Annotated in this window: 118 protein-coding genes, 1 tRNA gene, 1 other RNA gene and 1 pseudogene (1 of these 121 cut by a window edge); 60 read left to right on the top strand and 61 right to left on the bottom strand. The window is 61.5% G+C overall.

Going from position 1 to position 110053, the window contains the following annotated elements; translation table 11 throughout:
- On the top strand, positions 1–83 hold the end of the coding sequence (locus RBH20_RS08930) for a cupin domain-containing protein (RefSeq protein WP_306707752.1). The gene continues 235 nt to the left of window position 1, outside the view; the window shows 83 of its 318 coding nt (coding positions 236–318); its start codon lies off the left edge, out of view; the stop codon is at positions 81–83.
- 2 nt (positions 84–85) lie between these two features.
- Here RBH20_RS08930 and RBH20_RS08925 read toward each other — a convergent pair whose 3' ends face one another.
- Positions 86–358, bottom strand: a complete 273-nt coding sequence (locus RBH20_RS08925) for a glutamyl-tRNA reductase (RefSeq protein ID WP_306707750.1) — start codon at positions 356–358, stop codon at positions 86–88.
- Positions 355–717 carry a DUF2249 domain-containing protein gene (locus tag RBH20_RS08920; protein ID WP_306707748.1) on the bottom strand — a complete coding sequence of 121 codons (363 nt, stop codon included), beginning with the start codon at positions 715–717 and terminating at the stop codon, positions 355–357. Before RBH20_RS08920 ends, RBH20_RS08925 begins: the two co-directional genes overlap by 4 nt.
- Positions 718–728: 11 nt before the next feature.
- Between RBH20_RS08920 and RBH20_RS08915 the strand changes: the two genes are divergently transcribed.
- Positions 729–2042 carry a hypothetical protein gene (locus RBH20_RS08915; RefSeq protein ID WP_306707746.1) on the top strand — a complete coding sequence of 438 codons (1314 nt, stop codon included), beginning with the start codon at positions 729–731 and terminating at the stop codon, positions 2040–2042.
- A 1-nt stretch (position 2043) separates the two neighbouring features.
- Here the strand turns inward: RBH20_RS08915 and RBH20_RS08910 are convergent, their stop codons facing one another.
- The 3 genes from RBH20_RS08910 to RBH20_RS08900 form a co-directional block, all read right to left on the bottom strand.
- On the bottom strand, positions 2044–2337 hold the full coding sequence (locus tag RBH20_RS08910; protein WP_306707744.1) for a hypothetical protein: 294 nt from the start codon (positions 2335–2337) through the stop codon (positions 2044–2046).
- A 154-nt stretch (positions 2338–2491) separates the two neighbouring features.
- Positions 2492–2791: a hypothetical protein gene (locus RBH20_RS08905; protein ID WP_306707742.1), complete on the bottom strand. Its 300-nt coding sequence runs from the start codon at positions 2789–2791 to the stop codon at positions 2492–2494.
- Between the two features lie 2 nt (positions 2792–2793).
- Positions 2794–3171, bottom strand: a complete 378-nt coding sequence (locus tag RBH20_RS08900) for a helix-turn-helix domain-containing protein (protein ID WP_004516178.1) — start codon at positions 3169–3171, stop codon at positions 2794–2796.
- Positions 3172–3382: 211 nt separating this feature from the next.
- On the opposite strand from RBH20_RS08900, the gene RBH20_RS08895 reads away from it, so the two are divergent.
- From RBH20_RS08895 to RBH20_RS08870, 6 genes are all read left to right on the top strand, one after another.
- Positions 3383–4534, top strand: a complete 1152-nt coding sequence (locus tag RBH20_RS08895; protein ID WP_306707738.1) for a multicopper oxidase domain-containing protein — start codon at positions 3383–3385, stop codon at positions 4532–4534.
- Between the two features lie 361 nt (positions 4535–4895).
- The gene (locus RBH20_RS08890; RefSeq protein WP_306707736.1) at positions 4896–5210 is read left to right on the top strand and encodes an Htur_1727 family rSAM-partnered candidate RiPP; all 315 of its coding nucleotides are present in this window, start codon (positions 4896–4898) and stop codon (positions 5208–5210) included.
- The gene (locus RBH20_RS08885; RefSeq protein WP_306707734.1) at positions 5207–6442 is read left to right on the top strand and encodes a TIGR04347 family pseudo-SAM/SPASM protein; all 1236 of its coding nucleotides are present in this window, start codon (positions 5207–5209) and stop codon (positions 6440–6442) included. Before RBH20_RS08890 ends, RBH20_RS08885 begins: the two co-directional genes overlap by 4 nt.
- Before the next feature lie 248 nt (positions 6443–6690).
- The gene (locus tag RBH20_RS08880; protein WP_306707732.1) at positions 6691–7377 is read left to right on the top strand and encodes a PHP domain-containing protein; all 687 of its coding nucleotides are present in this window, start codon (positions 6691–6693) and stop codon (positions 7375–7377) included.
- Entirely contained in the window at positions 7377–8471 is a 1095-nt protein-coding gene (locus RBH20_RS08875; protein WP_306707730.1) for an asparagine synthase C-terminal domain-containing protein, read from the top strand. Before RBH20_RS08880 ends, RBH20_RS08875 begins: the two co-directional genes overlap by 1 nt.
- A gap of 149 nt (positions 8472–8620) precedes the next feature.
- Positions 8621–8827: a DUF2061 domain-containing protein gene (locus RBH20_RS08870; RefSeq protein ID WP_306707728.1), complete on the top strand. Its 207-nt coding sequence runs from the start codon at positions 8621–8623 to the stop codon at positions 8825–8827.
- A gap of 1 nt (position 8828) precedes the next feature.
- Here RBH20_RS08870 and RBH20_RS08865 read toward each other — a convergent pair whose 3' ends face one another.
- A complete protein-coding gene (locus RBH20_RS08865; RefSeq protein WP_306707726.1) occupies positions 8829–9299 on the bottom strand; it encodes an NUDIX hydrolase in 471 nt (156 codons plus the stop codon).
- Between the two features lie 43 nt (positions 9300–9342).
- Positions 9343–10317: a transcription initiation factor IIB family protein gene (locus RBH20_RS08860; RefSeq protein WP_306707724.1), complete on the bottom strand. Its 975-nt coding sequence runs from the start codon at positions 10315–10317 to the stop codon at positions 9343–9345.
- A 225-nt stretch (positions 10318–10542) separates the two neighbouring features.
- Between RBH20_RS08860 and gatC the strand changes: the two genes are divergently transcribed.
- The 4 genes from gatC to RBH20_RS08840 all read left to right on the top strand — a co-directional run bounded on the left by gatC (position 10543) and on the right by RBH20_RS08840 (position 13563).
- The gene (gatC, locus tag RBH20_RS08855) at positions 10543–10821 is read left to right on the top strand and encodes an Asp-tRNA(Asn)/Glu-tRNA(Gln) amidotransferase subunit GatC (RefSeq protein ID WP_004956920.1); all 279 of its coding nucleotides are present in this window, start codon (positions 10543–10545) and stop codon (positions 10819–10821) included.
- Positions 10822–12099, top strand: coding sequence for an Asp-tRNA(Asn)/Glu-tRNA(Gln) amidotransferase subunit GatA (gatA, locus tag RBH20_RS08850; protein ID WP_306707721.1), 1278 nt, complete (start codon positions 10822–10824; stop codon positions 12097–12099).
- Between the two features lie 91 nt (positions 12100–12190).
- Entirely contained in the window at positions 12191–13336 is a 1146-nt protein-coding gene (locus RBH20_RS08845) for a M48 family metallopeptidase (protein WP_306707720.1), read from the top strand.
- Positions 13337–13377: 41 nt separating this feature from the next.
- A complete protein-coding gene (locus tag RBH20_RS08840) occupies positions 13378–13563 on the top strand; it encodes a hypothetical protein (protein WP_306707718.1) in 186 nt (61 codons plus the stop codon).
- 32 nt (positions 13564–13595) lie between these two features.
- Here RBH20_RS08840 and RBH20_RS08835 read toward each other — a convergent pair whose 3' ends face one another.
- A complete protein-coding gene (locus RBH20_RS08835; protein ID WP_373567954.1) occupies positions 13596–14642 on the bottom strand; it encodes a glycosyltransferase in 1047 nt (348 codons plus the stop codon).
- Between RBH20_RS08835 and RBH20_RS08830 the strand changes: the two are divergent.
- Positions 14535–16142, top strand: a pseudogene (locus tag RBH20_RS08830) (MFS transporter); the annotation flags it as partial. The gene RBH20_RS08835 and the pseudogene RBH20_RS08830 sit on opposite strands and share 108 nt — an antisense overlap.
- Before the next feature lie 23 nt (positions 16143–16165).
- Here RBH20_RS08830 and RBH20_RS08825 read toward each other — a convergent pair.
- Complete coding sequence (locus tag RBH20_RS08825; RefSeq protein ID WP_306707714.1) at positions 16166–17215, bottom strand: glycosyltransferase family 4 protein; 1050 nt, start codon at positions 17213–17215, stop codon at positions 16166–16168.
- A gap of 178 nt (positions 17216–17393) precedes the next feature.
- On the opposite strand from RBH20_RS08825, the gene RBH20_RS08820 reads away from it, so the two are divergent.
- The 3 genes from RBH20_RS08820 to RBH20_RS08810 are packed head-to-tail and all read left to right on the top strand — an operon-like array spanning position 17394 to position 18860.
- Positions 17394–17681: a ribonuclease P protein component 4 gene (locus RBH20_RS08820; protein WP_005538431.1), complete on the top strand. Its 288-nt coding sequence runs from the start codon at positions 17394–17396 to the stop codon at positions 17679–17681.
- Positions 17682–17733: 52 nt separating this feature from the next.
- Complete coding sequence (locus tag RBH20_RS08815) at positions 17734–17982, top strand: YhbY family RNA-binding protein (RefSeq protein ID WP_306707711.1); 249 nt, start codon at positions 17734–17736, stop codon at positions 17980–17982.
- Positions 17982–18860, top strand: a complete 879-nt coding sequence (locus RBH20_RS08810; protein WP_306707709.1) for a mechanosensitive ion channel family protein — start codon at positions 17982–17984, stop codon at positions 18858–18860. The genes RBH20_RS08815 and RBH20_RS08810 overlap by 1 nt, the downstream gene beginning before the upstream one ends.
- A 320-nt stretch (positions 18861–19180) precedes the next feature.
- Here the strand turns inward: RBH20_RS08810 and RBH20_RS08805 are convergent.
- Together RBH20_RS08805 and RBH20_RS08800 are read right to left on the bottom strand one after the other, a co-directional pair.
- Positions 19181–19255 (bottom strand) — tRNA-Arg (locus tag RBH20_RS08805).
- 74 nt (positions 19256–19329) lie between these two features.
- Positions 19330–19605 (bottom strand): DUF5798 family protein, encoded by a 276-nt coding sequence (locus RBH20_RS08800; protein ID WP_306707707.1) that lies wholly within the window; start codon positions 19603–19605, stop codon positions 19330–19332.
- A gap of 79 nt (positions 19606–19684) precedes the next feature.
- On the opposite strand from RBH20_RS08800, the gene RBH20_RS08795 reads away from it, so the two are divergent.
- Entirely contained in the window at positions 19685–20098 is a 414-nt protein-coding gene (locus RBH20_RS08795; RefSeq protein ID WP_306707705.1) for a hypothetical protein, read from the top strand.
- Positions 20099–20177: 79 nt separating this feature from the next.
- Positions 20178–20490: signal recognition particle sRNA (ffs, locus tag RBH20_RS08790), an RNA gene on the top strand.
- Between the two features lie 403 nt (positions 20491–20893).
- On the opposite strand, the gene RBH20_RS08785 is transcribed toward ffs, so the two are convergent.
- Positions 20894–22573, bottom strand: a complete 1680-nt coding sequence (locus RBH20_RS08785; protein WP_306707703.1) for an acyl-CoA synthetase — start codon at positions 22571–22573, stop codon at positions 20894–20896.
- Positions 22574–22673: 100 nt separating this feature from the next.
- Here RBH20_RS08785 and RBH20_RS08780 point away from each other — a divergent pair, with 100 nt between their 5' ends.
- The 3 genes from RBH20_RS08780 to RBH20_RS08770 all read left to right on the top strand — a co-directional run bounded on the left by RBH20_RS08780 (position 22674) and on the right by RBH20_RS08770 (position 25744).
- Positions 22674–23276: a bifunctional 2-polyprenyl-6-hydroxyphenol methylase/3-demethylubiquinol 3-O-methyltransferase UbiG gene (locus RBH20_RS08780; RefSeq protein WP_306707701.1), complete on the top strand. Its 603-nt coding sequence runs from the start codon at positions 22674–22676 to the stop codon at positions 23274–23276.
- A 499-nt stretch (positions 23277–23775) separates the two neighbouring features.
- Positions 23776–24639, top strand: a complete 864-nt coding sequence (locus RBH20_RS08775; RefSeq protein WP_306707699.1) for a fumarylacetoacetate hydrolase family protein — start codon at positions 23776–23778, stop codon at positions 24637–24639.
- Between the two features lie 340 nt (positions 24640–24979).
- Entirely contained in the window at positions 24980–25744 is a 765-nt protein-coding gene (locus tag RBH20_RS08770) for an IclR family transcriptional regulator (protein WP_306707698.1), read from the top strand.
- A 663-nt stretch (positions 25745–26407) separates the two neighbouring features.
- On the opposite strand, the gene RBH20_RS08765 is transcribed toward RBH20_RS08770, so the two are convergent.
- Positions 26408–26584 carry a hypothetical protein gene (locus tag RBH20_RS08765; RefSeq protein WP_306707696.1) on the bottom strand — a complete coding sequence of 59 codons (177 nt, stop codon included), beginning with the start codon at positions 26582–26584 and terminating at the stop codon, positions 26408–26410.
- Between the two features lie 90 nt (positions 26585–26674).
- On the opposite strand from RBH20_RS08765, the gene RBH20_RS08760 reads away from it, so the two are divergent.
- Complete coding sequence (locus RBH20_RS08760; RefSeq protein ID WP_306707694.1) at positions 26675–27073, top strand: hypothetical protein; 399 nt, start codon at positions 26675–26677, stop codon at positions 27071–27073.
- Positions 27074–27100: 27 nt separating this feature from the next.
- Here RBH20_RS08760 and RBH20_RS08755 read toward each other — a convergent pair whose 3' ends face one another.
- The 4 genes from RBH20_RS08755 to RBH20_RS08740 are packed head-to-tail and all read right to left on the bottom strand — an operon-like array spanning position 27101 to position 32623.
- Positions 27101–28144, bottom strand: a complete 1044-nt coding sequence (locus RBH20_RS08755; RefSeq protein WP_306707691.1) for a cytochrome b/b6 domain-containing protein — start codon at positions 28142–28144, stop codon at positions 27101–27103.
- Positions 28141–28551: a hypothetical protein gene (locus RBH20_RS08750; protein ID WP_306707689.1), complete on the bottom strand. Its 411-nt coding sequence runs from the start codon at positions 28549–28551 to the stop codon at positions 28141–28143. The genes RBH20_RS08755 and RBH20_RS08750 overlap by 4 nt, the downstream gene beginning before the upstream one ends.
- Positions 28548–29210 carry a 4Fe-4S dicluster domain-containing protein gene (locus tag RBH20_RS08745; RefSeq protein WP_058995203.1) on the bottom strand — a complete coding sequence of 221 codons (663 nt, stop codon included), beginning with the start codon at positions 29208–29210 and terminating at the stop codon, positions 28548–28550. Before RBH20_RS08745 ends, RBH20_RS08750 begins: the two co-directional genes overlap by 4 nt.
- Positions 29211–29221: 11 nt before the next feature.
- Positions 29222–32623, bottom strand: a complete 3402-nt coding sequence (locus tag RBH20_RS08740; protein WP_306707687.1) for a formate dehydrogenase subunit alpha — start codon at positions 32621–32623, stop codon at positions 29222–29224.
- Between the two features lie 233 nt (positions 32624–32856).
- Here RBH20_RS08740 and RBH20_RS08735 point away from each other — a divergent pair, with 233 nt between their 5' ends.
- Entirely contained in the window at positions 32857–34992 is a 2136-nt protein-coding gene (locus RBH20_RS08735) for a 4Fe-4S dicluster domain-containing protein (RefSeq protein ID WP_306707685.1), read from the top strand.
- Positions 34989–35615 (top strand): molecular chaperone, encoded by a 627-nt coding sequence (locus tag RBH20_RS08730; RefSeq protein WP_306707683.1) that lies wholly within the window; start codon positions 34989–34991, stop codon positions 35613–35615. The genes RBH20_RS08735 and RBH20_RS08730 overlap by 4 nt, the downstream gene beginning before the upstream one ends.
- 8 nt (positions 35616–35623) lie before the next feature.
- Here RBH20_RS08730 and RBH20_RS08725 read toward each other — a convergent pair whose 3' ends face one another.
- Genes RBH20_RS08725 through RBH20_RS08715 form a run of 3 tightly spaced genes read right to left on the bottom strand, consistent with a single transcriptional unit; the run spans position 35624 to position 36274 of the window.
- A complete protein-coding gene (locus RBH20_RS08725; protein WP_306707681.1) occupies positions 35624–35857 on the bottom strand; it encodes a hypothetical protein in 234 nt (77 codons plus the stop codon).
- Positions 35850–36125 carry a hypothetical protein gene (locus RBH20_RS08720; RefSeq protein ID WP_306707679.1) on the bottom strand — a complete coding sequence of 92 codons (276 nt, stop codon included), beginning with the start codon at positions 36123–36125 and terminating at the stop codon, positions 35850–35852. The genes RBH20_RS08725 and RBH20_RS08720 overlap by 8 nt, the downstream gene beginning before the upstream one ends.
- Positions 36125–36274, bottom strand: coding sequence for a hypothetical protein (locus RBH20_RS08715; RefSeq protein ID WP_306707678.1), 150 nt, complete (start codon positions 36272–36274; stop codon positions 36125–36127). Before RBH20_RS08715 ends, RBH20_RS08720 begins: the two co-directional genes overlap by 1 nt.
- Positions 36275–36371: 97 nt before the next feature.
- On the opposite strand from RBH20_RS08715, the gene RBH20_RS08710 reads away from it, so the two are divergent.
- A complete protein-coding gene (locus RBH20_RS08710; protein ID WP_306707676.1) occupies positions 36372–37589 on the top strand; it encodes a hypothetical protein in 1218 nt (405 codons plus the stop codon).
- Positions 37590–37647: 58 nt separating this feature from the next.
- Here RBH20_RS08710 and RBH20_RS08705 read toward each other — a convergent pair whose 3' ends face one another.
- From RBH20_RS08705 to RBH20_RS08675, 7 genes are all read right to left on the bottom strand, one after another.
- Entirely contained in the window at positions 37648–37782 is a 135-nt protein-coding gene (locus tag RBH20_RS08705) for a hypothetical protein (protein ID WP_306707674.1), read from the bottom strand.
- A 44-nt stretch (positions 37783–37826) separates the two neighbouring features.
- Positions 37827–38171 (bottom strand): hypothetical protein, encoded by a 345-nt coding sequence (locus tag RBH20_RS08700; protein ID WP_306707672.1) that lies wholly within the window; start codon positions 38169–38171, stop codon positions 37827–37829.
- Positions 38168–38311, bottom strand: coding sequence for a hypothetical protein (locus RBH20_RS08695; RefSeq protein ID WP_188853356.1), 144 nt, complete (start codon positions 38309–38311; stop codon positions 38168–38170). The genes RBH20_RS08700 and RBH20_RS08695 overlap by 4 nt, the downstream gene beginning before the upstream one ends.
- Positions 38308–38574, bottom strand: a complete 267-nt coding sequence (locus RBH20_RS08690) for a hypothetical protein (RefSeq protein ID WP_306707670.1) — start codon at positions 38572–38574, stop codon at positions 38308–38310. The genes RBH20_RS08695 and RBH20_RS08690 overlap by 4 nt, the downstream gene beginning before the upstream one ends.
- 59 nt (positions 38575–38633) lie before the next feature.
- Positions 38634–38807, bottom strand: a complete 174-nt coding sequence (locus RBH20_RS08685) for a hypothetical protein (RefSeq protein ID WP_306707668.1) — start codon at positions 38805–38807, stop codon at positions 38634–38636.
- Between the two features lie 62 nt (positions 38808–38869).
- Positions 38870–39658 carry a hypothetical protein gene (locus tag RBH20_RS08680; protein WP_306707666.1) on the bottom strand — a complete coding sequence of 263 codons (789 nt, stop codon included), beginning with the start codon at positions 39656–39658 and terminating at the stop codon, positions 38870–38872.
- Positions 39655–41427, bottom strand: a complete 1773-nt coding sequence (locus tag RBH20_RS08675) for an aldehyde ferredoxin oxidoreductase family protein (RefSeq protein ID WP_306707664.1) — start codon at positions 41425–41427, stop codon at positions 39655–39657. The genes RBH20_RS08680 and RBH20_RS08675 overlap by 4 nt, the downstream gene beginning before the upstream one ends.
- Positions 41428–41505: 78 nt before the next feature.
- Between RBH20_RS08675 and RBH20_RS08670 the strand changes: the two genes are divergently transcribed.
- Complete coding sequence (locus RBH20_RS08670; protein WP_306707662.1) at positions 41506–42111, top strand: molybdenum cofactor guanylyltransferase; 606 nt, start codon at positions 41506–41508, stop codon at positions 42109–42111.
- A gap of 27 nt (positions 42112–42138) precedes the next feature.
- Here RBH20_RS08670 and yqeC read toward each other — a convergent pair whose 3' ends face one another.
- The gene (gene yqeC / locus RBH20_RS08665; protein WP_306707659.1) at positions 42139–42858 is read right to left on the bottom strand and encodes a selenium cofactor biosynthesis protein YqeC; all 720 of its coding nucleotides are present in this window, start codon (positions 42856–42858) and stop codon (positions 42139–42141) included.
- 109 nt (positions 42859–42967) lie between these two features.
- Here yqeC and moaA point away from each other — a divergent pair, with 109 nt between their 5' ends.
- Genes moaA through RBH20_RS08650 form a run of 3 tightly spaced genes read left to right on the top strand, consistent with a single transcriptional unit; the run spans position 42968 to position 46257 of the window.
- A complete protein-coding gene (moaA, locus tag RBH20_RS08660) occupies positions 42968–44050 on the top strand; it encodes a GTP 3',8-cyclase MoaA (protein ID WP_306707657.1) in 1083 nt (360 codons plus the stop codon).
- A gap of 51 nt (positions 44051–44101) precedes the next feature.
- Entirely contained in the window at positions 44102–45187 is a 1086-nt protein-coding gene (locus tag RBH20_RS08655) for a putative sulfate/molybdate transporter (RefSeq protein ID WP_306707655.1), read from the top strand.
- Between the two features lie 56 nt (positions 45188–45243).
- Positions 45244–46257 carry a bifunctional oligoribonuclease/PAP phosphatase NrnA gene (locus RBH20_RS08650; RefSeq protein ID WP_306707652.1) on the top strand — a complete coding sequence of 338 codons (1014 nt, stop codon included), beginning with the start codon at positions 45244–45246 and terminating at the stop codon, positions 46255–46257.
- A gap of 15 nt (positions 46258–46272) precedes the next feature.
- On the opposite strand, the gene RBH20_RS08645 is transcribed toward RBH20_RS08650, so the two are convergent.
- A complete protein-coding gene (locus tag RBH20_RS08645) occupies positions 46273–48195 on the bottom strand; it encodes a beta-CASP ribonuclease aCPSF1 (protein WP_306707650.1) in 1923 nt (640 codons plus the stop codon).
- Positions 48196–48369: 174 nt separating this feature from the next.
- Here RBH20_RS08645 and RBH20_RS08640 point away from each other — a divergent pair, with 174 nt between their 5' ends.
- A complete protein-coding gene (locus RBH20_RS08640) occupies positions 48370–48549 on the top strand; it encodes a DUF5786 family protein (RefSeq protein WP_004516241.1) in 180 nt (59 codons plus the stop codon).
- Between the two features lie 24 nt (positions 48550–48573).
- Here the strand turns inward: RBH20_RS08640 and RBH20_RS08635 are convergent, their stop codons facing one another.
- Together RBH20_RS08635 and RBH20_RS08630 are read right to left on the bottom strand one after the other, a co-directional pair.
- On the bottom strand, positions 48574–48912 hold the full coding sequence (locus RBH20_RS08635; RefSeq protein WP_306707647.1) for a glutaredoxin: 339 nt from the start codon (positions 48910–48912) through the stop codon (positions 48574–48576).
- A gap of 65 nt (positions 48913–48977) precedes the next feature.
- Positions 48978–49220 carry a BolA family protein gene (locus RBH20_RS08630; RefSeq protein WP_306707645.1) on the bottom strand — a complete coding sequence of 81 codons (243 nt, stop codon included), beginning with the start codon at positions 49218–49220 and terminating at the stop codon, positions 48978–48980.
- Between the two features lie 109 nt (positions 49221–49329).
- Here RBH20_RS08630 and RBH20_RS08625 point away from each other — a divergent pair, with 109 nt between their 5' ends.
- The gene (locus RBH20_RS08625; protein WP_306707643.1) at positions 49330–49713 is read left to right on the top strand and encodes a DUF393 domain-containing protein; all 384 of its coding nucleotides are present in this window, start codon (positions 49330–49332) and stop codon (positions 49711–49713) included.
- A gap of 72 nt (positions 49714–49785) precedes the next feature.
- Here RBH20_RS08625 and RBH20_RS08620 read toward each other — a convergent pair whose 3' ends face one another.
- Positions 49786–50196 carry a CoA-binding protein gene (locus RBH20_RS08620; protein WP_306707641.1) on the bottom strand — a complete coding sequence of 137 codons (411 nt, stop codon included), beginning with the start codon at positions 50194–50196 and terminating at the stop codon, positions 49786–49788.
- 44 nt (positions 50197–50240) lie between these two features.
- Positions 50241–50615, bottom strand: a complete 375-nt coding sequence (locus tag RBH20_RS08615) for a helix-turn-helix domain-containing protein (RefSeq protein ID WP_004956789.1) — start codon at positions 50613–50615, stop codon at positions 50241–50243.
- A 230-nt stretch (positions 50616–50845) separates the two neighbouring features.
- On the opposite strand from RBH20_RS08615, the gene RBH20_RS08610 reads away from it, so the two are divergent.
- Positions 50846–51541, top strand: a complete 696-nt coding sequence (locus tag RBH20_RS08610) for a ThuA domain-containing protein (protein WP_306707639.1) — start codon at positions 50846–50848, stop codon at positions 51539–51541.
- Between the two features lie 270 nt (positions 51542–51811).
- Positions 51812–52981, top strand: coding sequence for an NAD(P)/FAD-dependent oxidoreductase (locus RBH20_RS08605; protein WP_306707637.1), 1170 nt, complete (start codon positions 51812–51814; stop codon positions 52979–52981).
- Positions 52982–53237: 256 nt separating this feature from the next.
- Here the strand turns inward: RBH20_RS08605 and RBH20_RS08600 are convergent, their stop codons facing one another.
- The 3 genes from RBH20_RS08600 to glp form a co-directional block, all read right to left on the bottom strand.
- Positions 53238–54461, bottom strand: a complete 1224-nt coding sequence (locus RBH20_RS08600; protein WP_306707635.1) for an iron-containing alcohol dehydrogenase family protein — start codon at positions 54459–54461, stop codon at positions 53238–53240.
- Between the two features lie 167 nt (positions 54462–54628).
- Positions 54629–56509: a molybdopterin biosynthesis protein gene (locus RBH20_RS08595; RefSeq protein WP_306707633.1), complete on the bottom strand. Its 1881-nt coding sequence runs from the start codon at positions 56507–56509 to the stop codon at positions 54629–54631.
- Positions 56506–57723, bottom strand: a complete 1218-nt coding sequence (glp, locus tag RBH20_RS08590; protein WP_306707631.1) for a gephyrin-like molybdotransferase Glp — start codon at positions 57721–57723, stop codon at positions 56506–56508. Before glp ends, RBH20_RS08595 begins: the two co-directional genes overlap by 4 nt.
- 68 nt (positions 57724–57791) lie before the next feature.
- Here glp and RBH20_RS08585 point away from each other — a divergent pair, with 68 nt between their 5' ends.
- Together RBH20_RS08585 and RBH20_RS08580 are read left to right on the top strand one after the other, a co-directional pair.
- Positions 57792–57950 carry a hypothetical protein gene (locus tag RBH20_RS08585; RefSeq protein WP_306707629.1) on the top strand — a complete coding sequence of 53 codons (159 nt, stop codon included), beginning with the start codon at positions 57792–57794 and terminating at the stop codon, positions 57948–57950.
- A gap of 52 nt (positions 57951–58002) precedes the next feature.
- A complete protein-coding gene (locus RBH20_RS08580; protein WP_306707627.1) occupies positions 58003–59229 on the top strand; it encodes a tripartite tricarboxylate transporter permease in 1227 nt (408 codons plus the stop codon).
- Here the strand turns inward: RBH20_RS08580 and corA are convergent.
- The 5 genes from corA to RBH20_RS08555 form a co-directional block, all read right to left on the bottom strand.
- Positions 59224–60201: a magnesium/cobalt transporter CorA gene (corA, locus tag RBH20_RS08575; protein WP_306707625.1), complete on the bottom strand. Its 978-nt coding sequence runs from the start codon at positions 60199–60201 to the stop codon at positions 59224–59226. The genes RBH20_RS08580 and corA overlap by 6 nt on opposite strands.
- Entirely contained in the window at positions 60198–60368 is a 171-nt protein-coding gene (locus RBH20_RS08570; protein ID WP_306707623.1) for a hypothetical protein, read from the bottom strand. The genes corA and RBH20_RS08570 overlap by 4 nt, the downstream gene beginning before the upstream one ends.
- Positions 60369–60411: 43 nt before the next feature.
- Positions 60412–61053 (bottom strand): DUF6517 family protein, encoded by a 642-nt coding sequence (locus RBH20_RS08565; RefSeq protein ID WP_306707621.1) that lies wholly within the window; start codon positions 61051–61053, stop codon positions 60412–60414.
- A 106-nt stretch (positions 61054–61159) separates the two neighbouring features.
- Entirely contained in the window at positions 61160–62638 is a 1479-nt protein-coding gene (cysS, locus tag RBH20_RS08560; RefSeq protein ID WP_306707619.1) for a cysteine--tRNA ligase, read from the bottom strand.
- A 47-nt stretch (positions 62639–62685) separates the two neighbouring features.
- Positions 62686–63171: a hypothetical protein gene (locus tag RBH20_RS08555; protein WP_306707617.1), complete on the bottom strand. Its 486-nt coding sequence runs from the start codon at positions 63169–63171 to the stop codon at positions 62686–62688.
- A 215-nt stretch (positions 63172–63386) separates the two neighbouring features.
- Here RBH20_RS08555 and RBH20_RS08550 point away from each other — a divergent pair, with 215 nt between their 5' ends.
- On the top strand, positions 63387–63545 hold the full coding sequence (locus RBH20_RS08550; RefSeq protein ID WP_306707615.1) for a hypothetical protein: 159 nt from the start codon (positions 63387–63389) through the stop codon (positions 63543–63545).
- A 114-nt stretch (positions 63546–63659) separates the two neighbouring features.
- A complete protein-coding gene (locus tag RBH20_RS08545) occupies positions 63660–64541 on the top strand; it encodes a CbiX/SirB N-terminal domain-containing protein (protein ID WP_306707613.1) in 882 nt (293 codons plus the stop codon).
- Here the strand turns inward: RBH20_RS08545 and RBH20_RS08540 are convergent.
- Positions 64538–65653, bottom strand: coding sequence for a PQQ-binding-like beta-propeller repeat protein (locus RBH20_RS08540; RefSeq protein WP_306707611.1), 1116 nt, complete (start codon positions 65651–65653; stop codon positions 64538–64540). The two genes, RBH20_RS08545 and RBH20_RS08540, sit on opposite strands and share 4 nt — an antisense overlap.
- A complete protein-coding gene (locus tag RBH20_RS08535) occupies positions 65650–66642 on the bottom strand; it encodes a M48 family metalloprotease (RefSeq protein WP_373567963.1) in 993 nt (330 codons plus the stop codon). Before RBH20_RS08535 ends, RBH20_RS08540 begins: the two co-directional genes overlap by 4 nt.
- A 187-nt stretch (positions 66643–66829) precedes the next feature.
- On the opposite strand from RBH20_RS08535, the gene RBH20_RS08530 reads away from it, so the two are divergent.
- The gene (locus RBH20_RS08530; protein WP_306707607.1) at positions 66830–67906 is read left to right on the top strand and encodes a DR2241 family protein; all 1077 of its coding nucleotides are present in this window, start codon (positions 66830–66832) and stop codon (positions 67904–67906) included.
- A 10-nt stretch (positions 67907–67916) separates the two neighbouring features.
- On the opposite strand, the gene RBH20_RS08525 is transcribed toward RBH20_RS08530, so the two are convergent.
- The 3 genes from RBH20_RS08525 to RBH20_RS08515 form a co-directional block, all read right to left on the bottom strand.
- Positions 67917–68480, bottom strand: a complete 564-nt coding sequence (locus RBH20_RS08525) for a hypothetical protein (RefSeq protein WP_306707605.1) — start codon at positions 68478–68480, stop codon at positions 67917–67919.
- A 33-nt stretch (positions 68481–68513) separates the two neighbouring features.
- Entirely contained in the window at positions 68514–68708 is a 195-nt protein-coding gene (locus tag RBH20_RS08520) for a methytransferase partner Trm112 (protein WP_004956717.1), read from the bottom strand.
- Positions 68709–68821: 113 nt separating this feature from the next.
- On the bottom strand, positions 68822–70198 hold the full coding sequence (locus RBH20_RS08515; RefSeq protein WP_306707602.1) for an adenylosuccinate synthase: 1377 nt from the start codon (positions 70196–70198) through the stop codon (positions 68822–68824).
- Positions 70199–70376: 178 nt separating this feature from the next.
- On the opposite strand from RBH20_RS08515, the gene RBH20_RS08510 reads away from it, so the two are divergent.
- Positions 70377–70682, top strand: a complete 306-nt coding sequence (locus RBH20_RS08510) for a hypothetical protein (RefSeq protein ID WP_004516266.1) — start codon at positions 70377–70379, stop codon at positions 70680–70682.
- 9 nt (positions 70683–70691) lie between these two features.
- Here RBH20_RS08510 and RBH20_RS08505 read toward each other — a convergent pair whose 3' ends face one another.
- Complete coding sequence (locus RBH20_RS08505; RefSeq protein ID WP_306707597.1) at positions 70692–73217, bottom strand: hypothetical protein; 2526 nt, start codon at positions 73215–73217, stop codon at positions 70692–70694.
- Positions 73218–73306: 89 nt separating this feature from the next.
- Between RBH20_RS08505 and RBH20_RS08500 the strand changes: the two genes are divergently transcribed.
- The 5 genes from RBH20_RS08500 to RBH20_RS08480 all read left to right on the top strand — a co-directional run bounded on the left by RBH20_RS08500 (position 73307) and on the right by RBH20_RS08480 (position 78026).
- Positions 73307–73702, top strand: coding sequence for a hypothetical protein (locus RBH20_RS08500; RefSeq protein ID WP_306707595.1), 396 nt, complete (start codon positions 73307–73309; stop codon positions 73700–73702).
- A 62-nt stretch (positions 73703–73764) separates the two neighbouring features.
- Complete coding sequence (locus RBH20_RS08495) at positions 73765–74016, top strand: DUF6684 family protein (RefSeq protein ID WP_004591910.1); 252 nt, start codon at positions 73765–73767, stop codon at positions 74014–74016.
- Positions 74017–74184: 168 nt separating this feature from the next.
- Positions 74185–75969 carry a cytochrome c oxidase subunit I gene (gene ctaD / locus RBH20_RS08490; protein WP_306707591.1) on the top strand — a complete coding sequence of 595 codons (1785 nt, stop codon included), beginning with the start codon at positions 74185–74187 and terminating at the stop codon, positions 75967–75969.
- Between the two features lie 217 nt (positions 75970–76186).
- The gene (locus RBH20_RS08485) at positions 76187–76456 is read left to right on the top strand and encodes a cox cluster protein (RefSeq protein WP_306707589.1); all 270 of its coding nucleotides are present in this window, start codon (positions 76187–76189) and stop codon (positions 76454–76456) included.
- Positions 76457–76622: 166 nt separating this feature from the next.
- On the top strand, positions 76623–78026 hold the full coding sequence (locus RBH20_RS08480) for an HTTM domain-containing protein (protein ID WP_306707587.1): 1404 nt from the start codon (positions 76623–76625) through the stop codon (positions 78024–78026).
- Positions 78027–78100: 74 nt separating this feature from the next.
- On the opposite strand, the gene RBH20_RS08475 is transcribed toward RBH20_RS08480, so the two are convergent.
- The 6 genes from RBH20_RS08475 to RBH20_RS08450 form a co-directional block, all read right to left on the bottom strand.
- Entirely contained in the window at positions 78101–79804 is a 1704-nt protein-coding gene (locus RBH20_RS08475; protein WP_306707585.1) for a methylmalonyl-CoA mutase family protein, read from the bottom strand.
- Between the two features lie 75 nt (positions 79805–79879).
- The gene (locus tag RBH20_RS08470; protein ID WP_004956686.1) at positions 79880–80671 is read right to left on the bottom strand and encodes a CBS domain-containing protein; all 792 of its coding nucleotides are present in this window, start codon (positions 80669–80671) and stop codon (positions 79880–79882) included.
- Positions 80672–80709: 38 nt separating this feature from the next.
- Complete coding sequence (locus tag RBH20_RS08465) at positions 80710–82425, bottom strand: DHH family phosphoesterase (protein WP_306707582.1); 1716 nt, start codon at positions 82423–82425, stop codon at positions 80710–80712.
- A gap of 35 nt (positions 82426–82460) precedes the next feature.
- Positions 82461–82889: an HTH-type transcriptional regulator LrpA1 gene (gene lrpA1, locus RBH20_RS08460; protein WP_004956678.1), complete on the bottom strand. Its 429-nt coding sequence runs from the start codon at positions 82887–82889 to the stop codon at positions 82461–82463.
- A gap of 84 nt (positions 82890–82973) precedes the next feature.
- On the bottom strand, positions 82974–83912 hold the full coding sequence (locus tag RBH20_RS08455; protein ID WP_306707580.1) for a thiamine pyrophosphate-dependent enzyme: 939 nt from the start codon (positions 83910–83912) through the stop codon (positions 82974–82976).
- Positions 83913–83915: 3 nt separating this feature from the next.
- Positions 83916–85814, bottom strand: a complete 1899-nt coding sequence (locus tag RBH20_RS08450; protein ID WP_306707578.1) for a 2-oxoacid:acceptor oxidoreductase subunit alpha — start codon at positions 85812–85814, stop codon at positions 83916–83918.
- A gap of 268 nt (positions 85815–86082) precedes the next feature.
- Between RBH20_RS08450 and RBH20_RS08445 the strand changes: the two genes are divergently transcribed.
- Complete coding sequence (locus RBH20_RS08445; RefSeq protein ID WP_306707576.1) at positions 86083–86802, top strand: DICT sensory domain-containing protein; 720 nt, start codon at positions 86083–86085, stop codon at positions 86800–86802.
- Positions 86803–86871: 69 nt separating this feature from the next.
- Positions 86872–87054 (top strand): hypothetical protein, encoded by a 183-nt coding sequence (locus tag RBH20_RS08440; RefSeq protein ID WP_306707574.1) that lies wholly within the window; start codon positions 86872–86874, stop codon positions 87052–87054.
- A gap of 18 nt (positions 87055–87072) precedes the next feature.
- Here RBH20_RS08440 and RBH20_RS08435 read toward each other — a convergent pair whose 3' ends face one another.
- Positions 87073–87870 carry an N-acyl homoserine lactonase family protein gene (locus RBH20_RS08435; RefSeq protein WP_306707571.1) on the bottom strand — a complete coding sequence of 266 codons (798 nt, stop codon included), beginning with the start codon at positions 87868–87870 and terminating at the stop codon, positions 87073–87075.
- 612 nt (positions 87871–88482) lie between these two features.
- Between RBH20_RS08435 and RBH20_RS08430 the strand changes: the two genes are divergently transcribed.
- Complete coding sequence (locus tag RBH20_RS08430) at positions 88483–89811, top strand: Cdc6/Cdc18 family protein (protein ID WP_004516282.1); 1329 nt, start codon at positions 88483–88485, stop codon at positions 89809–89811.
- A gap of 835 nt (positions 89812–90646) precedes the next feature.
- Here the strand turns inward: RBH20_RS08430 and RBH20_RS08425 are convergent.
- Positions 90647–91801: an acyl-CoA dehydrogenase family protein gene (locus RBH20_RS08425; RefSeq protein WP_306710402.1), complete on the bottom strand. Its 1155-nt coding sequence runs from the start codon at positions 91799–91801 to the stop codon at positions 90647–90649.
- Positions 91802–91927: 126 nt separating this feature from the next.
- Here RBH20_RS08425 and RBH20_RS08420 point away from each other — a divergent pair, with 126 nt between their 5' ends.
- Positions 91928–92701, top strand: coding sequence for a hypothetical protein (locus RBH20_RS08420; RefSeq protein WP_306707566.1), 774 nt, complete (start codon positions 91928–91930; stop codon positions 92699–92701).
- Between the two features lie 54 nt (positions 92702–92755).
- Here the strand turns inward: RBH20_RS08420 and RBH20_RS08415 are convergent, their stop codons facing one another.
- The 4 genes from RBH20_RS08415 to RBH20_RS08400 form a co-directional block, all read right to left on the bottom strand.
- Positions 92756–94408 carry a long-chain fatty acid--CoA ligase gene (locus RBH20_RS08415; RefSeq protein ID WP_306707564.1) on the bottom strand — a complete coding sequence of 551 codons (1653 nt, stop codon included), beginning with the start codon at positions 94406–94408 and terminating at the stop codon, positions 92756–92758.
- 102 nt (positions 94409–94510) lie between these two features.
- Complete coding sequence (locus RBH20_RS08410) at positions 94511–95113, bottom strand: chemotaxis protein CheC (protein ID WP_306707562.1); 603 nt, start codon at positions 95111–95113, stop codon at positions 94511–94513.
- A gap of 100 nt (positions 95114–95213) precedes the next feature.
- Positions 95214–95882 (bottom strand): O-methyltransferase, encoded by a 669-nt coding sequence (locus RBH20_RS08405; RefSeq protein ID WP_306707560.1) that lies wholly within the window; start codon positions 95880–95882, stop codon positions 95214–95216.
- 50 nt (positions 95883–95932) lie between these two features.
- A complete protein-coding gene (locus RBH20_RS08400) occupies positions 95933–96970 on the bottom strand; it encodes a hypothetical protein (protein WP_306707558.1) in 1038 nt (345 codons plus the stop codon).
- A 195-nt stretch (positions 96971–97165) separates the two neighbouring features.
- Here RBH20_RS08400 and RBH20_RS08395 point away from each other — a divergent pair, with 195 nt between their 5' ends.
- Positions 97166–97324 (top strand): hypothetical protein, encoded by a 159-nt coding sequence (locus RBH20_RS08395; RefSeq protein WP_014040640.1) that lies wholly within the window; start codon positions 97166–97168, stop codon positions 97322–97324.
- A 249-nt stretch (positions 97325–97573) separates the two neighbouring features.
- Here RBH20_RS08395 and RBH20_RS08390 read toward each other — a convergent pair whose 3' ends face one another.
- Both RBH20_RS08390 and RBH20_RS08385 read right to left on the bottom strand, forming a co-directional pair.
- Positions 97574–98164 (bottom strand): thioredoxin family protein, encoded by a 591-nt coding sequence (locus tag RBH20_RS08390; protein ID WP_306707556.1) that lies wholly within the window; start codon positions 98162–98164, stop codon positions 97574–97576.
- A gap of 155 nt (positions 98165–98319) precedes the next feature.
- Positions 98320–98652, bottom strand: a complete 333-nt coding sequence (locus tag RBH20_RS08385; RefSeq protein WP_306707554.1) for a hypothetical protein — start codon at positions 98650–98652, stop codon at positions 98320–98322.
- A gap of 117 nt (positions 98653–98769) precedes the next feature.
- Here RBH20_RS08385 and RBH20_RS08380 point away from each other — a divergent pair, with 117 nt between their 5' ends.
- The 11 genes from RBH20_RS08380 to RBH20_RS08330 all read left to right on the top strand — a co-directional run bounded on the left by RBH20_RS08380 (position 98770) and on the right by RBH20_RS08330 (position 109565).
- Positions 98770–99264, top strand: coding sequence for an Lrp/AsnC family transcriptional regulator (locus RBH20_RS08380; RefSeq protein ID WP_306707552.1), 495 nt, complete (start codon positions 98770–98772; stop codon positions 99262–99264).
- Complete coding sequence (locus RBH20_RS08375; protein ID WP_306707550.1) at positions 99261–100406, top strand: pyridoxal phosphate-dependent aminotransferase; 1146 nt, start codon at positions 99261–99263, stop codon at positions 100404–100406. The genes RBH20_RS08380 and RBH20_RS08375 overlap by 4 nt, the downstream gene beginning before the upstream one ends.
- 137 nt (positions 100407–100543) lie before the next feature.
- Positions 100544–103036 (top strand): type II/IV secretion system ATPase subunit, encoded by a 2493-nt coding sequence (locus tag RBH20_RS08370; protein WP_306707548.1) that lies wholly within the window; start codon positions 100544–100546, stop codon positions 103034–103036.
- A complete protein-coding gene (locus RBH20_RS08365; protein ID WP_306707546.1) occupies positions 103033–105069 on the top strand; it encodes a type II secretion system F family protein in 2037 nt (678 codons plus the stop codon). The genes RBH20_RS08370 and RBH20_RS08365 overlap by 4 nt, the downstream gene beginning before the upstream one ends.
- Positions 105070–105127: 58 nt before the next feature.
- On the top strand, positions 105128–105664 hold the full coding sequence (locus RBH20_RS08360; protein WP_306707544.1) for a hypothetical protein: 537 nt from the start codon (positions 105128–105130) through the stop codon (positions 105662–105664).
- Positions 105665–105666: 2 nt separating this feature from the next.
- Entirely contained in the window at positions 105667–106233 is a 567-nt protein-coding gene (locus RBH20_RS08355) for a hypothetical protein (protein ID WP_306707542.1), read from the top strand.
- On the top strand, positions 106227–107147 hold the full coding sequence (locus tag RBH20_RS08350; protein ID WP_306707540.1) for a hypothetical protein: 921 nt from the start codon (positions 106227–106229) through the stop codon (positions 107145–107147). The genes RBH20_RS08355 and RBH20_RS08350 overlap by 7 nt, the downstream gene beginning before the upstream one ends.
- Positions 107144–107608 carry a hypothetical protein gene (locus RBH20_RS08345; protein WP_306707538.1) on the top strand — a complete coding sequence of 155 codons (465 nt, stop codon included), beginning with the start codon at positions 107144–107146 and terminating at the stop codon, positions 107606–107608. Before RBH20_RS08350 ends, RBH20_RS08345 begins: the two co-directional genes overlap by 4 nt.
- On the top strand, positions 107605–108360 hold the full coding sequence (locus RBH20_RS08340; protein ID WP_306707536.1) for a hypothetical protein: 756 nt from the start codon (positions 107605–107607) through the stop codon (positions 108358–108360). Before RBH20_RS08345 ends, RBH20_RS08340 begins: the two co-directional genes overlap by 4 nt.
- A 519-nt stretch (positions 108361–108879) precedes the next feature.
- Complete coding sequence (locus tag RBH20_RS08335; protein WP_004516302.1) at positions 108880–109116, top strand: UPF0058 family protein; 237 nt, start codon at positions 108880–108882, stop codon at positions 109114–109116.
- A gap of 152 nt (positions 109117–109268) precedes the next feature.
- Positions 109269–109565, top strand: coding sequence for a translation initiation factor eIF-1A (locus RBH20_RS08330; RefSeq protein WP_049909223.1), 297 nt, complete (start codon positions 109269–109271; stop codon positions 109563–109565).
- Positions 109566–110053: the final 488 nt, after the last annotated feature.

Here is a 110053-nt window from a genome sequence, read left to right as displayed (position 1 = left end):
GGTTTGAGGGTGACCAAGACATCTCCCCCGCCGCAACGGCGGACAGCGATGCACTGCTCGTTCTGGCGTCGTCGTCAGAATAGGCTCACTCGAACAGGGAGATCGCCGTTTCGATCCGCTCGTCGTCCGCACTCTTCGCCGCGTCCTGTAGACTTGCTTGGGGGACAGCGAGCAATCGGTCGACGAGCCGTTCGCTCAGCTCTTCAACCGCCAGCCGCTGGTCAGCCGTCAGTTCGCCGTCCTGCTGTAGCTGTGACAGCGTTCGTTCGAGTTGCTCCCGCTGAATCTTCGCTCCACGACTGTCGATCCGAGCGATCGCTTCTTCCACGTCGACAGGTGGCTCTGTGTTCCGACTCATCTGCGCCAGATGACTGTTACTGTCGCGTCCTCGGTCTCAACACTTTCGAAATCGTAGCCTCTGTCTTCGAGCTTCGGATAGAGGTGCTGCGGAGCACGGTCGTTGAACTGGACAAGGACAGTGTCGTCGTCCAAGTCCGCGAGCAACTCCAGCGTCTGCTTGAGCGGCTTCGGCGGCCCGAGCGACCGAACATCAAGCCGCTCCGTCGGTGTGTCATCGGGTGCATCCGTTTCCGAAACCAGGGCCGCGGTTTGCGCTGTTGGCTGGTGGTTCGACGTCATATATTCCTGTTCGGGTGTGAGCAGGCCGACTGTTTTCCCGAACATATTCGGCCACATTGCCAGCAGGGACAGGGTCATACTAGACGACAATGAGTGGAATACCTGCCGACGTGGACGCAGACGCCGCGCCGCCGATGACGATTCCGCTCCGTCATTTCGTTGTCGCGCTGGCGTTTCTAGTCGCCGGTGTCACTGTTGGCGTCGTTGAGGGGCGGGCCGGCCACCTCGCGCAGGTCCACCTCTTGCTTGCAGGGTGGGTCTGTCTCACCATCATGGGCGCACTGACACAGTTCGTTCCGGTCTGGTGTGGAATCGAACTCCACTCCCACCGCCTCGCTGCTGCGCAGTTACCACTCGCCGCGGTCGGGTTCGCGGGTCTGGCGGCTGCGTTCCTGACAGCGACTCCTGCTCTGTTACCAGTCGCTGGAGCGGTCGCGCTGATCGGTGTCTGGACCCTTTGTTACAATATCGGTCGGACGCTACTCGCTGCAGCGCTCGATGTCACGGCAATCCATTTCGGCTGGGCATTGGTGTTTTTTGCCCTCGTGACGGCCGCCGGAATGGTGCTGGCTCTGGACCACGCTGCCGGCATCCTCCCGCTGCTAGGAATCGGCCGACACCGACTCTTATTGGCACATGGGACGCTCGCCGTGTTCGGCGCGGTCTTGACGACTGTCGTGGGCGCACTGGCACAGCTCGCCCCGATGTTTACGCAGGCGGACACCGGTAGAATCGCCGCGGCGATGCAGCGGGCTGAAACGGCCGTCTATCCGCTCGGCGTTCTCACGCTGGCCAGCGGTCGTCTGGTCGGATCACCCATTCTGGCCCGACTCGGCGCAGTTCTCGTCGCTGCTGGTCTCGGCGTGGTGGCAGTGCTTCTGGCGCGACAGCTCGTCGGTGCGCGTGTCGAGTGGTCACCGATGCTGACCCGCTACAGCGTCGCGGCATCGTCGCTGTTTCTCTGGGCAGGGCTGACGATGGTTGCGTGGTGGAACGACCCGCTCGCCTACACTGGGCTGCTCGGTCAGCCGTCGACAGTGCTACTCGTCGGCGGTGTCGGCTTTGTTGTCTTCGGGACGCTGTATCACGTCGTCCCGTTCATCGTCTGGGTCCACCGGTACAGCGACCGTCTCGGCTTCGAGGACGTGCCGATGGTCGATGACCTGTACGACCACCGAATCGTGGCAATAGATGGTATGACACTGACAATTGCGTACGGCCTCCTCGTGAGCAATCAGTGGCTTGCGACGCCGGACGGCACGGCGCTGGTCGCTGGGATGCTCGCGTTCTTCGGGACCATACTGTTCGCGGGCAACCTCGTCGCTGTCCTCGTTGCGCATAGCCCACAATCACTGTCAACACTGCTGACCGGTCGTGAACGCACGCTCACCGAGGACTCGTGACTCAGGATTTCGTCGGCTGGTCAGTGTACACCGAGTAAGTCAGAATAGAGAACCCAGCAGCGGTAAACAGTTCCTCGACGGTGACGCTCTGTGTCACCGGCATCCCAACGAGCTGATGGAGACTGCCACCAAGTATTGCGCCGAGTGTGACGAACCCCATTCCGAAGCAGAGCGCCCGCATCGCCGGTGCCTGCGTGCGGCGGTATGCGCGGTAGGTCAACGTCGTCAGTATCACACCACAGAACAGCGTGACTGTCTTTATCCTGATTAACAACACTGCGTTCGCGCCAAGCATGGCTCTGATTGACACGTCGCGATAGATATACCGTCCGTAGCGTTTCCAGTCGGTGAGAATACCACTGACACGACGCTACACGGAAGCTGCCTCCTCCGACAAAATCGAGACACAAGAGACGAAGAGATCGCCGCGCAGATACGCTACGTAGTCGCTATCGAACGTACAGCGAGTACAGGATGATACCCAGGCCGATGGCCGTCAGCGAACTCGACGTGAAGACGCCCACCGGAAGCAGGTCTTGACCGAGATACCTGCCGACGGCGATGTCGAGGACACCGCCGGCAAACGCACCGAGGGTCACCACCCCGAACCCGTATGTGAGCCACTTGTGCTGGGGGCTTTTCGTCCGGCTGTACGCCTGATACGAGTAGTACGTAATCAGTCCACCAAGAATGAGAATCAGTGTCTTCGAGACGACGATGCCAATCTGTGAACTTGGGATGTGTACCATGGTTATGTCTCCTTTCGCACCTCAGACCAGAGGTTTTCGAGCCGTTGGTCCGGCGTCCGAGCGCGGTGTGAGATGTCGACGGTGAGCGACAGTTCCTCGTCGAGACTGATGACGACCTCCTCGAAATCAATCGCGTATCGGCTGGCGTGTTGGCCGTCCGACCGGACCTCGACACCCTCGTACAGCAACGAGGACTCCGTCAGTAGTTCGAGCTTTCGGTAGGTCGTCGATAGCGGTACGCCGCTCCGGTCGGATATCTCGCTCGCCGTCAACGGTTCCTCCAGTACGCTGACAATGGCGCGACAGTCCTCATCGTCGAGTGCGTCGAGGACCGCCTGTAACTCCGGCGTCTCCTCGTCAGCGAAGGGGTCCCGGACCATCCTTGCCCGACACTGCCCGCCCAAGACGTTTAATGTAACCGACTTCGGAGCGCTTACCGCCCGACACAGCCGATGTTTCCGCCACACAGCACGCAATATATGGGGGACTTATCTGTAACCGTGGCCTGGTTCCCAGTAACTGAGAACGCTTCTGCCGGTCTGAGAACTGCCTTTGGGGGTTTATACTGTGGTGTCTTACCCCCAATTGCTTATGGAAGATCAGATCGGCGCACCCGGATCGGGCATCTCCCGTCGTGACTTCGTGAAAGCCTCCGGCCTCGGTGGCACGGTCGCGCTTGCGGGCTGTACCGCTCCAGGTGAGGTTCCAACCGAAGAGTCAGTCGACACCAGTACAACCCCAGCACAATCCGACAGCGACCTCCCGACCACGTCGCCGCCAGAGATCGTCAACGTCGACGAGCAGGGTGGTGAAGTGACGCTTTCCTCTGTCCCAGCTAAACACGAAGCCCATCCCGGCGGGTCGATGGGCGGCCCCGTCGAACTGCCCAAGGTGTGGGCGTTCAAGGCCGACGACGGCGAACCGAGCGTCCCCGGGCCGATTCTCCGGACGACGGAGGGTGAGGACATGGAGGTCACCTTCGACAACACAGACGGCATGCGCCCGCACACGGTCCACTTCCACGCCGTCCAGAAGCAGTGGGAAGACGACGGAGTCCCGACGACGACGGGTATCCGAATCGACCCCGGCGAGAAACACACCTACACCATCCCCGCGAACGTGACGGGCACGCATCTCTATCACTGCCACTACCAGACCCATCGTCACATCGACATGGGGATGTACGGCATCTTCCGCGTTGACCCGAAGGGGTACGAACCGGCCGACAAGGAGTACTTCATGACGCTGAAGGAGTGGGACTCCCGGCTGAACCGGCAGATGGCCGGCATGGACGCCAACTACGACGTTCGTAACCGTCGCCCCGACACGTTCACCGTCAACGGCAAGTCGGCACCCCGGACGCTTCACCCGGAGGATGGCTCGCCGATCATCGTTGAGCAGGGCGATACGGTGCGCATCCACATGTGTAATAACGGGTACATGGATCACCCGATGCACATCCACAACCACCGCTTCCAGGTGACCCACAAGGACGGCGGGAAGATTCCGGAAGCCGCCCGCCACGAACAAGACGTCACCAGCATCCCGCCCGCCGGTCGGCACACGATCGAGTTCGAAGCCGACGCCGACCCCGGTATCTACCTCGCGCACTGTCACAAGGTGAGCCACGCGATGAACGGGACCTCTTACCCCGGTGGGATGATCACTGGTGTCGTCTACAAAGAGGCGATGGACACCGATATCTTCAAACAGCTGATGGACTACGCCGGCTACGAAGCATAAGACGGCGTTTCGATAGCTGAGTGAGTTGACCGGTCTTTTCCCAGCACGTTTCGGCCGGAGTCGAAAGTCTGTGCTCCTTTCGCAGGGCACCGGTTCGACCCCGCGATAAATCAGATACTGCTATATCGAATTGCTGGTCTGTCCATCCACCCACCGTCTCGGGGGCGTGGACACCCAGACGCTCTGTAACGCCGAAAAAGCCGAGTGAGGGCCGCCTGGCTCGGACACCGGGCTGTGCTGTTTTGCTCTCTGATCCTCTCGAATGGGGCTATCGCCGCTTCACAACCGCGAGGACTGTCGTAGTTCCCAGTAGCTGAGAACACGCTAGTCCCGTTTTTCTTGGGGAGTCTAACAGGGGGATATGGAAGAGTTCGACCACGAGGTAGACGCCCCACGCGGCGCAACGAGTCGCGAGTGGGAGGTGTTCGTCCGTGAGGATACGGCGGACCCACTCACCCACGTCGGCAGTGTCAGTGCGCCGTCCGCCGACATCGCCAGAGAGCAAGCAGCGTCGCTGTTCGCGCGCACGGCCGTCACACTGTGGTTGTGTCCCGCCGACGAGACGCACCGCTACCAGACGGATGCTGCGACGCTCGGAGCGGGGAAAACGGGGGCCGATGAAACCATGAGCGTCGACGAAATGGAGTCGGAGACGCTCCGGGGTGAAAACCGATGATCTCGGTCTCGAAACTGCTCTGTGACCTCGACGCCGAAGGGGATGGTCTCCGGTACGACGCGGCAAACGAGTCGACCAAACGCCAGATCAGGGACGAAAAGCAACGCCGGCCCGTCGTCGTCTGGAACGTCACCAAGCAGTGCAATCTCTACTGTGACCACTGTTACGCCGCCGCGGACACGGAAATCGCCGACGGGGAACTCTCGACCGCGGAAGGGAAAGCGCTGCTTGAGGACCTCGCGGACTACGGCGCGCCGGTGGTACTGTTCTCCGGCGGCGAGCCGCTCGTCCGCAACGACCTCGAAGAACTGGTCACCTACGCGAACGAGGTCGGTGTCCGACCGGTGCTTTCGACCAACGGGACACTCATTACCGAAGAACGCGCCCAGTCGCTGAAAGACGCTGGGCTGAAATACGCCGGCGTCTCCGTCGACGGCCTGCCAGAGCGAAACGACGACTTCCGTGGGGTTGACGGCGCGTTCGAGGGCGCAGTCCAGGGAATCGAAAACTGTCTCGACGCGGGACTGAAGACCGGCCTCCGGTACACCATCACCGAGCGCAACGCCGCGGATCTGGAGGGGGTCGTGGACCTGCTGACCGACGTGGGCGTCGACCGCTTCTGTTTCTACCATCTGGACTACGGCGGTCGCGGGACTGAGATTGTCGACGCCGACCTCACACCCGAGGACCGCCGACAGGCGGTGAAGCGAGTCTGTGACATGACCCGCAAGTACCACGACCGTGGAGAGGTAATCGAGACGCTACTGGTCGGGAACTACGCCGACGCGGCCTACCTCGTGGAGTACGCCCGCGAGCACATGAGTGATGCGCAGGCCCAGCGGGTATACGAGTACCTGCGGGTCAACGGCGGAGACCCGACCGGCGAACGTGTCGCCGACGTGGACTACCAGGGCAACGTCCACCTCACGCAGTTCTGGCAGGGGTACTCGCTGGGGAACGTCCGCGACCGCTCGTTCGGCGACATCTGGGAGGACGAGTCGAACCCGCTGCTTTCGGCGCTCCGGAACCGCGAAGAGCATCTCACAGGCAAATGTGCAGACTGCCGCTATGCCGGGGTCTGCCGTGGGGCGTCCCGGCTCCGGGCGCTCACCATCGAAGACGACCTGTTCGCCCCGGACCCGCAGTGTTACCTAGAAGACACTGAGGTCCACGGGCCGCCGCCATTTGACACCGGTGAGAACTCGGTGGCGAGCGGGAGTTCAGCTGACTGAGCCGGGGCGGTCAGCCCTACTTTAATCCCCGCCAAGCTGGGGGGGACCACTGATTCCTGCGTACCGGTAATTGCTACATGCGACCGTCGATTGACGGTCGTATCGTCGGGAAACACACGCTCAGTCTCGTGGGACAGATGGGCGTTCCTTCGGGCATTCGGCCGCCATGGACACGGCGGCCGGTTTGTTCTCTGTGAGCACTGGGGCGGACCGGGGCGTTTTTGCCCTGCCCCCCGTTATCGCTACCTGTGCAGTCGGTTGAGCTACATGCGCATTCGTCGCTGTCGTACGACGGCCGGGACCCGGTCGAGCTCCTCTTAGAGCAGGCCAGCGGCGTCGGGCTGGACGCGCTGGCCGTGACTGACCACGACGAAATAGACGCCAGTCTCCGGGCAGCCGAACTCGCCCCGGAGTACGGCCTCGTCGGAATTCCCGGGATGGAGGTCACGTGTGCCGCCGGACACGTCCTCGCGCTGGGGATTCAGGAGGCGATTCCGCCACACCTCCCGTTCGACGAGACGCTTGACCGCATTCGCGACCAGGGCGGGCTCGCGGTCGTTCCCCATCCGTTTCAGGAGTCCCGCCACGGCGTGTTAGAACACATCTCGAAGGCCGAACTCGCGACCGCCGATGCTATCGAAGTGTACAACTCACGGCTGCTGACCGGGCGGTCGAACCGGCAGGCCGAGCGGTTCGCTCGCCGAAAGGGGCTGCCGATGACCGCCGGCAGCGACGCCCACATCGCGGAGATGGTCGGGCAGGCGGTCACCAACGTTGGTACGGACGAGCAAACGGTCGAGGCAATCCTCGACGCCATCCGTGAAGGCAAGACGACCGTCGAGGGTAAGCGGACGCCGTGGCGCATCAGCTTCCGGCAGGCCGCCGGCGGGGCGAAGCGGCGCGTCAAGAACGGCATCGCGGAGCTCCTACAGTGATGCAGGGAGCCGATCCGGACACCGTCGCCGACGCCCTCGCGAGCGGCGACGCGCTCCCAGGTACTGGCGGGTTCGCGGGCGAACTGGACGGGACGCTCGTCCGTGACGTTCTCGGGCGGTACCCACTGTTCGTGGAGCGTGCTGTTTCTGACGGGGAGCGGCTCGACCCCGAGCAGTGGAGCCACGACCCGACGGCACTGGCCGACCCGCAGTCGTTTCCCGCTGGGTACGTCCGCGACGAGGGGGGCCACGGACGCCGCTTTTCGCTCCCGTCGCCGGACCCGTTCGATACCCACGAAACGGCAGTCGAGCGGGTCCGTGCTGCTGTCGAGACGAGCATCGACGCCGTCGACACCGAGAACCTCGCAATCGCGTTCTCCGGCGGTGTGGACTCGGCGCTGCTCGCGGCACGACTCGACGCGCCGCTGTACGTCGCCGGCTTCCCGGACAGCCACGACGTCGAGGCGGCGCAGTCGGCCGCCGACCTGCTGGGAACCGAGGTCCGCGTGGTCGAACTCACCCACGACGCCATCGAGCGGGCGGTCCCCGAGATCGCCCGCGCGACGAACCGGGTGAACGCGATGGACGTGCAGATAGCGCTCCCGCTGTACCTCGCCGCCGAACGGGTCGCGGCGGATGGCTTTGACCGGCTCGCGCTCGGACAGGGGGCCGACGAGCTGTTCGGCGGCTACGCGAAAGTCGCCAAGGCTCCCGAAGACCCCCGTGTGGAGGCCGACACCGTCCGCGGAGCCCAGCGAGAGGTCGTCGCTTCGCTCCCCGACCAGTTAGAGCGGGACGTGCTTGCACTGCGGGCCGCCGGCGTCGAGCCTGTGACGCCGCTGTTGCACGACCGCGTCGTCGACGCCGCGCTTCGACTGGACGGCGACCTGCTCGTCGACGGCGAGACGCGCAAGGTCGCGCTCCGGGCGGCGGCCCGGGACTCGCTCCCGGACGAGATTGCGGACCGGGACAAGAAGGCCGCCCAGTACGGCTCGCTGGCCGCTCGGGAACTCGACCGTCTAGCCCGACAGGCCGGCTACAAGCGCCGGATGGACGATCACGTCACGCAGTACGTCGAATCGCTCGCGGACTGACCCAGACGCCGTCACCGAAGTCGTTACCGAGAAGTAATGATATGTAATTATACTTTAGTGGCTGGCCCAGATAGTTAATTTTGAATGACAAGTATGCGGGTTGGACGCCACCCTATCGAATCTCCGCCAGTACAGTGGGGTGAACGATAATGACGCAACACCGGCGGTCAGTCGCCAAAGCCGTGAGCTACCGACTGTTCGCGACCAGCGTCGTGTTCGGTATCGCCTTCCTGTTTACCGGTGAAATCGGTTCGTCTGCGAAAATCGGGCTTTCGGCGGCCATCGCTAAGACGGCCCTGTACTACGTGTGGGAACGGCTCTGGGCCAACATCGACTGGGGCGTCGCTGAGGCGTAAGTCACTCTTCGACAGCATTGATTGCTTGCTGGCCGACCTCGACGACATCTGCAGGGAGTTCCTCGCTCTTCTGTAAGTCGTCAACAGAGAACCATTCCCAGTCGTCGGCCGGTTGTTCGCCCGTCCCCGGTGTGATGTTGCGGCTCTCTGCCCGGCCGTAGAAAATGAAATCGATGTGCTGGTGGCCGACCTCGCCCTCGGCGTTGACGTTGATGTCTTCGAGCAGGAAGTGCTGTGGCTGTGGGATGGAACGGACCGTCTCGCTCTCGATGTCCTGCTGTGGAGCGATCAGGTCAACGTCGAGGCCCAGTTCCTCGCGTGTCTCGCGGAGCGCGGCCTCGTGGGGCAGTTCGTCGCGGTCGATGTGGCCGCCGGCGGGCAGCCACATATCCAGTTTATCGTGTTCGTGCAACGCGACGCGACCGTCGCTGACGGCGTAGACTGTCGCGACAAAATGCCGAGTGGTCTCCATACCGACTGAACGGTACAGTCGGTGGTTTAGGTTACGATACCAGTTAGGGGTGGATGTTGTCCTCTGCTTCCAGCAGTTCGTGGTAGCGGTTGCGGATGGTGACCTCGGAGATGTTGGCGACTTCGCTGACCTGACTCTGGGTCACCTTCTCGTTGGTGAGCAGCGAGGCAGCGTAGACGGCGGCGGCGGCGAGGCCGACTGGTGACTTCCCGGAGTGGACACCCTCTTGCTTGGCGTTCTGGAGGAGCTGGCGGGCGCGCCGTTCGACCTCCTCCGAGAGGTCGAGATCCGACGCGAACCGCGGGACGTAGCTCTCGGGGTCAGCCGGCTGTATTTCGAGGCTGAGTTCGCGGACGACGTAGCGGTATGTACGAGCGATTTCGTCTTTCTCGACACGGGAGACGCCCGCAATCTCGTCGAGCGAACGGGGTGTGCCGGCCTGTCGCGCGGCGGCGTACAGCGACGCTGTCGAGACGCCTTCGATGGAGCGGCCGGGCAAGAGGTCCTCGTCAAGTGCGCGACGGTAGATGACGCTGGCCGTCTCACGAACGTTCTCGGGCAGCCCGAGCGCCGAAGCCATCCGGTCAATCTCACCAAGGGCCTGCTTGAGGTTGCGTTCCTTGGAGTCGCGGGTGCGGAACCGCTCATTCCAGGTCCGCAGACGCTGCATCTTCTCACGCTGGCGCGAGGACAGGGAGTTGCCGTAGGCATCCTTGTCCTGCCAGCCGATGTTGGTCGACAGGCCCTTGTCGTGCATCATGTTCGTCGTCGGTGCGCCGACGCGTGATTTCTCGTCTTTCTCCTTCGAATCGAACGCGCGCCACTCGGGACCGGGGTCGATCTCGTCCTCCTCGACCACCAGCCCACAGTCTTCACACACCGTTTCACCGCGCTCGCTGTCGGAGAGTAACGCCCCGCTACACTCCGGACAGACGAGTGTCTCCGACTCTTCTTCCTCCGTCTGCTCTGTCTCCGTTTCGCGCTCGTTCGAGTATCGGCGGATGCTGGTATCGGTCATTTGTTGGGGGGTGGGACAACCGGGTATCGTACCCGAAAAACGTGTTGTAACCAATTGTTGTATCTACGGCGACTTAAAACTTTTGTCTGTTTCAGAAGTCCAATTTTCGGAACGGAAAACAAGAGTTGGCAAATCTTGTGTATTCCCTTCACTAATTGTTAATAGGTCTATAAGTATGCCCGGTGTTTCGAAACGCTTACCGCGCATCCAGCACTCGGGCCCGACATGAGCGACCCCGCCGTCGATCCCGAGGAGGTCAAGCACGTCGCCGACCTCGCCCGTGTCGACCTCGCAGACGACGAGATCGAACGGTTCACTGAGCAATTTGCCGACATTCTCGACGCGTTCGAAGCGCTCGACGATGTCCCAGAGACGGAGCGGGAGGCCGAACTCTCGAACGTGATGCGCCCCGACGAAACACGGGAGAGCCTCTCACAGGAAGAGGCGCTCCAGAACGCCAGCGATACCGAAGAAGGGCAGTTCAAAGGGCCGAAGGTGTCGTAAATGACGGCGTACAACGGCTACGTCACCGACGAGACCATCGAGGGCGCAGACGACGGTCCGCTGGCGGGTAAGACCGTCGCAGTCAAGGACAACATCTCAACCGAAGGCGTCCGGACGACCTGTGGCTCGGCGATGCTTTCCGACTACGTGCCGCCGTACGACGCGACGGTCGTCGAGCGACTGAAAGATGCCGGCGCAACCATCCCCGGCAAGACGAATATGGACGAGTTCGGGATGGGGACGACCACCGAAACGTCGGCGTTCGGGGCCGTCGAGAACCCCGCCGCTGAGGGTCGTGTTCCGGGCGGTTCCTCCGGTGGGTCGGCAGCCGTCGTCGCCGCCGGCGATGCCGACCTCGCGCTCGGAAGCGACACCGGCGGTTCCATTCGCTGTCCGGCCGCCTTCTGTGGCGTCGTCGGCATCAAGCCGACCTACGGGCTGGTCTCCCGGTACGGCCTCATCGCCTACGCTAACAGCCTCGAACAGATCGGCCCTATCGCGCCGTCCGTCGAAGGCGCTGCGGAACTGCTAGATGTCATCGCAGGGGCGGACGAGCACGACGCGACAACGCAGGAAGCGCCCGAGAGCGACGGCCCCTACGCGGCGGCCGCCGACGGCGACGTCGATGGGCTCTCTATCGGCGTTCCGACGGAACTGCTCGACGGGGCCGACGAGGAGGTCGTCGAGACGTTTTGGGATGCCATGGACGACCTCGAAGCCCAGGGTGCGAGCTACCACGAGGTCGACCTTCCCTCGGTCGAACACGCTGTCGAGGCGTACTACGTCATCGCCATGTCCGAGGCGTCCTCGAACCTCGCGCGGTTCGACGGCGTCCGGTACGGACAGTCCGGCGGCTACGACGGCAACTGGAACGAGTCTTTCGCGAACGCCCGTGAGGAGGGCTTCGGCGAGGAGGTCAAGCGCCGGGTTCTCCTCGGCACGTACGCCCTCTCGGCGGGCTACCACGATAAGTACTACAAGAAGGCCCAAGACGCTCGCGCGTGGGTCAAGCAGGACTTCGACGAGGCGCTTGATGACGCCGACGTGCTCGCCTCGCCGACGATGCCCGTCCCGCCGATGCAACGCGGCGAAAGCCTCGACGACCCGCTCACGATGTATCTGGCCGACGCCAACACGACGCCGGTGAACCTCGCAAACCTTCCGGCGATCTCCGTTCCGGCCGGCGAAACCGACGACGGACTGCCAGTCGGGCTCCAGTTGGTGGGGCCGGCGTTCGGCGAACGTGAGATCATCCGGGCCGGCAGCGCACTGGCATAAGCACGCGAGTGAGCAATCACCCGGGCCGGTGGCCTGAGGTCGGGCCCGAACCCTCCGTACACTTTTTGTTCGTCATGACGAACAGACAATTATGCCTCCCCTCCAGTCCACGACGTGGTCCCTCCGTGCACGTCTCATCGCGCTTATAGTGGTGCTCGTTGCCTTCGACGCCGTGGCTGTCGGTGTCGCATACGTGCTCGGCCATGTTGCGGTCGGCCTCCTGCCGCTGGTCGGGTACGACACCGGGACGCTGTTCTGGACAATGGGGTTCGATATCGTGCCGCTGTGGCCCGTTGTCCTCGTCGGGACGCCGCTCGTCCTTGCCGTTCAGTCCATCTACGGCTACCGGATGACGCTCCGGGATGCTGGGACGAGCGCAACCGAATCCAGAGCATCCGATCCCGAGTCCGTCGATGAGATGCGGGCGAAGATACGGCGCAGCGAAACCGCCGACCGCATCGAAGAACGGGTGGCCCGGCTGGCACAGACCGCGAACATGGCGACACCGGACGTGACAGTTATCGACTCGGAGACGCCCAACAGCTATGTCGCCAGTCGGCCCGGCGAGCAGACGCTGTTCGTGACCACGGCGCTCGTGGACCGACTCGACGACCGGGAACTCGACGCCGTTATCGCCCACGAACTGGCCCATCTCAAGAACGGCGACGCGTTCGTCATGACTGCGGCCGCGTTTCTTCCAACCGTCAGCGCGCTGTTTACTCGCACGCTCGGGAAGACAGTGCAGTACTCGGGGCTTTGTCACTGGTTCCTCGGCGGTGACGACCGGGACGGGACGTGGTTCGCTGGCGGGAACATTCAAATCGTGATGCTGCTCTTTGCTGTCATCGCGATACCCGTCACGGCAACGCTGTATCTCGCCAGCACGGCCTGCTATCGACTCCTTTCACGGATCCGGGAGTACGCCGCGGACACGGGCGGCGTCGCCATCTGTGGCTCCCCGGCGGCACTCGCCAGCGCGCTGGAATCGCTGACAGACGACCAGCGCCCGGACACAGACATCCGAACCGCCGAGACCGGTGTCCGAGAGCTTTGTGTGGTCCCGAACGCCATTGCGGCCGACGAGCGGACCCCGCCGGAGGGACGGGCCGAACGCCTTGCTCACCGCTGGCGAACAGTCACCGAATGTGTGTTACCCCGGTCGCATCCAGCTGTCGACGACCGAATCGATGCGCTGGCGGAGCGGCAGTCCACCCTCGACCAGCACGAACAGGCGTGACGAAGGGGTACAGTTTACTCGACGGCGGCCTGAGAAGGCGTATGAGCGACGCTGCTGACGGCCGATTGAGCTGGCTCCACTGGCCGACGGTCCTGAAGGGGCTGGCGCTGGGCATCGGGGCCGGCCTGATACTGGCCGTGTCACTGGGGGATTTCTATCTCGGGATACTGCTTGGAACGCTCAACGGGCTCGCCTTCGGTATCGGCTGGTCGCACTCGCGGGCCTGAGATGCGCGACTCAGGCGCTGTGCCGGCGACAGCTACAGCACCCCGTTGTACACGTCGGCCAGTTTGTCGATGGCGTGCTCGACACTGATAACGTCCCGCCGGGCAAGGCAGCGCTCTCGAAGGTGCTCCCGCTCGTTGAGGACGCGCTCGATAGCCCGGCGGAAGCCATCGATGTCGCCTTCGTCGTAGGAGTAGCCGGTTTCGCCGTCCTCGATGGTGTCGCTGAGTGCGCCGGCGTCGACACCGGCGACGGGCGTCCCACAGCAGTTGGCCTCCAGCGCGACCAGCCCCTGCGTCTCGACGGGGCTGGGGAACGCGAACACGTCGAGCGTCGAATACAGTTCGGGGAGCTCCGCACGGTCCAGAAAGCCGAGAAAGCGCACGTCGGCGTCGCTGTGCTCGGCTGTCGCTTCGAGGGATTCACGGGCCGGACCGTCGCCGCCGAGTACGACGGTCACGTCCAGTCCCTCGCAGGCGGTGATGATGTCTTCGAGGCACTTTTCGTAGCCGTGGCGGCCGGTGTAGCCGACGATAGGGCCGTCGGGGAGGGCGTAGCGGTCCCGGAACGCGGTCGTGTCGACCGGTTCGAACACGGTCGTGTCAACGCCGTTCGGAACGACCGTCACCGTTGTATCAAGACCAATAGACTCCCGGAGGTGGGTCGCTGCGCGCTCGCTTGGCGCAATAACGGTGTCAGCGCGGCCCAGGAACCAGCGTTCGTAGCTCTCGGCGCTGGAGCGGACCGCTGACTCGACAGCGCCGTTGAAGGAGACATACTCGGCGTACTCGCTCGTGGGCGTGTGATACGACGCGACGAACGGGATATCGAGCTTTCCTGCGAGTCGCTGGCCCGCCATCCCGAGGCTAAACGGCGTGTGGGCGTGGACCAGTTCGGCATCGCGGACGCCCTTCGGTATCTGTGGCATCCCGAGCCGAAACCCCTCGTAGAACGGGAACGGAAGGCTCCGGACGGGGTACTCGTTCTCGGACGGGTCGTGGTCGCTTTTCGGATAGACCACGCCCATACGACCGCCGCGGTCGCGCCAGCGGTCCCGCCACGTCTGGACCGTATAGGTCACCCCATTGACGGTCGGCAAGTACGTGTCGGTGAACGTCGCGACGTGCGGCAGTGTCATCGCCGCGGCGTAGCAGGACCAGGCGTTAAACCGTTGCCATTGGCAAGCCACCAGTCAGACAGCTGTCACCCGCCGGCAGGTGCCAGAGTTCTTTTCAGGGACCGTGATGGACTGTGGATAATGGATCGGGACGGCTGGCTATACGCCTGGGCCCTCACATCGGTCGCGCTGGGCGCGGGCTCGTTGCTCGTGCCGCTGTATTTCGTCGCTATCGGCGGTGAGACGTTCATGCTAGGCGTCCTCGCCGGGGTGGCCGCCGCTGCGGGTGCGCCGGGGGCACTCATTTTCGGCCGCATCGCCGACAAAACGGGGAGGCGTCGGTCGCTCGTCCTCCTCACACTGGGGTTGGCGACCCTCGCGCTGGTGCTCGTTTCGCTCACGGAGGAGCCGTGGCTTGTCATCGTCGGTAACGGTCTCCTGTGGTTCGCGGCTGGCGCTGCCGCACCGGTGCTGACACTGCTTGTCACCGCCGGAACCGTCGAGCGGGACTGGCCGGCGCGGTTCGCCATCCTGAACCGCTACCAGGGTTGGGGCTGGGCTGGTGGGTTGGTCCTCGGACTTGTGTGGACGGCATTGCTCTCTAGACCACTCGGCGAGATTGCCGCCCAGCAGTCGCTACTGTGGTTGTGTGCGGCCGCAGTCGGTCTGTCAGCGTTTCTCGCGGCGAAGTGGCTGCCGGCTGACCCCGACGAACTCAACCGGCCGCGGGCCAGTCGGGTGGCGCGAGCCATCGCCCGGTCGCGCCGGCTGCCGGTCCGGAGCGCGACGTTCCCGGTCGGTCCGGGCCGGCTGTACTGGCTCACGCGGTCGATACACCCCCGAGAAGTCGCGGCTCGGTTCTCCCCGTCGCTGACTATCTATTTCGTCGCCGTCATCGCTTTCTGTACCGGTTTCGGCGTGTTCTGGGGACCGCTACCGCTGTATCTCTCGCGGACGCTCGGCTACGAATCGGGACTCGTCTTCGCGCTGTATCTCATTTCAAGTGTCGGGTCGGCGCTGTGGTACGGCCGCGCCGGTGCGCTTTCCGAGCGGTACGACCCGAGCGGGCTCCAAGTCGGGAGTCTGCTCGCCCGCGCGGCGCTCCATCCGGCCGTCGCCGTCGTGGGACTTCTGCTGTCGGCGACGCTCGTCGGGACAGTTGTCAACGGTGTCGTGTTCGCCCTCATCGGCGTCGCCTGGGCCGTCATCGCCGTTACCGCGGCCAGCGTCGTCACTCAGCTTGCCCCGGCGGCGATTCGCGGCGAGGCGCTCGGGCTGTACACCGCTATCTCCGGGCTCGCGAGCGGTGTCGGGTCGATACTCGGCGGCTGGCTCGGCGGCTACGACTTCCTGCTCGCGTTCGCCGTCGCCGGCGCGCTGGTGCTGGTTGGCGCGTCGCTGGTCGCGGTCGTCTGGCGTCGCTCGCCGTCAGCATCTGTGGAAACGGAACCGATCTCAGCGTAACGACTGCCGGCTTCGAACGCCACTCAGGCCAGTTCTTCGTACGTCTCGACCAGCCGCCGGCCGACCCGGTCTAAGCTGTGCTCCCTAGCCGTCTCCTTGGCATTCTCGCCAAGCCGCTCACGAAGGTCGGGGTTCTCGGCGAGTCGCTCCAGCGCCTCGCGGAACTCGGACTCGTCGGCGCAGATGAGACAGTCGTGGCCGTCCTCGTAGTACTCCCGGAACACCGGAATGTCCGAGAGGACGACCGCCTTCCCGCAGGCCATCGCCTCCAGCACGGCGATCCCCTGGTTCTCGGCCTTCGTCGGGAACAGGTACACGTCGCCGGCCCCGAACGCACCGCGGATATCCTCTATCCATCCGGTAAAGGTCACGTTCTCGGGCGGGTCGTTCACCCACCGGGAAACAGTCTTGGAGGCCTGCGGCCCGGCGTCGTAGGGGCCGAACCACGCGAAGTCGTGTTCCGTCTCCTGTGCGAGTTCACAGAACGCCGTCAGCCCCTTGCGCTCGAAGACGTTGCCGACGGCGAAGACGACCATCCCGTCCAGATCGTAGCGCCGCCGGTAGTCCCCGCGCATGTCCTCATGGCCCGCCAGCGCGTCGATGTCGACGCCGTTTGTCATCGGCCGTATCGGCGCGTCGACTGGGTACGATCCGAGGATACCTTTCGTGTACTCGGAGGGACAGAGTACGAGGTCGGCTTGCGAGTAAAACCACCGGAGGTAGCGGCCCAGCGCCGGCGCGATCAGGTTCGACCCGCGGAAGCTATCCCGGAAATCCTCTCGGGTGACGTGGGCGTGCAGGACAAGCGGGATATCCGCCTGTGCCGCGTACCGGGCCACAGCGACGGAGCCCGGTCCGATCATGTTGCAGTGGGCGATATCGAACTCGCGGAACATCGGGTCATTGAACGCGAGATTGCCACCAAGTGCCCACGCCGGATGTCCCTCCTGCCATGGCGTCGTCTCGACCTCAATGTCGGTTTCGGACAGCGCCGCGCGCTGGTGGTTCACGGCGGTGCCGATGCCCGACCGATTGAGGCGGTCGGCCAGTTCGAGATAATTCAGGACGCGCACGTCTCGGGCAACTCCGTCGGGGCCGAAAATCCTATCGACTTTCCCTGTGAGGGGACATGATTGGCAGTATTTGCGTCCCAAAGAAAAGTTCAGAACAGCCAGAAAGTACCCAGAGCGTGATATCGAAGTTGCTAGCTCGTTCGGAAGGCATTTTCCCGCCGCCGACCCAGTACCGCCAATGACGGACGAGGCGACCATCGCCCGCGAGCGGATTGAGCGTCTTCAGTCGCTCGCTCGCGAGGCCGTCCAAGCCGGTAACGAGGAACGCGCCCGGTCGTACGTCCGGCGCGCTCGGCGTGTCGCCGAACGCCACCGCCTGCGCCTGCCGCGGTCGTTCGAGCGGTCGACGTGTGACGCCTGCGACACGTACCTCTTGCACGGACACAACGCCCGGTCTCGAACCCAGTCCGGCCACGTCGTCATTACGTGTGACTGTGGGTCACAGTCCCGCTACCCGTACGACTGAGGATTCTTTACGACTACTGGTTTTAAGGGGCTGTCCTTGCTAAACCGTGTACATGAGTGACTCTTCTCGACAGTCGCGAATACACGACCTTGACGCGACGCTCCGCGTCGGCAAACACGGCATCGAATCCGTCGCGGACGAACTCGACGATCAACTGGAAAACACGGACCTCGTGAAGGTGAAGTTCCTCCGGTCGTCCCGGGGCGGCACAACAGCAGAGGAACTCGCTGACGACCTAGCTGAGATGGTCAACGCTACCGTGATTCAGGTCCGTGGTCACACCGCGGTATTTGAGAAATGATGCAAGTCCAGCCCCTCGCGGACCTGCTCAACGGATTCGGCGTCCCAGCCGCCGGCTCCATCGCTTCAGCGGTGGTTTTCGTCGTCGTCTTCGTCCTCGTCTACACTCTGGGGAAGGCGATTGTCCTGCCTATAGTCGACCGCTCGCTCAAGTCACGCGACCTCGATACCCACGCTCGGCGACCACTGAAAAAGGTCGTCAGCATCGGTATCGTGTTCGTCGCCATCTCTGTCGCCTTCGGGATGGCCGAATACGGGAACTTCCTGCAGTCGCTGGCAACCATCGCCGCAGCGGCGACGCTGGCTATCGGCTTCGCGATGCAGGACGTCCTCCAGAACTTCGTCGCCGGCGTGTTCATCTACACCGACAAGCCGTTCCGGATCGGCGACTGGATTGAGTGGGATGGCAACTCCGGCGTCGTCGAGGACATTAGCCTCCGTGTTACCCGCGTCCGGACCTTCGATAACGAACTGCTGACCGTTCCGAACTCGAATCTAACTGATGGCGTCATCAAGAACCCTGTCGCCAAGGAGCAGCTTCGACTGAAGTTCCTGTTCGGCATCGGGTACGACGACGACATCGACAAGGCGACGGAGATAATTCTTGAGGAGGCCCGAGACCACCCCGAGATTATGGACGACCCCGAACCGTCCGTTCGGCTGGTCGAACTTGGTGACTCCTCCGTCGGCCTCCAGTCACGCATCTGGATCGAGGACCCGAACCGGGCGGACTTCGTCAAGACCCGCGCCGAATACGTCAAGACGGTCAAGGAACGGTTCGACGCGGAAGACATCAACATCCCGTACCCGAACCGGACCATCGGCGGCGGTTTGGAGATGGCCGGACTCGAAGGCGTCGTGGAACCGGCCGACGACTGATCCACCTGGCGCAATCCCATCGCGAAAGTCCGCAACACACCGACATCCACCGACATTCTCCAGTCTGTGTGACGCTCCATGTGGTTCGGAATCTCTGTGCCGGTTCTTTCCGTATTCGATTCCCGCAAAGCAGGACGGACAGCTCACTGTTGTTCGCGTAGAAACGGTGCTTCCTCAGAGGGCCCTGTTACTGCTCATCGACTTGCTCGCCACGGAACACAGGCGCTGAGGGGTTTGAACCACGTCGGAGCAAGCACCTCCCTGATACAAATCCCTCAGCCGACGCTCCTCAGCATTCAGTGTCGTTCGTGCAAAAGTCACGGGCGCTGAGGGATTTGAACCCCCGACGGTTTGGTCCGAAGCCAAGCACTCTGTCCAAGCTGAGCTAAGCGCCCTACGTACAATGGTATGATGACGTTATGGTTTAAACCAACCGGTTCCGCCGCGCGATGGTGCCGCAGTCAGGGGATTACTCTGAAACCGCTTCAGCTGTGTCGCTATCGGTGTCAACGGCGACCTCAGCCACGACCGTCTCGGTGTCGACGCCCCGTTCTTCGGCGAGTGCCTCAATGAGCGCGCGCTGTTCGGCCAGTTCCTGCTCCATTCCGTCGACGCGAGTATTCGTCTCGTCGACAGTGCTCCGCAAGTCCTCGAGCTGTGTCTTCAGCTCGTTGACCTTCTTGTAAAGATCCTCAGCGATGTCGGCGACCTTCTGTATCTTTTTCGCGGTGGAACCCAGTCCCATGGCCACGGCTACGGCGAGGCGACATTTCCTCGTTTCGCTCGAACGTCGCTGTTAAGACGCCGCCGGACCGAGCGACGATATGGACGACTTGCGGCTCGCTCCGACTATCGGCATCGTCGGGTGTGTTCTGTATCTCCTTGTGCTCGCAGTCCCGTACGGCCTCGTCGAAACAGCGAGTGCCGTCGGGGCGTACTACAGTTCGGGGGCGCTCTCCCCGCTGCTGCCGGGCGTATTCGCGCTGGTCTGCATCATCGTGTTGGCGGCTGGCCGCGAGGGTCGGTCGGACCCAAGCGTCGCGGCGGGCGCAAGCATCGGTATGGGCGTGTTCATCGTCGCCCTCAGTGTTCTCTGGGCAGTCACCGTCCCCGAGAGCCTCGTGCTGGGGCTGACCGAGTCAACGCTGATGGAGTACCATCGCTGGGGTGTCGTCCTCGCGGGCATGCTCATACCGGTTGGGGGCACGTGGTTCGCGCGGGCGCTGGACCTGCTGTAGGCCGGTCTGTCCACCGGCGCGTCGTCCAGCGGTCTGTGGGCGCATCCGAAAGGCCCTTATGGGGCGGCGGCGGACTTTCAGATGGACTAGGTCGGGGGGCTAGGCCCCCCTCCTTGCCCGCACTGTGGTCTTGAGCGGGGACCGAACACCGGGGGCGTCCGGTCTGACGGACGTGGACCCCGTGAGCTAACGTGGAAGCCTCGTCCCACGGGGACGGCGGTCGGCGTGGTCGCACCTGCAGGGGTGCGCCCACGTGGTTAAACGATGGCACTCCGCCAGGCACGGAAGTGAGCAGCGGACCATCGAACACCCGTCGCTCGTGGGGTCGCGGGGTGGAGGAGGCAAACGGGATTACCCGCGTCCGAACGCCGGGCCATCCTGGCTGTCCGTTCCATTCATACCTGCAGTTACGACCCGCAAACAGTCGTATTATATGTGTTTTCGCCGAAAGCGATCGCCTCCAGCCGCGCAGGCTTGATCCTGGTCGCTGAAGGGATCTGACGTTCCTATCGCCTGTTGAGGTACTACGGTATTAGAGATATTCGAAGCGAGATAGAGTCCAGCAGCGATCCGAAAAGGTGATTTCTAATTACCTTTCGCTATCTGCTTCTATGTTCTCGATATTCATAACTGTAAAAGGGTCAAATATAACTCAAATATGGTCCAAAATTCGATACCGGCCTAATATACCCCACAGTCTCGCATATTGAGGTCGGTTTCTCATTGAAGTGAGTGAAGACCAGAATAACTCACTGACCTCGGCCAGTATACAGCTACCGATGACGGCACCGGAGGCTACGACTCGCCGGCACTGTCGTCGGCGTCCCACTCCTGCAGTTCCGTTCGCCGGATCTTCCCGCTCGTCGTCTGTGGTAACGTCTCGGCGAACTCGATCTCGCGAGGGTACTCGTACTCGGCAAGGGTCTCTCGGACGACAGACTGGATTTCTGTCCGGAGCGTCTCGTGGTCCGGCCCGTCTCCGGACGTCTCGACGTACGCCTTGATGATTTCGCCCCGCGTGTCGTCCGGAACACCGATGACGCCGGCCTGGACCACGTTGGGGTGTTTGAGAATCGCGCTTTCGACCTCCATCGGCCCGACGCGGTAGCCACTGGTGATGATTACGTCATCTGTGCGCGATTTGAACCAGACGTAGCCGTCGTCGTCCTGCCGGGCCAGGTCGCCGGTGACGAACCAGCCCTCGACTTCCTTGGCTGCGGTTTTTTCTGGCAGCTTCCAGTACTCGTCGAAGAACACCGAACGGTCGTGAGGGCGCAGCGCTATCTCGCCGAGTTCGCCGGTCGAAAGAGGCTCAGCAACACCGCGGTCGGCGGCGTCAGGGTCCAGAATCGCCAGGTCGTATCCTGGCAATGGCTTGCCCATGCTGCCGGGTTCGGTGTCGAACCAGTTCGAGTTATTGGCGACGACGAGGTTCAGTTCCGTCTGGCCGTAGAACTCGTTGATGGTGACCGAGTCGAACGTCTCCGCCACCCAGTCGACGATTTCCGGCGTCAACGACTCGCCGCCGACGGCAAACGTCTCGATGGCGAGGTCGTACGTCGCCGTTGGGTTCTCGACGTCGATCAGCATTCGGAGGGCAGTGGCCGGCATGAACGACCGGGTGATATCGAACTCGGAAAGGAGGCTAAACGCCGCCTCGGCTTCGAACCCCGAGGCGGGGTAGCCGACAATGGTCCCGCCGTGATGCCACGTCGCGAAGAGCGTTCCCCCGAGCGCCGCGCCCCAGGCCCAGTCCGCGGGCGTCCAGACCGTCGCGTCCGGTCCCAGCCCCTGGTCGAAAAAGTTGTACGCCGCCGCGGCTCGTCCGAGCCACAGCGCGTGTGAGTGCCGGACGCCTTTCGGGGGTCCCGTCGAGCCGCTCGTGTACAGTATCGCCGTGTCGGTGTCTGGCGTGGAGTCGTAGGGTTCGATATCGGTGTTTTCCGACGCGGCGAGCACGTCCTCGAAGGCATTGACATCACCAGCCGGCGCGTCGGTTTCGATCTCGATGACGTGTTCCAGCGCCGGACAGTTGTCCCGGACCGCATCGATATCGTCGCGCACGGCTGGATCGATAACGGCGACGGTCACCCCAGCATCGTCCAGCCGATACCGGAGCGCGTCTGTCCCGAATAGGACCGTCAGCGGAACCGACACGGCTCCCAGCTTCCAGTTCGCTAGGTGTGTGATCGGGTTCTGTGGCTTCTGTGGCACGACGACGCCGACCCGGTCACCGACCTCGACGCCGAGCCCGGCCAATCCCGCCGCAAGTCTGTCCGATAGTTCGTCCAGTTCGCGGAAGGTGTACTGCTCGCGCCGTCCGTCGGGATACGCCTGTTCGAGTGCCACCCTGTCGGAGTCATCGTGTTTGTGCAGAAAATCGACTGCCGGATTGTACGACGACGGAAGGTCCCAGGTGAACTGCTCGCGGGCCTCGTCGTACCCCTCGAAGTCCGGCATCACTGTCCAGACCATGGCATACCGGTCGCCTGGGTGGCTGTTGCGTCTTTCGGTCGAACCACCGTCGCCACACCCGATCCGGCAGAACTTTCCGTCTTCCCCTCCCGACTTCACCGTGGACTCTACCGACATTCGGGAGGAATGGGCCGAGCGGTCCGGCGAATACTCTCCCGCGTATTATGCCTACTATGGAGCGGACGAGACGAGTGAGTTGGTGCAGTCAATACTCGCAGAGCATGTCGAGCAGGACGCGGCTGTGCTGGAGGTTGGCTGCAGTTCCGGGCGGCATCTCGCTGCGCTGGCTGACGCTGGCTACTCGGATTTGACCGGCGTCGATATCAACGCCGATGCGTTAGACGTCCTTGCTGAGACGTACCCCGACCTCGCAGCCACCGGCTCGTTCCACGCGATGGCTATCGAGGAGTTCGTTACAGATGTCGCGGACGACACGTATGATGTCGTTTTCTCTGTCGAAACACTGCAGCACCTCCATCCAGACGTCGACTGGGCGTTCGAGGAACTGGCACGGATCGTAGATGACCTGTTGATCACCGTCGAGAACGAAGGCGGCGACCCGGGTGAAGTAAACTACGTCGACGACAACGTCCCGCTTTATTACCGGGACTGGAACGCGGTGTTCACAGACTGTGGCCTTACCGAAGTAGATTCGACAGATGGAAAGCGAGACACTGTTCGCATATTTCAGGCGTCTGAATAGAAGTTGGAAGAGACAGGATTGTATAGAGGGTTCTCGGGGACAGAAGCTGAAAAATATACCCACTTATACGAGATTGGATGCCAAAAGGTCGAGTGTGGTTGTAAAACACAGATGGTGCGTGCAAAATCATGTGCCAATCCAGATGTGGTTTGTGGCTCTTAGAAATGCATATTAAACGGATGGTAACAGAGCGGGAGTCGCATTGATCTCAGTTCAATAATCGTGTATCGGATATGAGCTGAACTACTGAACGGCGGTCTTACACGGAACCGTACTACAACCAGCACCCTCCGTTACAGAATTGGGCTTGGGAGCGGTGAGTATGTGTCTCACGATATGCCCACTGGGATAGCAGAATAACGTATGTACGTCTGTCATCCGTAATGTTCCGTATTACTGAACGGCAATTCGCCTGAGGGGAAACAGATTGCCGGCCGACGGCAGGAAGCAGACTGTTGGCAGCACAAGATTCATGTAGTGTTGCAGTTTGCAACTCTGTATGAGGTACTACCAGCTACGTGACGGGAACTCACAGCGGTTAGCGGTCGAGACTGGGGATGGTGTGTACGATTTGACCAGCGTCAAACCGCAGCTTCGAACGTTCCGTGACCTCCTCAAGTCGGCCTCGATTGCGGATACCGCACCGGATGAACTCAGCGCCCGCCACCTTGATGCCGCTACGGTGGTGTCCGAACAGCGACTCGAAGCTACTGCTACCGATCCCGTCACCGCCGACGAAGTCTGGGCCGCTGGCGTCACGTACCAGATCAGCGAAGAAGCACGGACAGAGGAAAGCGATACGCCGGAGATGTACCTTGACGTGTACGACGCGGAGCGACCGGAGATCTTCTTCAAATCGACGCCGAATCGGACTGTCGGCCCCGGCGAAGCGGTCGGCATCCGAGCCGACTCTGACTGGGACGTGCCCGAGCCAGAGCTCGCGATCGTTCTCTACGAGGGAGAAATCGTCGGCTACACCGTCGGCAACGACATGAGCAGTCGGTCTATCGAGGGGGCGAACCCGCTGTACCTCCCTCAGGCGAAGGTGTACGACCGCTGTTGTTCGGTCGGCCCGGCCGTCGTCACGGACATCGAAGACCCGCACTCACTGGCGCTCTCGATGTCGATCCACCGCGACGGAGACCGTGTCTACCACGGGGAGACCAACACCAGCGAGATGAAACGCACCTGCGAGGAACTCGTCTCGTACTACACCGCGCACAATGCGGTCCCCGAACTATCAGTGCTACTTACCGGGACCTCGCTCGTTCCCGACGACGATTTTACGCTGCAGGAGGGGGACGAGGTCACCATCGATATCGAGTCCATCGGAACACTGAAAAATTCAGTTACGGTCGTCTGAGCGGCTATCGGCCCGGGGGTGGGACTGCGGTCCCTCTGGGAGCCGCTTCACATAGGGCTTCACAGCGTGATACCGTGCTCGGCTCTCACCTAGTTTCGATTGCGTGCCTGTGTGTCGGTCTGCTGTGGGGGATTTGCGCCGACGAAGTTATGCCATCCCTCCGTTTGACTGCACGCTCCACGGATATATCTACCTACGACAATTGGCCGGACCGTACGTGCCTCAGTGTGCGGTGGTTTGTTATCGATATGCCGTGAGAAAAACCAGTGTGCCGTAGAGGCCGCGGCTCTGTCCCAGATGTTTGAACAACTGTTTAGTATGAGGGCGTGCATGACCGGGTATGGCAAAGACCGCTCAAAACCCAGTTAAATCCGCCGAGACAACGTTCGAGGTGCTTGACGCACTGAAAGATCTCGACGGAGCCGGCGTCACCGAACTGGCCCAGTACCTCGACATCCCAAAGAGTACCGTTCACAACTATCTGAGCACGCTGGAGCAAGAAGAGTACGTTGTCAATAGAAACGGTGTGTACGAGGTAGGGCTCCGATTCCTAGAACTGGGGGCGTACGCCCGCCACCGGCAAAAGCTGTTCGAGATTGCGAAGCCAGAGGTTGACCGGCTGGCGGAAGAAACCGGCGAGCTCGCGAATATTCTCGTCGAAGAACACGGCCGCGGGTCGTACCTGTACCGTGCTCGGGGAGACAAAGCCGTGCAGGTCAAGGCCCACGTCGGAACACGCGTTCCGCTTCATACGACAGCGCTGGGAAAAGCGATTCTCGCACACATGCCGACCGAACGGGTTGATGCGATTGTCGACCGCCACGGACTCGGCGGGGAGGCCAGCAAGTCGATCAGTAGCAGAGCGGAGCTGGAGCAAGCGCTAGCCGACGTTCGGGAGCGCGGCGTCGCCTTTGACGACGAGGAGCGTCTCGAAGGGCTCCGCTGTGTCGCTGCTCCGGTGCTCAACCACGATAACGAAATTATCGGTGCGATCAGCGTTTCGGGGCCGACAAATCGATTCCGTGGCGACCGGTTCCGCGAAGAATTCCCACAGAAAGTACTGGAAGTCGCCAACGTTATCGAACTGAACGTTACCTATTCGTGACACCAGTGTTCAGAAGCGGCGAACGGTATCACAGTCTTCTGGAGGCGATAATTGAACAGTTGATCTTCGACAATAGCGCCGTACGCGGGCGGTGATTGCGGAACAGACAGACAAGGCAGGGGGTACTCAAAGTGCGTATCGAAATCGTTTGCAGCACGTATTAGCTCCACAACACGCATGAGTCCCTGCTTGCACTCGATAAATGCCAGTTCATAGCTTTGGCCGCTGGACGGTGTCCATACGTAGTATTCATGATGAGTGAACGGCTTTTCATCGCCATCTTACACCATTCGGTACGAGATATGACTACGGCCCTGACTCGGTCCCAATCTCAATAATGGATGTACTACTGTTACTCCAGACGGGACATATCGATTATGCGCTCCCTATCACTGGTTGTGTTCTAAGTAGTAGCGAAACCAACCGGCTGTATACGTAATATGTCCAAATATCGGTTTTGTGTACAATACTGCCTAATATGGCGCTATCACAGGTGCTGAAGAACCGATATTGCAAAATACATCTATAATTTTGGGCAGAGGAGATTATATTTGGTCAATGCTAAGCCAGCGAATGAACTATTCGACGATAGATCTTGCTCAGGTAGACACACAGCAGCAGCTATTGTTCCAGCAGTATCTCTCGACAAGTTGGGTTGCACAGTTACGCGAGGAACTGGACACCCAGAGCCAGCAGGAACAGTACCACGACCCCGATCGATGACAGTTCGAGCCACCGGGACCGCACGTCGGCGGACCTGATGCTTGCAACGAACAGCGTTCCGACGATGCCGACGACGACGACCAGTGCCAGATACACTGCGTTGAGCGTTGATGCCATGTGATACCATTCCACAGCAGTACAGTAAACATTGGTGGTCAAATGGCCGTCCCCACAACGGTAATGAGACTCAATCACATAGACAGGGGCATGCGTCTCGAACTGCGAATCTGTAAACACTGCTACAAGGGTGACCATGGGAACGATCAAAAGACGGCGGTGACACAGGACATGGTCGCCTGTGCGGAACAGGTCCGCGAGTACAAGGACCTCATTGGGCTCGATGCACTCTATATTACGAAGGTGACGGAAGGTGACCCCGGCGGCGCGGAAGCACTGGATGTCATCGTCGCCAGCATTGAGGGCGATCAGGTCGCGCTCTCAGATACCCAACTGGTCATGGAGGACGGCGACGGCAATATGCTTGTCTACCCGGAGCCAAAGGACATCCTCCAGGTCCTGACCCGGAACCTGAACCAGATTCAGGAACAGACCCGGCAGGACGTCGACGTCGAGCTATCGCCGGAAGGACAGGCACTCATCGCGTAGCTGCACGAAAAACGGCTCGCAGTCGGTTCAGTTCTCGCTGTCGTCTGATTCAGGCTGGCCGCCGTCGGTCTTGGGCTCGCCCCCGTCGGCCGCGGCCGGCGGTTCTCGCTCTGCTTCGAGCTGCTGTTCCCAGCGGATGCGCAAGACGTTCCCGTACATCGACAGCACGAGCCCGACACCGAGGACGACCATGCCGAGGTTGATACCGATAGTCAACAGAATGCTCGACGGGCCGCCGCCGATGGCGAGTTCGCGGGGCACCGGATAGCCCTCGTCGAAGATGCTTCCGATGAGCACGGAGACGATCCCGATGACGGTCATCGCACCGAAAATCGTCGAGACAGTTCGCCAGGACGGGGACAGCGAGAGGCGTTCGATCCCCGTGGTGTCCGGCTCCTCATCGTCGTCGCCGTGGTGCTCAGGCACCATGCTTCGGGGAATGAACGCCTTCGTCTCGACGGGGTAGAAGGCAGGGTGCATCCCGTGCTCGAAGATGTGGAACATGACCCCCATCAGCATGATGACGCCCAGCAGGCCGTGGAACGTGACGAAGGCCATTGCGGCCGCTTTGGTCTGGAACATTGCGGCGAGGCCGGTCTTACTCCAGATGAGCAGCCCCGAAATCGCAAGCAGGGTCAGCTCGATGGAGAAGATCGCCACGACACCTTTGCCAATGTAGGACAGCAACGGGACCTCATCGGCCTTGTAGCCGGCGAACTGTCGCGCGCTCGGGTGGCGTTCGTCGGCCCGGCCCAAGACGAACTGGATGTCCTGGATGAACGCATCGACGTCGTCTTTCGCCGGGAGGATTTTCGAGAAGTTGCTCCGGCCGGTTGAAGAGATAATCTGGAGCGTAATCCAGAAGATGACGAGTGCAACCAGCCCGATGCCGGTGATGCGGTGGATTGCCGTCACGCCTGAGGCCCCGCCCATCAGCGTCAGCATCCACCACAGTTCGTCGTTGAACATGATGGCGTAGCCGGTGAAAAACAGCAAGAACACGTCCAGCCCCAGCAGCGAGTGGAACAGGGTCGTCACACGCGTGAACTTTCCGTGGTCGAGATTGCTCATGCGCCGTCACCCCCCTGTCTGTCGCCACCGGTCGGCGACCCGCCGTCGGCCGCGACGGCCTCGTTTGTGTCCTCACCCGGTTCGCGCATCTCACCTGCCAGCCGCTGGAACGCCGCCCAGTGGATGAACACCATCACGAGAATGAACGCACCGAGGATGACGTCGGCCGCGTGGATGAGCGCGATGAGGAAATCGAGCGCGGGGATGGTGTTGCCGAACACCCAGTCCGCGCCGATACCGCCGCCCTCGACGCTCGGGTTGACCCGGTACAGCGATTCGTAGCCGAGTCTGAAACCCTGTGCCCAGAACAGCGCCAGCCCCGCGACAGCGAGGCCGACGGCCGCGCTGACGAGCACTGAGACGCGGCTGTAGCCGTTCACCTCCGGAAGGTCTTCTGTGTTCGTCATTGGAACTCACTGGCGTCCTCGCCAAAGATGATGTCCATAGCCACGTCGTTGAAGAACGTGCCGCTGTCCCTGTTGTCCAGTTCGTCCGAGATCTGGGCCGGCGTCCCGACCAAGATGGCGTCGGTGGCACACTCCTCGGCACAGGCCGGCCCCTTGCCGACGTCCTGGCGCTCCTCACACATGGTACACTTGTCCATGTTGCCACCGCTGCCGACGAGATTGGCGACCCCCTCGTCCTCGCTAGGGAACTGCGGCGCGCCAAAGGGACACGCCGAGAGGCAGTACTGGCAGCCGATACAGAGGTCGTCACGGACCCGTACGAAGCCGTTTTCCTTCGAGATGAGCGAGTCGGTCGGACATACCGAGACGCACGGCGCGTTCGAACAGTGATAGCACTGCATCGGCACCGCGGTTTCGCCTGGTGACTCACCTTGGCCCATCGCCTGGCCGCTGCTGGCGTTGAGCCCTGATGCGGCCTCTTGGCCTTCGAGCATCGTCGCGATACTGATTCGCTGTTCGTCTCGTGGGACGTCCCACGTACGCTTACAGGAGACGACACAGCCGCCACAGTCGATGCACGCTTCGACGTCCGGGAAGATACGCGCATCCTCGCCGGTACTCATCACGCCGTCGTGCATCACTTCGTTGCCTGTTGACATACTAGCTCACCTCATTGCACCGTCGAGTTGTCACGGACGTCGAAGTCCTTCTGCGTCCCGACGTCGTTCTCGTCTTGCGGGAACGTGAGGTCGAGGTCGACATCCATGTTGAATTCGTTGATTACTTGCTCAGTCGCCGGGTAGACGCCGACCATCGACACCTTCGTCTCCTGCATCTGTGTCTCGACATCGTATCCACGTGACGTGATCGCGTTCGCGGAATCTCCGATCGCGTAGGGCACGTGCCCGTCGGGGTACTTGTCCTCTAAGCTCTGGCCTTTGAACACGCCACCCCAGTGGTACGGCAGGAACACTTCCTGTGGGTTCGGTCGGTTCGTCACCCGCGCCTTCACCAAGACGGACCCGCGGTCCGTCGAGGCGATGACGATCAGGTCGCCGCCGTCAATGCCCAGGTCCTCCGCCATGTCCGGATGGACCTCGGCGTACATGTGCGGCTGAAGGTCGGCGGTGTGGATGTTGTTCCGCGTCTCCGCACCGCCGCCCTGATGTTCGACCTGCCGCCCGCTGGTCATGATCGTGTCCAGATCTGGCCCATCGTCCTGATTGTGGATGATGTCCGTGGCCCGTTCCTGCTCTTCGAGGTTGTTCTGGTCAAGCCGGTAGAAGTTCCGCTGCTGGCCGTTCGCCGGCCACTCGTTCAGCAGTTCCGTGTCCGGCCCCTCGATGGGTTCGCGGTGCACCGGCACCTTGTCGAGGAAGCTCCAGACGACGGCCCGTGCCCGGCCGCGTCCGGTTGGCGCGTCGGGCTGTTTGAAGTCATACTGCTCGTAGAACTCGGGCTCAACGCCTTCCCCGATCATTGTTTCGAGGTACTCGTCGAACACCGGGCTTCCGGTGTCAGGGTTGTTCAACGCCTGCGCGGCGGTGTACACCGACTCCTGATTGTCGAGCGCGTACTGCTGTGGGATGGTGAGTTCGTCCGGCTGTACCTCCTGAGTCGGGTCGACGAGGCTCTGTGGTGGCGTCACCTTCCAGCCCGGGTACTCCGGAATGCCGTGGATCATGCCGTCCGCAGCCGTGTCGGCGTCGTCGGCCCATTGGGGGTTGTACGGCGCACGAGTCAGATCAAGCGCGTCCTCCTGACTCTCGTATCGGTCGCCGACTGCATTGAGCGTCTGCTGCATCGGGTAATCGTCGTCTGTCGGCATCGCGTCCCAGTCTTCCGGGGTCGGTGCCGAGACGCCCCAGCGAGTCCGGAAGTCCTGGCCCCCGTTGTTGGGGTCCAGGTCGTCGTTCCAGATGATCGGGGTGCCCGGATGGTCCTCGCCCCAACAGGGCCAGGGGAGCATCCAGTACTCGCCGGCGACAGGCGTTCCTTCGGCTCCCTTGAGGTCCTCGTTGGAGAACGCGTAGTCGTACTCTAGGTGTTGCTGGAGCCGTTCGGGCGTCTGTCGGTAGCCGATGGTGTTGGTTCCGAGGTTGAACTCGCGGATGACGCCCTCGTATGTGGATTTGCCGTTGTAGAGCTCCGAGCCCGCGCCCCAGTCGAAGTGCTCGCCAAAGCCCAGATAGCCAGCCAGTTCCTGCATGATCTGGAGGTCGGGCTTGGAGTTGTGCGCCGGCGAGCGGACCGGTTCGGACCACTGGACCGACCGGTTCGTGTTGGTCAGCGAGCGGTAATGCTCGTACTGGCTGGACGCCGGTAACAGCAGCACCGGCGGGCCGTCCTCGTAATCCGGCAGCACGCTCGCAACCGAAGGGAACACGTCAACGACGACCAGCAGATCGAGGTTCTCCATGCCCTCTTTCATCTGCTCCATCTCGCTGATGGAGTTCGCTGAGTGCCCCCAGAAGACCGCGATCTTCGTCTGGTCGGGCTGGTAGATCGGCGTTTCCTGATACCGGTCTTCCTTGTCGAGGGCAGACTCGAACCAGCGGGCCACAGTCAGCCCGTTCTGGAACATCATCGAGTTCTCTGCCGGGTTGTTCGGCCCGTGGTCGGCGTTCGGCGGCAGCGAGTCCGCGTCCTCACTCCCTTCATACGTCGGACTCTGTCGGACGTACTTGTCCGGCGGCATCAGCTCGAACCGGTTGTACATGTCCGCAAACGACGTGTCGCCGCTGGTCTCGGGGGTTCGGTCCCAGATTTCAGCCCACCACGACCAGCCCCCCGCCGACAGACCGTAATATCCCGGCAGGATATGGCTGGCGACCGCGAGGTCGGTCGCCCCTTGGACGTTCGCGTGTCCACGCATGACCTGCAGGCCGCCGCCGCTCCTGGCCGCACTTCCGGAGGCGAGACTCGCCATCGCGTACGAGCGGATGTTCTGGGTCCCGTTGTTGTGCTGGGTCCCGCCCATCGCCCACTCGATCTGGACGTGTGGTCGGGCCTCGTCAATCATGTCAGCGATGCGCTCGATGTCCTCGGCGGACACCCACGTGATTTCCTCGACGGTTCCCTTGTCGTACTGGTCGAGTTCCGCGTCGACGTCTTCCCAGCCCTGCACGCGGTCAGTGAGCATATTTTGGCCGCTTTCGTCCGCGTCGGGGTCCATCGCGAGCCCGTGCTTGTCACGGAGTTCTTTGATGATCCCCATCATCAGGGCCACATCGGTGCCCGGACGGAACCGCATGAACTCGTCGGCGTGAGCCGACGTCTTCGTGAATCGTGGGTCCAGATTGAGGATGGTCCCGCCGCGTTTCTGCCCTTCGAGGATGTGCTGCATCGCGATGGGGTGTGCCTCAGCCGGGTTCTGGCCGATGATGATGTTCAGGTCGAAGTTCCGGTAGTCCTGAACGGTGTTGGTCATCGCGCCATAGCCCCAGGTGTTTGCCAGCCCCGTGACTGTCGTGGAGTGACAGATCCGCGCCTGGTGGTCGATGTTGTTCGTGCCCATGAACGCCGCCAGCTTCCTGCTGGCGTAGGCCTCCTCGTTGGAGTGATGGGCGCTGCCGAGCAACATCACACTCTCGCGGCTGTGCTCCGCGTCGACGTCGACAGCCTCGTCCGGCGAAGTGTCGTCGTCGGGCCACAGCGCCCGGATGTCTGTCGCCAGCCGGTCGTACGCTTCGTTCCAGCCGAGCTTGCGCCACTCCCCGTCCTCCTGTATCATCGGGTGTTTGAGACGCTTCTCGGAGTGTTCGGTCTCGTAGATGCCGGCCCCTTTCGAGCAGAGTGATCCGGCGTTTATCGGGTGTTCATGCCATGGTTCCATGCCGACGAAGGAATTCCCTTCCCGCTCACCACGGAAGCCACAGCCCACCGAGCAGTAGTTGCAGATCGTCTTTGTCAGTTCCGTGTCCGTGTCTGTCCCGTCCGTTTCCTCGCCGTCCTCCTGAAGTGCCCGACCAGCGCCGCTGACGCCGAGGGCGACCCCGCCCGCGAGGGCGCTCGCCTTCATGAACGAGCGCCGGTCGAGATCCAGTGAGACCGGTTCCTGTTGTGTGCTCATCGTGAATGGTGCCCACCCATTACCGGTGCTGTCCGTGTTTGCCACGTAATCTGGTTTGTCATTGTCTGTCTAGACGTGGCACAAATTCGATGTCATCCATGATAAAATGTGACATAGTTAGGTATCATAATCCCTGTAATTTTCCGGCCGTCCAAATATTTGGGGTTGAATTCATGAACAGATGTGTGAACACTCCGCAAGGTCTATTACTGCGACAGGATTTTGCATGATTAATGAATACAGGCGCCTTCGTGTGTTCCTGTGGGGGATCGTGTGACATCGACCTCGAAGCGGTACGGGACGGTGTCGATGATGTCGATGTCGTGGCCAGTTCCGAACTACTCTGCCAGGACGGCTTAGCCGGGATGTCACAGGTCATCGAGGAGTACAATCTCGATCAGGTCATCGCGACGACGCCGGAACCGTCGTGTCAGGACCGCATCCGCGGGCTTGCCGACGAGCACGACCTCCATCCCGAGGCGTCGGTGTTTGTCGACCATCGGGAAACCAGCGCCTGGGTCCATGACGAGGCATCGGCCACTGACAAGACGGCCCGCCTAATCAACGCAAAACAGGCCGGCCTCCGCGAGGAAGCACCGTCACGAACGGTGTCGAAAGACGCCGGGAACCGCGTCGCTGTCGTGGGCGACCCCGGCGCGGCGCGGTCGCTGACTGACGACGCCGACGTGACGTTCATCGCGGACGGGCGGGACTTCGCCGACGTGGAAGGGCTCGGCGACGTGACGATGGAGCGCGGGCGCGTCGTTGACATCGATGGCTCCTACGGCGAGTACGAACTCACACTGGAAGCCCGCGTCACCGATGACTGCATCGACTGCATGGACTGTGTGCGCGAGGGGCCAGACGGGATGGTGACGGAGTTCCCTGTCGACATCCATCCGGACGCGCCCGACGGCGAGTGGACGAACATCTGTCCGACCGACGCTATCGACCTGAACGGCGTTACCCGCACCGTTGAAGTCGACCAGGTCATCTACCCCGGCGGCCGCGACGACGCCCGCGGCGGTCGATTGGGCTTTTACACCGGGCCGGTCGACGCCGGCACCATCGCCGCAGTCGAATCACAGCTGGGCGGCATCGAGAAACCGCAGTTCCTCGACCTCGATATGGATGTCTGCGCGGCAGGTGCGTCCAGCCAAGAAGGGTGTACGGCCTGCGTCGACGCCTGCCCACACGGCGCGGTCGACCGGCCGACTATCGATTCAGTCGAGTTCGACGAGACCGCCTGCGAGAACTGCGGAGCTTGTACGAGTGCCTGCCCAACGGGTGCAACACAGCTCCGTGAGCCCTCGAACCGACGGCTCGCGCGCGAAGTCGAGGCACTACTGCAAGACGATTCCGACGAGAGCTTGCTCTCGCGGGGCGACAGCGCAGGTATCGACACTCAGGTCATCGCGTTCGTCTGTTCGGAGTACGCGATGGAACGCCTTCGAGCGCACGGTCGCAAGGCGGTGCGCTCGGGCGACCTCGACTACCCGCCCATCCTCCCCGTTTCCGTCAATTGCACGGACACGGTTGGCGAAGCACACGTCATGCACGCGCTCGCGGCCGGCGCGGACGGCGTCGCCATCGTCGGCTGTGGCGGCTCGTGTCTGCACTCCGGCCCGGACCCCAAGCAAGAGCTGGTCGACCGGCTCAATCAGGCGACGACCGACCTTGGGCTCGGTGACCGGGTCGGCTTCTTTGCGCCCGAGGCCGGCAACCCCGAGGCCTTCGTCGAGTCGCTGTCCGGGTTTGTCGAGTTCGGGCTTGACGAGACGCCGATGCCGGCCGGCGGCTACGAGGCGACCGGCCGAAGCGACACGGACCGTGAGGACCCTCGCCCCAACCCCGATTTCGACAGCCATGGCTGGGCCCTAGAGAGCGTTCGGACCATCCTCGAACACGTCGAACCCGAACGCGAGGTGATTCGCGGGCTGAAAGACTTCGGGGTCATGGACGTCAACGACGCGTGTACGCTGACACCAACCTGTACGAACCTCTGTCCGACCGATGCCATCCAGCGGACCGGCGAGGGCGAGCTGGCGTTCAACCACGCAGATTGCGTCAACTGCGGTCTCTGTGAGGAGGGCTGTCCAGAGACGGCGATTACGATGCACGACGGGCTGGACCTCTCCCTGCTCCCCGAGAACAGGGGCGGCGAGGCCTGGATAACCGTCCACGAGGGCGATATGCTGGAATGTGTCCGCTGTGGGAAACCGTTCACCAGTGTCGCCTCCGCCGACAAAATCGAGGAGGAGGTCGGCGACCAGGTCGAGGGGCTGGCTCCCGACGCCGACCACTCCGTCTTCGAGTACTGTAGCGACTGCCGGAGTCGTCTGCTGTTCGATCATGGGGAGAAGCGATGAACGACGCAGCCGTCTACGAGGCCCGCCTCGAACTGGTGGATTTCGTCATCGACGTGTTCTGGGACGTGCCCGAGGAAGCGTTCGTCGAGCGGCTAGTGAGCGGCGAGGTGCAACTGCCGGAAGATTCGATCAACGACCAGCTCGACGAGGGCTTCGAGATGCTTGCGACGTGGATCGACGAGAACGCCGACCGGTCGGTTTCGGCGGTGCAGGACGACCTCGAACGGGAGTACACGGACCTGCTCGTCGGCCCGCGGCCGCCGGTGTTGCCCCACGAGACGAACTACCGCGAGGACACGGAGTTCATCGGCGAAGGACTCGCCGAGGTTGATGCCAGCTACGCTGCGGCGGGGTGGGCACCGCCCGAGGACTACCCCGAAGAGGACGACTTCGTCGCCGTCGAGCTGGCATTCCTGCGGTATCTCATTGAACGCCAGCGCGAGGGCGACGAGGAGACGGTCGGCTACGAACGAGTGTTCATTGAGCAACACCTCAGCGAGTGGGTTGTCGAATTCGCTGACGAGATGCGCGACGAGGCCGATGACGGACTGTTCCTCGCAGCGGCGCTCATCTGTGAAGGGCTCGTCCGCTTCGAGGACGAAATCGTCGCCCAGATCGGGTAGCGGGGCGGCTACCGGATTCGGAGCACGAGCCCGACGCTTGCGATGAGCCCGACAATGATCAGAACCTTTACAGCAGGCAGCAGGAATGCCATCGCCTGTTCCATGAGAAAGAGCGACCGCCAGGAGTTGACCGACCGTGCGATGACCGCGACGGCGCCCGCGCCCGCGACCAGCACGCAGAGGAGCGTGGCCGAGGCCGCCGCGATGACACCGAATGGGTTCACATGCAGTCGCTCACGCATCGGGGACCACCCGTCGACCGACGACGAGGACCACGAACAGCGGAACGAGGACGACTAGCAGACGGCTGACGAACAGCCCGATGTAGCTGATAGTCGATTTGAGGTGAATCTGCCAGTGCCAGCTCCCCTTGAGTTCGGCGATGAGGCCGATTGTACCGACGACCAGCAGTGAGAGTGCCAGCAGCGTAGCGAGGGTGTAAACCAGAATTCGGAGATAACCGAGAAGTGACACGGCGGTCAGCCGGGAGTTCGATTGCTCGGTGGCCATCAGGTACCCTTTCCGGTCCAGTGCTGCTGATAGACATCGTACGTGATGACGGCGAGAACAACCAGCCCGACACCGAGGACCGCCGCGCCCATGTCGGGTGGAAACGGGAGGTCCAGCCCCGATTCCGCATGCATGAGTATATTTAACATGGGTCGTGGTACGGACTGACAAGTAAAAAACCGTTATGACCTGTTCTTCTGCGACAAAGTTTTTCTCTGCGTACCCCTACCCTTGTAATAACATACCATGCCTTCGCGCCGCGGGCTACTGCTCCGGCTCTCCACACTCACCGGAGCGGCCGGTCTCAGCGGCTGTTCATCCCTGCTAGCCAGGCAAGCGGAGTCGCCGACGGGTGACCTCGACCCGAACCCGCGGGCCAACGAACTCCCGATACGGCAACACGCCTGGAACGAGCGCCTTCGAAGCGATGCCGCTGGCAACGACCTGTTGCCACGTCATTTCCGACTGTTCATGCTCGACCTCGACGACGAACCATCTGACGCGGCCGCGGAGACCGTCGAACTGGCGATGCGAACACTGGAAGACGCCTATGAGTTCAACAGCGCAGGGCTCCTGCATATGCTCGGATGGGGGACGAGCTACTTCGACACCTACGGGTCGCTTGATTCGTCCCCGATACGCAGCCCGCGGGTTCTTTCCCGGACAGACGATCCCGATCTACAGGCTTTCGACGCAATGCTCGTTCTGGCGAGCGACGTTCCGTCGAATCTCGCCGCCGCTGAGTCGGCGATGTTCGACACGCGGCCGACGCTTGCGGACGCGGAAATTCAGGGCCGACTTGGCGACGTGTTCTCCGTGGCAGACCGCCGCGGCGGTTTCATCGGCGGGGGACTCCCGGCCGCCCACGCCGGCGCGGAAGGCGTCCCCGCCGATATTCCCGCGGAATCGTATATGTTCTCGGGCTTTTTCGCCGGTCGGTCCGGCACGCAGGCCAGCGAGGACCGCGTCACCATCGGCGACGGCCCCTACGCCGGTGGGACTACAATACACCTCTCACGGATCAATGAGGCCTTCGACAACTGGTGGGAACTCGCCCAGTCTGACCGCGTCAAGCGGCTGTTCTCGGCGGAGTTCTCCCCCGAGGACATCGACAGAGGCGACCTCACCTTCGCCGACATGGTTCGCGAGCACGCGAGCAATGAGGGAGCGGTCGGCCACTTCGAGAAGGTCGCCCGCGCCCGTAAGGACGGGGAGCCGATTCTCCTCCGGCGCGACTTCAACACGATTGACGGCGGCCAGGCCGGGATTCACTTCCTTTCATTACAGGAACGCCCGCGTGACTTCGAGGAAGTCCGGGACGCGATGAACGGCTGGTGGCTCCGGGAAGAACACGAAGAACTCCGGGACCGGCAGAACAACGGCCTGCTGGAATTTATCGAAGTTGCGTCACGCTCGAACTTCTACGTTCCGCCGCGTGATAAACGGGCCTTCCCGGCCCCGTAGCTGTTGCTCACGTGAGAGTGGGCCACGAAAATAGTACAAGACCTGACGCCGATAGCGTTCACTCCTCGTCGTCGTCCGTTGTCGTGTCGTTCTGGTTCACGTCACCTGGCCAGACGCCGTGGTCCCAGACCTCGAAGTCGTTGAACGTCTCTGTCGCACCCTTAGGTTTCCACTCGCTTTCTTCGTGTGTCATTGTATATCATCTGTTGCAGTGGCCGGGCTTAAGTTTTGATGCCGTCACTCAGACGGCGTTCCCGGTGGTTTCTGTTCGTCCGTCACTTCGTCAAGGAACGCGTTGGCGTAGAGGTCGACGTGCATTTTCAGGACCGCGCTCTCGTCGACTCCGCTCTCTTCGGCCTGTTGACGGAGTAACGTAGCCAGTTCCTCGGTTGGTTCGTACCGTATCTCGCGACCGTCGACGTTGAATTCCACGTCGTGGGACTGTGAGACGAGGTGCTCGATCTCCAGCAACGCCTGCTCGACTTTGGTCTCCATCGCCTCGTCAATATCCTCTAATCGCCGGTCGGCCCACTCTTGGGCGGCCTCATACAGCCGGTCACTCACCTCGAAGGTAAGCGTCAAAACGACACCCCCTCGCCCTCGAACTCTGGCGTCCACAGCGTCGTTTCCTCACACACCGGACACTCCTGTCGGCGCGGCTTCCCCTCGAACGCCGAGAGGTCTATCATCTGGCCGCATTCCTCGCAACTGTAGTAGGTCATTCTTCGGATGGCGGCCACGACTGTGGGGCCGGGTCCGACTCGGTCATCTCGGAGTACAGGACCACGAGCGCTCCGAGCACGGTGGTCAACACCAACACCCCAGCGATGCCGCCCAGCGCGTTCTGGCCGACAAACGTCGCTGTGCCGGTCGCGAAGTCGATGGTCGACGCGACTTCGAACAGTGTCAGTAACAGCCAGACGAAGGCACCCAGTACCACGAATGTGAGTATCTTCGACTGTTGGATCGCGGTTCGGAGTGTCATTGTTGTTCGTGTATGACAATGACCAGCAAGCACTATAAACATACGGCGTTGGTCATCGGTCATCGTGAAGGCCCGCGACCGTGGGCACAGAGGTATGCAACTCCGATGAGGGCGTATGCTCCGCCGAGACCAGCAAAGATCGTATCGCCCTGTCTGGTCCCGATGAACGCCTGAGCGAGACCGACGAGAACCATCGCACCGCCGATCAGTCGCGCTCGGGCGGATTCGTTCATGACAGCTGTTGCTCTGACAGGGCACATAATTATTGAGGATAAGGGCACTTAACGGCCTGTACTCACTCCGTCGCGAGGTCCCACTCCGCCTTCTCGGCGGCGTCGGTGAGCGGAATGAACTCCCACCCTGTCCGGTTGGCGATCGGTTCGTCGTCCGGGCGGCCGACGAGGACCATCCGCTCGGCATAGAACATCGAGTGTTCGTCGATATCGGCGAGCCGTTCGGCCGGTTCTTGGCCAGCGCCGCTGAAGAAATCGGCGTCGATGCCGTGGTCGCGCTGGAACTTGTTGATAACGAATGCATCCACGTCGCCGATGATACCGACCCAGTCAGCCCATCCCCTCGCCTCACGGAACACCAGTTGCGGATCGGCGAACTGCCGGGCCGCGTCGTAGGTCACGGCCATCGTCATGTCGTCGATGCCGCCGCCGTGCGGGCCGCTCGCCTCAACGGACTCCTCGCCAGCGGCGGGGTCCTCGGCGACGTTTGAGGCCGGGTCAGTGTCGGTCGCGGCTGCGCCACCCGCACCGCCGCTGTCCGTCGGAATGCCGACCGGCTTGTCCTTGTTTTCCCTTGGGACGTGGGGAACCGCCTGGCCACCGGGGTCCGCGCTGGCGGCATCGCCGTCGTTCCCGCCGTCACCAGTATCCGCGTCGGTACTCGTACGTGTGGCCGCATCTGAACCCCCAGCCTCGGCGTCGCTGTCAGGCCGCACCGATTCGGTCCCAGTCGCTCCGGGGTCCGGTTCATCCTTGGGGTCGCCCTCCCCACTCCAGAACCAGTCCCCCCTGTTCGGCGTCTCTTCGTCGTCCTGTACGTCGAGTTCATCAAGGTTGATTTCGTCTGTCATTCTCCGGATGTCGTGTCCGCTGGTAGTGTCGCTCGGTCGACGGCGTCCGAGAGGCCGAGTCGCTCGATGGTCTCGGGTGTGGGGCAGCCGTCGGCGTCCCAGCCCCGTTGACTGTAGTACTCGTCGAGCATCGCATCGAAGGATTCGGTGTCGATTGCCGCGCCCGCGTTCGGGCCCGAATCGAGCGGTTCCTGCAGTTTCGCCGGCAGTTCGTCGTCGGCTCGGGAAACGCCCTCGCGGACGTTGAACAGTCGCGTGAGCGTCCAGACCCGCTCGCCAACCGTCGCGAGGTCGCCATCCGTGTCCAGTCCGACGGCGTCGAGCCATTCCGCGCCGAGGTCGTCGAAGGCGTCGCCGACGAAGTCATCGACGACGAGACACCATAGCACCGAGCGCTGGTCCTGTTCGCGGATGACGGCCGTGGCCGCCCGCTCGGGGCTCCAATCACCGTCGAACCCTTCCTGCTCGATGGGGAGCGCCCGCCGGTGACAGGCTCCACGGTCACTGGTCGCGTACGCCAACGCCATACTCCGTGCACCGCGAGGGTCGTACGCGGGCAGTTCCATGGCCTTGACCGTCGGCAGGAGGTCGTCCCCGCCCAGGCAGGCCGAAGCTGCGTCGACGCCGTCGGCCAGGGCGTTGCCGAGTGTCGTTTCCCGTGCGACGATCTCTTCGAGGAGCGCCCGCGCGTCGTCGGGACTCCCGTAATCGAGCGATTCCGCAAGCAGGCCGGCGTCGCCGGCTTTGATCGCCCACGCGACGGCGCTCCCGGCGCTGATGAGGTCGAGCCCCAGCCGGTTGCACGTCTCGCCCAGCGCTGCCACGGCGTCGAAGTCGTCGATGCCAAGCCCGGCCCCGAGGCTCATCGCCGTCGCCCCGCGGGGCACGGTTTCGCCATCTTCGGTCTGGACGCGGAAGCCGCCGGGACTGTCCGCATCGTCGTACTCCCGGCCTGCGGCAAGTTCCTGTACGGCCTCGATACCGACGCTGTCGGCCCCCTCGAACTGGCCGTCTTCCCAGCCGCGGGTCGAGAGCGCACCGATCGCATTGGCGAAATCGACCGTTTCGACGGTCCCGCTGGCGTGCAGCCACTGGCCGGTGTCGCCCTCGCGGTACCGCTGTGCGTACTGCTCTCGTAGCTCTGCGAGGTCCGTCGGCGGCTCACCCCGGACGACGACGGCCTTCAGCCGTTTTGCGCCCATCACTGTTCCGGCACCGCCCCGCCCCGCGTGGTGTTCGCCGCCGTCAGAAGCGATAGTCGCGAACGCGACGCCCTGCTCGCCCGCCGGGCCGATACACGCCACTGCAGCCTCGGGGAACGCCGCGTCGGTTTCGGCCGTATCCTGCCCCCACGTCTCGGCAGGTTCGACCGTCGCGTCGTCGTCCGAAACAACGAGTTTGACCGGCTCCGAGGCACGCCCGGTGACAAGAATCCCAGTGTGGTCCTGCAGCGCGCCGGCCAGCGTATCCGGGAACGTCCCGCCCGCGTATGAGTCGAGGAAGCCACCTGTCAGGGGCGATTTCGTGACCGCTGCGTAGCGCGTCTCGCCGGGGAGCAGCCCGGAGACCGGCCCGAGCATGAACAACAGGACGTTCTCGGGGCCTAGCGGGTCGGTACCGGCGTCGAGTTCATCGTACAGGTACCGAGCGCCGAGCCCCTTGCCGCCGATAAACTGGCGACGCCAGGCCGCCGGAACCGGACAGCTCTCGACCGACGCCGACGACAGGTCGACGTGGAGCATTCGGTCCCGGTTGGCTACTGTCATCATACCTCACTCTTCGGTCTGTCGACTAAAGGATTACCCACAGCACCAAGCACCTTTCTGCCAGACCCGAGAAGTCGGGGTATGCGCGCAGGTGTCATCGTCGCTGGCGGCCGGTCGACGCGGTTCGGCGACAGCGACAAGGCCGTCGCCGACCTCGCTGGGACGCCGATGGTCCGACGCGTCGCCGACCGCCTCGGCGAAGCTGTCGACGAACTCGTTGTGAACTGCCGCGAGGACCAAGTCGAGGCCATCGACACGGCACTGTCGGACTACACGCTCGACCCGATGTTCGCGCTCGATGAGGACCCCGACCAGGGACCGATGGCTGGTATCGCGACCGGATTGGGAGCCGTCGACAGCGAGTATGCCGCCGTGGTGGCCTGCGATATGCCCTTTGTCGACCCGACGTTCGTCGACTACCTGTTCGAGCAGGCGGCGTCCCACGAGGCCGCAGTTCCGCGTCCGGACGAATGGTTTCAGACGACACAGGCGGTGTACCACGCCGACGCGATGTACGACGCCTGTCAGCGAGCACTGGAGCGCGGTGAGCACAAAATCGTCGAACCGTTGTTCGACCTCGATTACGTCGTCATCGAACGCGAAGATGTGCTCGAACGTACCTCACTGGAGACGTTCAACAACCTCAACACCCGCGAGGAGTTCGATGCCGCGGCCGAACGGTTTTGAGCGAGCGGGGCCGGTGTCGGCTCGGTCTCAGACGACTGCTACCAGCGGGTCGTCGCTCCGCATCTCAGCGAGGACGACACGAGGCACGTCGGTTCGGTTGTGAATGGCCTCGGCAATGGCCCGCGCGCTCGTTTCGAGTCCCGCGTCATCGACCATGTTGAGCAGCGGAACCGCGGTCGCGTTGGCTGGCACGTCTTTCAGCCCACCCTGCTCGTGGGCGAGGACCGCGGCGACGTCTTGCGGTCGAATCTCGTCACCACGAGCGAGCCCGGTAATCGCGGCCACCTCGTCGACCCGGTGGACGATGTCGTCGGTCAAGGGTTCGCCGACGACGTGCGCGCTGGCGATCGGTACGACTGTCGATGCCGTCGAAGGTAGCTGTGGCTCGCGGTCGCTTGGCGCTTTGAATTCCCGCATCCGCGCACCGTCGGCTTTCACCAGAATCGGGTGCTCGGTGTCAACCAAGTCGGCGACGGTCGTCGGGTCGTAGCCGCGGTAGCGGTCCGGGCGCTCCTGGGCCGGCACGACGCCCAGCGGCCACGCAGACGCCGCGTCGATGGCTGTCCGTGGGGCTTCCGTCACGACGACCTCCTCGACCCAGCCGTCGAAAATGGGAATCCGGACCGTCGCGGTGACGACGGCGTGTTCTAGTCGCGCTGCGAGCGTTGCCATCGTCGTTTTCTTGCCCCCAGCGCCAACAAAGCAGATGGTCCCGTGTCGCGCGTTCAACGCATCGACGATGTCCATACGCAGTGCACGGCGGTCGTCTGATTAACCGTTACCCCAGTGTGCCCGATGACAGAACCGGATCAGTCACGTCATTTAAGAGGCTGTGCTGTGAACAGTTAGCAAGGATATGCTCGAAGACGACTTCGGTCGCGAGGTCTCCGGTGTCCGCGTCTCCCTCACCGACCGGTGTAACTTCGACTGCGTCTACTGCCACAACGAGGGGCTGGGTGACACGCGGGGCCCGATGGAGGCACAGGACGACGAACTCACGGCCGATACCATCGTGGCCTTCCTCGAAGTCGCTGCCGAGTTCGGCGTCGACTCGGTGAAGTTCACCGGTGGTGAGCCGATGCTCCGGGAGGACCTAGAGGAAATCGTCCGGCGCGCCCCCGACGAGATGGAGGTGTCGATGACGACCAACGGCACCTTCCTCCCCGGCCGCGCCCCGGACCTCGTCGACGCAGGTCTCGAGCGGGTCAACGTCTCGCAGGACGCCCTCGACAGTGAGGCCTTCGCCGAACTGACCCAGAGCGGGGCCTACGACCGCGTCCTCGAGGGCGTCGAAGCAGCGCTGGATGCCGGCCTCGAACCGGTGAAGCTCAACATGGTCGTCTTCGAGCCGACCGCGGGGTACGTCCCGAAGATGGTCGATCACGTCGCCGAGAACCCCGGGCTCCAGCTCCAACTCATCGAGTACATGCCGGAACTTGCCGGCCACCCGGAGTGGGCCATCGACATCGACCGCGTCCACGACTGGCTCGAGGACCGCGCCGACAAGGTCGAACACCGCGAGATGCACGACCGCAGGCGCTACTGGATACACAGCAGCGACGCGGCGGTCGAAGGCAGTGGCACCACCACATCGCTGGCCGCGTCTGACGGTGGGATACGGACGGAACCGGTCAACAACCGCAACAGCGGGATGGTCGAGATCGTTGACCCCGTCGGCAACGAGAACTTCTGCGCGAACTGCCATCGCGTGCGGCTCACCCACGACGGCTATCTCAAGGGCTGTCTAAACCGAAACGACGACCTACGTGATATCGGCACGACCAAGGAGTCGATGCGCGCCGCGTTCCGCGAGACGGTCGACACCCGCGTCCCCTACTACGGCGAGTACATGGTCGAAACCGAGGACGGCGAGTGGGAGATAAACGAGGAGTACATCGACACCGACGGGGACCGTGCGCCCTACGAGTACTCGGAGTAGCGGCCGCCGCGGGCAAACGCTCTTACTATTCCGTCGTGAAGACCGCGCAGGATGAGTTTCACGTTCCGCGAGCAAACGACAATAACGCTCTCGTGGAATGAACTGACCGGCGCAATCGGGGACTCGGCGACGGTACTCCCAGTTGTTGTCGCCGTCGCCGTGCTGACGGAGCTCTCGCTCCCGGTCATGCTCGTCTGGTTCGGCGTTTTTCAGGTCATATGGGGGCTGTACTACGGGGTTCCGATATCGGTCGAGCCGATGAAGGCCTTCGCCGCGCTGGTCATCGCCGGGACCATCTCCACTGGCGAACTTGTTGTCGCAGGGCTTTTGATTGCTGTCGTTCTGCTCGCGCTCGGAACGACGCGGTCGCTCAAAACGGTCAATGAATACGTTGACGATACGGTCGTTCGGGGGGTGCAACTCGGGGTCGCGCTGGTCCTGCTGGAAACCGGCATCGGTCTCGGACTCAACGACCCGATACTCGTGGCTGTCGCCGTTGGCATTGTTTCCGTTCTCGCGCTCCTGGGCCACAGCGGGCAGAGCGCCTTCGTCGTCTTTGTCCTCGGAGCCGCCATCGCCCTCGCGGAGACCGGGATTCCGACGCCGGCCGTTCCAGCGGTTGACGCCATGTTCATGCTCCCAAGCATGACACTGTCGGCACAGACGGGCGAGGCCGTCCTCGCACAAATAGCGGTCACGGTCGGCAACGCCGCCCTCGCCACGTCGGTTCTGCTCGCCGATTATTTCGATCGGGACGTCTCCGCGGACCAGCTTTCGAACAGTATGGGGTTTATGAATCTGGTCGCGGTCCCTTTCGGTGCGTTCCCGATGTGTCACGGGAGCGGCGGCGTTGCCGGGAAGTACGCCTTCGGGGCCAGAACGCCCGGCGCGAATCTGATACTCGGTGCGGGCTACGTGCTGACTGCGTTCCTCGCCGTTGGCGTCATATCGGCCTATCCAACGGCGCTACTTGGAGTCATTCTGGTACTGATCGCGCTCCAGTTGGGCTGGACCGGGGTTTCCAGAACGGATGACTTGGCAGTCGTTACGGCAATCGGTGTCGTCGGCGTGCTCATCAACCTCGGTCTCGCGCTCGTTCTCGGCGTGCTCGTCCAGCAATTGCGTGCCCGACTATGACTCAGTGGCTGGGCCCCCACACGCTTGTAGCAGGAGCCCGAAGTGTCGACCGATAAATGCGTCCCGCAACGGAACTAGAGAACCTGCTCGGAGAGGCAGAGTCACTCACGATTGTCTGTCACAACAACCCCGACCCCGACTGTCTGGCCAGCGCGCTCGCGCTCGGTCGCATCGCGGCCGCCGTCGGCATCGACGAACGACGCATCCTCTACAGCGGCGAGATATCACACCAGCAGAACCGTTCGTTCGTCAATCTGCTGGAGATGGACATTCAGGAGTTCGATACAGCCGACGTGATGGACCGGGACCCTTCGGAACTACTCGCCTTCGTCGACCACTCGATTCCAGGAGCGAACAACCGAGTTCCCGACGATGCTTCGGTCGATATCGTTGTCGACCATCACCCCGCCGAGGACATCGCGGCCAGGTTCGTTGACCACCGTGTTGAGATCGGCGCGACGGCGACGATACTGACGGAGTATCTCCGGGACCTCGACATCGAACTTGATGACCGCCTGGCGACGGCGTTACTGTTTGCCATCCGGCGGGAGACGCTCGGATTCCTGCGCGGCGTGACGCCGGACGAGTACGGGGCGGCCGGCTTTCTGACGGACACTGCCGATTCTGACCTGTTGCGACAGCTCTCCTCGCCGTCTGTCAGCGGCGCGACTGTCGACGCTATCGCGGACGCAATCGGAAACCGGACGGTCCGCGGGTCGGTGCTGATCTCACACGTCGGTCGGACGCCCGAGCGGGACGCCCTGCCGCAGTCGGCTGACTATCTGGCGACGCTCGAAGGCGTCGAGACGGCCATTGTCTTCGGCATCGTCGAGGACACGATCCAGCTCAGCGCCCGCTCGACGGACTCCCGAGTCAACATTGGTGACGTTCTGAGTGAGTCCCTAGGTGACGTGGGGAGCGCAGGGGGACACCGCGAGATGGCCGGCGGCGAAGTACCGCTTGGCATCTTTGCCGATTACACGAGCGACGACACCGTGCTTGTCGATATCGTCGAGCAAGTGATTTCGGCGCGGCTGTTTGCCGGATTGAATCTCTCAGAAGAGAACTGAACCGCCGTCCGGCGTTCAGGACAGCCGGAACGTTTCGAGGTTCTTCGGGTTGTGGGTCCGCATGTTGAACTTCTGGTACAGCGCAGAGGAGAGCTGGTTCGTCGTGGACGCGTCGCCGTGGACACAGAGGATCTTCTCCGGTCGCGGGTGCATCGTCTCGACGAACGACTCAAGCCCCTGTCGGTCGGCGTGGCCGGAGAAGCCATCGACCGTCTCAACGTTGAGCCTGAGGCTCACCCGCTCGGCGCGTGGCCCGCTCGTGTCGCCGAGGGTAATCTCGTCCTGGCCACGCTGGATCTGGCGGCCAAGAGTTCCTTCTGCCTGGTAGCCGACGAAGGCCATCGTGTTGTCCGGCTCGCTACCCAGCAGCCGGAGCCAGGACATCACGGGGCCGCCGGTGACCATCCCGGAGGTGGTCAGGACGATTGCCGGTTCGTCGTCGGCGATGTCCTGTCGCATCTCGTCGCCGCCGTCGACCTGTTCGAACTGCTCGGCGAGGAATGGGTTCTCGTCCTCGTAGAGAATGCGCTGGCGGAGGTCGTCCCGGAGGTACTCTGGATACGCGGTGTGGATGGCTGTCGCCTCCCGAATCATCCCATCGAGGTACACCGGCATCGTCGGGATGTCGCCCTTTCGCATCGCCTCTTCGAGGACGAGCATGAGTTCCTGGGACCGCCCCACGGCGAACGCCGGAATCAGCACCTTGCCGTCGTTCTCGTAGGTCTCGTTGATGACGTCCCTGAGAACCCGCTCGGAGTCAGACTGGTCAGTCTGGTAGTCGTTTTTGCCGCCGTAGGTCGACTCCAGCACGAGCGTCTCGACCCGCGGGAAGTCGTTGACAGCGCCATCGAGCAGACGGGTGTCCTTGTAGTGGATATCTCCGGAGAAGGCGACGTTGTACCGCCCCTCACCGATATGGAAGTGACACACCGCCGAGCCCAGAATGTGGCCGGCGTTGTGCATCGTGAGCTTGATGTCCGGCGCGATGTCGGTGACATTGCCGAACTCCAGCGGAATCGTGTGTTTCAGCGCGTCTCGGACCTGCTGGCTCTCGTAGGGCGGGGTGCGGCCCTCCTTAGAGGCCACGTCGAGGTAGTCCAGTTGGAGCAGGCCCATCAGGTCTCGCGTCGGCGCGGTCGTGTAAATCGGCCCGTCGTAGCCGTACTTGAACAGGATAGGAATGAGCGCGGAGTGGTCGAGGTGTGCGTGTGTTAGGACAACGGCATCGAGGGAATTCGGCCCCGCGGCGAGCGCCTCGGGCGCTTGGAGGTACGGGACCTCGCCCTCGGCGCCCGGCTTGTCGCCACAGTCGATGAGAATGCGGGACTCCGGCGTCGAGAGGATGAACGCGGCGCGCCCGACCTCGCGACAGCAGCCGAGCGTGGTAAGCCGAACCCAGTCTTCGTCGCTCGTGGTGGGACGGTTGATTTGGCGACCGACGCGCTGGAGGATGTCCCGCCGTTCTTCGCGTTCCTGCTTGAGGTAGTTCCGGACGTTCGAGACAGTCGAAGACTCCATCGGTGGCGTCCGGACGACTTCGGGCGTCCACCCGACAGAGGCGGAGATCTCGTCCAGCGTCGCCCCGTGACGGCCAATGACGCGACCGGGCTTTTCCGCCTCGATAAACACCTCACCGGTCTGCCGATCGAAATCCAGATTCTGGACACCGGCGTCCTCTGGAATCGTCTGCGTGATTCGAGACCGGGCTTCGTTTGGCGGGACGAGGGCTTCCTGCGTGGGGCGAACGTTGATTCGTTTACGCAGCGTCTGTGCGAGGTTTCTGACGATGCCGTCGCGGTTGGCGACCGTCTGCGCGTCCGGCGTGTAAATAACCAATTCCGGTCCCTCGAACGCGACGGATTCGATTTCGATGTCGTCCGGTGTCTCTTCTTCGACCTGTGCTTTGATTCTATCAAGTGTCTCGTCTGCGGAACTCATAAGTTTGGAGATGGAGGCCCGATAGCCGTCGGTAAAACCACGGCTCTCGACTGCCGTTATCTAGCGGGAGTGCAAGCATGGTAAAGAACCTTTGCTTGTCTCGCTATGTCACTGTAGAGTCGTGTCTCGGCGAGAACCGGCGAATTTTAGTGTGCGACTGCGAGTTGTATTTGTATGGGCTTTGGTAGCTACGATGAATCCGAACAGAAGGACAACGACGTAGACGCGGACGACAGCGAGGGTGTTGCGGTCCACGAGAACGACCACGACGGGTCGGTTTCCTTCGAGACAGAGGCGACCACGAGCGACCTCGTCGACAAACTCGGCGACATGAAAGACGAAGACGAGGAGTAACCACGCCGCCACTTCCGGCCGAGCTTACTGGCCGACTTTTTGTGCAAGTTCGCCGCGCTCGTCGAGCTGTTCGAGGATGTCACTGCCACCGATGAACTCCCCGTCGACGAACGTCTGTGGAATCGTCTCACGGTCACTGTGGCTCTCTAGCGCCTCTCGATAGGCATCGGTGGCCTTGAGCACGTCCACTGTCTCGATGTCGTCGCGGTGCTGTTGCAGCAGTGCGAGGGCCTTCTTCGAGTAGCCACACTGTGGCATCAGCTCGTTACCTTTCATGAACAGCACGACCTCGTTGTCCTCGATGACGCTGTCTACCTGGTCCGTGACCTCTTCTGGTGAGAGTTCTTCGGGCTCGAATGCCATACCATCACTAATGGGGTCGGGAATAAAGACGTACCGACGGGGTGAGCCACGCCGCCGGGACTTGACTACTCGGCTTCCTCGGGCGTCAGCGTTGTCAGCTCGATAGCGTGAATGTCGCGGGTGAGATGGTCCCCCAGCGCGTCGTGGACGAGCTGGTGCTGGTCAACCAGCGATTCTCCTTCGAACGCTGGCGAAACCACGCGTACGGCGTAGTGTTTGTCGTCGTCGGGGTCCCGTGGTGTGGTGACCATCGCCTGTGCTTCCGGAAGCGTTTCCTCGATTAGTTCGGCGACCGCATCTTCGTCCATACGCGCTCTGAAGAGAGCGGCGGGCAAAACAGTTGGCGTCGCGGCCACCGGCTGTCAATCTCTGCCGGCTGAACCACAGGTGTTTGTGCCTCGGGTGCGTAGATCGAATATGAGCGACGCAACGCTCGTCTACGACGACGACTGCGGCTTCTGTACGTGGTGGGCGGACTTCATCGACGAACGGTCCGATCTCGAAATCGTCGGCTTCTCTGAGCTCGGCGACGACCTGCTGGAGCGACTCCCAGACGACTACGAGTCCTGTTCGCATCTGGTGACCGAGGAAGACGTGTATTCCTGCGGAGAGTCCATCGAAACCGCACTTACATACACCGAGCTTGGGAAGCCTGCGCGGCCGCTGGTCTCGTTCCTCCGGCAGTTCGAGGACTACGAACGGTTCCGTGAGCGGGCCTATCGACAGGTCGCGGATAACCGTTCGAAGTGGGGGAAGGTCATGTCGAAGACGCCACCAGCGCGCAGAAATAATCCGGACTGACGCCACATATAGCGGACCGGCGGACACCGTTCTCACATCGAGCAGCGTAGTCCGCGACAGCCCTCCGTCGACTCACCCCATCAGTTGCTGGTGGGTCGGTTTCATACAGCGATCCTGAACGACCTGACGGCCGGCCGCCTCGGCGCGTTCGACGGCTTCGTCGTCGTGGATTCCAAGCTGAAGCCAGATAACGGCGTCGTCGTCGCGTTCCAGAGCCGCGTCGACGATGTCGCTGACCTCGTCGCTCGGCCTGAACACGTCAACGATGTCTATTTCGCCGGGGATCTCTGCCAGTGAGTCGTAGGCCTTCTGCCCGAATATCTCGTCCGCGAAGGGGTTGACCGGAATCACTTCGTACCCCTGCTTGCTGAGGTACTTCGGAATCTCGTGTGCATCCTTGCCGGGGCTGGTTGAGCACCCAACGACGGCGACACGGTCACGTTCGAGGATCTCTCGGAGTTCGGCGTCCGAAGTAACAGGCATACACGAAGGTTTGTCGGGCAGCAACAAAAGGGATTGCCTGCTACCTACTCTGCGGGCTCGTCGGCCTCTGTCGGTTCCTGCAGGTAGGTCTCGCCCCACGCTGCCATTTCGGTGATCACGGACTCCAGTGACTCCCCGTGTTCGGTGAGCGAGTAATTGACGCGAAACGGCTGTTCGTTGATTACTTCGCGGTCGACGAGCCCCTTCTCCTGCAGGTCTTCGAGGCTGTCAGAGAGCACTTTGGACGAAATTCCATCGACGTTCTCTTTGAGTTCATTAAACCCTGAGGGGCCGTTATCAAGCAATCGGTGGATGATAACGGGGTGCCACTTCTTCCCGATAAGCGACGCCGTCGTGGTTATAGGACACCAGTCCTCGCCGGCACACCAGACGGAGAGCTTCTCCGGTGAATCGCTCATATCTTGTCGGGATTTCGGTCGCTGTCGGCTAATAACTACCCCTGTGCGGGTAGCCGGAATCCATCTTTTGGAACCCACAACGAGAAACTCAGTCCGATATCGCACACTGACACCTGCCCAGAACTATCGGTCTCCGCGCCAAGGTGTGTCCCTCACCACTATTTCCTGTGGCGCGGTTACGCTAGGAGCGAGTAGGCATATTTTTCTCCGGTTATTCAGTGTATTCTTGTATGGTTGCAGTCACCGTGTGGAACGAAAACCATCACGAACGGGCGACAGGCCCGGCCAAGGCAATGTACCCCAACGGGATCCACACGACGCTGGCTGAGGCGCTTGCTTCGTACGGCCACACCGCTCAGACAGCGACTCTCGATGAGCCAGCCCACGGACTAACCGAAGAGGTACTCGCCGAAACGGATGTGTTACTGTGGTGGGGCGATGTCGCGCATGACCTTGTCAGCGATGCGACTGCAAACCGCATCGAGCAGGCCGTCCGTGACGGGATGGGATTTATCCCGCTCCACTCAAGTCACGAGTCGAAGCCGTTCGAGGTGCTCATGGGGGGGACTGGCACCCTGCGCTGGCGCGAAGAGGGCGAGCGCGAGTCCGTCTGGTTCGTCGAAACGAGCCATCCCATTACCGACGGACTGCCCGAGGAGTTCGAACTCGAACGTGCCGAGATCTACGGAAAGGGGTTCGATCTGCCGATACCGGACACCCTGGTGACTGTAAGTTGGTGTGACGACGGCACAGTGTTTCCCAGCGGGTGTTGTTACTACCGTGATGCAGGACGGATATTCTACTTCCAACCCGGCCACGAGACGTTCCCAGTGTACCACCAGCCAGTCGTCCAGAAGCTCTTGCACAACGCCGTTACGTGGGCCGCACCAAATGAGCCCGGCCGCCCCTGCGCCGGACAGCCCTGACGAGCAGTACAACCGTCGTAGTGCATATTGGCCCCGGCTGCCCTGTCCCCTGTTCAATTGACCTACTGGAAGCGACGGCCTGAATCAGTGCATAGACGATTAGGAGGGGTTTTCAGGAACAGTAGGAACTGTTTTCGCCTGTCAGGGTGAGCGAAGGCGACTGCAAACTTAGGAGCCTGAGTCACGACCGTGAGTCAGTATGCGAGGACAACAGCGGAGCCGTAGACCGATTCCAAAGGGTTTGTATCTAATGACTTCGGAGAGTGCCCTATGACAGAGAACGTGGTCGTGCTCGGTTCGGGGTATGCCGGCGCGGGGGCAATAAAGAGTTTCGAGGACGAGCTAGACGGTCAGATGGACGTTGATGTTACGTGGATTTCTGAGACGGACTATCATCTGGTCCTACACGAGTCCCACCGTTGCATCCGGGACCCGAGCGTGCAGGAGAATATCGCCATCCCCGTCCACGAAATCAAACAGCCCTCGACCGCATTCATTCAGGACGAGGTCGTTGGTATCGACACCGACACCCAGGAAGTGGACCTCGCCGACTCCGATGCTGTCGAGTACGACTACCTGCTCGTTGGGCTGGGCTCCCAGACGGCCTTCTTCGGCATCAACGGCCTCGAAGAGCACGCGCTGACGCTCAAGAGCCTCGACGACGCCCTCAAAATCCACGACAAGATCCAGCAAGCCGCTCGTGAAGCCTCCACAAACGACCCGGCGCAGATCGTCATCGGTGGCGCCGGTCTCTCCGGCATCCAGACCGCCGGCGAGGTTGCCGAATTCCGTGACGAACACAACGCGCCAATCGATATTCACCTTGTCGAAGGTCTCGACCAGGTCCTGCCAAACAGCGACCCGGAACTCCAGGGCGCCCTTCGCAAGCGTCTGGAAGCCGCCGACGTGAACATCAAATGCGGGGAGTTCATCGGCGAAGTCGACGAGGAGACAGTCTATATCGGCGACGAGGACGAACTGGACTACGACGTGCTGGTCTGGACGGGCGGCATCACCGGGCGCGATTGCATGCAAGAGGTCGATCTGGACAAGGACGAGCGCAACCACCGCGTCCACGCGGAAGGGAACTTCCAGACCGAGGACGAACACGTCTTCGCGATCGGCGACTCGGCACTGATCGACCAGCCGGGCGACCAGCCCGCTCCGCCGACCGCTCAGGCCGCCTGGCAAGCCGCCGAAGTCGCGGGCGAGAACCTCGCTCGCGCCGTGCGCGGCCAGCCGCTGAAGACGTGGACCCACAAGGACAAGGGTACGGTCGTTTCGGTTGGCGAGAAGGCCGTCGCCCACGACGTGGTGAACATGCCGATCGAAACCTTCGGCGGGATGCCCGCGAAACTGCTGAAAAAGGCTATCGCCGCCCGCTGGATCAACGATGTTACTGGCGTCGGTCGGGCCGCCAAGGCCTGGCCTGACATGTAGAAAGGACCTTTTTACCTCGTCGCCCTTCCTCGCGCCGCCGGCGCTGCGGGAGGGCTCTCTTCTCACGGGCCGGATGGCCCGTTCGCACGGCCAGCGGGACCATGGGTCCCGCTCGGCTCGCAAAAATCTACGCTAAAAACGACCTTCTCGCTCCCGCTGGTCGCGAGAAGTGAAACCGCGCTCGCTCTGCTCGCGCGGTATGCTGTGTCTGCCGCTCTCTCCATAGCCACTGGCATATGCTGCCCTCTGCAGGTCGCTACCAAGCAGACTCTAACACACCGACAATATCCCCTCTGGTTGGCTCCAGCCCCGGCGGGACGTTCGCCATGAAGTCGTCTTCAAGGACGGCGTCGGCGACTTCGGGAAATTCCTCCCGGTCGGGGCCGGCTACGTCCCGGAGTTGTGTCGGCAGTCCGAGCGTCGTCACCACCTCACTGACTCGGTCAACGACTGCAGCACCGGGGTCGTCAGTATCACCGACGCCGAGTGCGTCAGCCAGGAGCGACCGCCGACCGTCGACCTGCTCGAAGAGGTACGAGAGCGCGTGCGGAGCAATGACTCCGTGGGCCGCGCCCTGCTGGACCTCGTATGTCCGGGTTAGTCCGTGGCCAAGGGCGTGGATCAGCGAGAGTGTCGTCCCGTCGGCCCGTGAGATGCCGTACTGGACGAGCATGATTCCCTGCGTGATCGACTGATACACCCACGGGTCGTCGTCATCGTTACCGAACGCGAGCAGGCCTTCTGTGAGAAGACCGAGGCCGCGCGACGCTGTGGCGTCAGTTATCGGGGTCGCGTTGGCCGCGTACAGCGTCTCGGTGCCTTTGTCGAAGCCGTTCATCGCCGACGCTGCGAGGACCGACCGCGGCGTCGTCGCAATCAGTTCGGGGTCGTAACAGGCGGCAGCAGGCATCAGCTTCGGATCGCCAACACCACCACTGACAGGCTCGTTCACAGTGCAGGTGTCAGGTGCGGCCGTGACCCCGGCGACAATAGAGAGGTCAGCGCCGGCCAGCGTTGTTGGGACGGCGATAATTGGCGGCAGCTCTGCTTCGGGGACAGCTATCGTTCCGGAGTCGACAAACGCCTGGCCGACAGCGGCCGAGTCGCGGTCAGTCGCCGCGAGGACGCTGATGATCTTTGCCACGTCGAGGCTGCTCCCGCCGCCAACGGCCACGAGGCAATCGGCGTCAGCCTCGCGGAAACGTTCGAGCCCGTCGTAAGCAGTGCCGAGCCGCTTGGCTGGCGTTGTTTCGGCGAAGATACCGGCAAGTCGGTCACCGAGTCCGTCCCGAACAGGGTCCATCACGGCCGGCGTCTCACCGACGGTAGTGCCACAGACGACCAGCGCGCGGTCGTAGCCCTGCTCGTCCAATTCCGCACCCAGCGACCGCACGGCGTCAGGGGCGTATCGGAGCGTCGCGGGGTCGTACTCGAACCGAAACGGGGCCTCAGGGTCGTTGGCAACCGGTGTGTCAGCCATCGCTGTGACCTATTCAGCCTTGCTCGTCTTTAGCCCTTCAGGTTGCCAGAGCCGCCAATCGCCACGACTTGCGCTTTCGGTGTCACCTGCAAGCGCGGGCACGTGGCAGTCCATTGCAGGACGGTAGCGTATTCTTGACGGAAGTCTGCGCGTTCAAGCCGATTCCGTCACTGCGGTTCCATCCCAGCCATCCCGCTAAGTAGTGGGTCGAGGTCCTTGAGCGCCTCGGCGAGCGCACCGACGCTGTCTTTCTCCTGTCGATCCGGGTTCGCGAGCACCCGAACCGGCTGGGTCCCGAGCGGGACGAACCCGAGGTCGAGTTTCGCTGCCGTGGCGCGAAGGCCGAGACCCACGTCCGCATCAGCTGCTAGGACCTTCCGAGCGGGGCTCTCGTGGGCTTTTGTCGTGAGTTCGTACCCATCGATAGCATCGATAACTTCGGTGCGGCTGACGCCCCGGTCCTCGCCGAGGGCATCAAGCGCGTCGTCGAAGCTCCGGCGCAGTCCGGAGGCGGTGTCGCGGTTGACGAAGCGGTAGTCACCGTCGATGAGGTCGCTCAGGCCGGCTACGTCAGCATCGGCATCGACGACCAGCCCCCACTCGCGCCGCCAGCCGCCGATGTCGGCCGCGTCGTGGTCATTTGCGGCCGGCCCTGCGACGACGGCGACATCGGGCACGCCGTTGCCGAGACGGCGGAGTCCCTCGGTAGACCCGAGCGGGAGATACCGCGGACGGCCGATCGTGTCGAGCAGGCGCGAGAGGAGCGGGTCGTCCTCACCCATTCCCAAGAGCGTCGGCGGCCTGACTGCCGGAGAGAACAGCGTCACGTCGACCGTCTCCCCTTCGGCAAGGTAGTCCGTCCCCGGCGGTACGTCGACAAAGCCGTCGGCGTCGACGAGGCTCGTCGTCGCGCCGCTGCCCTTGTCGACGGGGTAGACCAGCAGCGACCCCGTCTCGTCCTCGACCAGCCCGGCCGGCATGAGGCGCCTGCGCCCCTCGCCGTAGCGTTCCTGAACTGCCATCGTGCCAGATACCGTTGCTGTCTGTGGCGGGTCCCGACCAGCGGCGTCCCGAACTGCCGGGGCGACGAAGGTCTGGAAGATGGTCAGTGCCGACACTGGATACCCCGGCAGACCAACGTACGCCGAGTCACCGATAGTGCCCACGAGCATCGGCTTGCCGGGTTTGACAGCGGCGCCATGGAGCCTGAGTTCGCCCCGCTCCTCGATGACGCGATATATGACGTCGACCGCGCTGGCGCTGGTCGACCCTGACGAGAGGACGAGGTCGCACTCGTCGGCTGCTTCGTGGAGCAGCCGCTCCATCTCCTCGTAGTCGTCGCCAGCGTGTGGATACATCACCGGGTCACCGCCGGCCTCCGCGACCGCGCCCGCCAGCGTGTAGCTGTTCACGTCGTAAATCTGGCCGGCGGCGCTGTCGAGCGGGTCTCCGGGACGGACGAGTTCATCACCGGTCGAGAGGATGCCGACCTGTGGCCGGCCACGCACCGGGACCTCGTCGACGCCCAGCGCCGACAGGAGTCCAATTTCGCGCGGTGTGATGCGCGTTCCGGGACCGAGCGCGCGCGCCCCAGCCGCGATGTCCGCGCCGGCGAGCATCACGTTGTCTCCGGGTGCGACGGACGTGCGTATCTCGACCCCGTCGTCAGTCTCGGTCGTTCGCTCGACCATCACGACGGCGTCCGCGCCGGGGGGCATCACCGCGCCGGTCGAGATTTCGGCGAGTGAACCCGGCTCAACGGTTACGTCGGGCTCCTCGCCCGCGTGGACCTCCCCGGCGACTGACAGCGTTACCGGGTCAGCCTCGTCAGCCCCGAAGGTGTCTCTGGCGTGGACGGCATAGCCGTCCATGCTCGCGCGGTCGAACCCCGGCACGTCGATGCCGGCGTCGATCCGCTCCGCGAGCACGCGGTCGCGGGCGTCCGCAAGGGGAACGCTCTCAGGTTCGGGGTCGACGTCGAGGCCCGCAACGACCTCGTGTGCCTCCTCGGGCGAGGCCAGATCGCGGAACTCGCGGCGGTCACTCACTGTGACCACTCCCAGTCCTCGACGGCCACGGTGTTACCGGCGTCGTACCCCTCCACAGATTCCGGCACGACGACCCAGCCGTCGGCGAGCGCGACGCTTGAGAGGACGCCCGACCCGCTGGCCCGCGTCGGCGTCGCGGTCGTCTGCTCGCCCTCGTCGTGTAGTTCCACCCGCGCGTATGTTCGGGTCCCCGGCTCGCTGGCGATTTTCCGCGTCAGTTCGGCTTCGGTCGTGGGTGGGTCGGTCGGCGGGAGGTGGCCGGCCCGCCGGAGCGCCAGTCGGAGGAACTGGACTGCGTTGACGATGCAGGCGACCGGATAGCCCGGAAGCATCAGAATCGGCGTCCCCTCGGCTACGCCGAGCGCCACCGGGTGGCCCGGCTTCAGCGCGACGCCGTGGACCAGCACCTCGCCGATTCCGTCGACGACCTCCGGCAGCAGATCGCGCTCGCCGACGGAGGACCCGCCGGTCGTCACGACGAGGTCATGGTCCAGATCGTCCGTGATGGCGGCCCGAAGCGCATCGATGTCATCAGTGACGATGTCGCGGTACGTCGCGTCGCCACCCCAGCGCTCGACGTACTGCGTGACGGTTTGGCCGTTCGTCTCGATGACCTCCCCCGGGTCAGGGTTGTCCTGCACCAGCTCTTCCCCGGTCGGAATCACGCTGACAGTCGGTCGCTCGTACACCTCGACAGTGTCGTTCCCGACAGATTTCAGCAATCCGAGGTCCGACGGACGGAGCCTGTGGCCGTCCTCGTACAGCGTCTGCCCTTGCTCCACATCCTCGCCGACAGGGGCGACGTTCTCCCCGCCAGCGACCGCATCGAACACCGTGACACTGTCGCCGGTCACCTCGGTCTCCTCAACAATCACGACAGCATCGGCACCCGCCGGGAGTTCGCTGCCCGTGTGCACGCGGGCCGCTGTGCCCGTTGTCACCGCCTCATCGACCCGAAGTGATGCCGGGGACCGCTGGCTCGCGCTGAACGTGTCTTCGGCTCTGACAGCGAAGCCATCCATCGCCGCCCGCCGGTAGTGGGGCACCGCTCGCTCGGCAGTGATTTCACCCGCGACGACGCGCTCGTCGGCATCGCGCAGCGGGACACGCTCCGTCCGTCCGTGTGGGGACACTGCGTCCAGCAGCGTCTCCCTGGCCGTCGTTACCGGGGTTCGGTCCTTGAACCCGGCCGACTTCCGGGACTCGTTGCTCATATGTGTACGAATGGCCGGCACACCAAAAAGCTCGCCAGATTCAGGGGGCTTCGGTCGGAAGCGAACGTATGGCTGAGTCGGACCTGCGCTGTCGCCTCTGCGGGAGCGAACTCTCGACAGGACTGGTTGCGACCGACAGCCGGCACTGCTGTCTCAACGCCACTCCTATCGCTGGGACCTGCCCCGAACACGGCCCAGTAGGGCCACACCACGCTGTAGAAGATTAGCCGGGCCGCGCGTCGCGGAAGTTCAAGTACGGGAACGGGACCACGCCTCAGTGTGCTTCCGGGACTTCCTGCCGCTGACCCGACAGCGACGCTCGCCCTCCTCACAGCGATCGGGGCAGGGGTCGGACTGGGAACGCTCAGCGGGCTCGTTCCGGGGTTACACGCCAACACATTTGCGCTCTTGCTCGCCGCGGTGGCGAGCAGTTTGCCCGGGCCGCGGCTCTACGTCGGCGTCGCAATGCTGGCGGCCGGCGTGACACACACCTTTCTCGACGTGATTCCGGCGCTGGCACTGGGTGTGCCCGACCCGGCGATGGCCGCCAGTGCGCTGCCGAGCCACCAGCTGGTCATCGAGGGCCGCGGTCGGGAGGCGCTTCGCCTATCGGCGCTGGGGAGTGGGCTGGCCGTGGTGTTTGCCGCCCCGCTCGCGGTTCCGCTCACGCTCGTAATGAAGCGTGTGTACCCGCTACTCCGGCCGTGGCTGTCGGTGCTACTCGCTGGGGTCGCCATCCTGCTCGTGATCACGGAACGTGGCCGCCGCCAGCAGGTCGGCGCTGCGTGTTCACTCACCGCCAGCGGGCTGCTCGGCATCGGTCTGCTAAATGCGCCGGTAACCGGCGCGTTGCCTGTGTCGGACGTACTGGTCCCACTGTTTTCGGGGCTGTTCGGCGCACCGGTGCTTCTGGCGGCTATCGGGGGAGAGGGCGTCCCGCCACAAGCCGACGCGACTGTGACGACGCCGCGGCGAACAGTCGGCGTTCTCGCGGGTGTCGGGACCCTCTGTGGCGGCGCTGTCGGCTACATTCCGGGCGTCTCCAGCGCCATCGCGGCCACACTGGCACTGGGGCTTGTCGCCGAGCGTGGGCCACGGGCGTTCATCGTGACGACGAGTGGCGTCAATACGGCGACGGCAGTCTTTGCACTGTTCGCGCTCATCTCGCTCGGGACGCCCCGAACCGGTGTCCTTGTCGCGCTCGACCGGGCCGAAGTCCCGCTGATCCTTCCAGCGCTGCTCGCCGCGGTCGCCATCGCTGCCGTCGCTGGCGCGATACTCGTCCCGACACTGGGCGACCGGTACCTCCGAATTGTCGGCCGACTGGACCCGACATACCTCTCGTTGTCGGTGATTGCAGTCCTCGTCTGTCTCTCCGCACTCTTCGCCGGCCTCGTTGGTATCGGAGCGTTCGGAGCCGCCACACTGGTCGGACATCTCCCGCCGCGGTTCGGGTCCCGCCGGGCGACCCTGATGGGGGTGTTACTCGTCCCGCTGGCGTTATAGGTAGTCTCGCTGGCGGAAATGAGCGAGCAAGATACCGACGACAATCGCCATCCCGATCATCACCGCGGGATAGCCGAACGCCCAGCCCAGTTCCGGCATATTGTACGGGCTGTCGGCGAAGTTCATCCCGTAGACGCCGACGACGAAGGTCAGCGGGATAAAAATCGTCGCGACGACGGTCAGCACTTTCATCACCTCGTTTGTCGACTGGGACACTGTGTTCAAGTATATGTCCCGCGCCCCCGCCACCAAGTCGCGGTAGGTCTCGGTCAGGTCGACAATCTGGACCAGATGGTCGTACACGTCCCGGAAGTACTTCTCCGTCTGTGGCTGGATCTGTGTGGGGTCGCCACGGGCGAGCACGCCAATCGCCTCCCGTGCCGGCCAGACCTGCTTGCGAAATGATAGCAGGTCGCGCCGGACGTCGTTGATCCGTTCGAGTGTCTCGATATCGGTGGAAGTGGTCACTTCTTCTTCGATCTGTTCGATATCAGTCTCGATCTCGTCCAGCAGATCGAAATACGCGTCAACGATGACATCGATGACCCGGTAGGCAGTAAAATCCGGGCCACGATGGAGGAGTCGCTCGTCCCCGCGGCCGACAGCGTCCATCACGCGCTGGACGGACGGGACGGCGCCTGTCGACAGCGTTACGACCCAGTCGGAGCCGACAAACAGGCCAAGCGGCGTTGTTTTCACTTCCTTGTCGAACGTCGTATCGCCGGGCGTAAGCGACGCAGATTTGACGAGTACGAACGTGTAAGCGTTGAACTCCTGGACGTTCGCCCGGACATCGTTCTTGATGTCTTCGATAGCCAGTGAGTGGAGGTCGAAGGCGGAACTGACGGCCTCAACCTCATCGGCGGTCACGTCGGTGGCGTGAACCCACGTCGTTCCGTCAGCCGTTCGGGCGGCTGCTAGATCCTCGTGCTCTATCGCCTGTCCGTCGGCGTACACCACTGCGGAAATCACGTCGTGCCCTCCGTCGGCGCGGCGTGGCCGACGGCAACCACAGTCAACCCAACCATCACCGCCGTCACTGACACAGACCGGCCGGGATAGGCGACGCTCGTCCCGACGGCGTAGCCGACGATGCCGGCAAGCGTGAGCACCACTCCGGCGACAAACAGCCGATTCATGCCTCCGTCATCACTGGCCCGAAAGAAAACAGTGTCCCCGCAGTCAGTTGCCCGAGTGCGAGAGGCCGCCGAGCAGCGTATCGACGCGCGGCCCTTCGCTGTCGTCAAGTCGCTCAGGGTAGACGGCAACGGCGACGACCACGTCGCCCTCGTGTTCGAAGCTCGTGAGGTGGATCAGGACATCGACATTCTGGCCTTCGATAGCCGTCGTGCCGGAAAACACAGCCACCTCACGGGACTCGCCCAGCGCTTCCACCGTGCGGTTACGCTCGGACTGAACGTCATTGATCTGGTCGTTTCGGCTGGCGACTTCCTCGACGAGGCGTTCGTTGGACCAACTTGCGGCGGGGTTCAGTGTCTGTCCGGCCACACTGGCGCTGGGCGTCGAGAAGACGATGAACCGGCCAGCGTTGACCTCACCGACCGGCCCGAGGTCAAGGCCGCGCCGGTACTGTCGGATGTGGTTCGTGACGCGGATAGTCCGCTCCTGACCAGCGACGGTGACCGTCCGCTCAATTGTCTGTTCGTCTGCCATTGACTGCTCGTAGCCGGTTTCATCGAGCGCACTGTCGCTGACTGTTGCCGGTGCGGAGTCGAACTCTACCGTCTCTCCGGTTATCAGGCCGGTACAGCCCGACGAGACGACGAGTATCCCGACAAGAAACATGAGTATCCCCTTTCGCATTGTTGTCCCTACACTGTGTCCAATATATAAAATACATGGCCGTTCAAGGTGTTAGCCGAACTACAGAAGGCAGTCGGTACGCGTTCAGAAGCGATCTATTTCCGCTTCAGAGCCGATAAGTTGGCCCATCGTCGGTGTCCTGCACCTCGACACCGAGCGCTTCGAGTTCGTCCCGGAGTTCGTCAGCGCGCTCGTAGTTTCCAGCGTCCCGTTCCTGCTCTCGGATGGCTAGGACCAGGTCGACAACATCACCCGCCAGCGATACGTCACCGCTGCTGTCGTCGCCAAACGCCAGTCCGAGGATGCCGCCGCCGAGTTCCTCGAACACTTCGACGGTGTGGCGGAGCCCCTGGTAGTCCCGTTGCTCGTGGGCATCCAGGTGGGAGTTCACTGCGGCCGTCAGGTCTAGCAGTGCGGTCATCGCTTCCCGTGTATTGAAGTCGTCGTTCATTGCCGCTTCGAACGCCGAGCGGGCGTCCTCAACAGCGTCGCGGAGCGTCTCGTCGGCCACCTTCGCGTAGGCATCCACGTCATCGCAGGCCTCGACCGCGCGCTCATAGCCACGGGAAAGGCGGTCCCAGCGCTCTTCGGCCTCCGCGATGGTCTCGTCGCTGTAGGTCGCCCGCGAGGTGTAGGCCGTCGACAGCAGGAAGGTTCGGAGTACGTCGGAGCCAAACTCCTCGACGGCATCGGCGACGGTGAAGTAGTTTCCAAGCGAGGAGGACATCTTCTCCTCCTCGGTTTCCAGCAGGCGGACGTGGAGCCAGTACTTCGCGAACTGCTGGCCGGTCGCGGCCTCGCTCTGGGCCACCTCGTTTTCGTGGTGGGGAAAAACAAGGTCTTGCCCGCCGACGTGGATGTCGATGGATTCGTCGAGGTGAGCCATCGACATGGCCGAACACTCGATGTGCCAGCCGGGTCGCCCCTCGCCCCACGGCGAGTCCCATGTCTGAGCGGTCTGGCAGGCTTCTTCGGCGGGTGCGGCCTCGGGATGTTGATGTTCGGCGATGTCTGCCGGGTCGACGCCGCCGGCCTTCCAGAGCGCGAAGTCTGCAGGGTGTCGCTTCTCTCCTTCGGTGTCTGCGCCCTGTGATTCGATATCGTCGACGGACTGATTCGAGAGCTTCCCGTAGTCCTCGAAGCTTGTCACGTCGAAGTAGACGGAGCCGTTCTGCTCGTAGGCGTGGCCCTGCTCAACGAGTCGCTCGACAAGGTCGATAATTTCCGGGACGTGCTCCGAGACGCGGGGGTACACCTCCGCGCGGCCGAGGTTGAGCGAGCGCATATCGTCGATGGCCTGCTGGACGTAGTGGCGGGCCACGTCGGCCTCGCTGTCGCCGTCCTCGCCGACCCGAGCGACGATCTTCTCGTTGACGTCGGTGAGGTTCTCGACGTGGTGGACATCATAGCCCAGATAGTCGAGCCAGCGGGCCATCACATCGACGTGGATCCAGCCGCGCGCGTGGCCGAGGTGGGGCGGGTCGGAGGTCGTCAGCCCACAGTAGTACAGCAACACGGAGTCTGGGTCGCGCGGCTCGAAGGGCTCTTTCTCACCGGTCAACGTGTTCGTCACACGAAGCGTCATTACCCGGGAGAACTGTGTCCGCCCGCTTTAAGCCGTCGGAAGCCGGCTCACTTTTGAACTGCAGCTTCGACTGTTCGGAGCGCGTCAGGCCCCGCACGGCGGCTCACCACCACGACGAGTGCGTCGTCGGTGACACCGGCAGCGTCGACGGAGACATCCGCTGCTCGTAGCCGTCCCAGCACCTCGCTGAGTGCCGCCGGAGCAAGGTCACCCGTGGCGATGACGGCTGTCAGCGAGCCAGCGTCCTCGGCGAAGGCGGTGTCCGCGACTTCGAGGACAATAGCTGACTCCGCGTCGGATGATTCGACCCGCCCAAGCCCGCTCTGCATCGAGACTCTGGCGTCGCTGTCGTGTGGCGAGCCGGCAGGCAATTCCTCGGCGAACCGACGGAGCGCAGTCGCGATCGCTTCTTCCTCACCCTCGATGTCGAGCGTGCGTGCGGCGGCCGTGTAGTTGACGACGCCGGCCCGAAGTGCGTCGTAGAGGAACGGGCGCTCGCGGACGGCGTCTCTGGTCGCGGCTGCGAGTGACATTGGCGGCAGGCACGACCGGCGCGGGCAAAAGCGGTTCTATCAGGCACGAGGGAACGCGGTGCCACTGGACAGTTAGCTGCAAGCCTCACATCGCCCCGTGATACCCACTCTACGGACGTGCTGAACCCGCAGAATTGTGGACTGCTCCCAGCAAGTGAGAACAGTCAGGGGGGATTGTCCCTCTGGACGCTCACTCTCTACGTGAGGGAAGGACAATGGCTATTGCACAACGTGAACGGCAAGTGTTCGGACAGCCCCTAGAAACGGCGGAACGAGTTATTGGTGGCCTCGTCGTGGTCGCCGGCGCGCTGGGACACGCCGCACTGCTGGCAGCCGCCGGACTGTTGTTCTACGTCCTCCTGTTCGGGCTGTGACTAGGTGGAATCGGTCGGCAACGACATACTTTCGCGGCTTCCCATTACACAGCCTGCCGGCTAGCCGGACAGACCAACGAAGGCCCTAAGGACGGCTCGCACCAACCGGTAAGTATGGACGAAGCACTCGTTATCGCGGCTCACGGCTCCCATCTGAACGCCGAGTCGAGTACGCCCACCTACGACCACGCGGACACGATTCGGGCGACCGACGCGTTCGCTGAGGTCCGTGAGTCCTTCTGGAAGGAGGAACCGTCGTTCCGGGAGGCGCTGCGGACCGTTGACGCCGACGAGGTGTATCTGATCCCGCTGTTCATCTCGGAGGGCTATTTCACCGAGCAGGTCATCCCCCGGGAGTTCCGACTGGAAGACTGGGACCCCGAGCTGTGGAACTCCGACGGGACGAGCGCGACCAACGCGACGCTGGCCGCCGAGGACACGGACCAGACGGTCCACTACTGCGGCCCGGTCGGAACGCACGATTCGATGAGCGATGTCATCGTCCAGCGGGCCGAGTCCGTCACCGGTGACCCCGGTGTCGGCGAGGGATTCGGCCTCGCGGTCGTCGGCCATGGCACCGAGCGAAACGAGAACTCCGCGAAGGCGATCCAGTACCACGCTGACCGCATCCGCGACCGGGACCGCTTTGACGAGGTGCAGTCGCTGTTCATGGACGAGGACCCCGAGGTCGACGACGTCGCGGACTACTTCGAGAGCGACGACATCGTCGTCGTCCCGCTGTTCATCGCCGACGGCTTCCACACGCAGGAGGACATCCCCGAGGACATGGGCCTGACCGACGACTACCGGACGGGCTACGACGTGCCGACCACCGTCGAAGGCCACGATATCTGGTACGCCGGCGCGGTCGGGACGGAGCCGCTAATGGCTGATGTGGTGCTCGAACGGGCCGCCGACGCGGGCGCAGATGTGAGCAGCGCCATCGAGCAGGTGCGTGAGGAGACCGGCGGGGGCACTACTGCCGCTGGGGACTAGCGGTAGCGAGCGACGAGTGCTTCGGTCCCCGAGTGGACTATGGTGTCCTCGGTAACTGCATAGAGAAAACTGAAGTCGAGACGAGGTTCGTGCCAGCGGAGAGTGCCGTCGGTCCCAAACTGAAACAGCCCGTGGTGCTTCGTGTTGAGAAACACTGACCCGCCGTCCGGGGCCGGGACCGCGCCCGTTGCCCCAAGATCTATGTCGAATTCGCTTCGCCCTCGCTCCATGGCCGCCAACCGCTCATCATTGAACCGCCACAGTTCTTCGCCGTCGGCGGTGGCAATCGCTATCAGGGCGTTGCGATCGGGAATGTAGACGATTTCGCCGTCACGGCTGAACCACAACGGTCCATCCGGGGTGGTAATGTCTTCGGTGACCCAGCGGCGCGTCCCCGAGTCGCGGTTGAACGCCTGGAGGTATTCCGAGCGGGCGTAAACCGTGTCGCCGCGCACGTGCGGCCGGCCGTTGAGGCTCCGCTGGAGAGTCTGGTCCCACAGAACCGAACCGTCTGGGGCGTACACGTTGAGTCGGTACTCCTCGCTGGTCCCCCAGTCGACGGCGAGTCCGCCGTGTCCCGCACCGACTGTCGGCAGGTCGCTCTTGGATGGGTCGGCGGGGACAGGAAGCGACTTCGACCACCGCTCGGCGCCGCTCTCGCCGTCGAAGGCGATGAGGTCGCCGCCGTCGGTCCCGACGTATACGTGGCCGTCAGCGGCGGCGACACTGGCTACTGGGTGGTCGACGGTTTCGGTCCAGGCTCGTCCGTCGCCGGCCACCGCGACGACGCGGCTGGCTTCCGTTCCCACGTATAGGTGGGCTCCGTCGCTGGCCCAGTCCGTAGCTACGCCCTTGAACTCGAAGCGACCCAATCTGGCCCCATCAGCGAGTGTGTATCGAGCAACAGCGCCTACCGGGTAGTCGTCAAGGAAGCGCGTCGCATCGAACGTCACTTCGAACAGCGTCTCATCCACCAGCGTGACCAGCCGGCCGCCGTCATCAGCCGTCTCCCACTTCTTGTCGCCCGGGCCGGGGCGATAGCCACACCCGGCGAGCGACCCGACAACGCCGGTCAGGCCCGTAAGAACCGTTCGGCGGCTGTACTCCGTCACGTCGGTCCCCCCGTGGCCATCGCCTCCAGTCGTTCGATGCGCGCCTCGGTCGGTGGATGGGTCTCGGGGAGCACGTCGTTGGCAACGAAATTAGGCGCGTCTGCGAACTGTGTCTCGTCGATTGGCGCGATGTAGAGCGCGTCGAGACCACCGTCTTGCGCCCTGAGATCGTGGTCCGGGGCCGCCGCCATTTTGTCGTCGATGGTTGCCAGTGCGCTGGCGAGCGCCGCAGGGTCGCCGGTGATAGCGACGGCCCCGCGGTCTGCGGCGTACTCGCGGTACCGCGAGAGCACGCGAAACAGCGTGAAACTGGCGAGCCAGAACACGACGGAGACAGCGAGCGTCAATAAGGCACTGACTGTCAGGATAAAGATGCCGAGTAAGAGGCTCCGGGCGCTGTCGCTGTCGGTATGTCGGAAGCCAGTGAAGGCACCGGGAATGGCCTGGAGGAGGCCCAGGGTGCTGGCTGCGAGGCTGTAGGTTAGTGTCGGGAGCAGGTAGGAAAGCGACATCACGGTCGCGTCGCGGTTCTTGATGTGAGCGAGTTCGTGGGCGATAACGGCGTCGCGCTCGTCGGCGTTGAGTGCGTCGAGCAGTCCGGTCGTGAGCACCAGCGTGGCGCTGTCGGGACTCCGACCGACGGTGAATGCGTTCGGCACGTCGCTGTCCGCGATGGCGACTGCCGGTGCCGGAAGGTCCACCGATTGCGCCAGCCGTGTCACGTTTTCAACCAGCCCGGATTCGTCGTCGGGACCCACGGGGCGAGCGTCCAGCGCCCGCAGGGCGATGGTGTCGCCCACGGCCAACTGCGTGGCGAATCCAAGCATGACGGCGCCAGCGACCAGCCACGGCTTGATGTAGAACTCGCCGGCCAGCACCCAGTCGGTGGCCAGCTTCGCCAGCCATATTCCGGCCGTGTTCACGACTGCAAGGCCCGCGTAGACGAACCCCACCGGGAGGAGTGCCACGAGGACGACAGCAGCCGCCATTCGGACCTGTAACCCTCGGTCAGTCGGCCAGTCCATAGCCTCCACCTCCGGACACGGGCCGCCCCCGACAAAACATCATAAATCACCTACTGTTCTTGTAAAATATAATCCTACCGAATCTGGAACTATCTTCACTCCGATTGCCGGAACAGGCGACTTTTCCCGGTGCGACACCTACGGCGGCGGTATGGACGACACCCATGTCGAGGCGTTCGCCGAGGCAGCGTCGGACGGTATCGCGTTCGACGGTATCGAGGCAGCGGTCGAGGGTGGACGCTACGCCGTCGAGACGACAGCGGAGTCAGAGGCTACGAGTATCGCGGACCTCGATGGCCTGGCCGCGTCGTACCCCGAGTACATCTCGAACTGGTACTTCTGGCACGCAAAAGCGCCACAGGCGGAGCCTCGCTGGGCGTATCTCCGGTGGCTCGAAAATGCCGAGTCGACGCCGATTCCGGACCGATACGACCAGTTACGAGCGGGGCTGACGACGACGTGGGGTGAGCTCTCGATTACCGTGACACTGGACGAGGACGACGAGCGGGTATACGACCTCCGCCACGTCGACGACGCAGGGACAGACGCCGATTCGCTGGACGCGTACGACGACCCACTGGACGCTCGTACCCTCGCCAAACACGACGACCGTGACCGCTACCGCCCGCTGAAAACAGCCCCCACTCTCCAGTCTGGCTGGGTGTTTCCCGAACTCGAGCCGACGGAACTAGTCCAGACGGTGGACTTCTTCTATCCGGCCACGATTTCGAACTGGCACCGTGAGCGCGAGGGCGAGTTGGACGTGAGCCACTGGCGCGACACCGTTGACCGACAGACCGGGATTTACGGCGTCGTCAAGACCTGGGACCGCGGCGACGGCTACGAACACGTCAACTGGGTCGCCGAAGCCTGCTGTGACGACTCTCAGTGTCTCAAGCGCCGGGAGTGGCAGTACGACGACGAGACGGAACTCGATGTTGACGGCGGTTCGGGGAAATTCCCCTGCCGTGAACCCTGCTCGCTCGTCATCGCCGGCGCACGCCAGTGGACGAAACTCGAGGGCGAGACGAGCCAGACCTACGAGTTCGAACTCACACCTAGCGAGAAAGAACAGTTGGAAGCCATTATCGATGCCGTCGCCGACGGCGAGGCAGACGATATCCGTGAAGCAGACATCTACGAGGGAGCCAATCGGTACCGTGCACGGTTCCTGCGGGCGAAGCTGTTCGACGACGAGGGGAACCTCGGCGGCGTCGAGACGGAGTAGTAACGGGGCTTCAGGACGAGCGAAGGGCGACTAACAGGAGTCCAAGCACGATTGTGACCGCGAGTACGGCACCGACGGTCAGCAGCATGCTTTCAGTGAGTATTATCGTGATGAGTCCCGCAATCAGAGCCGTGAAACCGCCAGCCGCCAGTATCGGTCCCGAAGACAGATCTTCGAGACCGGGTTCTGAGTCCGTCGCCGGTTTCGGCTGTGGCTTCGACAGTTCCTCGTCGACGATGACCGGTTCGTTCTCCGTCCCGCCTTCCGGGATATAAATGTCGATGTATCGAGTCTCGGCGCCGTATCCAGTCACGACCTTCAGCTTGCCACGGACTGGTCCGTCACCGTCGATGGTCACTCTGGCCAATCGATCGGTTTCGGCCCGCACGTGATGGTTCGTGGCATCGAGCGACGCGACCGAAGAGAGCGAGTCGTCGAGGTGGAGATGGACGTGCAGCGCCTCGCCGTGGTTGACTAGCTGTACGTCGAAACTCCCTGTCGCGTCGAACTCGTGTGGAACCTCCAGGCTGTGGATGTCCGTCCGATTGAGGTGCACGGGCAGGGAGTCAGGCACGGACGTGACTCCGCGGGGCGAGGAAAAAAAGGTTCAGGCCGGTGCCTCGTCGCGCATGTCCGGCGGAAGCAGGTTCGGAATGCCGTCTTCGATGGGGAACGTCTCGCTACACTCGGTACAGGTGAGTTCGCCCGACAGAATCTCGCCGTCGTCGCGCTCCGTCACTTCGAGGTCGAGGTCGTGCTTGTCCAGAGGGCAGCAAATAATTTCCATCAGGTCCTCTTTCATACATTCGACCAAGACCGGCGGTCGCAAAAGTCTGCCGCTCTCCCAGTAATATGGCCCCATCGCTGGATAGGGATACGTGAGTATTTAAACGCCGAATCCGAGAGAAGAGCCGCTCAGAACGGCTGTTCGCGGACGATAGTTTCGCCGCGGCCGGGACCGACACCGATGGCGTAGGCCGGTGTGTCGAGTTCGGATTCGATGTATTCGACGTAGGCCTTCGCGTTCTCGGGGAGTGCGTCGTACCCCTCTTCGGCGGCGTCTGCCCAGTCGACCTCCGGCCAGCCGTCGAAGGACCGGAAGTTCGCCTCGCACTTGGCCCACTGCTCGGTGGTCGCAGGCATCGACGCCAGCTCCTCGCCATCGAGCGTGTACGTGTGGCCGACCTTCACTTCATCGAGGCCGGCGAGTACGTCGAGGTGGTTGATGGCGATGCCGGTAAAGCCGGAGACGCGCGTAGAGTGGCGCAGCATCGGCAGGTCGAGCCAGCCGACGCGTCGTGGCCGCCCGGTAACGGTACCGTACTCGCCGCCTTCTTCCCGGATGTAGTTCGCCAGCTCCTCGTTTTCGCCCTCGCCCTGCTCGTCGTAGCCGGGCGTATCGCCGACGACGCCGCCGAGTTCGGTCGGCAGCGGGCCACTCCCGACCCGGGTGAGGTATGCCTTCACGATCCCGATGACTTCGCCGTCGCCGACAACACCGGGGCTGAGTCCGGTCCCGGTTGCCGCGCCGCCGGCCGTCGGGTTCGAGGAAGTGACGTAGGGGTAGTTCCCGTGGTCGATGTCGATGATGGTCCCCTGTGCACCCTCGAGCATGACGTTCTGGCCCTCGTCGATGGTCGCGCTGAGGAAGGCCCCAGCATTGACGGTCATGTCTTCGGCCTCGAAACGACGGCCGAACTCGCGGAACTCCTCGAAGATGGCGTCCACGTCGAAAGCAGCCGGGTCGTCAAGTTCGTCGATATCGAGGTCGTACACGTCCTCGACGACGGCTCGCTTCTGCGGAACGACGTATTCGAGGCGCTCTCGGAGTACGTCCGGATCGAGCAGGTCGCCGACGCGGACGCCGCGGCGGCCGGCCTTGTCCTCGTAGGTCGGGCCGATACCCCGGCCCGTCGTCCCGACTTCGTCATCTGTTTCGCTTTTTAGTTCTTCCTCGATACCGTCGAGCACGCGATGGAACGGGAGAATGACGTGTGCTCGTTCGGCGATGCGAACGTCCGGGTCGAGGCCGCGTTCCTGGAGCGTGTCTATCTCGTCGAACAGCGTTCGCGGATTGACGACGCACCCGTTGCCGAGGACGCCGACCTTGCCGCGGATGGCTCCGCTCGGAACTAGCGAGAGCTTGTACTCCTCGCCCTCGTGGACGACGGTGTGACCGGCGTTGTCGCCGCCCTGATAGCGCGCGACGACATCTACGTCGTCGCCGTACAGGTCGACGATGCCGCCCTTCCCTTCGTCGCCGAGCTGTGAGCCGACGATGGTTACGGTCATCGCACGCACCTTCCAGCCACCGTGATAAACAGATTACGGTCCGGAATTTACGCTCGTGAGCAGTACCCATGTGAACCGTTACGACGGTTTTAAGACACCCCTGTTCAAACGTATCAACGTTGTAGCGATTACCCGAGGGAGAACCTTTAAATACCGCAAACACAAGTTAACAATTGCCATGATAGACAGGCTTGAAAAGGAAGTTGACATGCTGGAGCGCCACTTGCAGGTGCTTCGCATGGTTATTGAGAACGAGCCTATCGGTATCGTGAAGATGTCCAACGAAACCGGCTACCCGCACCACAAGGTGCGGTACTCCCTGCGCGTTCTCGAAGAGGAGAACCTCATCGAGCCCTCCAGCCAGGGCGCAATCACGACCGAACAGACCGGTGAGTTCGTTGACGACCTCGACGAGAAGGTCGACGAAATCATCGATAAGCTCGAAGGTATGAAGATCGAAGACGCGGCCGAAATCGAAGGTTAAGCTTCTCTCTCAGAGTTCCGGGACCGCCAGGTGGAACTCCTGGTTTCTCGCTTCTAGCAGACAGAGGTGAAAGCCCTCTTTGCGCGAGAGGTTCACGAAGCTCTTCCGCTTATCGCGGTTGAACAGCCCGCTAGAGGTGGCTTCTTCGGCGGTTTCGAGTGCGCCCGGCTCAAAGAAACTGCTCGTGACGAGAAACGCCGACGCAAGCGACCCAGAGGCGTTGCCGACCCGCTCTGCGTTCCGGATGAGGTCAGACATCTGTCCCTCGGAGGCCGGTTCGCGCGAATCGTTGATGTTGGCGACGACCAGCGGGTTCCCCATCCGGTCGCGGACGACCACGTCGAACCGTTCCTGCGAGCGATTCTCCTGGCCGTCCTCCGTGTAGGTCACCGTGACGTTGCCGTTCAGTTCGGCGCGGTCGATAGCTGGAAGGCCCTCATAGAGGTCTTTCATCGCCCCCGCGTGTCCGGTGTCACGAATCTCATAGAGGAGGTTCCGGATGAGCCAGTTGACGAAGCGGTACTGGATGCTGTCTTCGAGGAACTCCTCGAAGGGCGTCCCGTTGACCGTGGCTCCCTCGGCTTCGAACTGCGTGTGATACTCCAGCCGTAGGTTCGCCTCGACTTCCTCGCGGCTCGCCTCGCCGTCCTTGGCTTCTTCCAGCGTCGCTTTGCCCTTCGAGTCGTACCTGACGAAGAGGTTCGTCCCGTTTATCGCCTCGCCGGCGCTGAGCCGGGCGCTACCTGCGGCGGTGTCGTTCTGCTCGTCGAGTTGCTCCTCCAGCCGGTCGATCTCATCCCGTGCATCGGCTAGCTCCGCCTCTAGACGGTCGCGCTCATCCCGAAGCTCTTGGTTCGTTGCCTCCAGATCCGTGAGTTCGGATTCGAGTTCCGACACCGTCTCGGCTCGCTGTTCGAGTTCGGACTCGAGTTCTGCCACACGCTCCCGCTCGCGCGGTGTCGATTCTTCGCCGGTAGGCGGCTGTCGCTGATCCCCTGTCGACGGCTGGGACTGCGGCGTCTCGCCCGGCTGTGGGTCTTTCGCAGGTGCGCTATGGCTCTCCTGAGCCGGTGCTGGTCCCTGCACGCTGGATTCCGTCGACGGCGTCGGGTCGTTCTGGGCCGGCTGGTCGCGTCGCGGTTTCGATGCCTGTTGCCCACCTGTTGGCGGCGTCTGCGTGGGAGACACGCTGGTGGCTGTGCTTTCCTGCGCACCGCCGGACTTGTTCGGGTCCAGCGACGGTACCGAGCGCGTCTCCAGATCCGCACTTGACCCGCCAGAACCGGTCTCTGGCGTCGGCGTTGCCGCTCCAGTCCCGGACTGTGTCTGGGACGGCTGTGGCTCGGGGTTCTGTGTCGATTTCTGGTCTTCCGGTTCGGCGCGACGGTCTGCCGAAGCCGCCTGATCGCTCTGTGCCGGGGTGCTTCGAGCGCTGGCGTGCTGGGATTCCTGTTTCCGTGATGGCTTAGTCGTCGATGGTTTCGGCTCGGTCTCCCCGGTAGTCTCGCTCACTCCGGCCTCCTGTTCAGTGGCCTCGTAATCAGGTTCCGTCTGTGTCGCGGTATCGGTGTCTGTCGTCGCCCGGTCTGTCGCTTTGTTGTCCGGCCGGCTGTCCGCATTCGGCTTCTCGTCCACATCCGGTTGCTCATCCGACTCGGAACGACGGCGGGACCGGCCCGGATTCGCACCGGCGGCTTTCGACCCCGGTGGGCCGCTGGTTGCAGTGCCGCGGTCCGGTGTCGACTCTGCTGCGGTCTGTGTCTGTCCAGCAGCGTGGGTTCCATCGGTTTCGGTATCTCCGACGGGGTCCGCCAGTTCGTCGCTGGCATCGTCCTGTGGTGTCGGTTCGTCTGGTGCCGCCGTATCTGTCGGCGTGCTGTCTATCGCACCTTCGTCGGCTGGTACGTCGGCGACAGCCGTCTCGCCGCCAGCGTCGAGCGGATCGACGCCGGTGGCCGCCGGGTCCGCTGACTGCTCCTCCGTGTCGTCTTCCGGCGGTTCCGGAATCTCGATCGGCTCGATGTCGACCGGCATGACCTCGTAGATGCCGACCTCGTCGTTGGCCGTGTCGAACGCCTCGTCGTCGGTGATGAGGTTGTCAGAGTTGCCGACCCACGCGACGCTCATCGAGCGGCCTTGGTGGTAGACGGTGTAGTAGTCGCCCGAGAGGACGTTCTCGGAGAGTTCGATAAAGCCGGTAAAGTTACCGCTCGACAGCGTCTGGTCGACTTCTGCAAGCGCCGTGTCTTCGGTGTAGTACTGTGCTTTCACCTCGTCGGCGCGTTCCTGCATCACTGCAAGCAGTGGCAACGCCTCGTGCGGTGACCGCTTGGCTGTTCCCGACGCGTCCTCGAAATCATCGATGGTGCCGTCGAGGACGCCGACGACGGTCCCGTTCAACATGAACAGGCGCGTCGGACCCGCGATGACCGCGCCGGAGAACTCCTGCCCGGCGAGGTCCCGTAGGCCCGCGAACCCGCCGTCGAACGGAACCGACTCCCAGCCATCGACCCGTTCGACCGTGCGTGTACTCATTACTCCCACCAAGCCGGATGGTGGACAAATAGTTTGTGCCCACGGGCGCGGTCCGATGGACATATGATGATTCGAACCGAAGTATAGGTATGGCAGAGGAGCCGGGACTAAGCGACCAGTATCCGACTGCAAGTCCGTGGCCGCTGTTCGTTGCACTGGGATTAGCACTGTCAGAGATCGGCGTGTTCGTCGGACTCTTTCCAGTGGCCGTCTTCGGGCTGATACTGTTTGGCGGTAGTATCGCCGGTATCCTCACAGAGTCTGGGTATGTGGGGCGGCCGTGGCCAACCCTGCTGGGTGTAGGCGTCGTTCTCATTGTCCTCGCTGTTGCGTTTACACTCTGGCAGGTTCCGGTCGGTGATATCGCGCTGTCGAACGTTGGGACCGGGCCACTCTTCACTCGGCTGGTGGCTGTCGCCGCGGCGGGTGCTGTGATGATCGCAATGGGCGGCGTCGCCTCAGTTATGGAACAGACCGCGGCCTGAGACGGGCACTACCCGATTCGGAAACCAACACTCTATTTACTGGCCTGTTCTAACGAGCAGGCATGGCACTGTTCGGGTTCGAAAAAGATACCCTGCTCGACCTCACCGTGAACGTCATCCCGCTCGGGATCCTCTTCTTCTTCATCGTCGCGTTCGCCGCGTTCCCGGCGTTCGGAACCGATCCCGTCTTCTCCGGGCTGCAGTTCGCACTGATTATCTCGATGTTCCTGCTGCTCGCTGTCCTGACCTACTACGCGGGGAAGGCGGTCGAGAACGCCGAGAAAGAGAGCGGCGAACTGGGTCACGAAGACTGAGCAGATAGGTTCAGACGGACCGTTTCGAAGACCGACCGCTATTGACACCAGACGGCAGTGTGAGTGGTCCCTTATTTCTGAAGCTGTAATGCTGGATGGGAGCCGTATTTTATGGTCGTTGCTGCAGGAATCGACCCTTTGATAATGTCCCAGTCCTGAAGAACGACTATGGTAGCAGGAGATATTGTGCTGACGGGGCTGATGGCCGTCCTCCTCGTCGGCGTCGCCGCGCTTCTCACCCGTGTCGAGAACTGGCGTTCGTATACGCCGCTCGCGGGTGGCGGGGCCGTCACGGGTGACGAGGCGGCAGTCATCAACCGTGAGAAACCCGCAGGTATCATTCGCTGGCTAACAACTGTCGACCACAAGGATATCGGTCTGTTGTACGGAGTGTACGCGGTCATCGCATTCGCCGTGGGCGGCATCATGGCGATGCTCATCCGCCTCCAGCTCGTTACGCCCGGAGGGGCCATCCTCAGCAACAATGCCTACAACTCCATCCTGACGAGTCACGGTATCACGATGCTGTTCCTGTTCGGGACGCCCATCATCGCGGCGTTCGCGAACTACTTCATCCCGCTGCTCATCGGGGCTGACGATATGGCGTTCCCGCGTATCAACGCCATTGCGTTCTGGCTTCTCCCGCCGGCCGCACTCCTAATCTGGGCAGGGTTCTTCCTCGCGCCGGTAACCGACAACATGATCGAACCGGCCCGGACGGCCTGGACGATGTACGCGCCGCTGTCCGTTGAGCAGGCGAACCCTGGTGTCGACCTGATGCTTCTGGGGCTACACCTTTCGGGTGTTGCAGCGACGATGGGGGCGATCAACTTCATCGCGACCATCTTCACGGAGCGCGACGAGGAGGTCAACTGGGCGAATCTCGACATCTTCTCGTGGACGATTCTCACCCAGTCCGCCCTGATCCTGTTCGCCTTCCCACTACTGGGGAGCGCAATCGTGATGCTGCTACTGGACCGGAACCTCGCGACGACGTTCTTCGCCGTCGAAGGTGGCGGCCCGCTACTGTGGCAGCACCTGTTCTGGTTCTTCGGCCACCCAGAGGTGTACATCCTCGTCCTGCCGCCGATGGGACTGGTTAGCCTCATCCTGCCGAAGTTCTCGGGCCGGAAGCTGTTCGGCTTCAAGTTCGTCGTCTACTCGACGCTCGCAATCGGCGTGCTGTCCTTCGGCGTCTGGGCTCACCACATGTTCTCGACGGGCATGGACCCGCGGCTCCGGGCGTCGTTCATGGCTGTCTCGCTGGCTATCGCAATACCGAGTGCAGTCAAGACGTTCAACTGGATCACAACGATGTGGAACGGCCGCCTGCGCCTGACGACGCCGATGCTGTTCTGTATCGGCTTCGTCTCGAACTTCATCCTCGGCGGTGTGACGGGTGTCTTCCTCGCCTCCATCCCTGTCGACCTGATCCTGCACGACACCTACTACGTCGTGGGTCACTTCCACTACATCGTGATGGGTGCCATCGGATTCGCGGCCTTCGCTGGCATCTACTACTGGTTCCCGGTGTTCACTGGTCGGATGTACCAGCGTACCCTCGGGAAGGCCCACTTCTGGTTCTCGATGGTCGGAACCAACATCACGTTCTTCGCAATGCTCGCACTGGGCTACCTGGGAATGCCACGGCGGTACGCCACCTACCAGTTTGACGGTGCTATCGCACCGCTGACGCAGGTTTCGACGTTCCATCAGCTGGCGACCGTCGGTGCGCTCATCCTGTTCATCGGTCAGCTGTTCTTTGTCTGGAACATCGTCCAGTCCTGGCTTGAGGGCCCGAAGGTCGAGGACGGCGACCCGTGGAACCTCGAACGCGACGGCATGCTGGACCGCGAGTTCCAGTGGTTCGACGAGCAGCTCAAAGCTGAGGAGCCGGAGAAGGACCCGTCGCTGCTTGCTGACGGCGGCCAGGAAGAACAAGACGACTCGTAAGCGTCCCAAATTCTGTTTTCGCCTGCTTCTTTTCGTTCGTAGCCACAACCGAACTGACAGTACCTATTAGCTTGCCCCGGAAACAAGCACCATAGCCGTCACGAACATCATGAGCGCGATTCCGGTCAAGACGAGAAACAGTAGCTCCTTCTGTGACATAGGATAGCTACGGCGTGGAAGTGAAAAAGGCTAATCGTCTCCGAACCGTTGTTCTCACATGAGCGACCAAGTCGAGGCCAGATCCGGGCAGCAAATTGTCCTTCGCCTGTACGTTGCGATTGTTGTTCTTGCCGGTGTGATGGGATTCGTACTCGGTAGTATCCGACCGGAAGACCTCGAACCGGAACTGTTCGGTGTGATCGCACTGCCACCGACGCCGTTTGGCGTCGCTATCTACGGATTTGTCACTATCGGCATCGTCCTTGGCGTGTTGCTTGGCCTCGTCGTGTACGTCTCCGAGCGAATTGACGACGCAGCCAGTTCCTGAGGGGCGGTGTGACATCATACGCTGCTGTATAAGCGACTGATAGTACCCTTTTCCGGCCTTCTGCTGCCTGATTCCTATGTTCCGTTACTTTAATTTAATACGACTGATAATCGGCTCCTAGTCAGCTACGAGACATCAAGTCGGTGTCTCGTCGCCCTCCCCACAGATGCGTCCCGAATTTGCCCTCCACCAGTGGCTAGCCCGCCGAATCGCTATCGACCGACGTGCGCTCGCAGCGTTCAGAGTGGCGCTTGGGCTGTGTCTCCTCGCCGACATCGCTCTGCGGTGGTCGGATCTCGGCGCGTTTTACACCGATAGCGGCGTGCTCCCACGCTCAACACTGACTGAACTGTATCCGGTGTTGGGAGACATGTCACCGCTTGCTGTCTCGGGGGCTGCTTGGCTCCCACTGGTGGCCCTCGGACTGACGGCGCTTGCAGGAGTGGCGCTGGTTGTCGGCTACCGCCCTCGCCTGAGCGCGGGCATCGCGTTCATCTTGCTCGTCTCAATACAGCTTCGGAACCCCGTCGTCCTCAATGCCGGCGATACACTGCTTCGCCGGCTGCTGTTCTGGAGTCTCCTGCTTCCGCTCGGATGTGGCTGGGACGATGAGCTGCCAGAGTCTGCGACACGGGTCGCCACCGCCGGCACTGCAGGCATCCTCCTGCAAGTGCTGGCCGTGTACGTGACGAACAGCCTGATAAAGTTTCGCGGTACGTACTGGCACCGTGGCACTGCGGTACGGTACGTGTTCCAACTGGATCATCTCACTGTCCGCGCCGGTGACGTGGTCGCGGGCTGGGACCCGGCGCTGGTACTGGGGAACTGGCTCTGGCTCGGCTTGCTCGTTGGGTCCCCGCTGTTGCTCATCTGGACCGGGCGATATCGGACAGGCTTGGTCGTGGCGTTCGTTACCGCCCATATCTGTATCGCACTCTCGTTCCTTCTTGGCGTGTTCCCGCTCGTCTCGATTCTCGGACTGGTCCTGTTTTTTCCGCCGTCGTTCTGGGACGCGCTCGCGGATCGCTGGCCCACCGCTATCGAAGCATTGCGCCCGCGGTGGCCGGAGTCCGCGACAGGTCCCCCGCAGGCCTGGTTCCCTACGACGACACAGTCGCTAGCGGTGCTCGGTATCGTCGCGATTGTCCTTCTCAACGCTGTCGCGGTCGGCTTCGTTGCCGCACCGACGGGGACGCCGGACAGAATCGAGGACCGGAGCTGGAATATGTTCGCGCCAGATCCACCACAGGAAACGTGGTGGTACGCGGCCCCGGCACCTCTGGAGTCCGGGAACCGGGTCGATGCGCTTACCGGGGAAACAGTCAATCTCTCTCGGCCGCCGGAGGTGTCCGACCGGTTCCCGAACCAGCGCTGGAAGAAGTTCCTCGGGACAGCCCGTCACGAACCCAGTCTTCGACGGTCGCTCGCAACGTATCTGTGTTCCCGGTGGAATCAAAGCCACGACGACACGATGGAACGCGTGGAGTTGATCTTCCTGACCGAGTCGACGAACCTGAGCGGACCCGAATCCGTTGACCGGGAACAGCTCGGGTCGTATCAGTGTGCGTGAAAGGGAATGATGGAAGGGTCACTTCATCCTTTGAAACAGTGGTTAAAGCGACAGTGGAGCGTGTGATCTGACAGTCACGCGACGCTTGCCGTCTCCTGATAGCTCCCGTATTCTGCCTCGAAGACAGCCATGATCTCGCCCATCGTCGCATAGGCTTTCACCGCGTCGATGATGACGGGCATGACGTTCCCGCCGTCGGTAATCACTTGCTGCAGTTCGTCGAGGGCCGCTTCCACGGCCGCGTCGTCTCGCTCTGCCTTGACCGTCGCGAGCTTGTCTCGCTGGCGTTCCTGTACGTCCTCGTCGACGGTGAGAATCTCGGGTTCGGTGTCCTCTTCCACGGTGTACTTGTTGACGCCGACCATGACTTCTTCCTCGCTCTCGACGCGCTGCTGGTACTCGTAGGCGGCGTCCTGAATTTCACGCTGGAAATAGCCGTCCTGTATTCCCTGAATGACGCCGTCGCGGACCGACCCGTCGCCGAGTTCGTCTCTGATATGATTGATGTAGGCCATTGCCTTTTCTTCGACCTCGTCGGTCAGTGACTCGATGGCGAAACTGCCGCCCATCGGGTCGACAATGTCGGCGGCCCCCGACTCTTCCGCGATGATCTGCTGTGTCCGGAGCGCGACGCGAACGGCCTGCTCGGACGGGAGCGCCAGCGCCTCGTCGAAGCTGTTGGTGTGCAGGCTCTGGGTCCCGCCCAGCACACCAGCGAGGGCCTGAATCGTCACGCGGACGATGTTGTTCAGCGGTTGCTGGGCGGTCAGTGACTGTCCGGCGGTCTGGGTGTGGAACTTCAGTTGCTTGCTCGCGTCGGCCTCCGCGTCGTACCAGTCGTCCATCACGCGGGCGTAGATACGCCGGGCTGCGCGGAACTTCGCGATCTCCTCGAACATGGAGTTGTGCGAATTGAAGAAAAAGGAGAGCTGTGGGGCGAACTCGTCGACCTCAAGCCCGCGATTCAAGCAGTCCTCGACGTAGGCGAAGCCGTCCGCGAGGGTGAACGCGAGTTCCTGTACGGCTGTCGAGCCGGCCTCCCTGATGTGATACCCCGACACCGAGATGGGCTTGAACTTCGGCGTCTCCTGACTGGCGAACTCGATGGTGTCGGTGACGAGCTTCAGCGACGGCTCCGGCGGAATTACCCACTCCTTCTGTGCGATGAACTCCTTGAACATATCGTTCTGGAGCGTCCCACGGATTTCCTCGCGTGGGACGCCCTGCTGGTCGGCCAGCGCGATGTACATCGCATAGATGACGGGAGCGCTGGGGTTGATGGTAAACGATGTCGAGACCTCCCCGAGATCGATGCCGTCGAACAGTCGCTCCATGTCGGCAAGCGTGTCGACGGCAACACCCTCCTTGCCCACCTCGCCGTCGGCCATCACGTCGTCAGAGTCAATCCCCATCAGCGTCGGCATATCGAAGGCCGTCGAGAGCCCGGTCTGGCCTTCGTCGATGAGGTAGTGGAACCGCTCATTGGTCTCGTCAGCGGTCCCGAAGCCCGCGAACTGTCGCATCGTCCACTGCCGGCCGCGGTACATTGTCGGATAGACACCGCGTGTGAACGGCTCCTCGCCGGGGAAGCCGATGTCTTCCTCATAATCGAGGTCATCCACGTCACGTGGCGTGTACAGCCGGTCTACATCGAGGTTTGATACCGTTGCGAACTGTTCTTTGCGTTCGCCGTAGGCGTCCAGCACGGGGTCCAGCGTCTCGGCTTCCCACTCGTCTTTCTGCTCGCGGATGCGTTGGAGGTCTGACTCGTCGAACATACTGCGGTGTATGTCATGATTTAGTAAGAAGGTTCGGGCAACGAGGGATGCTACCGTCAGTCACACCGCTGGGGACTAGTCTTGGAGTCGTTCTGTCGTCTGGACGAGCGGGTGGTGCGCGTAGTCGACGACCTCGATATCGTCGATTGACTCTAGGTCGGAGTCTGCGGCCGTCTCGGCCATCCCCAGTTCGACCGTCTCGTCGAGGACGATGACGTAGGCGTCCATCTCGTCGATGTCGAGTCTAGCAGCGGCTTTCACGCGGTGATGGCCATCCGCCAGCAGGAGGTCTCCGCCGTTGTCGATGACGACGAGTGGTTCCGCCAGTCCCCGTTCCAGTTCGTACACCCGGCCTTCGAGTTCGTCGGCGTACACAGTTGTCTGTGTTGGCGTCAGGTCATCGAGGTCCACCTCACGGCGGCCTTCGTGTGTCGTGATCCCGTGGATATTCTCGAGCGTCCGGCCGAGCTTGTCTACTTTGCCCGGTGTCGCCCGCTCGATCTGCGAGCGGATCACGTCGGCGTTTGAGATGATCCCGACGAGGTGGCCAGCGTCGTCGACAACCGGGAGTTTCTGGATACCCGACCGCAGGATAACGCGCGCTGCGTCCTGCACGGCCATGTCCGGGTGCGCGACAAGGATGTCGTCGGTCATCACGCGGAACATCGGCTCATGGTCCTCTGCGAGCAGCAGGTCGCGCGCGCTGACGAACCCCTCAACACGGCGACCGTCAGTCACCGGAAACCCGCTGAAGTGGTCATTATCGGCGATTCGTCGGGCGACCTCCCCGACGGTGTCATCGAGTTCGACGGTGGCAACCTCGCGTGTCATATAGTCTCCGACCGTCGGCCGATTCGAGTCCTCCATCGGCACGGAGTTCTCAACCGACAGCAAAAAAGGCTCGCCTACAGCGGTTCGCTGTCGTCGGGTTCGACGAGTGTTTCCGGGCTGTCCTCTCCTTGTTCTGTCTCGTCGTCCGTCGGATCAGCCGCGTCATCCGCTTGTTTTGACTCGCCGCCACTGCCCTCGTCACCGTTCTCTAGGAACATCACATCGCTGTTCCAGTCCGCTGTGCTGTCGTCGCCAGACTCCCCAGATGCACCTTCGGCCGTCGCTGGGGTGTCTTCGCTGTCCTGACTAAGCGCCGTCGACTCCGTGAACGCGGCCACGTCGTAGTCAGCGCGGGCATAGACACGTCCGAGCAGCCGGTGGGACCGCGACTGGATCGCGTCGAGAAACCGATTTGAGACGATAGAGCGGACAATCTCTTCCAGCGATTCCTCGCGGTCGTCGACGGTGATCATCCCTAGATCAATCTGTGCACCCGCCATATCGGCGTGACCGCCGGCGGACCCGATCTGTCCGAAGGCATCCCGCAGCGCCTCGCCAAGGTCGATATCCGCCCCACGTGCCCGAGCAGATGCGTATATCGTCCCATCGACGACGCCGTACACCATCGTCGCCTGGACGCCTTCGAGGTCGAGTAACCTGTCAGCCGCCTGCGCGAGCGCGTCCCGGTCACTGATCTCGCCGACGCCGGTCAGAAGCACTGACCCTTCCTGGTCACGGTTCGCAATCGCGCGGCCGATGACCGACAGCGTCTCCGGGCTCACGCTCGGGTCTTCGATGCGCTGGAGCGTCGCCATGTCGGCGTTTGTCACAAGATGCGCGGCGGCCTCGAAGTCCGCGGCAGCGACTTCCCGCCGGAAGTCTTTCGTGTCGACTTGGATACCAAACAGCAGGCCCGTTGCGATGTGTGTTGGAATGTCGACGTTGAACCGCTGGAGGTAGTCGACTAGCAGTGTGCTCGTCGCCCCGACGCCGCTCCGAAGATCGACAAAGCGGGCTTCGATCGGAACGCGTGGCGGATGATGGTCGATAACGATATCGATGGGAGTCTCCGGCGGGAGCTGGTCGTTGACACCGGCTCTGGAGTGATCGACTAGTGCGAACGCGTCGAACGCTTCCAGTTCGTCCGGTGAATCGGCATCGAGGTTCCGGAGGTCGAATTCGAGGAGGTTGACAAACGCCCGGTTCTCCTGATGGGAAATCTCCCCGTAGTAACAGAGCGTCACCTCGCAGTCAGCTCGTTCAGCGAGCGCGCCGAGGGCGACAGCGCTGGCAATCGCGTCAGGGTCGGGATTGTCGTGCGTGACGACAGCGAGATGGTCGTCAATGTCCCGGAGAACCTGATGGAGCTGTCTGGCCCGCGTTCCCTCGTCACCGACCGACTGGGTAACGTAGCCGGTGACGACGGCCTCCGGTGTGACCAGTCGGTCCGCCACGCTGTCAAGTCGGTCGCGCTGGTCGGCTGTCGCGCCGCGGCCGGCGTATGCGAGGAGGAACGCGTCGGGAAAGCAGTCGCGGGCAGCCGTTGTCGTGTCGGCGTTCTGTTCGGGATCCTCGCTAGCGACGATGACGCTCTCGGGGTGAAGGTCGAGGTTGGCGAGAACAGACGGGTCGGCCGGGTCGGCTTCGAGCACGTTGATACCGTCCGCCCGGAGCGTTTCAGCACGGTGCTCATCCCGGGTCACGACTGCCAGCTCGCCGCGGGCGTCGCTAATCGCGTCGAGAAGGTCCGCGGCCGTCGGCCCGAGTCCGAGCACCAGCCGAGAAAGCATACCGTGCAGTCAGCACTGGAGCGTCTAAAAACCCGTTACTTCAGCCGTTCCTGCAGAAACGACGGATGCGCGGCGGTAACGCCGTCAAGGGCGAGGATTTTGTCTTCGATCACGTCCGCCAGCGAGTCCCCATCCATCGCCCGAACTTCTGCCATCAGCATATGGTCGCCGCTAGACGTGTACAGCTCCTCCATCTCCGGAATCTCTTTGAGGTTCCGCGTGGCCTCAACGTAGCAGTCGCTCGCGATGTCGATCCCAACTAGTGCAATCGACTGGCCCGCCAGCTTCTTCGGGTCGACATCGGCGGAGTAGCCGACGATGACGCCCTCCTCTTCGAGTTTCTGAATGTATTTCCGGACTGTCGGCTTCGATACCTCCGCTCGCTCCGCGATTTCTGCGTACGAGGCCTGTGCGTCCTCTTCAAGGACCGACAGGATTCGACGCTCCGTAGACTCGGCACTCATGGACTAATCTTTTCGGTGCATGAAAAAATATCTTCCGAACCAGAAACCCACGTTCGGGGGGTATCCGTAGTCCGGCAGCGAGCGTTATTTGTGGTGTTCGAGGAGGTTGTCGTAGGTCCGCTCCCACTCGGCGTCCTCGTCGAAGTACCGCTCTGCGAGCGGTTCCTCTGGCATCTCACCGATCTGGCGCTTCTCCTGGCCGTAGGACGGGCGCTCGTCTTCGATATACATCCGACCGGTGAGCACTTCGCCCTCGTACAGTCGCTCCTCGGTCTTTCGCATCATCTCGGCGGCTTCCGCGCGGTCCGAGACGTCGAAGTCGAACTCGTCGGACTGCTGGACGTCCGTGTACGGGACGTAGTGTTTCGCGTCCTTGTTCCAGGTCGGACACTGGGTCAGGAAGTCGATGTGTGCGAAGCCGTCGTGCTCGATGGCTTCCGCGATGATTTCCTTTGCCTGGTTCGGGTTGACAGCCGCGGTCCGGGCGATGTAGGTCGCGCCGGCGTTGAGCTGCTGGGACAGGGGGCGGATCGGCGACTTCGCCGAGCCGTGGGGCTGTGTCTTTGACTTGTGGCCCTTCGGCGATGTCGGGGATGTCTGGCCCTTTGTCAGCCCGAAGATCTCGTTGTTGAACACGATATACGTCATATCGTGGTTCTCACGAGCCGTGTGGATGGTGTGGTTCCCACCGATACCGTAGCCGTCGCCATCCCCACCGGCTGCGATGACTTCGAGGTTAGGGTTGGCGAGCTTCGCGGCCCGGGCGACGGGCAGCGAGCGGCCGTGGATGGTGTGGAAGCCGTAGCTGTTGAAGTAGCTGTTGAGCTTCCCCGAACACCCGATACCGGTGAACAGCGCGACCTCGTCGGGGTTCTTGCCGACTTCCGGCATGGCCTGCTTCAGCGCCTTGAGGACGCCGAAGTCGCCACAGCCCGGACACCAGGTCGCCTGGGGTTCGATGCCGGGTGTAAACTCGTCGCGCTCGATTTCGCGTTCTTCGTTGATTGCTGAGAATGCACTCATAGGTTAGTCACCTGCCGCGGGTACGTACTTCATGTTGCTCGCGGCGAGTTCCTCGCCGTCGATGCTGGATTCGAACCCGTCGACGATCTCGGCGGGCTCGAAGGGGTTGCCGTTGTACTTCAGGAGGCTCGACATCTTGTCGCCGTACTTGCCGAGTTCCTTCTGGGTCAGACCGCGGAACTGGGCCGTCGCGTTCATCTCGACGACAAGCGCCTCGTCGACTGATTCGAGCCACTCGGAGACTTCCTCCTTCGGGTACGGGGCCATGTCGGAGACGCCAAGCGCCTTCACGGAATGGCCGTTCTCGTTGAGTCGGTCGACGGCCTCGAAGACGGTCCCCTGCTGGCTGCCCCACACGAGGATGCCGTAGTCGGCGTCCTCGGGTCCGTGATAGGTCTGGTGAGACGTGTTCTCGTCCAGATCAGCACGAATGTCGTCGAGCTTGTTGAGTCGACGGTTCATCTGGGCGATGCGGTTCTCGGGGTCCTCGCTGATGTGGCCCGATGGGTTGTGCTCGTTGCCCGTCGCGAGGAAACGGCCGTCCTTCTGGCCCGGCACGGAGCGCGGGCTGACGTTCGAGCCGTCCTCGGGTTCGTGAAGGAACCGCTGGAACTTCCCGGAGGAGTGGTGTGCTGCGTCCTGAATCTCTTCTTCGGTGAGGACCGATCCGGGGTCGGCGTTCGGTTCCTCGTCGAAGTGGCTGGCCGGGAGGTTCCGGAGTTCGCCTTGGATCTTCTGGTCGTAGATGACGATAGCCGGGATCTGGTACTCGTAGGCGATGCGGAACGCCGAGCGTGTCTGCGTGTAACACTCGCGGATGTTCGCCGGTGCGAACACGACGCGGGCGGAGTCGCCCTGTGACGTGTACAGGACGTGCTCAAGGTCAGCCTGCTCGGGCTTGGTCGGCATTCCCGTCGAGGGGCCGGCTCGCATCGCTTCGACCAGCACGATCGGCGTCTCGGTCATCTCTGCCAGTCCGAGCGGTTCGGACATCAGCGCGAAGCCACCACCGGAGGACCCGGACATGGCTTTCACGCCAGCGTGGGACGCACCGAGCGCCAGTGCGGCGGCCGCGATCTCGTCTTCGACCTGTTCGGAGATCCCGCCGAACGCGGGCAGGTGCTGTGACATGATCGTGAACACGTCGGTCCACGGAGTCATGGGGTAGCCCGAGATGAAGCGACAGCCCTCGTCGATTGCGCCATAGGAGATGGCGTTCGAGCCCGAGAGAATGACCTGCTCCTCGTCGTGGGAGTCCTCAGGAACCTCGATGTCGTGGTCGACATCGAGTTCGCTGGCGGCGTCGTAGGCGTCGTGCAGGACGTTAAGATTCGCCTCCTGCATGTCGCCGCTCATGTTCTGTTTGATGAGCTTCTCGAACTCGTCGGTGCTGATGTCGAGAATGGCTGCGGTCGCGCCGATACCGGCCGTATTCCGCATGATCTCGCGGCCGTGCTCCTTGGCGATGCCGCGGAGGTCCATCGGGACGACGTGCCAGTTGTTCTCCTCGGCGGCCTCTTCGAGACCGATCTCGTCGACGTCCTCGTCGTCGAGCAGTCCCTCGTCGTAGAGGAGAACGCCACCCTCTCGGAGGTCGTCGAAGTTCTCGTACAGCGGTTTCAGCTCTTCTTTGCCGTAGTAGGCCTCTTCCTGCGGGTTCCGGGCGAACGAGTCACCCAGTGCGAGCAGGAAGTTGTAGCCGTCCCCGCGAGACTGTACCGGTTCGTCCTTCGCACGTACCTCTACGTACGTGTGGCCGCCGCGGATACGCGACGGGTAATGACGATGTGTGAACACGTTCAGCCCCGACCACATCAAGGCCTTCGCGAAGTTCTGGCTTGTCGAGTCGATTCCGTCACCGGAACCACCGGCGATTCGCCAGATTAGTTCGTTGTCTGTCATTGTGAAATCCTCGGCCCCAGCTCTGGTGCCGTACCATTCCGTTGGGGGGCCATGACTAAAGATTTTCCACTATGTAACCACTCATTAATCGTTATCTTTCGTCTCAGGCACCTCAGATTGCCGTTTTCGAAATGGGGGTTCGTCACTGTTGGGACATATTCACAGGGTCAATATCTCCGCCTGAGCCGCACGTGTCAGCCACTACTAGTAAGTAGCGTAACTCCCTCCCGCAACGACTAACACGGTGAATACCGATGTACAGTCGAGGATGTCGTTAACGGAACTCATCACCGGCGTCGAGGACCATCAGAAGACGCTGACTATCTTTAACGCTGGGCCGACAGCGGCCGAAGACCTTCGCGAGCGCTTCGCGGACCGTAATGTCCACGTTCAGACCGAGCAGACTGAGAGCGGGCGACCGGGCGAGTTTATCACCCTCAGCGAGGATACAGAAGTCATCGCGGCCGCGAGCCTCAACTCGTTCACAGACTCGCTCAACGAAGGTCGACAGTACATCACGCGCGATAACAGCCCGTACGTGTCGATTCTCGACCACCTCGACGAGACCATGTTCACTTCATGGTCAATCCAGCGGATGACCGCCGCGTCCCGCGAAATCGAGGACCGCGCGTGGCGAGTGGGGCAGGGAACGTTACATGCCGGCTTTCAGACGCTGTCTACGCTTCAGGGCGAACTCGACCTTTACGAACGGCTTGGCGAGACCGATGTGGACGTTCACGCCTATGCTGTCCCCGACATCGAGCCGCCCGAGTACAGTACGTTCTCGCTGCATCTGGAACGATCGGACGAGATTGCCGACTCGTGGTTCGTCGTGTTCGACGGCGGCGGTGACCCAACCCAGAAGTGCGCCCTGCTGGCCGAGGAGCGCGAACCGCGCGAGTTCTACGGCTTCTGGACCTACGACGAGTCCACGGTCGACTGGATCATCGACTATCTGGAGGAGACGTACGGCTATCTCGAACAGTGAACGCTGCGTTCGAACCGGGCAACACGACCATTATCACGGCTCGCCGTTGGCTCCCGTCTCGCCTGTGACATGACGAACATTGCTGAGTCCCAAGAATTCTGTATCCAAGAGACTGGGGAGCGCGTCAACGGTCTCGAACTGGATTTACACCTCCTTTTGGGCGTCTGGGCCGTTATCGAGCGTCACGACGACCAATGGATCGTGGCGACCGATGACGGGGAGCGCCGGACGCTCGTCGCTGTCTCGGACTGACCTGATGCGGGCCGCGTCTCAGTCCGTCGTGCCGGATACATTCTCAAACACCGCAAGGTCGTGTCCGAGCAGCACTTCAGCCCCTGTGGCACGCTGGCGGTCGCGACACCGTTCGAGGCTCTCCTTCCATGCGCCGTTGTTCCACAGGAGACTCGTCGCCATGGGTTGTCCTGCGTAGTTCGCCTCAACGTAGGCTTCGTCGCCGACGACGAGGAGCGGCCGGTCCGGACGGTCGACGAATGCACCCATGAGCCCGGGCGTGTGGCCGGGGAGGTGAAGCAGTTCGATACCGTCAGTGAGGTGATAGCTGTCGCCGTAGACGATCTCCCAGTTCAGGTCGCGATCGAAATCACTGGCGAGGTAGGCGATAGAGCCGTCGTCCGTGTTGGCGCTGTAGTACGCGTATGGGAGTTCCTTGCGGTGGACGTAGATCGGCACGTCCGTTCCCGCGAAGTTGCGCAGGCCGCCGGCGTGGTCTAGATGCAGGTGGCTCATCACGACTGCATCGATCTCGTCGATCCTGTAGCCTGCGTCTTCGAGATCTGCTGGCAAAGGATGCTCGGCGGCATTGACGTGTGCGAACGCCTCGTACAGCGGGGTCGGCCAGTACCCGTCGCCGGCCTCCGGGTGAGAGCCGGTGTCCCAGAGGACCGTTAGCTCCGGTGTTTCGATAACGAGGTTCCACACAACGTACGTTTCGTACTCGTGCTCCGGGTTGCGGTGCGAGGCCGTTGCGACGCTGTATCCGTCGACGACGAAGTTTCGGTCAGCCTGTACGCGGCCCCGGTCAACGGATGTCACTGCGAGGTCGTCCATACGATGTCTACGGACTGTCACAAAGTAAAGACGGTGCCATGTGCAGTGGGCTGGCCTGATGCATCACCCGCGTTTCGCTGTGGAATGGGGTTTCATGCCGTATAGACATCGAGGTGCTTTTATACTAAAATGTTCGTGGCAGAGCAGGACCCACACACACCACCCTGCAAGTGTTCTCGGAGTTTGCAGGGGTGGGGGGTGGGGAGGGGTGGAGCCACTTGGCCATACTTAAATAAACGGAAGATTGTTCTGTCCCGTCGAGACTATGTGATCGAGTCAAGACAGTTATATACAGATTTAGACGCTATAGAGCGCCCTTAGTCTAGGTTCTATAGAATCTGCTGTCCAACATTAGCCAGACAAAATTTCATATACCATAAGATATAAGATTATATTCTAGTTCTAGATCTGTTCTATGGCCAGAGAATGAAGAATCGCAGGAGTCAAGTACGCTAGGTCAGATATCGGTGTAGCAGACTGCTCGTGGCTGTTTTCGAGTGGAATCGGAGAAACACTTGCAGGGTGGTGTGTGACTTCCCGACGTGAAAACACTTGAAACACTTGAACGGTGGTCACTGGTTTTATATACAGTCACTCAAAAGATGGGATACGATGGTCGACGTGAACGAGAACCCGTTCGATGGGACTGATGCGATCTTCGAACGAAAGCAACCGCTGAAAAAAGATACGTTCACGCCGGATACGATCTTCCACCGCGACGAAGAGATCGAGTTCTACATCAACGCGCTTCAGGACGTCATCGTCGGCCACGACCCCAACAACGTTTTCGTCTACGGTCCAACAGGGGTCGGCAAGACTGCCGTCACGAAGTGGGTACGGGACAAACTCGAAGAGAAAGCCGAGGCTGAGGATATCCCGCTCACCGTTGTCGGTCCGATTAACTGCCGGAACTATCGGTCGGCGTATGCACTGGTAAATACGCTCGTCAACGAGTTCCGGGATCCTGAGAACCAGCTCCCGGAGAGTGGCTACAGCACTGACAGCGTCTTCGAGTTCCTCTACGAAGAGATAGAGGCTGTGGGCGGGAACGTTCTGATAATTCTGGATGAGATTGACAACATTCCAGCGGACGCACGGAACGACTTTCTCTACGAACTGCCGCGAGCTGAAGCGAACGAGAATACGCCGATCACCGATGCAAAGGTTGGGCTCATCGGTATCTCGAACGACCTCAAGTTCGTTGACGTGTTGGAACCCAAGGTGAAATCAACGCTGGGGGAGCGAGAGATCAAGTTCGGCCCGTACGACGCGACCGAACTTCGCGACATTCTGGGCTACTACGCTGACATTGCGTTCCGGGAGGACGTGCTCGGCGAAGACGTCGTCCCGCTAGCAGCGGCCTTCTCTGCACAAGAACGCGGTGACGTTCGGCAGGGACTCCGAATCCTCGAAAAGGCTGGGGAGTACGCGCGGATGGAGGGTGCAGATGGTGTGACGGAAGCGCATACACGACGGGCAACAGACACCATCGAAACCGACGAACTGCTTGACTACTTCGAACACGATCTGAGTTCACAGCAGGCGCTGACCTATCTCGCGACGACGCTCGCACTTATCGAGCCGAAACACGAGGCGTCAACGAAGCGGATCTACAATCTCTATTCTTCGATTGCGGAGTCGAGCGGTCGCCGCGTGAAATCCGAGCGGAAGATCTACGAGTTCCTTGACCAGCTTTCGATGCAGGGGCTGGTCCGCTCTGCGGAACGCAATCTCGGTCGTAAGGGCGGCCGCAAGTACATTTACGAGGTCACCGATGACCCGACCGACATCATCAACGCTGCACTCCAGTCCTCCTACAGCGATGCCGTACCGAGCAACGTCAACGGGATTCTCGAACACTACCTGGAAGACGAGGCGACTGAGTTCGAGGCACCGGACACTACTGACGACGAGCAACAGAACCTCTGGCAGTTCACGTAGCCACCCCCGTCGGCTCACACGCCAGAACACTTGCACGGTGGTGTGTGTGTGTCCAGCGGCGGTCTCTCTATTGTGGCGTCCAGAACAGTTGCAGGGTGGTGTGTGTCCCCACAATAGACAGTGAAAGAGGAGTACATACAGGTGGTTATCTGGTATCTGTCCCCCGCTGCAGTGTGTAGAACACTTGCAGACTGGTGTGTTCACCCGTTTCTACCACAGCTCGACGGTATTCCGTTTCGAAAACACTTGCAGGGTGGTGTGAACCCTGATCTGACGGAAAAACCGCCCAAAACGGCCGTTTTGGAACACTTGCAGGGTGGTGTTTCGGCGTATTCTCACCTACCTCAATCAGTGCGTGAAACACTTGCACGGTGGTGTGCAAGGTCGCATCAGAACTCCAAACAACGCCACAACAACACTTGCAGCATGGTGTTTTCGGACATTTCAGATGCTCACACACCTTCCGTCCGAACACTTGCAGGGTGGTGTGTGAACACGTGTTCACCGTTCTGGTCCAGTTGTAGTCGAACTGGAAACACTTGCAGGGTGGTGGTAGAACACTTGTATGAGGGTGTCAGGTCGACTGTCCGGTGATGTCAGAACACTTGTAGGGTGGTGTACCGACTCGGTATCACTCGCATGGACTTCGTACAGGAGCATAATGACCTGTCTGTCTGGTCTCTCCGGGCTGTACAGACTGTCCAGTAGTGTACTGCTGTCGTAGTGATAGCTAGCCAGCCAAATTCCACAAAGAACACTCGAAGGGTGGTGTACCCCAGAAAAACACGTCGTTTGCGACGCAATCAATCGGCAGTGAGTGACTGACCTCTCGCCGTTACATCGGTGCCTGGTTGTAGATGAGATTCCGCTGGATGTCGTTGGCTCCTTCGTAGATGACCGGAATCCGCACGTCGCGGTACACGCGGGAAATGCGGTTCTCTGTCAGCACGGATCGCCCACCGTGGAGTTGCATCCCCTTCTCCGCACAGTCCATCGCGGCTTCGGTCGCGTTGGTCTTTGCCAATGCGGCCCAGTAGCCGGAGTTCTCCTGATTGGCGACGCGCTCAGCCGCGTGCCAGGTGAGGGTCCGGGCGGACTGGAGGCTGAGTTGCATATCGGCCAGCTTGTGTTGGACCGCCTGGAATTCGTCGACGGTCTTGCCGAAGGCTTCGCGGTCGTGGACGAACTCCCATGCTTCCTCGATGGCTGCCGCGGCCAGACCGAGGCCGTGTCCGCCGACGACGACGCGGCCGTGGTTGAAGAACTCAGCGAGCATATAGAAGCCGGCCCCTTCCACGCCGACCAGATTCTCTTCCGGAATCCGGCAGTCATCGAGCACAATGTGGGCCTGCTTGGACGCCCGGAAGCCCATCTTTTCAGGGATGTGCTCGGCGTGGTAGCCGTCGGCGTCCGTCGGAACGATAAACATCGAGTAGTTCCCGTAGCGGTCGTTCGGGTCGTCACCGGTCTTGGCGTACAGCGTCACCCAGTCCGCCTCGACGCCGTTGCCGATCCAGTATTTTTCGCCGTTAATCACCCACTCGTCACCGTCTTTCTCGGCGGCCGTCGTCATCCCGGCGAGGTCGCTCCCCGTCTCCGGTTCGGAGACGGCGAGACCGGTAAGCTGATCGCCGGCGGCGACGGGCTCAAGGAACTCCTCTTTCTGCCAGTCTGCGCCGTGGTCCTCGACGATCTCCGCCCCGAAGCTGGCGAGTTGGATTGTCAGCGCGATCCCTGCGTCGGCTTTGTACAACTCCTCTGCCATCGCAAGCATCTGCTGGAGGTCGTAGCCGCTCCCGCCCCACTCTTCGCCGATATCCTGTGCGACGAGTCCAGCCTCCGTTGCCGCTTCGAGTACATCCCAGGGGTACTCCCCGGACGCGTAGTACTCACCCGCGACTGGCTCGATGTGCTCCGCGGCGAACTCCCGAGCCTCTTCCTTGACCTCGTGTGCGTGTTCCGGAACGAGTTTCTCGGATAGCAGATCCATGGGAATTATCATGGTTTGTGTACTCATATACTCCGTGGAACTCTGCCAAACACCGTCATAGTTGTTTCCCGAAAACCGCTGATAATCGGCCAGCACGCTTTTGCATGGCTATGGCCTTCCTCGGGCATGAATCGTCGAGACTACCTGCTTGCCGGAGCAACCCTTGGAACCGCCGGGCTTGCGGGATGTTCGTTTCTGGCCGCAGCCGAGGCACCGCCACCGGATGTTCCGACAGCGCAACTGAACGATGGTGGCTGGACGCAAACGGACCAGTCCTCGGAGACAGTGTTCGACCGAAGCTATGGCCCGGTTTCGGTTGAGGCTGTCTCCAGTACGGTCCAGTATGTCGACGAACAACTACAGGAGCGTGTCGCCAACCGAACCCTTGACCAAGTCCAGACCGCGCTCTCCGTGTTTTTTGCCACGCGAGTGGACTTCAGTCCGAATCTCGATAATCTCCCAGCTGGTGTGGGCCGCGAGGAACTGCTGGCGGAAGTCAGAACAAATGCCCGCGACAGCTTCGAACAGCAGATGGAAGCACAGGGGCTGACCGACATCGAGAAATCCGGTGAAGGGAGAATCAATGTTGACACCGGTGAGACAGCTGAGACGGTGGAACTGTCCGCTGTGTACCCATTCGAAGGGATTTCCTTCGACGTGACCGAGGACGAGGCCGTCGAGATACCAGCCAGCGATATCGACATCTCGGCGATGTTCGCCGTCTGGCATCACGGCGATTTCGTCATCATATCTGGGGGCGCGTACCCGGCACAGAACTTCGAGCAGGTCGTTGAAAACGACCTGAGTGATGGAATCACGGTCACCGTCGATGTCGATCTCGGACTCCAGCCCGATGCCTACCGGACCGAAGTTCGGAATCTTGTCACTGGCGTCCAGTAACCGTTATTGGCGTCCGGTCACCGATACTGCTCGCTGGAGACGCTCGCACTCCCCCTATTCCGGCGCGGCGTCGTCAGGGACGCGGCCCTCGACGAGCGATTCGTCGGCGTACTCGTCGCGGAGCGACTTTTTGTCAAACTTTCCAGTTGCCGTCTTCGGGACCTCGTCGATAGTGACGAAGTTATCCGGGACCCACCACTTGGGGTAGGAGTCGAGAATGTACTCCCGGAGTTCATCGCCAAGCGTCTCCTCGTCGGCGTCGGCCGTCGGAACGATCATGGCGAGCGGGCGCTCCTGCCAGCGCTCGTGGGGGACACCGATGACTGCCGCTTCGTTCACGTCGTCGTGGGCTATCAGTTCGTTTTCCAGTTCGAGCGAAGAGATCCACTCCCCGCCGCTCTTGATAACGTCTTTTGCCCGGTCGACGATCTTAATGTAGCCGTCCTCGTCGACGGACACCACGTCGCCAGTCTTCAGATAGCCGTCCTCGAACTCCTGTTCGTTTGCTTCCGGTCGCTTGAAGTACTCTGTCGTTACCCATGGCCCGCGGATGTGGAGTTCGCCGAAGTCCTCGCCGTTGTGCGGGACCTCGTTGCCGTTGTCGTCGATGACACGGAACTCCAGCCCGGGCGTGATGAGTCCCTGTTTCGAGCGCTTGTCCAGTTGCGTCTGATAGTCGGCGTCCTCTAGGTCGCTCCGCAGGGACGCCACCGCACCCACCGGGGCCGTCTCGGTCATCCCCCAGGCGTGGACAAGTTCCACGTCGCGGTCGTCGAAGAACCGGATCATCGCCTCCGGTGCGGCGCTTCCGCCGACGATGAGACGCTCAAGCGAGGAGAGGTCAACATCGTTCTCTTTGATGTACTCCATCAGTCCCAGCCAGACGGTCGGGACGCCGGCAGTGACGGTGACGTCCTCCTCTTCGATGAGCTTCGCAAGGTCCGCCGGCTCCGGCTGTGGGCCGGGGTAGACGTGCTTGGCCCCGCCGGCAGTTGCTGAGAATGGGAGTCCCCACGCGTTGACGTGGAACATCGGGACGACAGGCATCATCACGTCGTCGTCGTCGAGTGGGATCCCCTGTGGTGATTGAATCGCCATTGTGTGGCTCCACAGCATCTGCTGGGTGTACTCGACGCCTTTCGGCCGCCCAGTCGTGCCGGACGTGTAACAGAGACCGGCGGGGCGGTCCTCCTCCAGTTCGGGCCAGTCGTACTCCGTCGGCTGGTCGGCGATGAACGACTCGTAGGCAACGGCATCAAGCTCCGTGTCCGGAACAGACTCGCTCATGACGACGAACTGCTCGACCGTCTCGAAGGACTCGGGATCATCGGTGGCGGCACCCTCGAGTTTCGGGAGGAGCGACTCGTCGACGAAAATGAGTTCATCCTGTGCGTCGCTGACGATATACTGAATGTGTTCGTCGGGCAGGAGCGGATTGATAGTGTGTAGCTGCGCACCGGTTCCGGGTACCCCGAAGTACGTCTCGAAGTGACGGCTGTGGTTCCAACAGAACGTCCCGAGTCGTTCGCCGTCGCCATAGCCGGCTTCCTCGATCGCGTTCGCTAACTGTGCCGTCCGTTCGACAGATTCGGCGTAGTCGCGGCGGACGATACCCTCGTGGGTACGAGAGACGACCTCTGTGTCCGGATACAGTGTTTCTGCACGCCACAGGAACGGTCGTAGAGTTTGCGGGCTGCCTCCTGGCATATCATGATGGAAGGGCCCACGGTACAAGAAACACTGCTAAATCTTTTATGAAGGACAAGCAGTTCATCCGCAGTTCCCGCCGCTAGAATAACTTCGGACCGTTTACACTTCGATTTCCTGCATCAGGTCGACCAGCTCTTCGAGTTCCGGAAATGTGTACACCTTCACGTTGATGTCGGATTCCAGTGCGTGGACACGGGAGTCGAACATCAGCGCCATCTCGTTCTCTCGGTCGCCGACGAGCTGGTCCACCATCCCACTCCCCGGGCCGAACGTGAAGTTCGGCGTTGAGATGTCGATGGTGGTATCGAGGACGTTCGCCCAGCCGTCGATGAAGCCGCTGGTCATGATGTTGCCGATCTCCTGAATCGCCGAGCGTTCCATGTCGGTGAAGCCGCTCGCGTTGGGGTCTGTCTCACCCATGTCGCCGATCATCCCGGTGGCGAGGTCCTTCGCACTGGCGGCGTTGAACAGGAACAGGATGTGCCCGTGGGGCTTTTCGACCATTTCGATACTGATACCGATCTGTTTCTCGTCGCCGACGTGTGTTTTGATATCCGGGATATCGATGAAGTTGATCTTCGTGATCTCCATCTCTGTCTCCATCCCAGTCATCTGGCTAAGGTGGTTCGCAACGGTGTTACCGCCTTCTTTAGCCATCTGATTGAACAACCCGAGCTTCCGAATATCTATCATCAGACTCATTCGTTAGGACCAGCGTTGCCGCTGAGTTGTGTGCCCTCATACATAAGCTATGCACCCGCATTTTCGTCAGCGAGAATCGGAGCGTGTCGATACCGCTTGCTCACTCCACACGGACGCTCACAGCAACGCCCTCACCGAGCGGTAACAGTCCTGTCTCGAACGCCGGGTCGTCGCCGACGCGTTCGAGATACGCAGCGATACCGCGACTTGTTTCGTTGGCGTCGATGTCCTCGCCAGCCAGCAACGCCTGTACCGCCTCGAACTCCAGCGGCCCGGCCTCGATCATGTTGTCAGCGATCACGGCCCCACCGACCGGTACTTTCGCCCGGACTGCCTCAAAGGCCTCCACGTAACGGTGTTTCTCGTTGTCGATGAGCACCACGTCGAACGGGCCGTCGTAGTTCTCGACGGTTTCGATTGCGTCACCGTGCTCGAATGTGGCCCGTGCGGCGAACCCGCCGCGGTCGAGGAACTCGCGGGCTTCTTCGAGTTCGTCGGCGTCGATCTCGGTCAGAACAATCTGTCCATCGTCGGAGACGGCAGGGGCCATCCAGTACGCAGAGTAGCCGAAGCCGGAGCCAAACTCGAAGACGCGGTCGGCGTCGACCATCCGGGCGACGAGGCGGAGCCACCCGCCGACTGCGGGACCGACTGTCGGAAATCCTTCTCGGTCGGCTTTGGCGTCCATCTCATCTATGATTGCATCGCTGGTTGGCGTCAGTGTACGGGCGAACTGCTCTGTCACTCTCGGGAGCGGGGTTTCGTCCATATCAGGCTATGCCGGTAGCGGCAACATAAACGAGTGGGTCCGGACCGGAACTAGCCGAGTTCGAGGCGTTCGACGTACTGAATTACGGATTCCAGCGCAGGATTGGCGTAGTACTCAACACTATTGTCTGCTGTCTCGTACGAGAGAATCCCCAGATCGTCCAGACGCGGAAGGTGATTGTGTGCCAGCGACACCCCCACTTCGTCACGTGACTTCGGCGTCGTTCTGGCTGGGATAGCCTTCTCACGCTCGTAGATGCGGTCGACGAGGTCGTCCAGCGGGACCTCGGCGTCTGACCGGTCTTTCAGGTGATACAGGAGACTTCGTCGCCGCGCAGCGGAGATCAGTTCCAAGACCTGATCAAACGAGTACGGTATCGGAATCGTTTCTGGCTCCTCCGGGTCGCCCTTCTTCACGCCGCCGGGTGGGGTGACGGTATCCCGAAACGTCGGCGTCTCCTCTGCGTCTTGCGACGCCGTGACGGTCCAGCCGTGGTCCGGGAGATACTCGTACACGACATCATACAGCGGCCGAAACATCTCGACTGTCTCTTCGGTATGGGCCTCCGGGTCCATGTGGTGGTGGCTCGAGACGTCTATCTCGGCACATTGCCGGTTCAATGCTGTCACCAGCGCGATGACGCGGTCACGCTCCCAGGACTCAAGCAGCCCAGTAAGAGAATGCAAGCACAGAAGCAGCGGCGTATCTGCCTGTTCCAGCCGACCGAGATGGCGGGAGACGGTCGTGCTGATGTCTATCGGCGCCACTGTCGCAGGAAGGGTATCAAGCGTCAATGAGGGAAATGCGCCAGACGCTGCTGCCTGTGAGGTCGCCGGTAACTCGCTGCCGGCGTCGACGATGATCGCCTCTTCGGGCATCTCGTCGTCGAGGTGCTGTTGCCACAGCGAGAGGCGCGAATCTGGGGATTCAGACACCGTGACACAGATTGCCTTCGAGTTACTGACCTCCTGCTCAGCCAGGAACCCGGCACACCCCTCTCGTTCGGCGTCGCTTGAATCGCGTGCCAGCACTAATACGGACGTAGCCTCTTCCAGAGGCTGGTCCACTGTCCCACTCCCGGAGTTCATTGCGTACTGTATCGTATCTGGAACCATAAAGCCATCAACAAATAAGCGTTCCCTTGACATACGGTAACCTTTGATAAGTACTGCTTGAACATGAGACAGTGTCTGTCTCGGCTCTCTCCGTACATAGCCTCTAGTGCACATTCCAGACCGGCCCAAGTCCGAGGATTTTTGCGATGCTACGCCGTAATATCGACTATGCCAATCATGTCGAGTAGCGACTTTTCTATTCACATAGAGGAGTGTGATGAGTTTGACGACGGAATGCCGATAAGTTCGCTCCCGGACGAAGTCACGTCTATCGACGACCTCGACTGTGAATGCTGGAGCGGGTTCGAATCGCTGGACGAAATCTAACATCGGGTGTAGCAGCCCGGATAGTCAGAGCGTGGTTTCAGTCGACCGCTCGCCGGGAACCGTTTTTACGATACGTCGCTAGAACAACTACATTTTAGACTTCTCTACTGGCTCTGGTGACGAGTGTTTGACTACTATGAAGGCACTCGCAAATAGATCATCCTCATTCGGAACACGTCTGCGTATGGCCACGTTCACTCTGGACAACGCACTCGTCTCGTGGCCCTTGCTCACGCCGGGCCGTCCTAATCAGACATTCCAGTAGGCCGGTTCGTTACCGGGCTTCCATTTTATCGAGCACCCTCTGGACGGTTTCTCAGCCGCCGTAATCTGGTCGCCATCGAGCAACGTTTCGACGTGGGTGGCCATCTCCCGCTCGCTTGGTTCGTCGTCCGGGTTCGGTGCGTCGTCGAGGCGACCGTGGTACGCCAGTTTGAACGTCCCACTGTCGTTCTGGAACAGGAACGGGTCGGGGGTACAGCGGGCGCCGTACGCGGCTGCGACGCCCTGAGACTCATCGAATAGATACGCGTCGTACTGTATTTCCCCGCGTTCGACGAGTTCCTGCATCCGCTCGAAGGAGTCGTCGGGGTACTCCTCGGGGTCGTTAGCATTGATCCCGACGACAGCAAGGTCGTCGTATTCCGTCGCGAGGCGGTTTAGCTCACCAATCTTCGCTTTCGCGTATGGACAGTGGTTGCACGTAAACACGGCCAGTAGTGCGTCTTTGTCCACGAAATCCGACAGTGAGTATGTTGCCCCGTCCGCTCCTGGCAGTTCGAACGTCGGTGCTTCGTCCCCACGTCCGAGCACGTCGGACTCCGAATCGAGTGAAACCATCGCCTTCCGCTACGACTGTCGCCGCTAAAAGTCCACGGACGCTATAGTAGCCATTGAAAGGTAATGCACACCCGATCGCACGATTGCAGTGCGATTGGTGCGTACATCGTATCAATTGTTACTATAGGCTGACTTCTGTGATCGTCGCTTTTCGCTCAACTGTCCACGTCGCTGGATGTCGCTGCCGCGGTATCGAAGGCTTTCGCTGCCTCGAACGCTGCACTCCCGTCATCGACGGAGAACAGCGTCTCTTCTCCCTCCGCTTCGTGTTTTTCTAGCAGCCCCACTGTCACCAGCTCTTCAAGCGTCCCATCAAGATATAGCGTCTTCAGCGGCACGCCGGCAGCCTCGCTCAGGGCCGTTTTCGTATACGTCTCGTCCACATCGAGGCGGAGTATCGTGTCGATAACTGTTGCCGCCTTGTCGTGGTTCGCGACATGCGCCCATCCTGTGTCAGAATCAGCCCGTTGACCACCCTCTTCGAACATTAATCGACACCTAACCGGCAGAGATACTAAAACTGTCTGGTGCATTTCCACTCGAATGATGTGACTTCCTCTCATTATTGAGCAAGGCTTTTGTCCGCGTCACTCCGCTGGCACTGTATGAGCAGTCGCCGCGAGATACTCGACCTGCTACGAGAGAACGCTCGCTACACGACCGAGGACATCGCTCGGTTGACCGATTACTCCGAGAGCGAGGTAGCCGAGACCATTGACGAATTCGAGGAGGCAGGTATCATTCGCGGCTACCAAGCAGTCGTCGACTGGAACGCGGTCGAGAGCGACGAGGAACGCGTTCGTGCAACTGTCGAACTTAACGTCACGCTGGATCGTGAAACCAGCTACGACGATATCTCTGACCGGATCGCGAAGTTCCCGGAAGTGACTTCGCTGCGCCTCGTCAGCGGTGACTACGACTTCGACCTGGAGGTTGAGGGCGATTCGATGCGCGAAGTGTCGCATTTCATCAGCGACAAAATCGCGCCGATCCCCGAGATTACGCAGACGGTAACCCACTATATCATGGAGTCGTACAAGGAGCAGGGGATGGAGTTTGACGATCACGACGACGACGACCGGCTGTCTGTCTCACCATGACGTTCGAGCCAGCAGACAGAGTCGACAGCGTGCCGCCCTCGGGCATCCGACGGTTCTTTGAACTGGCCGAGGAGATGGACGACATCATCTCTCTCGGGGTCGGCGAACCGGATTTCTCGGCCCCGTGGTCGGCTCGTGAAGCCGCTATCGCGTCGCTTGAACGCGGCCAGACCTCCTACACCGCCAACCGCGGGAAACGGGAGCTCCGAGAACGCATCGCGGACTACGAAGCGGCGACGCACAACCTGCAGTACGACCCTGATGAGGAAATCCTCGTCACGGCGGGTGCGAGCGAGGGTTTGGATCTCGCGTTTCGGGCACTGCTAAACCCCGGCGACTCAATCGCTATCGCCCAGCCCTGCTACGTCTCGTATGTCCCTGGTGCGACGTTCGCCGGCATCGACGTTATCGACGTTCCGACACGCGCAGAGGACGAGTTCAAGCTCACCCGAGAAGTGCTGGAATCGTCCGGTGCGGCGGAGGCTGACGCGCTCGTGTACTGTTTCCCGAACAACCCGACCGGAGCGACGATGACAGCCGAGGAGATGGCGGATGTTGCGGCCTTTTGCCGCGAAAACGATCTCCTCGTGTTCGCCGACGAGATCTACGCCGACCTCACGTATGAACACGATCACACGTCTATCGCTACCCTCCCTGGGATGCGTGAGCGGACCGTCGTGTTCAATGGCTTCTCGAAGGCGTTCGCGATGACAGGGTTCAGACTGGGGTACGCGATGGCCCCGCCGAAGGCCATTGAGGCGATGAACCGAATCCATCAGTATTCGATGCTCTCGGCCCCGACGACAGCCCAGCACGCCGCTATCGAGGCGCTCGACAACTGCCGCGCCGAGGTCACGGAGATGGCCGCGCAGTACGACCGCCGACGGAAGTACGTCCTCACGCGCTTCGAAGAGATGGGACTTGACTGCTTCCCAGCGGCCGGAGCGTTCTACGCGTTCCCGGAATGCCCCTGGGACGATGCCGGTGAGTTCGCCGAGAGTTTGCTTCAGGAAAAACGGGTCGCGGTAGTCCCCGGAACCGCATTCGGTGAGGGTGGGTCAGGCCACCTGCGAGTGTCCTACGCCACGGGTCTCGACGATCTCAAAGAGGCGATGGCTCGGATTGAGTCGTTCCTTGATTGACAATTAGGGTCGGCGAAACATTCAGTATGGTCCACTTACTACCGTAAGGAGACCGTGATACGAACAGCCGGAAACTCTTTTTCAGCGACAGTTAGCGGGGATAAACTTTTTTCCTGCCTAACGGGAGATGAATAACAATGGCTATCGATGATACTGGGGGAGGTGAGTCAGAGCAGGTCAACAGTGGGGGGGCCCTGACTGACGAGCCTGTACGGGTCGGCGAATACACATGGGACGATCTCCGGCGAGAGGTACACGATGGGGGGCGGTTCGACCGAAGTGTGTACCTCGGATTCGAGCCGAGAGAACTCAGTCAGCGACTCGAAGACGCGGCGAGTGCGGGTAAAACACTGCAAGCGCCGTTCGAAGCGTATCTCGACCCAACCACGACACCAGTCGCGAAAGACATCTACACGTGGGAGCATTTCAAACAGGAGTACTATTATAAGGACGGTAGTCTCCCCCGTGACAGTGACGGTGAAGTCATCCCGTTTGATGCAAGCGAGTACCTGAACTTCGACCCCGAACACACGGAAAACAAGCTGTCTGCCGCCGAAGATATCGCCAGTGAACTGCACGAGTACGTCGATCAAAACACCGTCGACGTGAACCCGGAGCTGGACGAAGACGAGTTCTTCTCGACACGGGATGGCCACACAACCGTCGTCAACCGCTACGATCTGGAAAAAGCCGTTCCCCAGTCGAAGAAATCTCATTTCAACGAACTGGAGCGGTACTGGGTCAACAAGCCATACGCCTGCGTTATCATCTTCCATTCACGGAAAGAGAACGAGAAGAAATACTACGTCATTGAGCCGTATCTCACAGATATCGAGATCGACCTTCGGGAGTTTCTCTCGGGCAAACTCAAGACCGCAATCAAGTATTCTGAGGACGACGTGATCGTTCAGGGGACTGACGCTGACCGGGCACAGGTTATCCAGCGGGAGGCCGAACAACTCCTCTCGCGATACGACCTCTACAACGGCTCAGTATCCAGTAGCGGCGAAGAGAGCGTTCTCGGACAGGTCAAGGAACTGTTCGGACTGGACGAGGAAACACAAAGTGAAACTGCAGGACAACTCTCCGGCATTTCGACACGTCCCGAACCGTCTATCCTCCAAGACGACGACCCGAAGCTAAACGAGTATCAGGTTGAGAAGCTGCTGTATATGCTCAAGCGGGACTTCGTTGGCTACGCCCGCATCGACGGCGTCAAACACGACATCAACGTAGAGGACATTTCCTGTGACGGGTATAACTCTCGGGTATTCGTCTATCACACCGACTACGAGCAGATTATCTCGAACGTCGAACACGGCAAAGGGGAACTCGACGACTTCGTCGTGAAGCTCGCACAGCGGTCCGGGAAGGGTATCTCGAAGCGTCAGCCACAGGTCGATGCGACGCTCCCGGACGGGTCACGTGCCCAGTTGACACTGGGTCGGGAGGTGTCCGACCACGGGACAAACTACACTATCCGGCAGTTCAAGGATGTCCCCTTTACGCCGATCGATCTCATCAACTGGAACACGTTTTCGCTGGACGAGATGGCGTTCCTCTGGCTCTGTATCGAGAACAACAAGAGCCTCATCTTCGCTGGCGGTACCGCCTCGGGGAAGACGACCAGCCTGAACGCTGTCTCGCTGTTCATCCCATCAAACTCCAAGATTGTCTCCATCGAGGACACACGCGAGGTCGAACTGCCACAGCGGAACTGGGTGGCAAGCGTCACACGTCCCTCTTTCGGTGAGGACGACAAGGGTGATGTCGACGAGTTCGACCTGCTGGAGGCCGCGCTACGTCAGCGTCCGGATTACATCGTCATGGGTGAGATCCGTGGTGAGGAAGGCCGGACGCTGTTCCAGGTCATGTCGACTGGGCACACCACCTACACTACCTTCCACGCCGACTCAGTCGGCGAGGTCATCAAGCGGTTCACCACCGAACCGATCAATGTCTCGAAGACGCTGTTTACGGCGCTGGATCTGGTGTCGATTCAGACCCAGACCCGGGTCGACGGCAACAAGGTTCGCCGAAACAAGTCCCTGACTGAAATCAACGAATACTCCGCCGAGAACGACGAAATCAACGTCCGGGACGTGTACGAGTGGCGAGCCGAGACGGATGAGTACATCCAGATGGGGAACTCGAACACACTTGAAGAGATCAAGTTCGACCGCGGCTGGACCCAGGAGAAACTCGATGAGGAGCTGTTCAAGCGCAAGGTCGTACTCGCGTACCTCATCGAGAAGGGGCTGAACACCTACACGCAGGTCGCGGCGACCATCCAAGCGTTCATCAACGACCCCGACACCATTCTCACGCTCATTGCCAACGACCAGCTCGAACTGTCACTTGAGGACCTCCGGGAGATGGAATCTGTCAAGATCGATATCGACCCGGAAAAAGAGGAGATGGTACCCAGACCGGACGCGCCGCCGGAAATGGTCGAGGAGACCAAGCAGGTGCTTGACAACGCCCAACCACTGTTCAACACCTACAAGAGCCGCGAAACGCCGGATATTGTCTCAGCGTTGATGGACGATTCCGATGAGAGCGCTGACGAGGACAGCATCGACTTCGGCCAGTTCGTTCCGAAGGCTGGTGCGGAGGCAGATAGCGAATGAGCCTCGATACACCGAGTCAGCAACAGGTCGGCAGCGGCGGTGCGCTCGGTGACACGTTCTACCCGGCGTACCAGATGGTGTTCGACGACGAGGGCGACTTCGTAAACAGCGTCGAGAACAAACTCGCGGAGGCCCGGATGGCCGACAACGTTGAGATGTTCCTCGCACGCGCACTTGCGGTCGGTGTCATCGCCGGCTTGGCGCTGTGGCTCGTCGGCACGTTCCTCGGGTATCTGCTGGTCCAGTTGCTGTTTGCCGGTGGGGAAGCGCCGACGCTCATCGGGATTCCGGTATCCGAGGGCGTCTCAGAGATTCTCACCATGCTGAAACTCCCATTTCTCGTTATCGTGACCGGCTTCGTCTTCGGCGCCATTGGATTCGGTATTGGGTTTGGGTCGCTGGTCTCGATTCCGTACTTCCGCGCGAGCGCGCGCGAGCGCGAAATCAACGTCCTACTTTCCGACTCGATTTCGTTCATGTATGCGCTGTCCGTGGGTGGGCTCAACCAACTTGAAATTCTGCAGTCGATGGGGAAGGCCGAAGACACGTACGGTGAGGTTGCAAAAGAGTTCCAGTCTATTGTGCTGGAGACGGAGTATTTTGATACCGACTACCGGACCGCTGTCCGGAACCAGGCGCTCCAGACACCCTCAGACGAACTGTCCCAGTTCCTGACGGATATGCTCTCTATCATTAATTCCGGCGGGGACATGACCTCCTTCCTTGAAGACCAGAAGGAAAAACACATGCGAACCGCCCGGCAGGAACAGGAGAAGATGCTGGAGACGCTGGAACTGTTCGGCGAGATGTACATGACGCTCTCGCTGTTCCCACTGCTTCTCATCATCATTCTGGTCATCATGTCGATGATGGGGAACGCACAGCAATCGCTTATCTACGGGACCGTATACGGGCTGATTCCCCTGACCGGCCTGGGCTTTCTCGTCCTCGTTTCGACTGTTACACAGGACTCAATCGGGGACGGCTATCTGCGCTCAAGCCCCGGCGAGAAGGAACTCGTTGTCGACGAAGGTGTCGGCGTGTTCAACCTCGGGCTCATCGAGAGCTACACGGGAACCTACAGCGTCTTCGACCGGATCAAGAGTCGGGAGGGGACCCACGAACTCCTCGCCATCCTCACACGGCCTGACCTGTTCTTCCGTGACCATCCGCTGTTGGTGCTGTGGCTGACGGTGCCGCTGTCAATCCTTGCCGTCGTCGCAGCTATCGTCATCGGCTGGGCCCCGTTATCGCTGGACGGGATGATCGCTGTCCCGGTTCGCTCGACGTTCTTCTGGGTGTATGTCCCGATGTACCTCAACTTCATTCCGCTGATGATTTTCTACGAGTGGAACCAGCGCTCTCGGAAAGCAATCATCGGGAAACTTTCCGAAAACCTCCGGAAGCTCGCATCAGCCAACGACACCGGGATGACGTTGCTAGAGTCGGTCAAGGTGGTCTCCGAGACGTCCTCCGGAAAGCTCTCCGAGGAGTTCGAGACCATCCACGCAAAGGTCAACTACGGAACGAGCCTGAAAGACGCGCTCCGGGAATTTAACAACAAGTACAACGTCCCACGACTGGCACGGACAGTCAAGCTCATCGCAGAGGCACAGGAAGCCTCCAGCCAGATTCAGGACGTGCTCTCGACGGCTGCCCAGGCCTCGGAGAATCAAGACGACATCGAACGGGAGCGAAAGTCCCGGACGCGGATGCAGACGGTCATCATCCTGATGACGTACCTGACGTTGCTCGGCGTGATGGCGTTGCTGAAGACACAGTTCCTCGATGTGATGTCGGGACTGGCGACGCAGGCCTCCGGGTCAAGTAGTTCGAGCGCGCCAGGCGGTGGATTCGGCGGCAGCGTCGACACGGAACTGCTGTCGATGCTGTTCTTCCACGCAGTGACGCTGCAGGCGTTGCTGTCGTCGTTTATCGCTGGCTACATTCGGGAAGTGAAGCTCGTCGCAGGCGTCAAGTTCGCAGTCGTCCTGTCGACGATTGCACTGGTGGTGTGGATTGCCGTGGGATAGCGGCCCCTTTCGCGGCTCGATGGCGGACGTATCAGATAACAAATAGGGTGTGTGGGATATGGATACAAGAGCACAAACACCGCAGGACTTCGCCGTAGGGGTGAGCGTCCTGCTCGTGACGATAATCGGGGTCTTGGCCTTCGTACAAGGTAGTGCGATCGGCGTGTACGAATCCCCAGATGTACAGCGTAACCAACCAATTGCGGACAGGGCAGCAACGTACCTTGTCGAAAACCACTCGGTTGAGGGGGCGCGGAACTTCATTCGCTACAACACGAGCGGTGGGATCAACGAGTCCCTCAACAAGGATAACGCCAGCCACGGCGGCACGCTTAGTAGCTTGAAATCGAACGCCGGCCTCAACACCGCAACACAACGCCGGACAAACGCATCACTCAATGTAACCGTCGTCAATGCGTCATCGCTCGAAGCAGGGACACGGGACCCGGCAGTCGATGACCACGGCCAGCGACTCGCTTGGGGGCCCGATGTCGCCAGTCGAGACAACGTTGCGATGACATCCCGCGTGGTGAAACTGACCAACGCAACCGGCCAGTGCGATCCAGTCTGCTGGCTTGTCGTTAGGGTGTGGTAACGATGCGTGGCCAAGCCTACACGCTAGAAGGTGTCCTCGCGGCTATCGTCGTTGTGACAGCGACCGTCTACGGCCTGTCGGCAGTCGACACCGGTCCGTTCCAGACCGGCGCCCAGCAGCGGACCGCGGCACTGGAAACCCGCGCGAGCGACACGCTATCACTGGCAGCAGAAACCGGAGCGCTGCACAACGCGACGGCGTGTTACAGCGTCGGAACACCGACACTCAACGGTAACCAGACGGGCAGCTCCACCGAGTTCGAGCTGATGTTGAACCGGACTTTCGACCGTCAGGGAGAACAGTACAATCTTTACTTCAGTTACTCGGACTCAGGTGCACGCCAGACGACCCTCGTCTCGCAGGAATCAGACGAAAACGTCGCCGAGCGGCCGGCTGATGCAGCCGTTGCAACTGAAACGGTGACGCTGACCGACGATATGCCCACCCGAATCGGCGACTGCAGCGGCACCGGCCCGTCTCTCTCGACCGTCAGCGGGTATTTCGCCCCCGATGCAGAGCCCGACTCTATCGTCTACAACGTCGTGGAGGTGCGTCTGGTCGTATGGTAGCCAACGAGCGCGGACAACTGCTGTTGGTCGGTGGCATTGCCATCGCTATCGTCGTGTTCAGTACGATACTGTTTGCCCACAGTCTCGCTGTCACCGACGGTATCACGACCACTGGAAGTGCAAACACTATCGAGCGGTCAGCTGACCGAGAAGCCTCTGTTGAGCGGGATTTTGGACGACTTGCGGCCCAAACGCGGGGCGATGACCTTGATGGATTTGAGAAGCGATACGAGAACGCGCTCCAGAACTACACGCGGACACACAACCGGGTTGTCGCAAGCAGTGGCGGCACCTATCTCAACGCGACGCTGAACGAATCGGCGTCGCTTGGCAATGAGACGAGCCAGACTTCGGCCAGTGAGATTGACGACCCGAACGGAGGCTCAAAGCCGAAGGAGTGGGTTGTGGCCAAGAACGTCAGTCGTATTGCTGTCTTCAATTTTAATTTCACTGAAGGACATGACAAGGGAACTCCATTTAACATTACCGTGACAGGCAGTAACGGTAACTGGTGGGCGTTAGAAGTTTCACTTACCGGAACCGGACCAATTAGAGACAAGACAGTAACTATTCGGGATAGTACTCCGGGGTCGGATACACCTGTCTGTTCCGTCCCGAACTCCGGACCTGGTGCCAAAGACCTGAGCGTCAATCTTGTTGCCGGAACATGTAACCAAGGGAGTGGGTTCAAAACATTCAGCGATGTAACCGAGCCACCTTACATCATTAATATAAGCAAAGGTCAGAAAGCCGATGGTACTTACCGCTTTGCGGCCATCGGGACCTTCCCAAGCACGAGCTATGATTCCGGAGATACCGCGCCGTATCCCGTCGTCCCTGCCATAGACACGACCTATGACACACCATCTGCGAGCTACAACCGAACAGTCCTCGTGGAGGTGGACGACGGATGAACCTCGATCGTCTCCTGTCTGACAGCCGTGGCGTCTCGCCCGCGGTCACGCAGGCGCTCACTATCGGCATCACGTCGCTGCTGGTGACCGGCCTTCTCATCGGCGGGAGCCAGATGGTCGATTCACAGCGTGAACGCGTGACAGAGGAAGCGCTGGAGAACGTCGGCGATGGTATCGCGCGCGACCTGATTCGCTTGGATGCGTTCGACACTGAGTCTCTCAATTCGACAGTGTCGTTTCGTGCGACGTATCCGGAGCGGATCGCTGACCAGTCGTACAACGTCGAGGTTGCTGCAGACACATATCGAACGCGCGTGTACGTAAACGCATCAGGACTGAATCGATACGCTGTCGTCCGATTTGAGAATGAAACTAATGTCTGTCCGTCTGTTGTCTCCAGCGGGCCACTGGCCGTCTCGTACAATGCGTCGGCCGACTGCATGGAGGTGACACGTGGATGATCTCGCCACTGTCAAGACAAGACGGTCACGACCGTGGTGTGTCTGATCTGCTGGCGTTTACACTCACGTTCAGTATCATCATCACCGGCATTGCGCTGGTGACGCTCGGTGGACTCGGGGCATTCGATACTATTCAACAGGGGGCGACAACTGATGTCGCCGAAACGTCGATGATCGGGTTCGCGGAGACTACGGGCGACCACATTCAGGGCGGCGCCCCACGGCGGACCACGAGTATGAAACTCCAGGGCCACGGGCTCTCCATCCAGGCGTCAACGCTGAATGTAACTGTTGACGGACAGTCAACGAATATCTCAGCCGGAGCGTTCATCCGGGAGACTGACTCGGGGACCGATATCGTCTACACCAGTGGTGCAGTGTACCGGGTCCAGCAGGAGGGACTGGTCGTCTCACGGAAACCTAGCTTTCGGTGTACCCCCGATAGCGGCAGCGCATACCTCTCCGTCCTCTCGCTTGACGGACAGACGGATTTCTCGTCGTCGAGTCGCGTCACAATCGAGACTACCGTCCAGAACAAGACGCTCGTTTCGCCACAGGCTGGTAAGCCGCCATCTGCTACAACCGTCTCGATCAACGTCTCGGAGACTGCGTACCCAGATGCGTGGCACCGCCTATTTGAGCAGGAACTATCAAACTGGTCGGACCATTCGGAACCACACACGTATCAGTGTACAGGCATCAGCCGCGCTGTCCTCCATAATACGACAGTCGATATCCGCACTGTCTCCTAACCGTCCCTGTCAGCGATGCACAGACCCGTCGCTATGGAGTCCAGTCCCGAACGATGAGAGAGTCCTTATGCAGCAGTCATCAGCGCCGCGATGAATGACCACTTCGTCCCGCTGTTTGCTTCTTCCTGTTTCGCCATAGCCGCAGTCTTGTCTCGTGGGTGCTTCCAATTCATTACGACTACAGGTACGTACTCAGTAGGCATGAAGTGTTCGATAGCTAATATATTGCGTGGTCTTTTATGATTGAGAGCCTTTCACAGGTCGATAACCCAATCAATACTCTTTAGCCGATAATGATGAAAACTAGTCACAACTGCTATTCACTACCGTGTTTAATATTAGTGCGAAAAATTAGAATATTATGGACTACGGTAAAACTCAGGGTACAGACGCTTACACACCGATAACCGCCTTTATATCTATACATAAGATCGATGGGCTTTGCATCCGAACGACAGCTACGTGTGAGTCGTTGGCAAGGTAGTACTATTACCCTCCACGTCATAAGATTGTATACTAATGAAGAAGCAAGAACTCATTCACCTTCACAGTCTTCTCGCGCAGGTACAACACCACTACGAACACGAAGCGGACACAAGTGTTGAGCACGATCTGTACGCTGACCTTGGTGTCAAACCGACATCGATTCACAAATCAAAGACAGATCACAAGGAAGCAGTATTTGCGCTCGCTTCCGGGCTGACAGATGCGATGGCCGAGGAAGCTGACGAACCGCAGGCGTTGACTGCCGACTGAATCGACGGACTGTCGTCAGTCGTTCTTATCGTTTCACTACTTCCGATAGCTATTGGTCAGTTCCTACCGTGACACGGCCACTATGTCGGTCGCATGGTACACGCTATCCCGCCTCTCAAACAACTTATACGGGAGGCGACCGTATTTATGTTGTGAGCGACGATTCAGGGCGGCGGAATCTCCGCATGCCTACAAACGACGAGATGTTTGCAGTGGTAACAGAGCACCTTGGCGGGAACCACGTCCGCATTCGCTGTGAGGACGGCGAAACCCGGCTTGGCCGGATTCCAGGTCGGATGAAGTTCCGGACCTGGATTAACGAGGATGACATCGTTCTCGCCGAACCGTGGGACTGGCAAGACGAGAAGGCCAACATCGAATGGCGCTACAAGGGGCAAGACGCCGACCAGCTCCGTTCGGAAGGCCACATTGACTCGCTGACCGCCTAATTTTACCACTGTACCCGCGTCCTGGTTCACAACGACCTTGAGATAATTCTTTATCGTGACCTGCGCTGGTCTCTGTTCTGACTGCTAGCTTCCTGGGTGTCGCGACGCTTGTTTCGGCATAGCGTCTGGTACACTACGACTGTCTACCGTCAGGTTCGTACTCCTCCCGATTGATATATAATGGATTACTGGCCTCCGGCCGCTGACCTCTATGTCAGAGTTCAAATATAAGGACACGTCGGATTATATACATCCTGTCGCAGTCTTGCGGTTATGCGTGTCACGGCATCACGTTACGTATGCGTCGTGTGTGTTCTGCACAGGGCGAGCCTGAGACGATTCATTTATATGTTCCCCCGTCTTCTGAATTAATGCGAAGGTCGCACCGGGCAGCGAGCCCGGGTCGGCATGCTCGGTCGGCCACCTGGGTCGGTCCGAGCCACGAACGGATCTCGTCTTCCCCTTCTGGGGCTGGCGAGATCCACCCA

Source organism: Haloarcula sp. H-GB4, from assembly GCF_030848575.1.
In the GTDB taxonomy this organism is placed as follows: domain Archaea; phylum Halobacteriota; class Halobacteria; order Halobacteriales; family Haloarculaceae; genus Haloarcula.
This window is presented reverse-complemented; position numbering and strand designations above follow the sequence as displayed.

Coding starts and splice junctions, on each gene's coding strand:
- RBH20_RS08925 (WP_306707750.1), bottom strand. CDS start 358: ATGAGTCGGAACACAGAGCCACCTGTCGACGTGGAAGAAGCGATCGCT.
- RBH20_RS08920 (WP_306707748.1), bottom strand. CDS start 717: ATGACCCTGTCCCTGCTGGCAATGTGGCCGAATATGTTCGGGAAAACA.
- RBH20_RS08915 (WP_306707746.1), top strand. CDS start 729: ATGAGTGGAATACCTGCCGACGTGGACGCAGACGCCGCGCCGCCGATG.
- RBH20_RS08910 (WP_306707744.1), bottom strand. CDS start 2,337: ATGCTTGGCGCGAACGCAGTGTTGTTAATCAGGATAAAGACAGTCACG.
- RBH20_RS08905 (WP_306707742.1), bottom strand. CDS start 2,791: ATGGTACACATCCCAAGTTCACAGATTGGCATCGTCGTCTCGAAGACA.
- RBH20_RS08900 (WP_004516178.1), bottom strand. CDS start 3,171: ATGGTCCGGGACCCCTTCGCTGACGAGGAGACGCCGGAGTTACAGGCG.
- RBH20_RS08895 (WP_306707738.1), top strand. CDS start 3,383: ATGGAAGATCAGATCGGCGCACCCGGATCGGGCATCTCCCGTCGTGAC.
- RBH20_RS08890 (WP_306707736.1), top strand. CDS start 4,896: ATGGAAGAGTTCGACCACGAGGTAGACGCCCCACGCGGCGCAACGAGT.
- RBH20_RS08885 (WP_306707734.1), top strand. CDS start 5,207: ATGATCTCGGTCTCGAAACTGCTCTGTGACCTCGACGCCGAAGGGGAT.
- RBH20_RS08875 (WP_306707730.1), top strand. CDS start 7,377: ATGCAGGGAGCCGATCCGGACACCGTCGCCGACGCCCTCGCGAGCGGC.
- RBH20_RS08870 (WP_306707728.1), top strand. CDS start 8,621: ATGACGCAACACCGGCGGTCAGTCGCCAAAGCCGTGAGCTACCGACTG.
- RBH20_RS08865 (WP_306707726.1), bottom strand. CDS start 9,299: ATGGAGACCACTCGGCATTTTGTCGCGACAGTCTACGCCGTCAGCGAC.
- RBH20_RS08860 (WP_306707724.1), bottom strand. CDS start 10,317: ATGACCGATACCAGCATCCGCCGATACTCGAACGAGCGCGAAACGGAG.
- gatC (WP_004956920.1), top strand. CDS start 10,543: ATGAGCGACCCCGCCGTCGATCCCGAGGAGGTCAAGCACGTCGCCGAC.
- gatA (WP_306707721.1), top strand. CDS start 10,822: ATGACGGCGTACAACGGCTACGTCACCGACGAGACCATCGAGGGCGCA.
- RBH20_RS08845 (WP_306707720.1), top strand. CDS start 12,191: ATGCCTCCCCTCCAGTCCACGACGTGGTCCCTCCGTGCACGTCTCATC.
- RBH20_RS08840 (WP_306707718.1), top strand. CDS start 13,378: ATGAGCGACGCTGCTGACGGCCGATTGAGCTGGCTCCACTGGCCGACG.
- RBH20_RS08820 (WP_005538431.1), top strand. CDS start 17,394: ATGACGGACGAGGCGACCATCGCCCGCGAGCGGATTGAGCGTCTTCAG.
- RBH20_RS08815 (WP_306707711.1), top strand. CDS start 17,734: ATGAGTGACTCTTCTCGACAGTCGCGAATACACGACCTTGACGCGACG.
- RBH20_RS08810 (WP_306707709.1), top strand. CDS start 17,982: ATGCAAGTCCAGCCCCTCGCGGACCTGCTCAACGGATTCGGCGTCCCA.
- RBH20_RS08800 (WP_306707707.1), bottom strand. CDS start 19,605: ATGGGACTGGGTTCCACCGCGAAAAAGATACAGAAGGTCGCCGACATC.
- RBH20_RS08795 (WP_306707705.1), top strand. CDS start 19,685: ATGGACGACTTGCGGCTCGCTCCGACTATCGGCATCGTCGGGTGTGTT.
- RBH20_RS08785 (WP_306707703.1), bottom strand. CDS start 22,573: ATGGTCTGGACAGTGATGCCGGACTTCGAGGGGTACGACGAGGCCCGC.
- RBH20_RS08775 (WP_306707699.1), top strand. CDS start 23,776: ATGAGGTACTACCAGCTACGTGACGGGAACTCACAGCGGTTAGCGGTC.
- RBH20_RS08770 (WP_306707698.1), top strand. CDS start 24,980: ATGGCAAAGACCGCTCAAAACCCAGTTAAATCCGCCGAGACAACGTTC.
- RBH20_RS08765 (WP_306707696.1), bottom strand. CDS start 26,584: ATGGCATCAACGCTCAACGCAGTGTATCTGGCACTGGTCGTCGTCGTC.
- RBH20_RS08760 (WP_306707694.1), top strand. CDS start 26,675: ATGCGTCTCGAACTGCGAATCTGTAAACACTGCTACAAGGGTGACCAT.
- RBH20_RS08755 (WP_306707691.1), bottom strand. CDS start 28,144: ATGAGCAATCTCGACCACGGAAAGTTCACGCGTGTGACGACCCTGTTC.
- RBH20_RS08750 (WP_306707689.1), bottom strand. CDS start 28,551: ATGACGAACACAGAAGACCTTCCGGAGGTGAACGGCTACAGCCGCGTC.
- RBH20_RS08745 (WP_058995203.1), bottom strand. CDS start 29,210: ATGTCAACAGGCAACGAAGTGATGCACGACGGCGTGATGAGTACCGGC.
- RBH20_RS08740 (WP_306707687.1), bottom strand. CDS start 32,623: ATGAGCACACAACAGGAACCGGTCTCACTGGATCTCGACCGGCGCTCG.
- RBH20_RS08735 (WP_306707685.1), top strand. CDS start 32,857: ATGAATACAGGCGCCTTCGTGTGTTCCTGTGGGGGATCGTGTGACATC.
- RBH20_RS08730 (WP_306707683.1), top strand. CDS start 34,989: ATGAACGACGCAGCCGTCTACGAGGCCCGCCTCGAACTGGTGGATTTC.
- RBH20_RS08725 (WP_306707681.1), bottom strand. CDS start 35,857: ATGCGTGAGCGACTGCATGTGAACCCATTCGGTGTCATCGCGGCGGCC.
- RBH20_RS08720 (WP_306707679.1), bottom strand. CDS start 36,125: ATGGCCACCGAGCAATCGAACTCCCGGCTGACCGCCGTGTCACTTCTC.
- RBH20_RS08715 (WP_306707678.1), bottom strand. CDS start 36,274: ATGTTAAATATACTCATGCATGCGGAATCGGGGCTGGACCTCCCGTTT.
- RBH20_RS08710 (WP_306707676.1), top strand. CDS start 36,372: ATGCCTTCGCGCCGCGGGCTACTGCTCCGGCTCTCCACACTCACCGGA.
- RBH20_RS08705 (WP_306707674.1), bottom strand. CDS start 37,782: ATGACACACGAAGAAAGCGAGTGGAAACCTAAGGGTGCGACAGAGACG.
- RBH20_RS08695 (WP_188853356.1), bottom strand. CDS start 38,311: ATGACCTACTACAGTTGCGAGGAATGCGGCCAGATGATAGACCTCTCG.
- RBH20_RS08690 (WP_306707670.1), bottom strand. CDS start 38,574: ATGACACTCCGAACCGCGATCCAACAGTCGAAGATACTCACATTCGTG.
- RBH20_RS08685 (WP_306707668.1), bottom strand. CDS start 38,807: ATGAACGAATCCGCCCGAGCGCGACTGATCGGCGGTGCGATGGTTCTC.
- RBH20_RS08680 (WP_306707666.1), bottom strand. CDS start 39,658: ATGACAGACGAAATCAACCTTGATGAACTCGACGTACAGGACGACGAA.
- RBH20_RS08675 (WP_306707664.1), bottom strand. CDS start 41,427: ATGATGACAGTAGCCAACCGGGACCGAATGCTCCACGTCGACCTGTCG.
- RBH20_RS08670 (WP_306707662.1), top strand. CDS start 41,506: ATGCGCGCAGGTGTCATCGTCGCTGGCGGCCGGTCGACGCGGTTCGGC.
- yqeC (WP_306707659.1), bottom strand. CDS start 42,858: ATGGACATCGTCGATGCGTTGAACGCGCGACACGGGACCATCTGCTTT.
- moaA (WP_306707657.1), top strand. CDS start 42,968: ATGCTCGAAGACGACTTCGGTCGCGAGGTCTCCGGTGTCCGCGTCTCC.
- RBH20_RS08655 (WP_306707655.1), top strand. CDS start 44,102: ATGAGTTTCACGTTCCGCGAGCAAACGACAATAACGCTCTCGTGGAAT.
- RBH20_RS08650 (WP_306707652.1), top strand. CDS start 45,244: ATGCGTCCCGCAACGGAACTAGAGAACCTGCTCGGAGAGGCAGAGTCA.
- RBH20_RS08645 (WP_306707650.1), bottom strand. CDS start 48,195: ATGAGTTCCGCAGACGAGACACTTGATAGAATCAAAGCACAGGTCGAA.
- RBH20_RS08640 (WP_004516241.1), top strand. CDS start 48,370: ATGGGCTTTGGTAGCTACGATGAATCCGAACAGAAGGACAACGACGTA.
- RBH20_RS08635 (WP_306707647.1), bottom strand. CDS start 48,912: ATGGCATTCGAGCCCGAAGAACTCTCACCAGAAGAGGTCACGGACCAG.
- RBH20_RS08630 (WP_306707645.1), bottom strand. CDS start 49,220: ATGGACGAAGATGCGGTCGCCGAACTAATCGAGGAAACGCTTCCGGAA.
- RBH20_RS08625 (WP_306707643.1), top strand. CDS start 49,330: ATGAGCGACGCAACGCTCGTCTACGACGACGACTGCGGCTTCTGTACG.
- RBH20_RS08620 (WP_306707641.1), bottom strand. CDS start 50,196: ATGCCTGTTACTTCGGACGCCGAACTCCGAGAGATCCTCGAACGTGAC.
- RBH20_RS08615 (WP_004956789.1), bottom strand. CDS start 50,615: ATGAGCGATTCACCGGAGAAGCTCTCCGTCTGGTGTGCCGGCGAGGAC.
- RBH20_RS08610 (WP_306707639.1), top strand. CDS start 50,846: ATGGTTGCAGTCACCGTGTGGAACGAAAACCATCACGAACGGGCGACA.
- RBH20_RS08605 (WP_306707637.1), top strand. CDS start 51,812: ATGACAGAGAACGTGGTCGTGCTCGGTTCGGGGTATGCCGGCGCGGGG.
- RBH20_RS08600 (WP_306707635.1), bottom strand. CDS start 54,461: ATGGCTGACACACCGGTTGCCAACGACCCTGAGGCCCCGTTTCGGTTC.
- glp (WP_306707631.1), bottom strand. CDS start 57,723: ATGAGCAACGAGTCCCGGAAGTCGGCCGGGTTCAAGGACCGAACCCCG.
- RBH20_RS08585 (WP_306707629.1), top strand. CDS start 57,792: ATGGCTGAGTCGGACCTGCGCTGTCGCCTCTGCGGGAGCGAACTCTCG.
- RBH20_RS08570 (WP_306707623.1), bottom strand. CDS start 60,368: ATGAATCGGCTGTTTGTCGCCGGAGTGGTGCTCACGCTTGCCGGCATC.
- RBH20_RS08565 (WP_306707621.1), bottom strand. CDS start 61,053: ATGCGAAAGGGGATACTCATGTTTCTTGTCGGGATACTCGTCGTCTCG.
- cysS (WP_306707619.1), bottom strand. CDS start 62,638: ATGACGCTTCGTGTGACGAACACGTTGACCGGTGAGAAAGAGCCCTTC.
- RBH20_RS08555 (WP_306707617.1), bottom strand. CDS start 63,171: ATGTCACTCGCAGCCGCGACCAGAGACGCCGTCCGCGAGCGCCCGTTC.
- RBH20_RS08550 (WP_306707615.1), top strand. CDS start 63,387: ATGGCTATTGCACAACGTGAACGGCAAGTGTTCGGACAGCCCCTAGAA.
- RBH20_RS08545 (WP_306707613.1), top strand. CDS start 63,660: ATGGACGAAGCACTCGTTATCGCGGCTCACGGCTCCCATCTGAACGCC.
- RBH20_RS08535 (WP_373567963.1), bottom strand. CDS start 66,642: ATGGCGGCTGCTGTCGTCCTCGTGGCACTCCTCCCGGTGGGGTTCGTC.
- RBH20_RS08530 (WP_306707607.1), top strand. CDS start 66,830: ATGGACGACACCCATGTCGAGGCGTTCGCCGAGGCAGCGTCGGACGGT.
- RBH20_RS08520 (WP_004956717.1), bottom strand. CDS start 68,708: ATGAAAGAGGACCTGATGGAAATTATTTGCTGCCCTCTGGACAAGCAC.
- RBH20_RS08515 (WP_306707602.1), bottom strand. CDS start 70,198: ATGACCGTAACCATCGTCGGCTCACAGCTCGGCGACGAAGGGAAGGGC.
- RBH20_RS08510 (WP_004516266.1), top strand. CDS start 70,377: ATGATAGACAGGCTTGAAAAGGAAGTTGACATGCTGGAGCGCCACTTG.
- RBH20_RS08505 (WP_306707597.1), bottom strand. CDS start 73,217: ATGAGTACACGCACGGTCGAACGGGTCGATGGCTGGGAGTCGGTTCCG.
- RBH20_RS08500 (WP_306707595.1), top strand. CDS start 73,307: ATGGCAGAGGAGCCGGGACTAAGCGACCAGTATCCGACTGCAAGTCCG.
- RBH20_RS08495 (WP_004591910.1), top strand. CDS start 73,765: ATGGCACTGTTCGGGTTCGAAAAAGATACCCTGCTCGACCTCACCGTG.
- ctaD (WP_306707591.1), top strand. CDS start 74,185: ATGGTAGCAGGAGATATTGTGCTGACGGGGCTGATGGCCGTCCTCCTC.
- RBH20_RS08485 (WP_306707589.1), top strand. CDS start 76,187: ATGAGCGACCAAGTCGAGGCCAGATCCGGGCAGCAAATTGTCCTTCGC.
- RBH20_RS08480 (WP_306707587.1), top strand. CDS start 76,623: ATGCGTCCCGAATTTGCCCTCCACCAGTGGCTAGCCCGCCGAATCGCT.
- RBH20_RS08475 (WP_306707585.1), bottom strand. CDS start 79,804: ATGTTCGACGAGTCAGACCTCCAACGCATCCGCGAGCAGAAAGACGAG.
- RBH20_RS08470 (WP_004956686.1), bottom strand. CDS start 80,671: ATGGAGGACTCGAATCGGCCGACGGTCGGAGACTATATGACACGCGAG.
- RBH20_RS08465 (WP_306707582.1), bottom strand. CDS start 82,425: ATGCTTTCTCGGCTGGTGCTCGGACTCGGGCCGACGGCCGCGGACCTT.
- lrpA1 (WP_004956678.1), bottom strand. CDS start 82,889: ATGAGTGCCGAGTCTACGGAGCGTCGAATCCTGTCGGTCCTTGAAGAG.
- RBH20_RS08455 (WP_306707580.1), bottom strand. CDS start 83,912: ATGAGTGCATTCTCAGCAATCAACGAAGAACGCGAAATCGAGCGCGAC.
- RBH20_RS08450 (WP_306707578.1), bottom strand. CDS start 85,814: ATGACAGACAACGAACTAATCTGGCGAATCGCCGGTGGTTCCGGTGAC.
- RBH20_RS08445 (WP_306707576.1), top strand. CDS start 86,083: ATGTCGTTAACGGAACTCATCACCGGCGTCGAGGACCATCAGAAGACG.
- RBH20_RS08440 (WP_306707574.1), top strand. CDS start 86,872: ATGACGAACATTGCTGAGTCCCAAGAATTCTGTATCCAAGAGACTGGG.
- RBH20_RS08435 (WP_306707571.1), bottom strand. CDS start 87,870: ATGGACGACCTCGCAGTGACATCCGTTGACCGGGGCCGCGTACAGGCT.
- RBH20_RS08430 (WP_004516282.1), top strand. CDS start 88,483: ATGGTCGACGTGAACGAGAACCCGTTCGATGGGACTGATGCGATCTTC.
- RBH20_RS08425 (WP_306710402.1), bottom strand. CDS start 91,801: ATGGATCTGCTATCCGAGAAACTCGTTCCGGAACACGCACACGAGGTC.
- RBH20_RS08420 (WP_306707566.1), top strand. CDS start 91,928: ATGAATCGTCGAGACTACCTGCTTGCCGGAGCAACCCTTGGAACCGCC.
- RBH20_RS08415 (WP_306707564.1), bottom strand. CDS start 94,408: ATGCCAGGAGGCAGCCCGCAAACTCTACGACCGTTCCTGTGGCGTGCA.
- RBH20_RS08410 (WP_306707562.1), bottom strand. CDS start 95,113: ATGAGTCTGATGATAGATATTCGGAAGCTCGGGTTGTTCAATCAGATG.
- RBH20_RS08405 (WP_306707560.1), bottom strand. CDS start 95,882: ATGGACGAAACCCCGCTCCCGAGAGTGACAGAGCAGTTCGCCCGTACA.
- RBH20_RS08400 (WP_306707558.1), bottom strand. CDS start 96,970: ATGAACTCCGGGAGTGGGACAGTGGACCAGCCTCTGGAAGAGGCTACG.
- RBH20_RS08395 (WP_014040640.1), top strand. CDS start 97,166: ATGCCAATCATGTCGAGTAGCGACTTTTCTATTCACATAGAGGAGTGT.
- RBH20_RS08390 (WP_306707556.1), bottom strand. CDS start 98,164: ATGGTTTCACTCGATTCGGAGTCCGACGTGCTCGGACGTGGGGACGAA.
- RBH20_RS08385 (WP_306707554.1), bottom strand. CDS start 98,652: ATGTTCGAAGAGGGTGGTCAACGGGCTGATTCTGACACAGGATGGGCG.
- RBH20_RS08380 (WP_306707552.1), top strand. CDS start 98,770: ATGAGCAGTCGCCGCGAGATACTCGACCTGCTACGAGAGAACGCTCGC.
- RBH20_RS08375 (WP_306707550.1), top strand. CDS start 99,261: ATGACGTTCGAGCCAGCAGACAGAGTCGACAGCGTGCCGCCCTCGGGC.
- RBH20_RS08370 (WP_306707548.1), top strand. CDS start 100,544: ATGGCTATCGATGATACTGGGGGAGGTGAGTCAGAGCAGGTCAACAGT.
- RBH20_RS08365 (WP_306707546.1), top strand. CDS start 103,033: ATGAGCCTCGATACACCGAGTCAGCAACAGGTCGGCAGCGGCGGTGCG.
- RBH20_RS08360 (WP_306707544.1), top strand. CDS start 105,128: ATGGATACAAGAGCACAAACACCGCAGGACTTCGCCGTAGGGGTGAGC.
- RBH20_RS08355 (WP_306707542.1), top strand. CDS start 105,667: ATGCGTGGCCAAGCCTACACGCTAGAAGGTGTCCTCGCGGCTATCGTC.
- RBH20_RS08350 (WP_306707540.1), top strand. CDS start 106,227: ATGGTAGCCAACGAGCGCGGACAACTGCTGTTGGTCGGTGGCATTGCC.
- RBH20_RS08345 (WP_306707538.1), top strand. CDS start 107,144: ATGAACCTCGATCGTCTCCTGTCTGACAGCCGTGGCGTCTCGCCCGCG.
- RBH20_RS08340 (WP_306707536.1), top strand. CDS start 107,605: ATGATCTCGCCACTGTCAAGACAAGACGGTCACGACCGTGGTGTGTCT.
- RBH20_RS08335 (WP_004516302.1), top strand. CDS start 108,880: ATGAAGAAGCAAGAACTCATTCACCTTCACAGTCTTCTCGCGCAGGTA.